A 115,343-nucleotide genomic window follows, 5' to 3' on the forward strand; every position below is an offset into this window, starting at 1 on the left:
TCGGGCCGCACCATGCACCCCGCCGAAATGCTCGGCGACGACTGGTACACCTGGGGCGACTGGGGCATCGAACCGGACGAAAACGATCCGTCGGCGGCGGCAGCGCCACTGGGCTAAACGCGCTATCCTTCGCCACCCATCCGAATGCCCGCCACCATGCCCCGCTATCCGCACATCCTGTTCGACCTCGACGGCACGCTGATCGACTCCGCGCCGGCCATCCTCGCCAGTTTTCGCGCGGCTTTTTCGCAGACCGGCATCGCGCCGGCTGTCGCCATCGATGAAAGCGTGATCGGACCGCCGCTGACCGAGACCCTGCAACTGCTGTCGGGTAGCGACGATCCCGCGTTGATCGGGCGGCTGGGCGAGGCCTTCAAGGCCAGTTACGACGGCGCCGGCTACCGGGAAACCGCCGCCTATGCCGGGGTTGGCGAACTGCTCGCCGAACTCGCCGGGGCCGGGCTGACGCTGTCGATTGCCACCAACAAGCGCATCCACCCGACCCGCTTGATCCTCGACCACCTCGGCTGGCGTGGGCATTTCACCCATGTCTATGCGCTCGACCTGATTTCGCCGCGCCTACCGAACAAAGCGGCGATGATCGCTCGGCTGCTCGCCGACCAGGACATCGCCAAGGAACAGGCAATCTACATCGGCGACCGCAGCGAGGACGGCGAGTCGGCCGACGCCAACGGCCTGCCCTTCATCGCCGTGACCTGGGGTTACGGCAGCCTGAACACCGACGAGATGCGCGCCGGCTGGCGGGCGGCGGCGCGGCCGGCGGCACTCGGGGCGATGCTGCTGGCCGATTAAGCTTGTGCGGATTTCCGCACCAGCGCCTTGCCCGATTCCGGAATTCCGCACTGATCGACCGTCGCCAGTTGCAACCAACAGGACAACAAATACAATAAATCAATAACTTGCCAACCAGTGATGCGGCTGGCACAGCTCCTGCGATGTCTTCCTCCGCTGCCGCCTTGCGGCGCGTCCCAATTCCACGGAGGAGATAATATGAAACTGCGTTCCCTGATCGTCGCCGCTTCGCTGGCCGTTGGCGCCACTGCCGCCAACGCATCCGGCTTTATCAACGTCCTGACCGGCGGTACCAGCGGCGTCTATTACCCGCTCGGCGTCTCGCTGACCCAGATCTACGGCAAGGTGCTGCCCGACGCCAAGATGTCGGTGCAGGCGACCAAGGCCTCGGCCGAAAACCTCAACCTGCTGCAGGCCGGCAAGGGCGAAATCGCCTTCACGCTCGGCGACACGCTCTCCGAAGCCTGGAAGGGCAACGCCGAAGTCGGCTTCAAGGCGCCGCTGAACAAGCTGCGCACGGTCGCCGCGATCTACCCGAACTACATCCACTTCCTGGCTTCCGCCGATTCCGGCATCAAGTCGCTGGCCGACCTCAAGGGCAAGCGGGTTTCGGTCGGCGCCCCGAAGAGCGGCACCGAACTGAACAGCCGCGACATCCTCAAGGCCGTCGGCATAGGCTACCAGGATTTCGCCAAGGTCGAGTACCTCGGCTACTCGGAATCGGTCGAACTGATGAAGAACCGCCAGCTCGACGCCACGCTGCTGTCGTCCGGCCTCGGTGTCGCCGCCGTACGTGACCTGGCGACCGCGCTGAAGATCGTTGTCATCCCGATCCCGGCCGATGTGGTCGCCAAGATCGGCGACGCCGCCTACCAGTCCGGCACCATCCCGGCCAACACCTACAACGGCCAGACCACCGACGTGAACACCGTGCTCGTGCCCAATTACCTGATCACCCACGAAGGCGTGCCGGCCGACACCGTCTACAAGATGACCAAGTCGATGGCCGAGAACCTGGATGCCATGGCCACCGCCCACGCGGCCGCCAAGGCGATCAAGAAGGAGAAAATGGCCACCGGCTCGCCGGTACCGCTGCACCCGGGCGCCGAGAAGTACTACCGCGAAGCCGGTCTGCTCAAGTAAGCGATCATGACGGCTCACGTCTCCCCGCCGAACATCGAGCAGGAGACGTTCTCCGAGCACGGCGCCCAGCGCCGTCTCGGGGGCGTCGCGCTCCTCGTGCTGACCGGCATCGCGCTCGGCTTTTCCATCTACCAGCTGGCCATTGCGGCCTTCCATCCGCTCTCCAGCCTGGTCATGCGCGCACTGCACGTCGGCTTCCTGCTGACCCTGACCTTCATACTCTTCCCGATCCGCAAGAACGGTCGCCTTGACCGCGTTCCCTTCGGCGACTGGCTGCTGGCCGGTCTCGCTTTCGCCCTCGCCGCCTATCAATGGGTTTTCGAAGTCGACCTGATCATGCGCGCCGGCGACCCGAGCACCACCGACCTGATCGTCGGCACGGCGATGATCGTCCTCGTTTTCGAGGCTGCCCGCCGCATTCTCGGCCTGGCGCTGCCGACCATCTGTGCCCTGTTTCTGCTTTACGGCCTGTTCGGCCAGCACCTGCCGGGCGACCTCGCCCACCGCGGCTACGATTTCGCCCAGATCGTCGACCAGCTGGCGTTCGGCACCGAAGGCATCTTCGGCATCCCGACCATGGTTTCGGCGATGTACATCTTCCTCTTCGTGCTGTTCGGCGCCTTCCTCGAACACGCCGGGATGATCAACCTGTTCAACTCGGTGGCGCTGGGTTTCGTCGGCCACGCCAAGGGCGGCGCGGCCAAGGTATCCGTCGTCTCCTCGGGGCTGATGGGCTCGATTTCCGGCTCCGGCGTTGCCAACGTGCTGACCACCGGCCAGTTCACCATCCCGCTGATGAAGCGCTTCGGCTATTCCGGCACCTTCGCCGGCGCGGTCGAGGCGACCTCGTCGATGGGCGGCCAGATCATGCCGCCGGTAATGGGCGCAGTCGCCTTCATCATGGCCGAGAACCTCAACGTTCCCTACATCGAGATTGTCAAGGCGGCGCTGGTCCCGGCCCTGCTCTACTACGCGACAGTGTTCTGGATGGTGCACCTGGAAGCCGGCCGCAAGAATCTCGGCGGGCTGGCCAAGGAAGACTGCCCGAATCCGTGGCAGGCGATCCGCAGCCAGTGGTACCTGGTGCTGCCGCTGGTCGGCCTGGTCGGCATGCTGTTCAACGGCTTCACGCCGATGTACTCGGGCATGGTGGGCCTCGCCCTGTGCGCCATCCTGATCCTCGGCGCCGCCGTCGCCGCCCGCCTGTCGGCAACCGCTTTCCGCTTCGTCTTCTGGATCGCGGTCGGTCTGGGCACCTCGGCGCTGATCAAGTGGGGCGTTTATCCGGTGCTGATCGTCATCGCCCTGCTGATCGTCGCCTGCCTGTTCGTCCAGGGCGGCCGCGACACGCTGCGGGTGATGCGCAACAGCCTGGTCGATGGTGCCAAGCAGGCGCTGCCGGTCGGTGTCGCCTGTGCCATCGTCGGCATCATCATCGGCGTGCTGACGCTGACCGGCGCGGCCACGAACTTCGCCGGTTTCATCCTCAAGGTCGGCGAAGACAGCCTGTTCGTCTCGCTGCTGCTGACCATGTTGATCTGCCTGGTGCTGGGCATGGGCATCCCGACCATCCCCAACTACATCATCACCAGCTCGATCGCCGCGCCGGCGCTGCTCGAACTCGGCGTACCGCTGATCGTCAGCCACATGTTCGTCTTCTACTTCGGCATCATGGCCGACCTGACGCCGCCAGTGGCACTCGCCGCCTTCGCCGCCAGCTCGGTAGCCAAGGAGCCGGCGATGAAGATCGGCATCAAGGCGGTGCAGATCGCCATTGCCGGCTTCGTCGTGCCGTTCATGGCGGTGTACGACAATGCGCTGATGCTGCAGGGCGATCCATCGGTCCTGGCAGTCGCCTACATCGTCGGTAAAGCGCTGCTGGCGATCACGCTGTGGGGCGCCGCCAGCATTGGCTACCTGCGCGCACCGCTGGCCGCCTGGGAACGCGTCTGGGCTGCTGCCGCCGCCTTCATGCTGGTTGCTGCCATGCCGCTCACCGACGAGCTCGGCTTCGCCGCCTGTGCCGCCTTCATCGGCTGGCACCTGCTGCGCACCCGTCGCCTGCAGCCGGCATGAACGTGATCTGCCTCGTCGCCGGCCTGCTGGTGGCGCCGCTCGGCGAGGCAGTCACGCTGCAATGGACGCACTCGATCCAGAAAACCCTGTGGGCGGAAGACTACCGCCTGCAGGGCGATCGACTCCACCTGACCTCGGCCCGCGTGCGGGGCACCGGCGCCGGCATGGAACCGCCGGCAGACGCCGTCTACCGCGACGGTGCCTGGCACTACACCCCCGCCCTGCCGTTGCTGCCAGCGGTGAGCTTGCGCCATTCACCGCATGTCGCGCCCTATGTGGTGTGTTCGGCCGCTGACTGCCGACCGCTGCCGGACTGGCTGCCGACGCTGCCTGCCGACACCGTGGTCGACCTGAAAGCCTGCCCGGCCCCTGCACCGCAACAGGCAAAACTGGTTACGATGCGGCCATGAGCCGTCCTGTCATTCCTACCAAACCGCCCTCCCGCACCTGGCTGCTGACCGTACTGGCAACGCTGGCCTGCCTGTTGATCGGCCTGCTCGGCTATCGCCTGCTGCTCGACCACAACCTGGCCCATGAGCGCCGGCTGGCGACGCAGCGTCTCGACGCCTTCGCCCTGTCGCTCGACGCCACGCTGAACCGGCACGAATCGCTGCCCGGCTTGCTCGCGCTCGAACCTTCGCTGGCCGCGCTGCTGCGCGACCCCGACAACAAACAGCGGATCGACGCGGCCAACGCCTATCTCGAAGCCGCGCAACAGGGGGCGGCGGTGGCCGCCACCTACCTGATCGACGCCAACGGCCTGACGCTGGCTGCCAGCAACTGGCGCCAGCCGCGCAGTTTCATCGGCCACAACTACGCCTTCCGGCCCTACTTCGCCGATGCCGTCGCGCAAGGCCTGGGGCGCTTCTACGGCGTCGGCGTGACCACCGGCGAACCCGGTTACTTCATCGCCGCACCAGTCCGCGACGGACAGCAGATCCTCGGTGTCGTCGTCCTCAAGATCGGCCTGGAAGCCATGGAACAGGCCATGGCCGGCGCCGGCGACATCCTGCTGCTGGCCGACGCCGACGGCATCGTCTTCCTGTCGTCGGAACGCCGCCTGCGCTATCGCACGCTGGCGCCGCTGCCGGCGGCAACCACGGCACGCCTGGCGGAGACCCGTCAGTACGGCAACCAGGCCATCGTCGCCCTGGCTGACCGGCCCGTGCCGCTCGAAGCCAGCGCCCCCCTGCGTCTGGCACTGCCCGACGAAACGCCGCGCGAGCACCTGCTGGTGACCCGTCCGGTCGGCAATTTCGGCTGGCAGGTGGTGCAGCTCGGCCGCCTCGACGAAGCTCGGGCGGCGGCGTTTTCCGGCGCCATGGCATTGGCCTTTGCCGCCGCCTTCGCCATTGGCGTCGCCGCCCACCTGCGCCATCGCCGCCGCCGGCGCGAGGAATTGCAGCGCATTCACGGCGAACTGGAACAGCGCATCGCCGAACGCACCGCCGACCTGACCGCCAAGATCGCCGAACTGCAACGCACCGAAGCAATTCTCCACGAAACCCGCGACGCTGCGGTGCAGGCCGGCAAGCTGGCCGTCCTCGGGCAGCTGTCGGCCGGCATCAGCCACGAACTGAACCAGCCGCTGGCGGCGCTGCAGACCTTCGCCGACAACGCCAGCGCCCTGCTTGCCCGCGGCCGCCACGAGGAAGTCGCGGAAAACCTGCAGATGATCGGCGAACTGGTCGGCCGTACCGGACGCATCGTTCGCCAGTTGAAAACCTTCGCCCGTAAAGAAGCGGCGACGCCGCAGCCGGTCAGCGTCGCCAGCGCGATCGAACATGCGCTGTTGCTGGTCGAACCGCGCCGCCGCGACACTGCGGCCAGCATCGAGGTCAGCCAGAACGATGGCGAGCTGCAGGTCGTCGCCGAAGCCGGTCGCCTCGAACAGGTGCTGGTCAACCTGATGCTCAACGGCCTCGACGCCATGCACGGCCAGCCCGCACCCCGCCTGGAAATCACCGTCGCCCGCAGCGCCGGCCAGGTCCGCCTGAGCGTGCGCGACCACGGCCCGGGGATTGCCGACGAAGTACGCAGCCACCTGTTCGAACCCTTCTACACCACCAAGCCCGCCGGCGAAGGCCTCGGCCTCGGCCTGGCGATCTCGCTGGCCATCGTCGAAAGCTACGGTGGCACACTACGCACCGACAACGCGGCCGACGGCGGCGCCGTGTTCGTGCTGACGCTGCCCGCCGCCGGAGACGACCATGCCGCACCTGACGCTTGAATACACCGCCAACCTCGCCATTGACCCAGCCGCCGCGCTGACGGCGATCAACGCCGCCGCCTTCGACTCGGGCCTGTTTGGCGAAGCCGATATCAAGAGCCGCGCGCTCTGCCTCGGCGATTTCCGCACCGGCGTCCAAACAGGCGCCCGTGCCTTCGCCCATCTGCGTATCGCGCTGCTCAGCGGACGCAGCGCTGACGAACGCAAACAACTGGCCAACGCCGCACTCGCCGCCCTGATGGCGACGCTGGTTCCACCTGCGGGACACGAACTGCAGCTCAGCGTCGAAACCGTTGAACTCGACCGTGCCAGCTACGCCAAGGCCGTCGTCCATGGCTGAACTCACGGTCTTTCTGGTTGAAGACGACAGCGCCGTGCGCAAGGGTTGCGCGCAGGCGCTGACCATCGCCGACATCCCGGTGCGCGCCTTCGCCGACGCCGAAAGCATGCTTGCCGCGCTGGCGACGACACGGCCCGCGCTGGTCGTCAGCGACATCCGCCTGCCCGGCCGCGACGGCCTGACGCTGTTGCGCGAACTACGCCAGTTCGACCGCGAGCTACCGGTACTGTTGATGACCGGCCACGGCGACGTGGCCATGGCCGTCGAGGCGATGCGCGACGGCGCCTACGACTTCATCGAGAAGCCCTTTCCTTCCGAACGGCTGATCGCGGCGGTCAGGAGCGCCCTCGACAAACGCGCCCTGCTGGTCGAGAACCGCCAGCTCAAGGAACAACTGCACGCTGCCGGGCTGAGCGCGGTGATCGGCCAGACCCCGGCGATGCAGGACATCCGCCGGCTGATCGGCGCCCTCGCGCCGACCGGCGTGGACATCCTGATCAACGGCGAAACCGGTTGCGGCAAGGAGGTCGTCGCCCGCGCCATCCACGACGCCAGCGGCCGGCGCGGCCCCTTCGTCGCGGTCAATTGCTCGGCGCTGCCGGAAACGGTCTTCGAAAGCGAACTTTTCGGCCACGAGGCGGGTGCCTTCACCGGCGCCGGCAAGCGGCGCATCGGCCGCATCGAACACGCCAGCGGCGGCACGCTGTTCCTCGACGAAATCGAGTCGATGCCGCTCAACCTGCAGGTCAAGCTGCTGCGCGTGCTCCAGGAGCGCTGCATCGAACGCCTGGGCAGCAACCACAGCATCGCCGTCGATTGCCGCGTCGTCGCCGCCAGCAAGGCCGACCTCAAGGCGCTGGCCGACGCCGGCCAGTTCCGCGCCGACATCTACTACCGACTCAACGTCGTCAGCATCGACCTGCCGCCGCTGCGCGAACGCCGCGACGACATTCCGCTGTTGATGGCCGCCTTCCTCCAGGAAGCCGCCCAGCGCTACCAGCGCCCGCCAGCCACCTGGACGCCGGCCGACCTCGCCCGCTGGCAGGCACACGACTGGCCGGGTAACGTGCGTGAGTTGAAGAACGTCGCCAACCGCTGGGCGCTCGGCCTGTCCGACGCCCTCAGCGGCACCCCCGAAGCCCCGCCCGCCTCGCTCGGCACGCAGGTCGACGCCGCCGAACGCCGCGCCATCGAAACCGCCCTCCAGCACTGCGCCGGCAACGTCGCCCAGGCGGCCGAACTGCTGCAGGTGCCGAAAAAGACGCTGTACGACAAACTGTCCCGGCACGGCATCAGTGCCGACAACTTCCGGACGCACTGAGGAGCGGTTCCCAGCCACCGGGTGATCGGCGACAATGGCGCCATGACCGTACAGACCGCCATCGACCTCACCCCCTTCAACACCCTCGCGCTGCCCGGCAAGGCCGCACGTTATCAGCGAATCACCGATCCTGGGCAACTGGCGGCAGTCGCTCCCGGCGAGCGCCGTTTCGTTTTGGGCTGCGGCAGCAACCTGGTGCTGACTGGCGATTTTGACGGTCTGCTGCTGCACATGGCGATTGCCGGCAAGCGCGTTCTGCGCGAGGACGACGAGGCCGTCTACATCGAGGCCGGCGCCGGCGAGAACTGGCATGAATTCGTCCAATGGACGCTGGCGCAAGGCTGTCCCGGATTGGAAAACCTGTCGCTGATCCCGGGTACCGTCGGTGCCGCGCCGGTGCAGAACATCGGTGCCTACGGGCTGGAAGTCGGCGAGCGCCTGCATTCGGTGACGGCCTGGGATTTCGCCAGGCAAACCTTGTTTACCCTCGACCGCGCCGCCTGCCGTTTCGCTTACCGCGACAGCCTGTTCAAACAGGAAGGCTGGCACCTCGACGGCCGTGTCGCCATCGTCTCGGTCGTTTTCCGTTTACCCAGGAACTACCGACCGAACATCGGCTACGCCGATCTGCGCCAGGAACTGGCCGAGCGCGGCATTGCCGAACCCGGCGCACGCGATGTCGCCGACGCGGTCATCGCCGTACGCCAGCGCAAGTTACCGGACCCGGCGGTGACGCCGAATGCCGGCAGTTTCTTCCACAACCCGGTGGTCGAGCGGACACAGGCCGACGCCCTGCTCGCCGCCTACCCCAAGTTGCCGCACTATCCGCAGGCCGACGGGCGCGTCAAACTGGCCGCCGGCTGGCTGATCGAACAAGCCGGCTGGAAGGGCAAGGATCTCGGCCCGGTCGGCATGTACGAGAAGCAAGCGCTGGTGCTGGTCAATCGCGGTGGCGCCAGCGGCGCCGATGTGCGCAACACGATGGCTGCCGTCCAGGCAGCTGTGCGCGAGAAGTTCGCCGTCGACCTCAGTCCGGAACCGGTTTTCCTGTGACCTGCAGGCAGGCGGCCAGCCCGGTCGCCAGCGCATCGGCCATGCGCGCCTGACGCGCCGGGTCGAGCAGTTCGAGTTCCTCGTCCTTGTGCTTGATCACGCCGGCCTCGAATAGCACGGCCGGCAGCGTCGTGCGGTAGAGGACGACCAGGTTGTCGAAGTACCAGACGCCGTTTTCCGCATCGGCCGGCGCGTGCTTGCGCCCGTGCCAGTCGCTCGGCACGAAGCCCGCGCGGCGCAGCATGGCGCCCATCGCCGACGCACAGAGCAGGCTGGTCGCGGGGTCGGGATTATTGGCCGAAACGAAGATGCCGTAGCCGCGCTTGACCTCGGTATGCGTGCGCTCGACGCCTTCCCAGAGCCACGGCAGCAACCAGGCCTCACCCACCGAATCGTGATGGATGGAAATGAAGAAGTCGCTACCGACCGCGGCTTCGGGCCGCGCGGCCAGGCTGCCGATATTGCCGTCGAAATTGACTGAACGTACGCGCCGGCCCCGCTCGTCCAGGGTCTGCGCCAGTTGCGCCGCGAGATCCCGGTTGAACTCGAATTCGCTGCGCCCGCGTGCCGAAATGGCGCCGGTATCACGGCCGCCGTGGCCGACATCGATGGCGATTTCGGGGGCGGCCTGCAGCGGCCTGACCAGCAGCAGCGCCAGCGACAGTAAGGCAATCGGGAAAGGAAGTGCGAACATTTGCGGATTATCCGGCACAACTACAACATCGGCAGCATCGCCATCCGCAAGCACTACGTGGTGCTGGAACGGGCAGCCGGAAGTGGGTTATAGTCGCCGACCAGAACAGGACACCACCATGACCGACAAGATCGTTCCGCCGCGCGGCTCCACCGCGCACGCCCCGGACCTCAACTGGAGCCAGGTCCGCGAAACCGTATTGATGCTCGAGCTCGCCGCCGTGCAGATCGAGCACGCGATGAAGGACAGCAATGCCTCCGTCGATGTGCTGACGCAATCCTTCACCACGATGGCTGGTTGCATGCAGGAAATCGTCGGCAAGGTCGAAGCGCTACCCGACGACGGCGCCGCCGGTACGGCCCGGGCCGAACTGCTCGGCGCTGCCGGCAACGTCTCCGGCATGGTGCACCAGGCGATCATTGCCTTCCAGTTCTACGACAAGCTGGTGCAGCGCCTTGCCCACGTCGGCCTGAGTCTGGGCGAACTCAGCGATCTGGTCGCCGAACCCGGCCGCATCTACAACCCGGGCGAATGGGTTGGACTGCAAACGCGGATCAAGGGCAAATACACGACGCGCGAGGAAATCGCGATGTTCGACGCGGTCATGCAGGGCATCCCGGTCCAGGAAGCGGTCGAACGCTTCATGGCCGAGATGAAGGAAAAAAGCGACGATATCGAACTGTTCTGAGCCGGGCGCTCAGAAGTCGGCCGCCGCTTCCCAGACGATGTGCGCTTCCGGGCCGCTGTTCGCGGTCCGCTCGAGCATGTCGATCATCGGCCAGGCGCGTTGCGGCAGGCCTACCGGCGGCGGTTTCTGCCGCTCTTCCTCATCATCCGGTTCCGGCGCACCCGCCATCTGACGACGCGCCTCATCGACGGCACGCTGCAGCTTGGCAGCCGCCGGCAACATTTCGGGCTGGGTGAATACACCGCGCGCACCGGTTTCCTTGCCGACAATTTCCAGCAGGGTTTTCGCCGTTTCGGCGTACATCAGCAATTCACCGGTTTCGCTGGATTGGAAGGTAACGATCATCGCATCTGTCCGTTCGCGTCATCTCTCTCAAGGGAGAGGCACTATAGCAGACCGTATTTCTTCAATTTGTCGTGCAGGGTCGTGCGGGCTGTCCTCAAGACATCGGCGGTACGCTGGATATTGCCTTCCTGACGCGAAAACTCGTCGGCAATCAGCAGCCGCTCGTAATTCTCGACCGCCTCGGCCAGCGACGGTTTGACGGTCGGATCGATCCCGCTGCAGGCCTTGCCGATGCCGAGAACGTGGCAATCGGCGGCATTCTTCAGTTCGCGGATATTGCCCGGCCAGTCCTGGACCATCAGCCGCTGCAGAACCTCCGGCGTCAATGCCGGCAGTGGCCGGTTGTAGCGTTTGGCCGCCTGCAGCAGGAATGCGTCGTAAAGCGCCGGGATGTCCTCGCGCCGCTCGCGTAACGGCGGCAGTTCGATACGTACGACATTGAGGCGGTAATAGAGGTCGGCGCGGAATTTTCCCTGTTCCGACCAGATTTTAAGATCTTCCTTGCTCGCCGCGACGACACGGCAATTGACCGGCACCTGATGGTTCGAGCCCAGCCGCTCGATGACGCGCTCCTGCAACACGCGCAGCAACTTGATCTGCATGCTCATCGGCATGCTCTCGACCTCGTCGAGGAAGAGCGTACCGCCGCTGGCGTATTCGATCTTGCCGATGCGCCGTTTCTGCGCCCCGGTAAAGGCCCCGGCCTCGTGGCCGAACAATTCGCTGTCGAGGATGTTGTCGGCCATGCCGCCGCAATTGAGGGCGACATAGTTTTCCTGGCCGGCGCGCGACAGGTCGTGCAGGCAGCGGGCAACCATTTCCTTGCCGGTACCGGTTTCGCCGTAGATCAGCACATCGACGCCGGCATCGGCGATGTCGAGGATCAGCCGGCGCACCTGCTGCATCTGCGGCGAACGCCCGATCAAGCGGGATTCAAGGTCGTCGCGCTGATCCAGGCGCCGGCGCAGCGCCTCGACTTCCAGCACCAGCGCCCGCTTCTCCAGCGCCCGGCGGACGACATCGACCAGATCGTCGGTCGAGAACGGCTTCTGCATGAAATCGTAGGCACCGTTGCGCATCGCCTCGACCGCCAGCGTGACGTCGCCGTGGCCGGTGATGATGATCACCGGCAGATCGGGATCGCGGTCCCTGACCAGGCGCAGCAGATCCATACCGCTAGCGCCCGGCAGCCGCATGTCGGTGACGACGATGCCGGCAAAATCGGGCTTCAGGTACTTTTCCGCAGCTTCCGCGGAAGCCACCGAGAGCACGGGAATTCCCGCCAGTTGCATGGCCTGTTCGCACCCCAGACGGACATTGGGGTCGTCTTCGACGAGCAGGACCTGCAAGGATGTTTTCATCAAGCGCTTCCCGACGACAGCGGCGGCAGCAGGACGACGAAGCGGGCACCACCACCGGGTGCCGGGCCGGCCATCAGATCACCGCCGAAATCGCGGAGTATATCCCGCGAGATGGTCAGGCCAAGCCCCAGGCCTTCACCGGGCTGCTTGGTGGTGAAGAAGGGTTCGAACAGATGCGCCACCGCCTCCTCGGAAAAACCGTGACCGCTGTCTACGACGGACAAGGCAATCTTGCCGGTACTGCTTGCTTCGCTGCTGAAACTCAAACGGCGGACAGGCTCGTCATGCATCGCGTCGAGGGCGTTGCCGACCAGGTTGACCAGGACCTGCTGCAAGCGGTTGCGGTCACACCAGGCGGTCGTGGCGCCGGGGGTAAAATGGCGCTCGACAATCACCGCATCCTTCTTCAGTCGCGACTCGAACAGGAACAGTGCGCTATCGACCGCCTGCCCGATATCGACCGCGCTTGAAACCGCCGGCGATTTACGCGCAAAGGTCTTCAAGGGGCCGATGATGTTGCCCATCTGCTCGGTCAATTGCTCGACGATGGCGAGATTGCGTTCGGCGGTCGCCGCCTCGCCACGACGCATGAATTCGGCGGCGTTGGCCGACAGGGTACGAATGGCGCCGAGCGGCTGGCTCAGTTCGTGGGTAATCCCCGTCGCCATCTGGCCGAGCACGGCCAGCTTGGCCGCCTGGACCAGTTCATTCTGGGCGGCACGCAAGGTCTGTTCGGCGCGCTGGCGCTCCTGGACCTCGCGCTGCAGACCGGAGACCGCCTCGGACAAGTCGACGGTGCGCGCCTCGACCTTGCGCTCCAGTTCCTGGTTCGCCAGTTCGAGCATCGCCCGCGCCTCTTCACGCCCACGCGCCAGACGCCGTCGCTGGCGGGCGTACAAGACGCCAAGCAGCAGGCAGCCAAGGGCCGCCACGCTGAGCGCGGCATGCGTCGCCGCCTGGACACCGACCGCGCGCAAATCCGAGAAGACGACTATGCGCCACGCCGTACCGGGCAGATTCCTGGCCATCGCCAGGTAGGGACGCGCGCCCTGCGCCGGGGCCACATCGTCGCGCAGGTGCTTGGGCAGGCGCACCACGCGCCCTTCATCCGCCCCTGCCAAGTCGATGTCGAGGCTGATCGCCCCCAGCGCCTGACCGGCAAACTGCTGCCGGCCAAGGCGTTCGAGCACCGCTGTCGGCTGCCGGCCGAGCGTGGCGTAGCGCCATTCCGGCGGCGAGGCGAGCAATACCACGTCGTTGCGGTCGACGATCAGGGCCGGCGCTTCCTGCGCCAGCCAGCGCCGCTCGACTTCACGGATGCCCGATTTGACGACGGCAACACCGATGATTGCCCACTCACGACTCTCGTCGCGAATCGGCAGGGCGAAGTAATACCCCGGTTCATGCCGGATATGATCGACCGCGTAATGCCGGGCTGGCGTACCGCGCACCGCATCGCGAAAGAAGGGCATGTAGGAGAGATCGGAACCAAGCAGGTTGTCCGAGAATATCCAGTCGCTCGACGCCACCACGCGGCCGCTCAGATCCAGGACAAAAATCGCCGGGCCGCCCAGATGATCGTTCAGTTTCTGCAGGAAACGGTTGGCCTCGGCCTGGCGGATGTCCGCCTCTTCGCTCGGCGCGCGCAGCAAGGTCACGACATCGGGGTTCAGCTCGACCGCGCTGGGCACCGAGGCATGGCGGGTCACCTCGCTGTCGATCGCCGCCCCGAGGATGTCGAGTTGATGCGACGCTGCCTGGCGCATGTTTTCGACCCCATAGTTTTCGGAGACCCGGTAGGACGCCAGACCGAGCAGCAGGAACACCACAAACAAGCCAGCCACGCCAAGCACGCGATGCGGATTGGGCAAGGAGTAGGGAGAAATGATGTCGGATTCCGGCATGACGGGCGGGCTCAAGGATGAGTCATTGTAGGGTCAAACCCCTGCCGCCCGGGAACACCATGGCCCGCCATCGCCGCTCAACCCGGCCGACGCGGTGCGGTCAGCACTTCCGGCGCCAGCACGGCAGCCAGTTGAGCCTTGTCCATCAATCCCATTTCCTCGACCAGCTCGGCAACACCGCGACCGCTGCGCAAAGCCTCCTGGGCAACCCGCGTGGCGTTCTCGTAGCCGATATGCGGGTTCAGCGCCGTTGCCAGCCCGGCCGACGTGCGCACGCGCTCGGCCAGCAGCTCGCGGTTGGCGGTGATGCCGCGCACGCAATGGGCGGTCAGCGTGCGGCAGCCGGCGGTCAGATGCTCGATGCTCTTGAACAGGCTGTGGGCGATGATCGGTTCGAAGGCGTTCAACTGCAACTGGCCGCCCTCGGCCGCCATGGTGATGGTGACGTCGTTGCCGATGACCTCGAAGGCGATCTGGTTGACCACTTCCGGAATCACCGGATTGACCTTGCCCGGCATGATCGACGAACCGGCAGCGCGCGGCGGCAGGTTGATTTCATTGAGCCCGGCCTGCGGACCGGACGACAACAGGCGCAGGTCGTTGCAGGTTTTCGACAGTTTGGTGGCAACGCGCTTGAGCACGCCCGATAGCTGCACGAAGGCGCCGCAATCCTGGGTCGCCTCGATCAGATTCGGCGCCGCTTCCAGGCTGAAGCCGGAGAGCCGCGACAAGTGGTCGATGGCCAGCTTGGAATAGCGCATGTCGGTGTTGATGCCGGTGCCGATGGCGGTGGCGCCGAGGTTGATCTCGCGGATCAGGGCAATCGCCTCGCCCAGGCGCAGCTCATCCTCCTGCAGCATCACCGCGTAGGTCGAGAACTCCTGACCGAGCGTCATCGGCACGGCATCCTGCAACTGGGTGCGGCCGATCTTGAGCACGTCCTTGAATTCCTCGGCCTTGGCAGCAAAAGCCTCGCGCAGCCCGGCCATTGCCGACAGCAGGCCGCGGATGGCAAAACAGGCAGCGACGCGCAGCGCCGTCGGATAGACGTCGTTGGTGCTCTGCGACATGTTGACGTGGTTGAGCGGATGCAGATGGGCATAGTCGCCCTTCTTGTGGCCGAGGATTTCCAGCGCCCGGTTGGCGATGACTTCGTTGGCGTTCATGTTGGTCGAGGTGCCGGCACCGCCCTGGATGACGTCGACGACGAACTGCTCGTGCAACTTGCCGCCGGCAATTTCCTGGCAGGCGGCGACGATGGCATCGGCGCGTGTACGGTCGAGCTGACCGAGTTCGGCATTGGCCAATGCCGCCGCCTGCTTGGTCAGCGCCAGGGCGCGCACCAGTTCGCTGTAGCTGCCGATGGTCTTGCCGGTAATCGGGTAGTTCTCGATGGCGCGCAGCGTATGCACGCCCCAGTAGGCGCCGGCGGGTACCTCGGCGTCGCCGAGCAGATCGTGTTCGAGTCGTGTGGTCATGTTGTCTCCATTGATAGTTGTGGTCTTCATTGATTGGCTAGATAACAATAAACTGACCAGAAGTTTGGCCAGGTTGGCTTCACTGCCCATCCTCAAGCTGTCCTGAAACGGGTAATTCCGGATTCGAGACTGCTCGCCAGATTGTCCAGTTGTCGCGCCGTGGTCGCCATGCTGGCGGTGGCACGGTTGTTTTCGTGGATCATCTGGACGATGTGTTCGACCCGGGCAGCGATCTCCTCGCCGCCGGACGACTGCTGGCGCAGGCTGGCCGAGACGTCGTCGATGACCCGGGCGACGTGGCGGTTGCTGCTTTCGATGGCGCTCATCGATTCGCCGGCCGCACAGGCCATGCGCAGGCCCTCGTCGACGCGGCTGACCGAGCGCTGCATGTGTTCGGCCATCGAGCGCGCGCCGTTCTGGATGGCGCTGACCATGGCGGCGATCTGGCTGGCCGAAGCGGTCGTCTTTTCGGCCAGCTTGCGCACCTCGTCGGCGACCACGGCAAAGCCCCGGCCGCTGTCGCCGGCCCGCGCCGCCTCGATCGCGGCATTCAGCGCCAGCAGGTTGGTCTGGTCGGCCAGATCGTGGATCACCGAGGTAATCGCCGAGATGCGCTCCGACTCCTGCCCCAGCGTCGTTGCCGTCGCCGCCGAATCGGTGACCAGCCCGGCAATCTGACGAATCTCGTCGACCATGGTCTGGATCGTCTGGCAACCACCGGCCGCCTGCTGCCCGGCCTTGCCGGACAGCTCCTGGGCCTCCTGGCCAAGGTTGGCGATATGCGTGATGCAGACCGACATGGTCTGCAGCGTTTCGGCCATGGCGGCACTGGCCGCTGCCTGCGCTTCCGAGCCGCCGCGCATTTCGTCGGCAGAACCGGACAGCGCGGTGACGGCATGCTTGAGTTGCCCGGCTTCAAGGCGGATGGCGCCCAGAATGTCGGCCAGCGACTGGGTGGTCTTCATCGCCGCCGCCTGAACGCGGCGGATCTCGGCAAAGCCGTTCGGCTCAATGCGCTGCGTCAGGTCGCCAGCGGCGATGCTTTCCATCAGGCGAGCCGTCGTTTCCAGCGGACGACGCACGCCCCCGGTCAGCAGATACCCGAGGAAGGCGGCGATCAGGACGGCAACGACCACCAGGATCAGCGTCAGCCGACGGGTGTTCGCCGACTCGGCCACGATGTCGCCGGCCCGTTCGCGGCTTTGCGCCTGCACCAGCTGGCGCGCTTCGGCGATGCTGGCTTCGAGCACCTGCATGCGCGGCTCGGCTTCCTGCTGCAGGATGCCCATGGCCACCGTCGACAGGAACTGCATGGCCTCGGCCATCGCCTTGTCCTGGATATCGATGGCCGCCGTCGCCTGTTGCCTGACCCGTTGCAGCAACGCGCCTTCACCGGTGACGGCATGGTCGACCGCAATATTCTCCAGCGCCCCGAGGGCGGCGAAGAAGCGCGCCTTCTCACGCTCGTAGCGTGCGGCTTCCGCCTTCATCACCTCGGCATCGGTGAAGATGATGTTATTGCGCACGCTTTCGCGCATGCCGGCGTAGGCGTAGCCCAATTCGGCAATCTGGCTGTCCTTGGTCAACGACACCGTGGCGATGCGCTCGGCTGCGGCATCGACGCGCCCCAGGCTGAACGTCGTCCAGCCAGCCACGACGACAAACAGGCCGACGATGACGGTAAACGCCATCGCCAGTTGCGGACCAATTCCCAGACGGAACAAGGCTTTCATGACATGCTTTCCTTAGCGCCCAGGCTGGCCATCAGTGGTGCAGGATCTTGGCCAGGAACTGCTGCGCCCGTTCCGAACGCGGATTGGCGAAGAAGGCTTCCTTGCTGTCGTCCTCGACGATGCGGCCGTGGTCCATGAAGATGACGCGGTTGGCAACCCGCTTGGCGAAGCCCATTTCGTGCGTGACGCACATCATGGTCATGCCTTCCTGGGCCAGCTCGGTCATCACGTCGAGCACTTCGTTGACCATTTCCGGATCAAGCGCCGAGGTCGGCTCGTCGAACAGCATGCAGATCGGGTCCATCGCCAGCGCCCGGGCGATCGCCACGCGCTGCTGCTGGCCGCCGGACAACTGGCCGGGGAACTTGTGCGCATGCGCCTTGAGGCCAACCCGGTCGAGCAGCTTGAGGCCCTTGTCGATGGCTTCGTCCTGCTGGCGGCCGAGCACCTTGACCTGGGCGATGGCCAGGTTCTGGGTGATGCTCATGTGCGGGAACAGCTCGAAGTTCTGGAAAACCATGCCGACGTGGGCGCGCAGCTTGGACAGATTGGTTTTCGGATCGCCGACCGAGGTGCCGTTGACGATGATTTCGCCCGACTGGAAGGGTTCGAGGCCATTGACGCACTTGATCAGCGTCGACTTGCCGGAACCCGAAGGGCCGCAAACGACGATCACCTCGCCCTTGCTGACCGTGGTGCTGCAATCCTTGAGCACGTCGAAACTGCCGTAGTTCTTGCTGACATGGGAAATCTGGATCATGACTATCTCCTGGAAACGCGGCCTCAGGCCGGTTGGTATTTTTTCTGCAAATGCTTGACCAGCATCGACGCGGCAAAGCAGAGGACGAAATAGACGAGGCCGGCAAACAGCAGCAACTCGACCAGGCGGCCGTCACGGTCGCCGACCTTGTAGGCGGAACCGAAGAAGTCGGCCAGCGCGGAGACATAGACCAGCGAGGTATCCTGGAACAGGATGATGGCCTGGGTCAGCAGCAGCGGAACCATGTTGCGGAAGGCCTGCGGCAGGATCACCAGGCGCATCGCCTGACCATAGGTCATGCCCAGCGCCTGGCAGGCGGCCATCTGGCCCTTGGGCACCGACTGAATGCCGGCACGGATGATTTCCGAGTAGTAGGCCGACTCGAACAAAGCGAAACCGATCATCGCCGAAGCGAGGCGCAGGTCGGTATTGGGCGGCAGGCCGAAGAGGTCGGCGATGAAGCGCGGCACGATCAGGAAGAACCAGAGCAGTACCATGACCAGCGGCACGGCGCGGAACAGGTTCACATAGCCGGCGGCAAACAGTGACAGCGGCTTGATCGACGACAGCCGCATCATCGCCAGCAGGGTGCCCCAGACGATGCCGACAACGATGGCGATCAGGGTGATTTCCAGCGATACCGCCATGCCGTCCCAGAGTATCGGCAAGGCGCCGGGGATCGAAGACCAGTCAAATTCGTAAACCATTTACTTGCCCCCCATGTAGCCCGGCACGCGGACCTTGTCTTCCAGCTTCTTCATCAGCGTCATGACGACGACGTTGATCGCCACATAGGCAATGGTGACGGCGATGAAGGATTCGTAAGGCTGCGCCGTGTAGTCCACCAATTGGCGCCCCTGGGCAGCCAGTTCGAGCAGGCCGATGGTCGAGCAGACGGCGGAGTTCTTGAAGATGTTGAGAAACTCCGAGGTCAGCGGCGGCATGATCAGGCGGAAAGCCATCGGCAACAGCACGTGGCGATACACCTGCGGTAACGTGAAGCCGAGCGCCAGACCGGCGTTCTTCTGGCCCTTGGGCAGCGAGTTGATGCCCGAACGCACCTGCTCGGCCACGCGGGCACTGGTGAACAGCGCCAGGCACAGCATCGCCGCCAGGAACTGCTGCTGCACCGGATGCGATTGCTTGTAGGCGTCGCCCAGACTCTGCGGCACCAGTTCCGGCATCACGAAATACCAGATGAACAGTTGAACCAGCAGGGGGATGTTACGGAACAGCTCGACGTAGGCAGTCGCCAGCCCGCTCAGTAGTTTGTTCGGGACGGTGCGCAAGACACCGACGACGGCGCCGAGCAGCAGCGCGAGCACCCAGGCGCAAAGCGACAGCATCAGCGTCATCTGCAGGCCGGCGAACATCCAGCCGAGATAGGTCGTATCGCCAACAGCTGTCGGCTGCAGAAAAATGGACCAGTTCCATTGGTAATTCATGCGGAACTCCTGAAAGGGAAAAAAGGGGCGGCGTGCTTGCGCCGCCCACGGGCCGGGATCAGTATTCCCAGAAGATGCGCTGCAATTCCTTGCTGTCACCGGTCTTGGTCAGGGCGACGGTGGCCAGGATGCGGGCCTTCTGCGGATTCAGATCGTGGGCGACGACCCAGTCATACTGGTCATCCGGCTGCTCGGCGTTGCGCAGGACGAAGCCACCGGCATTGACGTGCGAGGAACGGATGATCTGGACACCCTGGCCACGCAGTTCTCGCAGGCCGGCGACAACATTCCTGGCCACCGAGCCGTTGCCGGTACCGGCGTGGATGATCGCCTTGGCGCCGCTGGCCGCCAGTGCCTTGTAGGCGGTGTCGGCGACGTTGCCGTGACCGTAGGCGATGCCGACCACCGGCAGGCTGTCGATCTTGTCGATGTCAAACTCGGAATTGACGGTGTGGCGCTTGGCCGGCAGGCGGAACCAGTAGTTCTTGCCCTCGACGATCATGCCGAGCGGGCCCCAGGGGCTCTTGAAGGCGCCGGTCTGGATGTTGATCATCTTGGACACGTCACGGCCGCTGTTCAGTTCGTCGTTCATCGCCACCAGGACGCCCTTGCCGCGAGCATCCTTGGCGGCGGCGGCGGCAACAGCGTTGTACAGGTTGAGCATGCCGTCGGCCGACATCGCGGTACCCGGACGCATCGAACCGACCAGGACGATGGGCTTGTCGCTCTTGATCACCAGATTCAGGAAGTAGGCGGTTTCTTCCAGCGTATCGGTGCCATGGGTGATGACGATGCCGTCCACATCGGCCTGCTTGACCAGCGCCGAGACACGCTTGCCGAGCGTCAGCAGGTGCTCGTTGGTGAAGCTCTCGGAAGCGATCTGGAAGACCTGCTCGCCGCGCACAGCGGCGACCTTGGCCAGTTCCGGCACACCGGCGATCAGCTTGTCGACCGGCACCTTGGCAGCCTGGTAGGTGGCGCTGTTGGTGGCTTCGGCGCCAGCGCCAGCGATGGTGCCGCCGGTCGCCAGGATGACGACATTGGGCTGGGCGGCCATGACCGCCAGCGAGGCGGCGCAACCGGCGGCGAAGACCGCACAACGGGTGAAAATTCGCTTGAACATGATGAACTCCTCTGTTTTTTGGGATGAGCCGGGCCTGGCACCTCACTCGGGAGGCGCCGGCATCACAGCAAATGATTTGGGGGATTACTCGAACGCTTTGTCGTTCGGCGCCTTGTACAAGGCCTTCATTTCAGCCGACAGCGGCATGTTCAGGTTCAGGCTCTTGGGCGGGATCGGGTTCATGAACCACTTGTTGTAGATCTTCTCGGCATCGCCGGAAGTCATCGCCTTGGTCAGCGCGGCATCGACGACTTTCTTGAACTCGGCGTCATCCTTGCGCAGCATGCAGCCATAGGCTTCCTTGGACTGGGCAGTACCGACCACGGTCCAGTCAGCCGGCTTCTTGGCCTTGGCCATTTCGCCGTAAAGCAACGCGTCATCCATCATGAAGGCGACGGCACGGCCGGTTTCCAGGGTCAGGAAGGCTTCGCCGTGATCCTTGGCCGAGATGATGTTCATCTTCATCTGCTTTTCTTCGTTCATCCGGCGGATCAGGCGCTCGGAAGTGGTCCCGGCGGTGGTGACCACGTTCTTGCCGGCGAGATCGGCGAAATCGTTGATGCCCGAGCCCTTCCTGGTCATCAGGCGGGTGCCGATGACGAAAATGGTGGTCGAGAAGCCGACCTGCTTCTGGCGTTCCAGGTTATTCGTCGTCGAGCCGCATTCGATATCGACCGTGCCGTTCTGCAGCAGGGTGATGCGGTTGGCCGAGGTCACCGGCATCAGGCGGGTGTCCAGTTTGGCCAGCTTGAGTTCGTTCTTGATCGCATCGACCACCTTGAGCATCAGCTCATGCGAGTAGCCGATGACCTGCTGCTTGTCGTCGTAATAAGAGAAGGGAATCGAGGATTCACGGTGACCGAGGGTAATGCTGCCGGTGTCCTTGATCTTCTTCAGCGTCGAAGCTTCCTGGGCAAAAGCCGGCGTCATGGCGGCACTGGAAAACACGGCGGCGAGGGCGGCGGCGAGGGCGATACGTTTCATGTCTTCTCCTGAAGGTAAGGAAGCCGCGAGCGGGCTTCGGCAGCCTATACATCGCAAGCCATGTGCCAGCGTTTCCAAGCGCCGACAAAAATAACAAGCCATTGATTTTCTGGCAATTTGACTCTAGAAAGAATAGGCCGACTCACGGAAAACCGACGTCCCTCGCCGCCCCGCCCTCGGAATTCCGACGGCAACGGCGATTCTGCCCTGTGCTGCAGCGAGGTCAATCGCGGTTTTCCCGGAGCGGCCGTGTTGCCAGGAGCATCGACGCTCATGCACAATGTCCGCAAGGGGGAGACGCCAGTGCACAAAAATACCAATGCCAATCCTTGGTCCGAGGACAACGACGCCATCCAGCAACTGGCGCTGGAGGAATGCGCCAAGCGCCAGCGTATCGATCACAGTGTTTCCGTGCTCGTGCTGCCAGCTGGCCAGTGCAAGCTGGCCGTGCGTTTTGCCCAGCTCGACGCCCAGGTGACGGTCGCCGACCTGGCCGACCGGCAACGTGAAATCGAAGGACGCATCCTGGCCTCCGGTCTGACCGGCAGCATCCATTTCACGCCGACCGAACTGCCGGCACCGCCCGCAACCGACAGCGGCGCCCCCTTCGACATCATCGTGTTGCGCCGCGGCCTGTGCAGCCTGCCCTACGCGCAAGGCAAGCAGTTGATCCGCCAGTTGATGCAAAAGCTGAAGATCGGCGGCAAGCTCTACATTTCCATCCTCGGCCTGCATTCTGAGCTGGGCGACGGCTATCCGGGACGCGAGCAGTCGATCTACGAGCGCTACAGCAAGCTGTCCCCGGCCATGGCCCGCAAGTACGATATCCGCAACGAAGTCTGCCTCTATTCCGAGCGCGACCTCTTCCTCCTGCTGCTCGAATCCGGCGCCAGCGTCCTGCGCACGATGACCACCACCTGGGGCAACGTCAAGGCGGTCGCTGTCCGCGTCTGATGCGGCTGGGCATTGACCTTGGCGGCACCAAGATCGAGATTGCCGCCCTCGCCGACGACGGCCGCGAACTGTTGCGACGACGCGTCGCCACGCCGCAGGGCGACTACCCCGCCACCCTGCAGGCCATCGCCGGTCTGGTCACCGATGCCGAGATAGAACTGGGCCGGCGCGGCAGCGTCGGCATCGGCATTCCCGGGGCCGAATCGCTGGTCGACGGGCGGATCAAGAACGCCAACTCGACCTGCCTGATCGGCCAGCCGCTGCGCGCCGACCTGCAGCACCTGCTGCAGCGGGAAATCCGCCTGGCCAACGACGCCAACTGTTTTGCGCTGTCGGAAGCCATCGACGGTGCCGGACGCGGTGCCGCCTGCGTGTTCGGGGTCATACTCGGTACCGGCGTCGGTGGCGGCATCGTCATCGATGGCCGGGTACTGGTCGGCGCCAATGCCATTGCCGGTGAGTGGGGGCACAATCCCTTGCCCGCCGACCCGGCCGATCCGCTGCCACCCCAGCGCTGCTATTGCGGCCGCGACGGCTGCAACGAAACCTGGCTGTCGGGTCCTGGCCTGGCGGCCGACCATCAGCGCCATACCGGAATCGCCCTCACTGCCGCCGACATCGCCCACCAGGCGGCCGCCGGCGATACCGCCAGTGCGGCCACCGTTGACCGCCACGTGCGCCGTCTCGGGCGGGCGCTGGCCAGCGTCATCAATCTGCTCGACCCCGACGTCGTCGTCCTCGGCGGCGGACTGTCGCAGATGGCGCAACTCTACGAAAAGCTCCCGGGCTATTGCCGCCCCCACGTCTTCTCCGACGATCTACGCACCCGCATCCTGCCGCCCGCCCACGGGGATTCCTCGGGGGTGCGCGGCGCTGCATGGCTGTGGAATTGATGGCACAATCGCCGTCCCATGGCACAGATCTCCCTTTTTGTCGGCGGCATCCGCCTGCTTCCCGAATCCGGGCGACCGACCGGCATCTACAAACAACCGGCGACCGGCCCACTGGCGCTCGGCCCGGAAGGCTTTCTCGCCGACAGCCAGGCTGACCGGCGCGTTCACGGCGGCCCGGAAAAGGCCGTCCATCTCTACCCGGCCGCACATTACGCCCGACTCGCCGCCCGTTTTCCCGAAATTGCCGGGCAACTGGTACCGGGAAGTCTGGGCGAAAACCTGTCGACCGCAGAACTCGACGAAAGCAGCGTGCGCATCGGCGACATCTGGCAACTCGGCGACGCCCGCCTGCAGGTCTGCCAGCCGCGCAATCCCTGCTGGAAGATCGACGAGCGCTTCGCCACCGAGGGCATGGCGCAGTTCATCGCCGAACAGCGCCTGACCGGCTGGTACTGGCGCGTCCTGACGCCGGGCACGGTCGCCCCCGGCAACGCCTTGCTGCTGGAACAACCCGGTACCGGTCCGACCCTGGCAGCCGCCATGCAGCTCTGGCAAGATCATCGCCCGGCCATCGACGAACTCGAGCGGCTGACCGCCACCCCGGGCATCGCCGAGCACTGGCGGCAGAAAATCGAACAACGGCTCGCCTGGCTGAAGCGCAGTCCCGACACCCCGGCCGCAGCGCCGGCAACGTTCCACGTGAAACCGGAGCAGGCATGAGCCACCCCGATCCGCGCAGCCTGATGCTGCGCCTGTTCCTGCCTTTTGCCGCAGGCTACTTCCTGTCCTACCTCTACCGCACGGTCAACGCCGTGCTCGGCCCGGTCATCGCCGGCGAGCTGGCCTTGCCGGACAACGCGCTCGGTCTGCTGACCAGCACCTATTTCCTCGCCTTCGGCGCCGCCCAGTTGCCGCTCGGCATGCTGCTCGACCGCTTCGGTCCGCGCCGCGTCGAGGCGGCGTTGTTGTGCATTGCCGCCGCCGGTGCCGCCGTCTTCGCGCTGGCTGACGGCCTGAGCGGGCTGACGCTGGGCCGGGCACTGATCGGGCTCGGCGTCTCGGCCTGCCTGATGGCCTCGTTCAAGGCCTTTACCCAGTGGTTTCCGCCCGAGCGCCAGGCCTCGCTGACCGGCTGGATCATGGCTTCCGGCGGGCTCGGTGCGCTGGCCGCCGCCAAACCGCTGGAAATCGCCCTCGGTTTCACCGGCTGGCGGGAAATCGTCCTGGCGCTGGCCGTCGTCACCCTGCTCGTCGCCACCCTGCTGTGGCGGCTGGTTCCGGACAAACCGAGCACAGGCAGCAGCGCCAGCTTCGCCGAACAGATGGCCGGCGTCCGCCAGATTTTCGCCAGCGCCCATTTCTGGCGCTACGCGCCGATGGGTTTCTGCTTCACCGGCGGGTTCATGGCCGTCCAGGGGCTATGGGCCTCGCGCTGGATGAACGTGCTCGAACAACTCGACGCCACCGCCGTCGCCGCCCGCCTGACCTGGATGGGCGTGGCCATGCTCGGCGGCTTCCTGTTCATGGGCTTTTTCGCCACCGCGCTGGTGCATCGCGGCGTGCCGCTGGACAAGCTGTTCCGCTGGGCGATGCTCACCGCTTTTGCCGCCTTCGCTGCGATCTGCCTGCAACCCGGCTGGGCCGGCGACTGGCTGTGGCCCCTGCTCGGCGCCTGCTTCTCGCTGTCCAACATCGCCTATTCGCTGGTCGCCCAGGCCTTTCCGCCGACCATGTCGGGGCGCGCCAATACCGCGCTGAACCTGCTCGTCTTCTTCGGCGCCTTCGGCCTGCAATGGGGCATTGGCGGTTTTGTCGATGCCCTGCAGGCCGCCGGTCAGGATACGGCTGCGGCTTACCGGACGGCCTTCTACTGCCTGCTCGGTCTACAGGCGCTGTCGCTGATCTGGTTCCTGCGTCCCCGGCGAGCGCTCTGAAGTCGCCAGGTCGACCTGCTGCATCAGCCCGGCGCTGCCGCTCTCCATCAGGTACACGCCGGCCGCCCGGATCTGCCCGAGCAGTTCGTTGTCGGCGTTCTTGAGCGAGAACGGCGCAACAACCGCCCCGGTATAAAGCGCCCCAACCCCGGCTTCGGCCAGCGAGCGGAAGCTCTCGCCTGACCACAGGGCCAGTCTGGCGAAGGCGCTGTCGCCCTCATCGATCCAGCCATTGCCATCTTCGTCGAGCGTGGCCAGATCGGCGAAGCCGTTACCGCTACGGGTGCCGAACAATTCGCTGCCATCGTCGGCCCGGCCGTTGCCGTTGCGGTCGAAGACCAGGAAGCAACTGCCGTCGGCCAATTCAGGCAGCCATTCAGGTGTGCCGTCGGCATCCAGATCGAACGAGAAGCGGCTGTCCACCAACTGGCAGTAAGTGCCATCAAAATTGAGCACCAGCGGATCGCGCAACTCGACACTGCCCGATTCCTCGGCGTAGCTTTCCCGGCTGTAGGCGCGCGCCATGTCCACCTTGAAATTGAAGGCGATTTCCCGGCCGTCACAGGTTTTGACCAGTCCGCTGCCACACACCTGGGTCGTTTCGGATTCGCTGACCCGCTCATACACCGTGCGCCGCCAGTGCATCTGCCTGGCCGGACTGCGCGCCGGAGTGCCGCCTTCGGCATCGGCTGGCAGGTCGGCGGCAATTTCCTTCCGGTATTGCCGGCCATCCATTGCCGCCAGGATGGACTCGAGCAACGATTCGAGCATCTTCTGCACCCGCTCGCGCAGCTTGTCACCCTTGTCGGCTTCGTCGCTGGCCAGACGCTGGAAAAGCTGGTCAAAGCGCAGTTCGCTGTCGATCACCTCAGCGCGGCTGCTGGTCGCGGTATGGCTGGCCGTCATGTCGACGGCCGATTCCTGGATTCTCATGATGCACTCCTTGCAGTCATTGGGCTCAAGCCATTGCAAGGGACATGCCCGTCACAGTTCGAGCGGATCGACTTCCAGGTGCCAGCGCAATTTGTTCGCGGTTTTCAGGCCTTCGATGGCTTCCCGCCAACGCGGCAGGAAGGCCTGCAAGGCCGGTCGGGAAAAGGCCTCGGCCAGCAGCTGCCCGCGTTCGAGGTTGGCCAGCCGGGCCATCTTCATCGGCACCGGGTCGTAGAGCATGACCTGATCGTGCGCTTTTACCACCGGCAGCGCCGCCGCCAGTTCGAGGAAGGCCACGGCGTCGGCCATCGCCGGCGCTTCGGCACGCAGGACGGCCTGGAAGGCGTAAGGCGGAAAGCCGGCCTGCTCGCGTTCCTGCAACTGGGTCGCGGCAAAACCCGGGTAATCGTGGCTGGCCACCGCCGCAAACAGCGGATGATCGGGATACTGCGTCTGGACCAGGACTTCGCCGCGCAATTCGGCCCGCCCGGCGCGACCTGCGACCTGCATCAGTTGCGCGAACAGACGCTCCGGGGCGCGCCAGTCGGCGGCGTACAGCGCAGCGTCGGCGCCGAGCACGCCGACCAGCGTCAGCTTGGGGAAATCGTGCCCCTTGGCCAGCATCTGCGTACCGACCAGGATGTCGGCCTCGCCGCCGTGGATGCGTTCGAGCATGGTCTCCCACTGCGTCCGGCTCTTCACCGAATCGCGGTCGACACGCAGGATGCGCGCGTCGGGAAATTCGCCCTGCAACCATTCCTCGACCCGTTGCGTGCCGCGACCGTAGGGATGGATGTCCTGGTTGCCGCAAGTCGGGCAGGCGCGCGGAATGCCGTTCTCGAAGCCGCAGTGGTGGCAGCGCAGGCGGCGGTCGGCCAGGTGCAACACCAGGTTGGCGGCGCAGCGCTGGCAGCGCGACACCCAGCCGCAAGCCGGGCACGCCAGCACCGGCGCGTAACCGCGACGATTCAGGAAGACCAGGCTCTGCTCGCCGCGCGCCAGACGTTCGCGGATCGCCGCCAGCAAGGGTTCGCTGATGCCTTCCTTGAGCGTCAGCCGGCGGGTATCGAGCACATGCACGGCCGGCAGGCGAGCCGCCGGGTTGGCCCGTTCCTTCAAGGTCAGCAGCTTGTAGCGCCCGCCCTGGGCGTTGGCCCAGCTTTCCAGCGACGGTGTCGCCGAACCGAGCAGCACCGGGACGGCCAACTGGCGGGCGCGGACCACGGCGACGTCGCGTGCCGAATAGCGCATGCCGTCCTGCTGCTTGAATGACGGGTCGTGTTCCTCATCGACGATGATCAGCCCCAGGCGCGGCAGCGGCGTGAACACCGACAGACGCGTGCCGAGCACGAGGTCGGCCTCGCCGGCAAAGGCACTACGCCAGTTGCGCTCGCGCGCGGCTTCTGCCAGTTCGCTGTGCAGCGAGACCACGCAACGGTCCGGGAAACGCCCGCGGACGCGGTCTTCCAGTTGCGGCGTCAGGTTGATTTCCGGGACCAGCAGCAGCACCTGGCGACCAAGTTGCAGCGCCTGGTCGATCAGGCGCAGATAAACCTCGGTCTTGCCGCTGCCGGTGACGCCGAACAGCAAGTGGGCAGAATAGCCACCGTCGATGTCGACCTGCCCGATGGCTGCAGCCTGCTCTTCGGTCAGCGCTGGCTCCGGCAAAGCCGGCGGCGGCTTACGCGGGCGCCCGGCGCGGCGTTCCGGCGGCGACAGGCGCTTGAGACCGGCGGGTAGTGCCTGCAGGAGGACTTCGCCGAGCGGCGCTTGATAGTAAGTACTCGCAAATTCGCACAAGGCGAAGAAATCGTCGGGCAAGGGCCCGGGATCGCGCAGGATTTCTCTGGCCGTTTTCAACTGGCCGGCCGGCCATTCACTCTGTTCGACCACGGCGACGATGACGCCGATCCGCTCGCCCCGCCCGAACGGCACCCGCACGCGCAGGCCGACATCGGCAGGCGTGGCATCGTCGGCCCGGTAGTCGAACAGGCGATGCAGGGGCAGATCGAGGGCGACGCGCAGAACAGGCATGATCGGTCCGGAAAAACGCTTGGCGGTCGGCGCGTTTCAGTTGTCCACAAAAGCTGTGGATAACTTTGTGGATTGCCAAGGGGGAAAAAAGCTAAGTGGGCGTTTCGTAAGGATTTTGTTACCTTGCCGAAATATTGTGCAAATTACAAAATGCTTTTATAACAACAACTTACACAATAACCCGCTTGTCAAGCAGGTTTCAGGACTTTTTTATTCCGGGGCAGGAAATTCTGTGAATAAGTCAAGCCCTGCCCCGGAAAATGAGTCCTCACTTACGCAGCGAACGGCTGTGGCTGTGGACCGTATCGACCAGCACCGAAACATTTTCCGGCGGGGTGTATTGGGAAATGCCGTGGCCCAGGTTGAAGACGTGGCCGGTATTGCCCGGACCGTAGCTGTCGAGCACCTTGCGGGTTTCGGCAGCGATGGTTTCCGGGGTGCCGAACAGCACGTTCGGGTCGATGTTGCCCTGCAGCGCGACCTGGTCGCCAACGCGGCGACGAGCTTCGCCGATATCGATGGTCCAGTCCAGGCCGACGCCGTCGCAGCCGATGGCCGCGATCTTTTCCAGCCACAGGCCGCCGTTCTTGGTGAACACGATGCTCGGAATGCGCTGCCCGTCCTTTTCCTTCTTCAGGCCGGCGACGATGCGCTGCATGTAGGCCAGCGAGAATTCCTGGTAAGCCGCCGCCGACAGCGAACCGCCCCAGGTATCGAAAATCATCACCGCCTGAGCGCCAGAATCGATCTGCGCGTTCAGGTAGCTGGTCACCGCATCGGCAGTCACCGACAGGATCTTGTGCAGCAGATCCGGGCGGCTGTACATCATGCCCTTGATGTGGCGGAAGTCGGACGAGCCCTGGCCTTCGATCATGTAGCAGGCGAGCGTATAGGGGCTGCCGGAGAAGCCGATCAGCGGCACCGAGTTGTCGAGTGCGCGACGGATTTCCGCGACCGCGTCCATGACGTAACCGAGGTGGTCGTAGGGATCGGGCGCGGTCAGGTTGTTGATCGCCCATTCCTCGCGCAGCGGACGCTCGAACTTCGGGCCCTCGCCTTCGGCGAAATACAGGCCCAGGCCCATCGCGTCGGGCACGGTGAGGATGTCGGAGAACAGAATGGCGGCGTCGAGGTCGTAACGGGCCAGCGGCTGCAGCGTCACTTCGCAGGCCAGCGACGGGGTCTTGCACAGGTTCAGGAAGTTACCGGCCCGCTTGCGGGTGGCGCAGTACTCCGGCAGGTAGCGACCGGCCTGGCGCATCAGCCACAGCGGGGTGTAGTCGGTCGGCTCCTTCAACAGGGCACGCAGGAAGGTATCGTTCTTGGGTCGGCTCACGCTTTACTCCGCCAGAAAATCAGGAAACAGCGATTATCCGCCTTTACGCCCGGCTGGTCACGCGGCGCCGCATCGTCATCCAGTACAGCAGCGGAATGACGAACACCGTCAGCAGGCTGGAGAAGGCCAGTCCCCAGACGATGGATTGCGCCACCGGCCCCCACAGCAGCGACTCGCCGGCCAGTCCGAAGGCCAGCGAAAACAGGCCGCCGATGGTCGTCACCGAGGTGATCAGGATGGGCACGATACGTCGCCGGGCGGCATAGACCGCTGCATGCAGCACGCCCATGCCCTCCTGCAGGCGCTGGTTGGCGGCGTCGATCAGGACGATGGCCGAATTGACGGCGATCCCGGTCAGCGCGATCACCCCGTAGAGCGTGTACAGGGATAAAGGATTGCCGGACACCAGCAGGCCGAGGACGACGCCGGTAAAGGCCAGCGGCACGGTGACCAGGATCAGCAGCGGCTGGAAATAGCTGCGGAACTGGGTGGCCAGGATCAGGTAGATCAGGCCGACACCGAGCGCGAACAGCGCCAGCATGGCATCCAGGCTTTCGTTGATGTCGTCGAGTTCGCCGGAGAAATCGAGATTGACGCCCGGGTACTGGGCGGCGATCTTCTGCCATTCCACGCGCAGGATGCGGTTGGCCGCGACGGTATCGGTGATTTCCTTGTCCAGGTCGGCTTCGACGGTGATCGCGCGCATCAGGTTGTAGCGCTTGATGACGCCCTTGCCGGTACGCGTCTCGGCCTGCACCAGCGCGCCCAGCGAGGTGGTCTGACGACGACCGTCGAGCAAGGCCAGGGCAATCGGCGTCGCCAGCAGGTCGCCGATGTCCTGGCCGACCAGACCGCCGTGATTGGCGCGCACGCGCAACTCGATCTTCTCGCCCTGGTCGCGGGTCTGGGCGATGATTTCGCCGTCGACATGCAGACGCATCAGGCGCGCCACCCGGCCAGCGTCGAGACCGGCGGCGGCCAGGGCCTCGCGGTCCAGCGTCAACACCAGTTGCGGGCGGCCGGGGATGTCGTCATCGACCACGTCCTTGCTGCCGGGAATGGCCCGCGCGACCGCCAGCACGGCATCGGCTGCAGCGCGCAATTCGAGCGGATCGTCGCCGCGCACGCGGACCTTGACCGGTTTCTCCAGCGGCGGCCCGCCCGAGATCATGGTGAAGCTGATCTTGCCCGGCCCCGGCAGGGCCTCGACGGTCGGCCGCATGGCGGCGACGATGTCCTGGACGTCGCGGGCATCGCTGCCCAGCTGGTCGCGCGGGTTCAGGGAAACGATCACCTGCCCGTAGATGTCGCCGTAGAGCGGCTCTGTATCGGTGAATTTGACCCCGGCGTAGGCAGCAACGTTACGTGCTTCACCGTCGCGCAGGTGCTTGCGCACCTCGGCCTCGACCCGGCTGGCCTGGGCCATGGTTTCCTCGATCGGCGCCCCGGCCGGCATATCGACGTTGACGTAGAACAGGCGCAGCGGATCGAAGGCGAAGAACTGCATGCGCACCGCGCCGCCGGCGACGGCGCCGACCGCCAGCACGAAGACCAGCGCGGCCGCGCCCAGCGACAGGCGCGGCCGGCGCAACAGCGCCAGCAGCAGGCGCGAATACCTGAGCCGCAAACGATGATTGAAACGCGCCCGCCAGTCGTCGAGCGGCGGCCGTCGACCGACGGTCGCCACGTGTACGGGCAGGATCCAGTAGGCCTCAAGCAGGCTGATCGCCAGCGCCAGCGTGATGATGAAGGGGATCACGAACATGAACTTGCCGACGATACCGGGCAGCAGCATCAGCGGCAGGAAAGCCGCCATCGTCGTCAGTACCGAGGCCGTGACCGGCGCCACTACTTCGCGCATCGCCTCGACCGACGCATCGATGGCCGCCAGTCCGCGCTGCATCTTGTAGTAAATGGTTTCGACCACGACCACCGCGTCGTCGACGACCATGCCGAGCACGATCACGACACCGAGCAGCACCGAAATGTTGACCGTGTAGCCGAGCGCCGCCAGCACGGCGAAGGTACCGGCCAGCGAAAACGGCAGACCGATGCCGACCAGCAAGGCGATGCGGGCGCCGAGGAACAGCCAGCAGATGATCAACACCACCGCCAGGCCGACGACGGCGTTGGCTTCCATGATGCCGATCGATTCGCGGGTCGGGATGGTCTGGTCGTCAAGCAGTTCGAGGCGGATGCCGTCGGCGGCCAGCAGCGGATTCTTTTCGGCGATGAAGCCGTTGATGCGCTCTATCATGTCCAGCGTATTGACCCGACTCTTCTTGGTGATCGACAGCATCACCGCCGGTTTGCCCTCGTGCGTCGCCAGGCTGCCAGCCTTGGCCCGGCCGCGCGACACCTCGGCCACCGAAGCGAGCGGCACCTGGGCGCTGCCCACCGGAATATCGGCCAGCTTTGCCGGATCGACATGCTCGCCGAGGATGCGCACCAGCCAGGCATTGCGCTCGTCGCCGGATTGCGTCTCGACCTTGCCGGCAAAAACGTCACGGAACCAGGCCTGCGTTGCGTCGGCCACCTGGGTCGCCGACAGGCCGCGATTGGCCAGCGCCACGGGATCGAACTCGACCAGCAGTTCCGGGTCCTGCAGGCCGGTGGCGAACACCTGGTCCACCCCGTTCATGCGCTCGAATTCGTTCTTCAGCAGGCGTGCGCGCTGGCGCAGAACCTCGTCGGCCGCCTGCCCGGTGACCAGCACCAGCGCCGTCGGAAAACCGTTCGAGGTGGTGATTTCCATGACCCGCGGATCCTTGGCCACGGCGGGCAACTCGCTGCTGGCCTTGTTCTGGATGTCGCGCCGCAAGTCGTTGATGCGCTTGTCGAAGACGCTGGTCGAAATGTCGCGGAAACGGACCAGGATGTTGGACACGTTCTCGCGCGACGAAGACAGCACGAAACGGATGTCGGCGACGCCCTTGATCGCGTCCTCGAGCGGCTCGGTGACGCGTTTTTCCACGTCTTCGGCGGAAGCACCGGGTAGCACCGTGGTGATCACCACCCAGTTGAAATTGATCTCGGGATCCTGCTCGCGCGGCATGGTCAGGTAGGCAAGCACCCCGAGCATCAGCACCACCGCGAAGGCGATGTTCGCCAGCGGATGGTTTTCCAGCAGCTTGCGGTACAGGCTCACGGCAGCGCCGCCCCGTCCTGCAGGGCATGACGGCCCAGGACGACGATCCGGGTGGCGTCGGGCAGGTCGACCAGCGCCGGCCGGCCTTCGCTGGCACCGGGCAGCACATGGAAGCGCGCCTTGCCATCAACCGCCGTGAATACGCCGTAGCGGCCATCGCGACGGACCAGCAGGTCAGCCGGCAACCAGGGCCGGGTCTCGCGCCAGAGCAGACGACCGGACTGGCCGATGGCCGGCGCCGCCGCCGCAAAGGCAAAACGCGCCTCGACGCTGCGCGACTCGGGATTCATTGCCGGCGACACGCGGATCAGGCGTAAAGGATGGCGGACACCCGCCGCTTCGAACTGCCACTCGCCGGCCTGGGCGACCACCTCGACATCCTGCGGCTGCAGTTGTGCCGCCACTTCCGGATCACCCGCAGCAACCAGCGTCAGCAGCACGCTGCCCGGCGCGGCCAGTTCGCCGAGCTGGGCCGGGCGTTCGCGCACGACACCGGCAAACGGCGCGCGCAGGCTGTGCTTGTCGAGCGCCCGCCGGGCCGTATCGCGGCTGGCCCGGGCCGCCCGCGCATCGGCCACGGCAGCGGCCCGCTCGGTCTCGCGCAGCGTCAATGCTTCCGGGGAATAGAAATTACGCTCGCGCAAGGTCTGCGCCCGCTGCAACTGGGCATCGGCTTGCGCCAGCCGGGCCTCGGCCTGGGCCAGCGCGGCCTCGGCGCGCTCCAGCGCAAGTGCCGCGTCACGCGGATCAAGACGGACGATCAGCGCACCGGCCGCAACCGATTGCCCGACCTCGACCGGCAGGGCCTGGATGGTGGCGGCGACCTCGGCCGAAATCCGGGCTTCGTGGCGTCCGATCACGGCGGCCGGCGCGTTGCGCTCGGGGCGTAAAGCCAGTTCGCCGAGCGGAGACAGCGTCAGCGCCGGCTGAGCCGGCGCCACGGCCGCCGGTTCGGCCGCCTGCTCACCGCAGCCCGCGAGCAACGTCGAGACCAGAAGGAGACCGGAAATAACGGGAATTCTCATCGCAACTCCGCAAAAGCAGACGGCGGCGCCTTCACTTGCGCCAGAAAGCCGGCGTCAACACGACCAGCAAGGTGAATATCTCAAGCCGACCGAGGAGCATTGCAAAAATGCAGACCCAGGTCTGGAAGTCCTCGAGCACGGCAAAAGTCGTCGCCGGACCGACCGCGCCAAGGCCGGGACCGGTGTTGTTCACGCTGGCCACGACGGCACTGAAGGCGGTGACGATGTCGAGCCCGGTAAACGCCAGCAACAGCGTCATCGAGACGATGCTGACCATATACACGAAGGCGAAGGCGAGCACGGCGAACAGTACCGACTGCGGCGCCGTCGCCCCGCCCAGACGGACGTTGTACACGGCCGCCGGGTGCATGGCGCGGACCAGTTCGCGGTAAACCTGCTTGTACAGCAGCAGCGCCCGCATCATCTTGATGCCGCCACCGGTAGACCCGGCGCTGGTCGAGAAACTGCACAGGAACAGCATCCACAGGCCAACGAACATCGGCCACTGGCCGTAATCCATGGTCGAATAGCCGGTCGTCGTCGCCACCGAGATGACGTTGAACATGGCGTAGCGGAAGGCCGTGTCCATGTCGTCGAAGGTGCCCTCCTTCCACAGGTAATTGGCGAGCACGAAGACGCTGACCAGCAACACGCCGACAAACCAGCCGGCTTCGGGATCACGGCCGTAGATGAACACCGACCGCCCGGTCAGGGCGAGGAAGTGGGTGGCGTAGTTGATCCCGGAAAAGAGCATGAAGGCGATGCAGATCCACTCGATGGCCGGCGAATTGAAATAGCCCAGGCTGGCGTCGTGGGTTGAAAAACCACCGAGCGAAACGGTCGAGAAACTGTGGCAGATGGCGTCGAACCAGCTCATGCCGGCCCAACGGTAGGCCAGCGCGCAGGCGACAGTGATGAACACGTAGATCATCCACAGGCCCTTGGCCGTCTCGGTCACCCGCGGCGTCATCCGGTTGTCCTTCATCGGACCGGGAATCTCGGCGGCGAGCATCTGCCGGCCGCCGATGCCGAGCATCGGCAGAATGGCAACCACCAGAACGATCAGGCCCATGCCGCCCAGCCATTGCATCAGGTGACGCCACAGGTTGATCGACGCCGGCAGCCGGTCGAGGCCGGACATCACCGTCGCCCCGGTCGCCGTCAGCGCCGATACGGCTTCGAAATAGGCGTCGGTATGCGACATGCCGAGGTGGATCATGAACGGCAAGGCCGAGAACGCCGGCAGCACCGTCCACACCAGCACGACCAGCAGGAAGCCGTCGCGTACGTTGAGATCGCGCGGCGTATTGCGGTAGCGGTACCAGAGGAAGCTGCCGCACAGCATGGTCAGCAGGAATACCTCGTCGTAGACGCGCTGCGCGCCGTCATCCATGACGTGGGAGACGGTCAGCGGCACCAGCATGGCCAGACCGAACAGCATCAGGATCATGCCGAGCGCGCGATGGACGGGAGCGAAACGGGTCACGAAGCCATCCTCAGACGAAGTGGAAGCCGACCTGGAACAGCTTTTCCACCTTTTTCACCAGCTTCTTTCGGGTACAGAAGATGATCACGTGGTCGCCCGGCTCGATCACCGTGTCGTGGTGCGCGATGACCACCTCGCCGTAGCGGGTGATTGCCGTCCAGTCGTCGGTCTGGCCGACAACGATGGGTTGCTCGAAATTGCGCACCAGGGCGGCGACGGTGACGCCCTTGGGCCACTGCACTTCGTCGATGCGCCGGCCAACCACCTTGGACGTGTTGCGATCACCGTGGGCGACGATTTCCAGGGCTTCGGCAGCCCCCCGGCGCAGCGAATGCACCTCGGCGACATCGCCCTGGCGGACATAGGCGAGCAAGGTGCCGATCGACACCTGGGCCGGCGAGATACCGATGTCGATCGGTCCGCCCTCGATCATTTCGGCGTAGGCGCGACGATTGACCAGAGCGACGACGCGCTTGCAGCCCAGACGCTTGGCCAAGCTGCCGGCCATGATGTTGTCTTCGTCGTCGTTGGTCATCGCCAGGAACAGGTCCATCTCGGCGATGTTTTCCTGTTCCAGCAGGTCTTCGTCGGTGGCGTCGCCGTACAACACCAGGGTGTCGTTCAGTTCGTTGGCCAGCAGCTCGGCGCGCGGCCGGCGACCTTCGATCAGCTTGACCTCGTAGCGCTCTTCGAGCGACTTGGCCAGGCGCAGGCCGATGTTGCCGCCGCCGGCGATCATGATGCGCTCGACCCGCGCCGTCTGCCGGCGCAACTGGTTGAGCACCGGGTGGATGTTCTCGGCAGCAGCCAGCAGGAAGACCTCGTCGCCGGCCTTGACCACGGTATCGCCCTCGGGGAAAACCGGCTGGTTATCGCGGAAGATGGCGGCGATGCGGGCATCGATTTCCGGCGGCAGATGCTCGCGCATGGCCTTGATCGGCTTGCCGACCAGCAGGCCGCCTTCATAGGCGCGCACGGCGACCAGACAGACGCGACCACGGGCGAAGTTGAGCACCTGCAGCGCGCGTGGAAACTCGATCAGGCGGCGGATGTAGTCGGTAATGACCTGTTCCGGGCAGAGCGCGAAATCGACGGCGAAATTGTCGCTGGCCAGCAGCGACTCGTCTTCGAGGAAGTCGCGCGAGCGCAGGCGGGCGATGCGGGTCGGAATGTTGAACACCGACTGTCCGAGCTTGCAGGCCACCAGATTGGCCTGGTCGCTCTGGGTCACCGCGATGACCATGTCGGCATCCTCGGCACCGGCGCTGCGCAGCACCGTCGGCGTTGCCGCATCGCCGACCACAGTGCGCAGGTCAAGGCGGTCCTGCAACTGCGCCAGCCGCGCCGGATCCTGGTCGACGACGGTGATGTCGTTTTCCTCGGAAACCAGGCCCTCGGCCACGCTGGCGCCAACCTGACCGGCACCGAGAATGATGATTTTCATGCTTAGTCCTCGCCGCGCTTGCCCAGCCGGATGTCGAGCTGCTTGAGCTTGCGGTACAGGTGGGTCCGCTCCAGCCCGGAACGCTCGGCCAGGCGCGTCATGTTGCCGCCTTCCTGGCGCAGGTGGTGTTCGAAATACAACTTCTCGAAGGCATCACGGGCTTCGCGCAGAGGCTGCTCGAACAGCGGCAGGAAGGATTGCGCCGGCGCGTCCTCCTCGATTTCCTGCGGCATCACCCGAGCCACGTCGTCGGCGCCGATTTCCTCGTCCAGCGCTGTCAGCGCGAGGTTGCGCACCAGCCCGTAAAGCACGTTCCAGCTGGCTTCCGGGTGCTTCTTCCAGGGCAGCGTGCGCAAGGCATTGAGCGCCGCAGTCGAAAAACGCCGCGGCGGCACTTCTCCGCGCTCGACGAAATTGGTCAGCAGCAGTGCGGCAATTTCCGGCAGGTCGTCGGCATGCGCCGCCAGCGCCGGCAGCGCCACCCAGATTTCGCCCAGCCGGGCCAGCAACTTGGCATCCCAGCCGGATAACGCCGACAGCGGTGTGGTACTGGCCACCACCAACTGCAGATGCAGTTTTTCGGCACGATCCAGCGCAAACGCCAGGTTCATCTGCTGCATCTTGCCCAGGGCCGCCAGATCGGGGACGAACAGGATGCCGCCACCAACTTTCTCCAGTGTCTCCTGACTGAGCGCGCTGCTCACCGTAGACAGGTCGAGCCAGGGCGCGCGCGGCGCCAGCAGAGTGCGCGCAGCGATTTCGCCCATGCCGCCGGTGGCGCCCTTGATCAACACCACCGAAGCCTTGGCCGCAGCCTGTTCCAGGCGCCGGCGGAATTCCTTGACGAAGGGCAGGCGAGCGAAGGCTTCCAGGGTCAGCGGTGGACGCTGCGGCGGTGCGTCGTGCTTGAGCGCCTTCTGCACGGTGGCCAGCAGCTTTTGCAGGCCGATCGGCTTTTCCAGGAAATCGAAGGCGCCGAAACGCGTCGCCTCGACGGCCGTGTCGATGGTGCCGTGACCGGACATCATGACCACCGGCATGTTCAGGTGACCGCCGGCATGCCATTCCTTGAGCAGCGAAATGCCGTCGGTGTCGGGCATCCAGATGTCGAGCAGGACCAGGTCCGGGCGCAACTCCTGACGCACGCGGCGGGCGGCGCCAGCGTTCTCGGCGAGGCGGACATCGTAGCCCTCGTCGATGAGGATTTCGGAAAGCAGTTCGCGGATGCCGACTTCGTCATCAACGACCAGAATGATTGCCATGCTTGGCCTCCTTGTCCCGGACCAGCGGCAGGCGGATATCGATCCGCGCCCCGCCATCCGGTGCATTGCTGATTTCTATACTACCTTGATGTTCATCGACAATCTTCTTGACGATGGGCAATCCGAGCCCGGTTCCCCGGGCCTTGGTGGTGACATACGGTTCGAAGATGCGCGGCAGCAACTCGACCGGGAACCCCGGGCCGTTGTCGGTGATGCGCAGGCGGGCGCAACGGCCGGCCAGTTCGGTAACGATCTCGACCCGGCCGTCGTCGCGGCCTTCAAGCGCATCTTCGGCGTTGCGCAGCAGGTTGTGGATGATCTGGCGCAGCTGGGTGGCGTCGCCAAGCACCGGCGGTAGCCCCTCACCGAGCGCGACCGAGAACTGCACTACCGAACTCTCGTAGAGGCCCATGACCTCGCCAAGCAGGCCGTTGAGATCGAGCGGTGCGACTTCCGGCGCTGGCATCCGCGCGTAATCGCGGAAATCGTCGACCATGCGCTTCATCGCCTGGACCTGGCCGATGATGGTCTGCGTGCCGCGCGCCAGCATTTCGGCGTCGCCGTTGCTCAACTTGCTGGCCAGCTTGTGCTGCAGGCGTTCGGCCGACAACTGTATCGGCGTCAGCGGATTCTTGATCTCGTGCGCCAGGCGCCGGGCCACCTCGCCCCAGGCGGCGCTACGCTGGGCGGCGATCAGCCGGGTGACGTCGTCGAACACGACCACGTCACCGCCGCCGCTGGCCTCAGGCAGGCGCGAAGCCCGCAGCAGCAACACCTGCGGCATCCCGTTCGGCCGCTCCAGCTCCAGCTGGGCCTGCCATTCCGGTTCGCCAGTCGCGGCGAAGTTCTGGCGGATGAAGCCACCCAGCATTTCCTGGCGCGGCCAGCTTTCCGGTGCCAGACCGATCAGGCCGGAAAAATCATCGTCGAGGATGGTCAACGCCCCTTCATTGACCGTGCGCAGGCGGAAATCGCGGTCGAACACCAGCACGCCGGCCGACAGGTTGGCCAGGATCGACTCCAGGTAGCCGCGCGCCGATTCGAGTTCGCCGCGATGGCGGTCGGTTTCGCGGCGCGCATCGTCAAGCTGCCGGGTCATGCGGTTGAACGACTGGGTCAGCACCCCGAGTTCGTCGCCGCTATACACCGCCTGACGCTGCGAGAAGTCACCCTGGGCAACGGCTTGCGTGCCTTCGGCCAGGATGTACAGCGGCGCCACCAGCCGCCGAGCCATCCAGTAAGCCAGGGCAAAGGCGCTGAACAGCGCGACCAGCACGGTCAGGGTCAGGGTCAGGGCATAGATCCGGGTCAGCCCGGCGCGCGCCAGTTGCAGCTCCTGATAGTCGCGATAAACCGCCTGTACGGCCTCGGCATCGAGTGCCAGATTGGCCGGTACGGCCTGCGTCAGTTGCAGGATGCGCGGTTCCTCGAACATCTCGCGCGGCGAGACCGGCAGCAGCACGCGCAGGAACATCGATTCTTCCTCCCCCTCGATGCCGCTCAATCCCTGCTGGGTCCGTGCCTCCCTGAGCTGGGACTGACCGGGCAGCGCCGGCAGCAACACGAGATCGCCGGTGGCACTGGCGAGCAATTTGCCGCTGACCGAAAACAGCGCTGCCGTCTGCACCCCCTTGTCCTCGCGCAGCCGGAACAGGGCCGAACGCCGCGACGGCTCGGGAATCACCGACAGTTCGTCGGCCATGTCGCGCGCCTTGACGTTGAGTTCGGCGAGTAATGAATCGAGTGCCGAACGTCCGAGGTGCAGGCCCGATTCCAATGCCTTCTCGACGCGCACGTCGAACCAGCTTTCGATCGAACGGGTCATGAACTGCACCGACACGCCGTAGACCAGCGCCCCGGGCAACACCGCGATGACGCCGAACATCAGCATCAGGCGCAGCTTGAGGCGGGCGCCAAAGACCTGGGCCTTGTAATCGCGCCACAGGCTGCGCAACTGCCAGCCGACCAGCGTCACCATGCCGAGCGCCAGGACGACGTTAAGCGCGATCAGCAGCGGATAGTTGCGCGAGAAGACGACGGTGTCAGCCGCCGTCGCCATCAGCAACAGGAACCACAGGATCCCGCCGATGGCGGCAGCCAGGGCACCGGCAGCAGCGACAAATCGCTTCACTTGTCCTCCACGACAGGCGGCAGCGGCAACTTGGTCGCCCAGGTCTTCCAGTCACTGGCGAGCGTCCAGTCCTTGTTGCCGAGCGCGCTGATCTGGAAGGGGCGCGGCAACTGGCGGACGTCGAGTTGCAGGCGTACGGCAGCCTGATAATTTCCACCGGCAACGATGCGCGCATCGTCGCGGGGAATGACCAGCCAGTTACGCAGGCGGCGCAACACGGCCAGTGCCTCGCCCAGCGTCTCGAAGGATTGATGCAGGCCGCCGGTACTCAGGCGGTACTGACGGGTCAGCGCGTGATACGAGAGGCGATAGGTCAGACTGCGGCTGAGCAGTTTCTCGTCAAGCCAGTACCAGCGCTCGCGGGTCAGTTCGAAATCGGCGACGAAATACAGCACGACGCCGCGATTAACCGCCTCTTCCAGGCTGGGACTCAGTTCGAAGCGGAAATCCGCGGACAGTAAATGGCCTTCCTCGGTCACCGTCAGCCCGGGATTGTGGACTTCGATTTCCGCCGCCCAGGCCAGCGCCGGCAGGAAAGCCAGCAGCAGCAACAGGCCGCGCAGGCGCTCAAGCACGCTTTTCGAGCAGGCAGTAGTAGAAGCCATCGCGTTCCGCATCGGGAAGAAGCTGTTCCTCGTGAACGATCCCCGCCGCCGTCTGGCGTCCGAGGAAATTCCTGACCTGCACCGAGTTTTCCTCCGGGAAGACCGAACAGGTTGCATAAAGCAGTCTACCGCCCGGCCGCAACACCTGCCACAGGGCATCGAGGATGCGCGCCTGGGTGCCGGCAAAGCTGGCGACATCCTCGGGCCGGCGCAGCCATTTGGCGTCGGGATTGCGGCGCACGACGCCGCTGGCGGTACAGGGCACGTCGGCCAGCACCGCATCGAAGGGACGACCGTCCCACCAGACATCGAGTTTGGCACAATCGGCAGCTTCGACCCGGGCCGACAGGTGCAAACGTCCCAGCCCCTCCTCGACCCGCCGGCAGCGGGCCGGTTTGAGATCGAGCGCAAGCAGGTCGAGGTCGGCACGCTCAAGCAGGTGCGCGGTCTTGCCGCCCGGCGCCGCGCAGGCATCGAGGACGCGACTGCCGGCAGCCGGTGCGAGGATTTCCGCAGCGCGCTGGGCACCCGGGTCCTGGACCGAAACCAGGCCGTCGAAGAAACCGGGCAGACGATCGACCGGCTGCGGTTTGAGCAGCGCCAGTCCATCCTCGCCAACCGGGTGAGCGCCAATATCGACCGCCGTCAGTTGCCGCAGATAGTCATCACGGCTGATCCGGCGCCGATTCACGCGCAAACCCATCGGCGGCGCCTGGTTGCCGGCATCGACGATGCGCTGCCAGTCGTCCGGCCAGGCGGCCTGCAGCTGCGCCAGCCACCAGCCGGGATGCTGGGCCAGGGCGACCGGATCGGCGGCGACATCGGCGGTCAAGCTCGCCTGCTGGCGCAAGAAGCTGCGCAATACGGCATTGACCAGGCCACGGAATTTTCCGTGCAGGATTTCGCCAGCCGCCGACACCGCCTGGTCGACCACGGTATGCGCTGCATCCGGGCGGGTTTCCAGGCGATACAGGGCAACCAGCAGCAGCGCCCGGACTTCATCGACGGCCAGCGGCTTTTCCAGCAGTCGCGACAGGAAGAAATCGCCCCGACCGAAGGCACGCAGACTGCCGTAAACAAGATCCTGGACGGCCGGCCGGGCAACGACATCGACGCGACCGAGCAGGTTGTCGGCCAGGCTCTGACCGGCGAATACCGCCGCATCGATGCGGGCGGCCTCGCGCAAGGCATAGGCAAGTGAGGTGAAGGGCAATCGCGACATAGGTGGCGATTATCGCACGGGGCATAATTCCGGCATGCGCCCTTTGCTCATCCTGCTCATTTTCCTGCTCACCAGCCCCACTGCTCTTGCCTGGAACGGTGCCGGGCACCGGCTCGGCATCCTGATCGCCTGGCAGCAGATGGCGCCGGATACCCGCGAATTCGTCAGCCAGGCACTGGCCCGACACCCGGATCACGGCCGCTGGCGGGAGAAAGCCGGCGCCGACGATGCCGCGCTGATTTTCGCCGAGGCCAGCACCTGGCCGGATGCCATCCGTCACGATCCGCGCTTTGCCGACCAGCCGTCAGACAACCCGCCCCTGCCCGGCTTTCCCGACATGGGCCGGCATGGCGACTGGCATTACGTCGATTTCGACCGCCACGGCAAACGCGGCCGGGGGCAGATCGACCGCAAGATCGTCGAATTGAGCGAGCTGCTCGCCACCAGCACGCAGCCGGCCGAGCTTGCCTGGGCCTTACCCTGGCTCGCCCACCTGGTCGCCGACCTGCACCAGCCCTTCCATGCCGGATACAGCGAAGACCGTGGCGGCAACACGGTACTGATCGAAGACCCGTCGGCCCGCCAGCCTTTCGTCAAGCTGCACGCCTGGTGGGACGATCTACCCGGCCCGAGCGGCCTGCGCGGCAAGCGCCTGCGCTTGCGGGCCGAGGCACTGCAGGCCAACTGGCCAGCCCCCAGGCAGGGCGACGTGCGGCAATGGCTGAATGAAAGCCGGCAGCTCCTGAAGCGGGCTTATCCGAAAACCATGGGCAGCGTCAGTCTGCTGATAGACGACGATTATCGGCAATGGGCACAAGCGACGGGCGAACGCAGGGTCGCCGAAGCCGGTTACCGACTCGGCCGCCTGCTGGAAGAGATTCACCGTCAGCGCGTTTCACGTGAAACGCCAGCGGCAATCAATCCCGGCCGCTGAAACGATCGCCCGGCTGCAGCGGATGACCGGCCAGGAACTGCTGGACCGGCAGGCGCTTGCCGCCGGCCTTCTGCAGTTCACTCACAGCCAACGCGCCTTCGCCGCAGGCGATGACCACCGAATGACGGTCGACCGTCAGCACACAACCGGGCTCGCCCTGACCAGCAACCGGCCGCGCCGCCCACAGTTTGACGGACTGCCCGGCAAACTGCGCCTGCGCACCGGGGAAGGGATTGAAGGCACGAATATGGCGATCGAGTTCGGCGGCGCTGCGCGTCCAGTCGATCGCGGCTTCCGCCTTCTCGATCTTGTGGGCGTAGGTCACACCCTCGCCCGACTGGACTTCGGCCGGTAACGGCAGGCCCGCCAGGGCATCGACAATCAGCTTCGCGCCGCAAGCGGCGAGCTTGTCGTGCAGGGTCGCCGTAGTGTCGTCGCCGGCAATCGGGAAAGCCTCGCGCATGAGCACCGGACCAGTATCGAGGCCGGCTTCCATCTGCATGATGCAGACGCCGGTCTCACTATCGCCGGCAAGCAGCGCCCGCTGGATCGGCGCGGCGCCGCGCCAGCGCGGCAACAGCGAAGCGTGGATGTTCAGACAGCCGAAACGCGGCAGGTCGAGCACCGCCTGCGGCAGGATCAGCCCATACGCGGCAACGACCATGACCTCGGCGCCAACGGCAGCCACTTTTGCCTGCGCCTCGGCATCCTTCAAGGTCAGCGGCTGGAAAACCTCGATCCTGTGCGCCAGCGCCACCTGCTTGACCGCCGACGGTTGCAGGCTCATGCCGCGCCCCGCCGGCCGATCCGGCTGGGTCAGCACCAGCGCCACCTGGTGACCGGCGGCAACGATGGCCGACAGCGCCTGCGCCGCGAACTCCGGCGTACCCGCGAAAATCACCCTCATGCGGTGACCCGAGCCTGCTTGGCCAGCTTGTTGCGGATACGTGTCTGTTTCAGTTGCGACAGGTGATCGACGAAGACCTTGCCGTTCAGGTGATCGATCTCGTGCTGTATACATACCGCCAGCAGGCCGTCGGCTTCGAGCACCCGGGCCTTGCCGTCGAGATCGAGATAACGGACGGTGACGCGCTCGGCACGCTCGACCTTGTCGTAAATGCCGGGCACCGACAGACAACCCTCCTCGCCGACAGCCAGACCGAGGCAGTTGTCGAGCTCCGGATTGACGAAGACCCGCAGTTCGCTCTTGTCTTCGGAGACATCGATCACCACCACCCGCTTGTGTACATCGACCTGGGTCGCGGCCAGCCCGATCCCGGGCGCCTCGTACATGGTCTCGGCCATATCGGCCGCCAACCGGCGAATGCTATCGTCAATTTTTGTCACGGGCGCCGCGACTTTCGTCAACCGGGGATCGGGAAAACGCAAAATGGGTAATAAGGCCATGGCAAATAGGGAATAAATGCTTGCTTGCTTAGAGGATTACATGCAGAATCTAAAGCAATTCTCGAGATAAGAACGCGAATTGCAGACGCCGGTAAGACCACACAAGCTGCTGCGCGTTCCACCGGTATGTGAGGGGTTACCCATGGTTCGCATTATATCCGCGCTCATCCTGGCTGCGACAGCCGCCTGCGCTTCTGCGGCCGAGCCGCTTGAACTGGTCAGCAATCCACCGGACCGGCACGTCGTCGTCAAGGGCGACACGCTGTGGGACATCTCCGGAAAATTCCTGAAAAAGCCGTGGCGCTGGCCGGAAATCTGGCGCCTGAACAAGGAACAGATCAAGAATCCCCACCTGATCTATCCTGGCGACATCGTCTGGCTTGACCTGTCCGATGGCAATCCCCGCCTGCGCCTGGGCAAGCCGGTACAAGGCCGACTGCAGCCGCAGGCCTATGCCACGGCCATCGATCAGGTGATCCCGAGCATCCCGCCGAATGTCATCGAACCCTTCATTTCGCAGCCCTTGATTGTCGAGGCCGGCATCGAGAAAACGTCGGCCCGCATCGTCGCCACCCAGGAAGAACGCATCCTGCTCGGTAGCGGCGACACGGCCTACGCCAGCGGAATTCCCGACGCCAGCGTCGAAAAATGGCATGTCTTCCGCCCCGGCAAGCCGCTGAAGGATCCCGAAACCGGCGAGGTGCTCGCCCACGAAGCCTTCTTCCTCGGCAACGCCCGACTGACCCGCCCCGGCGAGCCGGCCACCCTGCGCATCACCCTGGCCAAGGAAGAAATTTCCCGCGGCGACTGGCTGAAGCCGGCACCGCAACCGACCATCATGGCCTATGTCCCGCGCTCGCCCGAGCAGAAGATCGACGCCCGCATCATGTCGATCTACGGCGGCGTCAGCGAGGGCGGCGCCAGCTCGGTGGTGACCCTGAACAAGGGGGCCGACGACGGTATTGAGGTCGGCCATGTCGTGGCCTTCTACCGCAAGCGCGTCGCCCTGCACCTTGACGACGACGTGAAGCGCGAATCGACCACCATCCCGGATGAGCGCTATGCACTGGCCTTCGTCTTCCGCACCTTTAACCGCGTTTCCTACGCACTGGTAATCGATGCTTCCAAATCGGTGCTGATCGGGGACGCCGTCGGCAATCCGTGAGCCCGCCCCGGGGTCTGGCAGCCTGGCTGCACCTGACCCTGGCTCCGGGCATCGGCGGCGAGACGCAGCGCAAGCTGCTCGCCGCCTTCGGACTGCCCGACCACATCTTCTCCGCCGGCCTGTCGGCCGTGCGCAGCGTAATCGGCAACAAGGCCGACCTGCTGCTCGATTTCGACCCCGCTGAAAATATCGCCCAGGCACTGAACTGGGCCGAGCAGCCGGACCAGCACATCCTGACCCTGGCCGATACGGCTTATCCGGCCAGCCTGCTGGAAATCCCCGATCCACCGAGCGTCATCTACGTGCGCGGCAATCCTGCGCTGCTGCAGGGACCAGCGATTGGCGTCGTCGGCAGCCGCAACGCCACGCCACAAGGGCTGCGCAACGCCGAACAATTCTCACGCACCCTGGCCGGCCAGGGCTGGTGCATCGTCAGCGGCCTGGCCCTGGGCATCGACGCGGCGGCGCATCGCGGTGCGCTGGCCGCCGATGGGGCCACCGTCGCGGTCATCGGTACCGGCGCCAACCGCATCTACCCGGCCCGCAACCGTGAACTGGCGCTGACAATTGCCGAACGCGGCGCCATCGTTTCCGAATTTCCGCTTGGCACACCGGCCAATGCCGCCAATTTCCCCCGCCGCAACCGCCTCATTGCCGGCTTGTCTCGCGGTGTGCTGGTGGTGGAAGCGGCCACCGAAAGCGGCTCGCTGATCACCGCCCGGCTGGCCGGTGAACAGGGGCGCGAAGTTTTCGCCATCCCCGGTTCAATCCACTCGCCACAGGCCCGAGGCTGTCACAGGCTGATCCGCCAGGGCGCGAAACTGGTCGAGACCGCCGACGACATCCTCGAAGAACTGAATGGCCAGGCGCGCACCGGATACGCGCCCGTTGCGGATGACGCAAACGGTCATCCCTTACTCGACGCACTCGGCCACGATCCCTGCGGACTCGACGAGCTGGTCGAGCGCTGCGGCCTGGGCGCCGACAGCCTGCTGAGCGAATTGCTCGGTCTGGAGCTCGCCGGCAAAATCGCCGTCCTGCCCGGCAATCGCTACCAGCGCATCGATTGATCGAGAAATCAATTGTGTCCGCCCTTGCCAATCCGTCCGGCGCCCACTTATCATGCCCGGCACCTGACAGGCAGACCCCATGAGCAAAAAACTGATCATCGCCGAGAAACCCTCCGTCGCCAGCGACATCGCCAAGGCGCTCGGTGGTTTCACCAAGCACGACGAATACTTCGAGTCCGACGAATACGTCGTCTCGTCGGCCGTCGGCCATTTGCTCGAACTGGCCTGTCCGGAAGAATTCGAGGTCAAGCGCGGCAAGTGGTCCTTCGCGCACCTGCCAGTGATCCCGCCGCATTTCGCGCTGAATCCGATCGAAAAGAGCGCGCCGCGCCTGCGTGTGCTCAACAAGCTGATCAAGCGCAAGGATGTGACCGGCCTGGTCAACGCCTGTGACGCGGGGCGCGAAGGTGAGCTGATCTTCAATTACATCGCCCAGCACGCCAAAGCCGGCAAACCGGTGCAGCGGCTGTGGCTGCAGTCGATGACGCCGCAAGCCATCCGCGACGGCTTCGCCCGCCTGCGCCCAGGCAGCGAAATGCAGGGTCTGGCCGACGCCGCCGTCTGCCGTTCCGAATCCGACTGGCTGGTCGGCATCAACGGCACCCGGGCGATGACCGCCTTCAACTCGAAGACTGGCGGCTTCCACCTGACCACGGTCGGTCGCGTGCAGACGCCGACGCTGGCCATCGTGGTCGAGCGCGAACGCAAGATCCGCGACTTCAAGCCGCGCGATTACTGGGAAGTCGAAGCCGAATTCGCCGCCAAGGCCGGCAATTACACCGGCAAATGGTTTGACGAAGGCTTCAAGGGCAAGCAGGAAGACGAGCACGCCCGTGCCGACCGCCTCTGGGAAGTGGCCCGCGCCGAAGCGATCCAGGCCGCCACCTCGGGCAAGCCCGGCATCGTCAGCGAGGAAGCCAAGCCGGAAACCCGCCTGTCGCCGCTGCTGTTCGACCTGACCAGCCTGCAGCGCGAGGCCAACAGCCGTTTCGGTTTCTCGGCCAAAACGACGCTCGGCCTGGCTCAGGCACTCTACGAAAAACACAAGGTCCTGACCTACCCGCGAACCGACTCGCGCTGCCTGCCCGAGGACTACATCGCCACGGTCAAGGAAACGATGCGCGTACTTACCGGCGAAGGCGCCGGCAAGGGGCACGACGAAGTCCTGCTCGCCCGTTACTCGCCGTTTGCGCACCAGGTCCTGGCGCGCAACTGGGTGCTGCCGAACAAGCGCATCTTCAATAACGCGAAGGTGAGCGATCACTTCGCCATCATCCCCACACCGCAGGCGCCGAAGAACCTCAACGAAGCCGAGCAGAAGCTGTACGACTTCGTCGTCCGCCGCTTCCTGTCGGTGTTCTTCCCGGCCGCCGAGTATATGGTGACCACCCGCATCACCCGGGTCGAGGGTCATCCGTTCAAGACCGAAGGCAAGGTCCTGGTCAATCCGGGCTGGCTTGCCGTTCATGGCAAGGAAGGCCAGACCGGCGACGAAGGCAACCTGGTCGCGGTAGACAAGGACGAAAAGGTCAAGACCGAGGAAGTCACGGTCAAGGCCAACGCCACCAAGCCGCCGCCGCGCTATTCGGAAGCCACCCTGCTGTCGGCCATGGAAGGCGCCGGCAAGATGGTCGATGACGAGGAACTGAAGGCGGCAATGGCCGGCCGCGGCCTCGGCACCCCGGCGACGCGCGCCCAGATCATCGAAAACCTGATCGGCGAGCAGTACATGCTGCGCGAAGGCCGCGAACTGATCCCGACGGCCAAGGCCTTCAACCTGATGACGTTGTTGAACGGCCTCGGCATCAAGGAACTGACCCAGCCGGAACTGACCGGCGATTGGGAATGGAAGCTGGGCCGCATCGAGAAGGGCGATTTCACGCGCGACGAATTCATGCGCGAGATCGCCGAGATGACGCGGCACATCGTCGAGCGCGCCAAGACCTACGACAGCGACACGATTCCCGGCGATTTCGGCATCCTCAGCGCCCCCTGTCCCAAGTGCGGCGGCCTGATCCGCGAGACCTACAAGAAATTCCAGTGCAGCGACTGCGATTATTCGCTGTGGAAGATCGTCGCCGGCCGCCAGTACGAACCGGCCGAAATCGAGACGCTGCTGACCGAACGCCACGTCGGCCCGCTGACCGGCTTCCGCAACAAGATGGGCCGCAGTTTTGCTGCGGCGATCAAGCTCAACGACGAGCATCTGCCGGAATTCGACTTCGGCCAGGACAAAGCCGACGAAGCCAACGCCGAGCCGGTCGATTTCTCCGGCCAGGAAAGCCTGGGCAAATGTCCGAAGTGCGCGGCCAATGTCTACGACCATGGCAGCTCCTATGTCTGCGAGAAATCGGTCGGCCCGGACAAGACCTGCGATTTCCGTTCCGGCAAGATCATCCTGCAGCAGCCGGTCGACACCGCCCAGATGAAGAAGATGCTGGAAACCGGCAAGACCGACCTGCTCAGGGAGTTCGTCTCCAACCGGACCAAGCGCAAGTTCTCGGCTTATCTGGTCGTCGCCGAAGGCAAGGTCGGTTTCGAGTTCGAGAAGAAGGCTCCGGCAGCCAAGAAGCCTGCGGCAAAGAAGAAGGCGGAAGCCTGATACACCGCGCCGGCTGCTTGCAGCCGGCATGCCGCTCGGCTAAGCTGGGCCGATGCGCAACTTCCTTCGCCATCTCGGCGCCCTGTTCCTGATCCTGTACTGCGCTTCGACTGCAGCAGAAGTCACGCTAGACCCAGCCGCGCAAATCTGGCTTTCAGGAAAGCCCGTCGTCCGCATCGGCATAATTGCCGACAACGCCCCCTATTCCACGGTTCATGCCGGCCGACTCGAAGGCTTCTCGATCGACGTTCTCGAAGAAATTTCGGGGCGGACCGGGCTGCGCTTCGACTACAAGGCCGGTAGCTGGCCGGAAATCTACGCCGCCTTCGTCCGTGGCGAAATCGACGCCATCGACGAGATTTCGCTGCGCGAGGACCGCAAACCCTTCACGCTGTTCACCGAGCCCTACCATCACCGGCAAACGGTCGTCATGCAGGACATGAACCGCCGCCTGCCACCGATCACCAGCCTTGAGGACCTGAAACCCCATCGCGTCGGCATCGTCAAGAACATCTTCTACAAGAGCACGCTTGAGCGCCACGGCCTGCAACTGAGCGAATACGACGCGCTACCCAACCTGATCCGCGCCCTGGCCTTCGGCTGGGTGGACGCCATTGTCGGGCCGGAAGTCACCCTGGCCTACCTGGCACGCGGCGAAGGCTTCAACCAGATCGGCGTGGCCGGGCGCGTGGCCATGGACGGCTTCGAGCTGGAAGACTTCCGTATCGGTGTGCGCCGCGAAAAGCCCGAGGCCCATCAGGTCATCGCCGCCGGCCTGGCAGCCATTCCGCCGGCCCGCATGCAGGAAATGCTGGCCGTCTGGCAGGAATTCGGCGGGCGTCGCAACCGCGAAACCCAGCATTTCCAGCTCAGCCGCGAACAGACCGATTACCTCCGCCGTCTCGGCCCGGTGCGAGTCGGCATCATGCGCGACTACGCCCCGTTCAGCTTCGCCGACGGCGGCAAGACGCAGGGACTGGCGATCGACATCCTCGAGCGCATCCAGGATCTGACCGGACTGACGGTCACCCCTGTCGTCGACCGCTGGCCAGTCCTGATCGAATTGCTTCGCCGCGGCGAAATCGATGTCCTGACCAACATCTCCCGGCAGCCGGACCGGCTGGCCTTCACCCGTTTCACCGATCCTTACCACGTCATCCCCAACGTCGCCTTCACCCGCGACCACAGCTTCCGGCTGACCGACCCACCGGATTTCGGCCAGCGGAAAATCGGCATCGGCGAAGGCATTTTTTACGAAAAGGCCCTGCGCGAGCGCTTCGGCAAGCAAGTCGTCACCTACGGTGCGCAGGATGCGATGTTCCGGGCACTGGCCGATGGCAGCGTCGATGTCGTGATCGCCTCGCTGCACAACGGCAATCACTGGGTGCGCGAACTGGGCCTGGCCAACGTCACGATTGCCGGCGAACTGATCCTGCCCGATTTCTCCGGCGAAGACCTGCGCTTCGGCATGCGCCCGGGGCTGGCTCCGCTGGTCGGGATTTTCGACAGCGCACTGGCGGCGATCACGCCAACTGAACGACGCAGCATCGAGAATCGCTGGCTGGGCGCCAGCTATCGCGATAATTCGGGGGCCCCGCAAGCGCTCAGCGAAGGCGAAAAATTGTGGTTACGCCAGCATGGCCCGTTGAAAGTATGTACCGACCCCGACTGGATGCCGATCGAAGCACTCGATGGCGGCCGCCACGCCGGCATTGCCGCGGACTATCTCGAGCGGATGAGCCAGCAGTTCGACCTCGCCTACGAGATTGTCCCGACCAACACCTGGCTTGCCTCGCTGCAGGCCGTCCAGGCACGTCGCTGCGACCTACTGACGATGGCCGTGCAGACCCCGCAACAGAGCATTCACCTCAATTTCACCGCGCCCTACTACACAACACCGAACGTCCTTCTGGCGCGGATCGAAACGCCGTTTGTCGAAGGCCTTGATGCCTTTGCCGGACGCCAGGTCGGCATCGTGCGCGGCCATGCGATTGCCGACCAGCTACGCAGTCGCTACCCGCAACTGGAACTGGTCGAGGTCGACAACGAGAAGGAGGGCTTGCGCGAACTCCAACGGGGCAGGCTGGAGGGGTATATCGGCACGCTGAGCACGGTGAATTACCACCTGCGCGAACTGGGTTTTGCCGATATCAAGGTGGTCAGCCGTATTCCCGTCGACAGCAAGCTGTCGCTGGCCACGCGCAACGATCTCCCCGAACTGTTTTCGATTGCCGAAAAAATGGTGGCCAGCCTGAGTGATGCCGATCGCCAACGCATCGAAAGCCGCTGGCAAACCATACGCATCGAACCGGGGATCGATACCGCCCTGCTGTGGCGCTGGGGCAGCATTATCTTCGTCGCACTGGCCCTGTTGATACTGTGGAACCGCAAGCTTGGCAGCCTCAACCGTCAACTTGCCGAAGCCAACCAGAAGCTGGCACAACTCAACATCACCGACCCGCTGACCGGGATCGGCAACCGGCAGTTCTTCGAGCAGGAGTTTGCCCGCGAGTTTTCGCGTTGCCAGCGCAACGCCCAGACCTTTACCACGGCGATGATCGACATCGATCACTTCAAGAAGATCAACGACAGCCTCGGCCACGCTGCTGGCGATCACTGCCTGGTCGAACTGGCCCGCTGCCTGCAGCAGCACCTGCGCCGCCAGACCGACAACATCGCCCGGATCGGCGGCGAGGAATTCGTCGCCTTCATGAGCGGTGACACCCGGGAGGAAGTCCTGGCCCATTTCGAAGCCTTGCGCAGCGATATTTCGGCCCTGCAGATCACCTGGGAAGGACAGCTGATCACCTTCACCATCAGCATCGGCCTGGTGCATGGCATCCCCGAGCAGCCGGACAATCCGGCAGCCTGGCTGAGGCAGGCCGATCAGGCCCTGTACCGGGCCAAGGCAGCGGGACGGAACCGGCTGGATGCCGAACCGCCGGCAAACGCGTGAGCCTTCAGCCGCTCGCCCGCCCCCGGCGTAACCACTCGAGAATGGTTTCGTAGAGCAGCACCGGATCGACCGGCTTGGCGATGAAATCAACCATGCCGGCGTCCCGGCAGCGTTCCTGGTCTTCGGTGAAGGCATTGGCCGTCATCGCCACCACCGGTGTCGAGAATCCCGGCATCTGCTGCAGGCGCGCCAGCGTTTCCAGGCCGCCCAGACGCGGCATCTGCAGATCCATCAGGATCAGGGCAAACGGCCGGCGGGCCTGGCTCACCTTGTCCAAAGCCAGCAAGCCGTCGTCGGCCACGTCGACCTCGAGACCCACCATCTGCAGCAGTTCGACGGCAACTTCCTGATTGATCGGGTCGTCTTCCACCACCAGAACGCGACTACCGAGGAATTCGGCCCGCAGCACCTGATCGGCCCGTAAGGCACCGCCGGCCGGCTTGGGCAGCGGCGGTGCCGCCTCGCCCACAGCCAGACGGGCAGTAAACCAGAAACGGCTGCCCCGTCCAATCTCGCTCTCTACCCCGGCATCACCGCCCATCAGGCGGGCCAGACGGCGAGTGATCGCCAGGCCCAGGCCGGTACCGCCAAAACGCCGGGCAGTCGAATTGTCAGCCTGATGGAAGGATTGGAACAACTCGGGCAGAACTTCCGGGACGATCCCGATCCCCGTGTCAGCCACCGTGAACCGCAGGACGGCGCTACCGTCTTCAACGCGCTCGCAATCGATCGACAGTTCGACGCTGCCGTGATCGGTGAATTTGACGGCATTACTGGCCAGGTTCAGGAAGGCCTGGATCAGGCGTCCGCCGTCACCCTGCAAGCCGGCCGGCATGTCACCGACCCGGTACCGCAACTCGATGCCCTTGGCGTTCGCCTGCACCGCCAGCATGGACACGATATTGTCCATGATGCCGGCCGGCTCGACTGGCCGCTGCTCCAGTTGCAGCTTGTCGGCGTCGATCTTGGAAAGGTCGAGCAGGTCGTTGATGATTGCCAGCAGGTGCCGCGCCGCCTCGTCGATCTTGTCCAGCCGGTCGATCAGCTCGGGATCGGCAAGCTTGCGGTGCAGCACATGCGACATGCCGATAATCGCATTCATCGGCGTGCGGATTTCGTGACTCATGTTGGCCAGAAATGCGCTCTTGGCCCGATTGGCGCTCTCGGCGGCGTCCCGGGCCTGCGCCAGTTGCCGGGTGCGTTCGTCGACCAGATCCTCGAGCTGTTCGCGGTAGCGACGCAGTTTTTCCTCGCTGGCCCTCAGTTCGTTTTCCGTTTCACGGTGATGCGTGATATCACGAGCGATACCAAGCACTCCGATCAGTTTCCCTTGGCGATCAAGCATCGGCGTTTTTATCGTCTCGAACAACAGACGCTCCCCGCCCTCGGCAAAAGTCAGCCACTCTTCATTGAGCGACGGATAACCAGCAGCCATTGCCTTGCGATCGTTTTCGCGGAAGAAATCGGCCAGTTCCTGGCCAACGAAATCGTAATCGGTTCGCCCCACAATCTCGGCTTCGGTCGCCCCGAACAACTGCTCGAAGCGACGATTGCAGGCCAGATAGGTCCCCTCGACATCCTTCAGCCAGACCAGGTCGGGAATCGTGCTGACGACGGTATTCAGTTGCGCCCGCCGCATCTCCAGTTCCGCCGTGCGCTGGTTGACCACGCGGCGCAACAGGAAAACCCACAACGCCAGAACAGCGCCGAGCAAGAGCAGGATGGACAGGCCGAAACCGATGAAACGGGCATACGGCGCCAGCAACAACGGCTTGCCCATCCATTTCTCATGGAGCGCCGCCAGCTCCTCCTTGCTGATCGAGGCCATGCCGGCTTCGACGATGGCCAGCAGTTCGCCATTGCCCTTGCGCACGGCACGGCGCATTTCCCCGCGATACAACTCGAAAGCCTGGCGGAACTGATCCTGGACCTTGAACCGGTACAGGTAATAGGCGGCGGGCGCTTCATCGAGGCAGAACAACTTGATTTCCTGGTCGATCGCCGCCTGGATCATCTGCGAGTAATCGCGGTAGTACTGCAAGGTCGTGATGCCCCGGGCAGCCAGCACCTCGCCACAGGCATCGCCCTCCTCGACCCCGATCAGGAAACCCTTGAGCGTCGCCGGGCTACCCACGCCGCTGATGCTCTCGTGCTTGTAAATGAAGCTACGCTGGGTCGAATAGGGTAGGGAAAACTCATACAGCGGTTCGCGCCCCGGCGTCCGGTAGATGTTCTCGATCACGTCGGCGTCGCCCCCCAGGAGGCTGGCCTGGGCATCGGCCCAGTCGATCGCCTTGAGCTCGACGGGAATGCCGGTCTTGCGTTCCCACAGGCGCCACAGATCGACGATATAGCCTTCCGGGTGACCGTCGGCACTGAGAAATAGATAGGGCGGGAAATTCTTGTCGCCAACCACGCGAATGCGCTCCGGCGCCGCCTGCGCCATACCCGACAAGACCATCCCCAGCAGAAAGCTCAGCAGGAGGACGGTCGGGCGTTTCACGTGAAACCTCAGCGGTGCGGCGTGGCGCCGGGTAGCTGACAGGACAAGACGGCGGCCCGCAGCACATCGATGGCCTGCGGTCGCGGATAGGTCACCCGCCAGACCAGGCCGACCGTGCGTTCGGGCGGCGACCCGGCAAACGGCAACACGCGCACCATCGGTTCCTTGTCGATCAGCGGGTCGGCGGCGCTACTCGGCATGACCGCGACGCCAGCGCCGCTGGCGACCATGTAGCGGATGGTTTCCAGCGAACTGCCTTCCAGCGAGTGATCCAGCGCATCCTGACCGCTCAGGCGCGGGCAGGATTCCAGCACCTGGTCGCGGAAGCAGTTGCCCTGGCCGAGCAGCAAGAGGTTCTGACCGTCGAGTTCGTCGGCCGGAATGTCTTCGCGTCCGACCCAGTCGTGTCCGGCCGGGACGACGACGCGGAAGGGCTCGTCATAGACTGGCTGCGCGACCAGCCCCGGTTCGGCAAAGGGCAACGCGATGACGATCACGTCAAGTTCGCCGGACTTCAGCGCCGGGATCAGGTTGGCCGTGAAATCTTCCTTGAGGAACAGCGGCATCTTCGGTGCCAGCCGGCTCAACGCCGGAATCAGTTGCGGCAGCAGGTAAGGCGCGATGGTATAGATGATGCCGACACGCAACTGGCCGCTCATCGGATCGCCGGTGGCTTCGGCAATTTCCTCGAGCTTGACCGCTTCGTCGAGGACACGCTTGGCCTGCTCGACGATACGTTCGCCGAGCGCGGTGATGCGCACATCGCTGGCGGTGCGCTCGAATAACGCGGTACCGATCTGTCCTTCGACCTTCTTCAGTGCCACCGACAACGTCGGCTGGCTGACATGGCAGGCTTCCGCCGCCCGCCCGAAATGGCGCTCGCGCGCCAGGGCGACGATGTAACGCATTTCGGTCAGGGTCATGGCGACACCCCCAGTTGTTTCATGTCTTCGGCGTCCAGCCAGCGCCATTCGCCCGGCTTGAGGTCGGCGGGCAGGCGCAGATCGGCCAGTGCCTCGCGATGCAGCGCCTCGACCCGGTTACCGACAGCGGCGACCATGCGCTTGACCTGATGGTATTTGCCTTCGGTCACGGTCAGGCGCAGCTGATGATCGTCGACGATCTCGGCGGCGGCGGCGGCAATCGGCGCCGGCTCGTCGTGGAGCAGCACGCCGGCGAGCAATTGTTGGATCTGGGCGGCGTCGAGCGCGTGCTTGACCGTCGCCAGATAAACCTTGGGCACCTTGCGCTTGCCCGAGGACAGTTGGTGATTGAGCTGCCCGTCGTCGGTGATCAGCAGCAGCCCGGTGGTGTCTTCATCGAGCCGGCCGATCGGCTGAACACCGCGTTCGCGCAGCGGCAGGGGCAGCAGTTCGAGGACCGAGGGATGATGCTGCGGCTTGCGCGAGCATTCGTAACCGGCCGGTTTGTAGAGCAGCAGGCTGGCCTGCTCGCGGAACGGCCAGTCGGTCCCGTCGACGGAAAAAACCAGCCCGTCGGTGGCGAGATCGGCAAAGGGGTCGTCGACAATCTGCCCGGCGACGCTCACCCGTTCGCGCCGGATCATGGCGCGGCAGGCCTTGCGTGTGCCGAAGCCGTGGCTTTGGAGGATACGTTCAAGTTGCATGTGAGGATGCTACCATCGGCGCATGAACTTCGAACATCTGATTGCCATAAACGACCCCGGCAACCCGCTGGTCATGCAACTGACGCGCCGCCAGCTGTGGCTCGGCCTGCTCCATCGCGTCGACAATCCGCTGCTGTTCCTGCCCGGCCTGGCCGATTTCACCATGCTTGAGCGGCAAGCCGACAGCGCCTTGCGCGAACTCGATTTCGGCGCCGCCCGCATCCGCGACCGCGTCACCCTGACCGAGGAACAGGCGATCCGTTTCGACATCGAACCGAGCGCCGAGCAACCCGGCGGCAGCCTGACCATCCGCATCGAGGAACCCAACGACGGCCACCTCTTCCTGCGCTTCAGCTACGTCACCGGACTGGCGATCGAGGCCGGCAGCGAGGAGGCAGCCTACATCGAGTACGTCAAATCCGCCTACCACCAGTCCGATCTCGACTGCGTTCGCATCATCCGCACCCTTGCCGCCGAGGGTACCTGCCAATAAGCATTTCCGGAGACCTCGTGAATCAGCCACGCCGTACCCCGCCCCATGCCCAGCGCAGCGATCAGGTTCTTGAAGCACTTCAGGCCGACAGCCACGGCCTGACGACGCAGGAAGCCGCCCGCCGGCTCGCCGAAACCGGTCCCAACCGCCTTCCCGCGCCGCCGCGAGACAGCCTGCTCAAGCGCTTCTTCAAGCACTTCCACGACATCCTCATCTACATCCTGCTGATCGCTGCCGGCATCACCGCGCTGCTCGGTCACTGGATCGACACCGGCGTCATTGTCGGCGTCGTCGTCATCAACGCAATCATCGGCTTCATCCAGGAAGGCAAGGCCGAGGAAGCCCTGGCCGGCATCCGCAAGATGCTGTCAGCCAGCGCCCAGGTCCGGCGCCAGGGCGAATGGACGCAGATCGACGCCGACGGACTGGTGCCCGGCGACATCGTCCGCCTGAAATCGGGCGACCGCGTGCCGGCCGACCTGCGCCTGCTCGAAGCGACCAATCTGCGCATCGAGGAATCGGCGCTGACCGGCGAATCGGTGCCCAGCGACAAGAGCGCCGACCCGGTCGCGGCCGACGCCGGCATCGGCGACCGCTTCTGCATGGCCTATTCCGGCACCCTGGTCGCCGCCGGCCGGGGCCTGGGCGTGATCACCGCCACCGGCCCGAACACCGAGATCGGCCGCATCAACCGCCTGATCGCCGAAGTCGAAACCCTGCAGACGCCGCTGACCCGGCAGATGGCGCAGTTCAGCAAGCAGTTGTCGGTGGTCATCGTCGGCCTCGCTGCACTGATGGTCGCCGTTGGCATCGGGCTGCATGCCTTCCCGCTCGGCGAAGTCTTCCTCGCCGCCATCGGCTTCGCCGTCGCCGCCATTCCCGAAGGCCTGCCGGCCATCCTGACCATCACGCTGGCCCTTGGCGTGCAGCGCATGGCCCGCTGCAACGCCATCACCCGCAAGCTGACCGCTGTCGAGACGCTGGGTTCGGTGACCGTCGTCTGCTCCGACAAGACCGGCACGCTGACCAAGAACGAAATGACCGCCCGCCACGTCATCACCCGCGCCGGTAGCTACCTGGTCAGCGGCACCGGCTACGCGCCGCAGGGCCAGATCACGCTCGACGGGCAACTGATCGAACTGGCCGAACACGCGCACCTGCACGCGCTGATCGAAGTCGTCGCCGTTGCCAACGACACCCACGTCGCTGAAGACGCTGGCCAGTGGCGGGTCACCGGCGAACCGACCGAAGGCGCGCTGCGCACGCTGGCGCACAAAGCCGGATTCTCGGCCGAGCGGCACACCCGGCATGCAACCATCCCCTTCGAATCGGTCAACAAGTTCATGGCGACGCTGGCCGACACCCCGGCCGGCCTGCGCCGCATCCTGCTGAAGGGCGCGCCCGACCGCCTGCTCGACCGCTGCGCCGAAGAACTGGGCGCCGACGGCACGCCGCAGACGCTCGACCGTGCCTACTGGGAGCGCGAGATCGACCGCCTCAGCCAGGAAGGCCTGCGCGTGCTCGCCGCCGCCGCCCGTCCGATCGACGACGGCCGCCAGCATCTGGGCATCGACGACCTCGACAGCGGCATGATCTTCATCGGCCTGGTCGGCATCATCGACCCGCCACGACCGGAGGCCATCCAGGCCATCGCCTCGTGTCACGGCGCCGGCATCCGGGTCAAGATGATCACCGGCGACCACGCCGGCACCGCCCGCGCCATCGGCATCGAGATGGGCATCGGCACGGCGGATACGCTCAAGGTCGTCACCGGTACCGAACTGGAAGCCGCCGACGACGAAGCACTGCGCCACATCGTCCGCGACTGCGACATCTTTGCCCGCACCAGCCCCGAGCACAAGCTGCGCATCGTCACCGCGCTGCAGGCCAACGGCGAGGTCGTCGCCATGACCGGCGACGGCGTCAACGACGCGCCGGCGCTGAAGCGTGCCGACGTCGGCGTGGCGATGGGCATCAAGGGCACCGAGGCAACCAAGGAAGCCGCCGAAATCGTCCTCGCCGACGACAATTTCTCGTCGATCGAACGCGCCGTCGAAGAAGGCCGCACCATCTACGACAACCTGAAGAAAGCCATCCTGTTCATCCTGCCGACCAACGGCGGCCAGGGTTTCGTGATGCTGGCAGCGGTCCTGTTCGGGCTGACCCTGCCGCTGACCCCAGTGCAGATCCTGTGGGTGAACATGGTCGTCGCCATCACCCTGGCCATGGCCCTGGCCTTCGAACCGGCCGAACCGGGCATCATGCGGCGCCCGCCGCGCAAGCCGGGAACGCCTATCCTCGACCGCACTTTCATCATCCGTCTGGCCATCGTCTCGCTACTCATCGGCGGCGCCACCATCGCCATGTTCGAAGTCGAGCTGGCACTCGGCATGCCGATCGACCTGGCCCGCACCATGGCTGTCAACACGCTGGTCGTCGCCCAGGCGTTCTACCTCTTCAACGCCCGCTTCCTGAACACGTCCAGCCTGCGTCTCGACCTCTTGTTCACCAACCGGGCGGTGTGGCTGGCCGTCGGCGTACTGTTCCTGCTACAACTGGCCTTTGTTTACCTGCCGCTGATGAACAGCGCCTTCGGCACGACGCCGCTGGCGCTGCGCCACTGGCTGGTACCGCTGGCGATCGGTGGCGCCATCTTCCTGATCATGGAAATGGAAAAGCGCTGGCTGGTGGGAACGGGCTGAGCCACCGCTTGTCTGTTCAGAAAACCCCGGAACCCGACAGTCACCCGCTCATGACTCGCCGCCGCCAGACAAGCTCAGCCAGCACAATCCGCAGCGCCCTGCGCCGGGCCGGCATCTTCGCGTTGTTCTGGCTGGTCGCGGCCGAAGGCAAGCTGAGCGCCTGGCCGCTGGCGCTGGCCGGCATTGCCGCCGCCACCGCCGCCAGTCTGTGGTTGTTGCCGGCGAAGACCCTGCCGCCGATCTCGGCCGGCGGACTACTCCGTTTCCTCGTCTGGTTCGTCCGCCAGTCGCTGGCCGGCGGCTGGCAGGTCGCCCTGCTGGCATTGCAACCACGGCTGGCCCTGCGCCCGGCGCTGATCGAATTACCGCTGACCCTGTCCCCGGGCCTGCCGCGCCTGCTGTTCACCGCCGCCCTGAGCCTGATGCCGGGCACGCTGGGCGTGCGCCTTCAGGGCGACACGCTGCTCGTCCATGTCCTTGACCGGGAGCAGCCGCTGGCCGACGCTGCCGCCCGCCTGGCCGATCGTGTCGCCGCCGTCTTCGCGGAGACACGATGAACCTCGACATCGGAGCGCTCAGCCTGGCCCTGGCCGTCTTCCTGCTGCTCAATCTGGGCGCCGCGTTGTGGCGCGCAGCGCGCGGCCCAACCCCGGCCGACCGCATGCTGGCAGCGCTGCTGTTCGGCAGCACCGGGGTCGGCGTTCTCGTCCTGCTGGCCTTTGCCGGCGGTCATCCGGCACTGGTCGACGTCGCCCTGACCCTGGCCCTGCTCGCCGCCATCAGCGGCATCGCCTTCGCCCAACGCGCCTGGCAGAAACCGGGAGAGGAAGACGATGCTCCTTGACCTGCTCTCCGCCCTGCTCCTCCTCGCCGGCGCCGCGTTCTTCTTCGCCGGCACCGTCGGCCTGCTGCGTTTTCCCGACATCTACACCCGCCTGCACGCGCTGGCCAAGGCCGACAACCTCGGGCTCGGCTGCGTCCTCGCCGGGCTGGCCTTGCAAGCCGACAGCCTGGCCGTGGCGCTCAAGCTGCTGGCGATCTGGCCGCTGGCACTGATCGCCAGTGCCGCCGTCGGCTACAGCATCGCCCGCCGCGCCGAACGCCTGGGCGTTTCGCCCTGGCAGGAGCGACAGCCATGAGCGCCGCCTTCGACCTGTTGCTCGCCGCCGCGCTGCTGTGGAGCGCCTGGCGCACGCTGGCGACGCCGCAGATCGGCCGGGCAGTGATCCTGTTCATCGTCTTCGGCCTCTTGCTGACGCTGGCCTGGGCGCGTCTCGACGCCCCCGACATCGCGCTTGCCGAAGCCGCCATCGGCGCCGGCCTGACGACGAGGACGGCCAATCATGAAAGCCCTGTGGCGCGGCCTGACCGTTGTCGCCCTGCTCGGCCTCGCCGCCACGCTGCTGGTCGCCGTGCTCGGCCTGCCGCCGGCACCGGTCAAGCTGGCCGGCGAAGTCGCCGCCAAGCTCGGCGCCAGCGGCGTCAGCCACCCGGTCACCGCCGTGCTGCTCAACTTCCGCGGCTACGACACCTTCCTCGAAGTCGCCGTCCTGATCATCGCTTTACTCGGCATGCTCGCCGCCGGCCTGCCGCCGCCGCCACCGACCGGCAGCCGCAACGACATGCTGCCGACGCTGGCCCGCCTGGCCGTGCCGCTGATGGTGCTGGCCGCCGTCTATCTGCTGTGGGCCGGTGCCTTCCGCCCCGGCGGTGCCTTCCAGGCCGCCGCCGTGCTCGCCGCCGCCGCCGTGCTGCTGCACCTGGCCGAAATCCTCGCCCCCTGGCCGCGCGAGCGGCGCGGCCCCTGGCTGGCGATCGCCGGCGGCTTCCTGCTCTTTCTCGCCATCGCCGCCGCGCTGCTGGCCAACGGCGGCTTGCTGCGTTATCCGCCGGAACACGCCGGCCTGCTGATCGTGCTGATCGAGAGCGGGCTGACCGTCTCGCTGGCGGTCAACCTGGCCGCCTTCTTCCTGCTCCGGGCGGACAAGGCATGAGCGCCGGCCTGATCTACGCCGCCACCGGCTGCCTGCTGTTCGTCCTCGGACTCGGCGGCGTGCTGCTGCTCAAGGCCTTGTTGCGCCGCATCCTCGCCTTCAACCTGATGGGCAGCGGCGCCTTCCTGGTCCTGGTCGGGCTGGCCCAGCGCGACGGCACGCCGGACCCGGTGCCGCAGGCCATGGTGCTGACCGGCATCGTCGTCGCCGTCGCCGCCACTGCGCTGGCGCTGACCCTGGCCCGGCGCTGGCACGCGCTGACCGGGCGCGAGGACATCGCCCGGGTCCGCGACATCGGCCGGCGGATCCGGCGCAAGGCCAACGACAGACGGAAAACCGCCCGATGACCCCGCTGCTTGATCCGCTCGCCTGGCTGATCCTGCTGCCACTGCTGTGGGCGACGCTGGCCTTCGTCGCCGCCGACCGCCATGGACCGATGCTGGCGCTGGCCGGCATCGGCGGCCAGCTGCTGTGCGTCGTCGCGCTCGCTGGCGACGTTGCCAGTCACGGCAGCAGCGGCCACCTGGCCGGCGGCTGGGCCGAGCCGCTGGGCATCCGCCTGGTTGCCGACGGCCTGTCGCTGGTCATGCTGCTGCTCACCCAGGGCGTCGCGCTGGCGCTGGCGCTCTACGCCCGCAGCTATTTCAGCCAGGCCACGCCGCCGGCCTTCTGGCCGCTGACCGGCTTCCTGCTGGCCGGCATGAACGCGCTCTTCCTCTCCGGCGACCTGTTCAACCTCTACGTGACGCTGGAACTGGTCGGCCTGGCTGCCGTTGGCCTGGTCGCCGCCGGCGGCGGCGCAGCGCAGATCGCCGCCGCCTTGCGCTACCTGCTGGCGACGCTGGTCGGCTCGGGCGCCTACCTGTTCGGCGTGGCGCTGATCTACGGCAGTTTCGGCACCGTCTCGGCCAGCCTGCTCGGCAGCCTGATCACCAGTGAGGCGCCGCTCGCCGTGTGGCTGGCCGGCGGCCTGATGCTGACCGGGCTGCTGGTGAAGACCGCCCTGCTGCCCTTCCACTTCTGGCTGCCGCCGGCCCACGGCGGCGCCCCGGCGCCGGTGTCGGCACTGCTCTCGGCGCTGGTGGTCAAGGCCTCGTTCTACCTCTTCCTGCGTCTCTGGCTCGGCCCCTTCGCCGCGCTGACCGAGGCCCTGCCGGCGCTCGCCCAGCTGCCGGCCGCGCTCGGCGCCGCCGCCATCCTCTGGGGGTCGTGGCAGGCCATCCGCGCCGACCGGCTGAAGATGCTGGTCGCCTATTCGACGGTCGCCCAGCTCGGCTACCTGTTCCTCATCTTCCCGCTGCTCGGCACCGGCGCCCTGGCGCTGCAGGCCGGCATCCTGCAGGCGACGGCGCATGGCCTGGCGAAGGCGGCGATGTTCGTCGCCGCCGGCACGCTGATCAAGGTCGGCGGCAGCGACCGGGTGCTCGGCGTCGCCGGTGCCGCCGCGCATCTGCCGGTGAGCTTGTTCGCTTTCGCGCTGGCCGGGGTGACGCTGATGGGTCTGCCACCGTCGGGCGGTTTCCTGGCCAAGTGGCTGCTGATCGACGCGGCGCTCGCCGCCGGTCAACCGTGGATTGTCGTCGTCGCGCTCAGCGGCGGGCTGCTTGCCGGCATCTACGTCTTCCGCGTGCTGCGCCTGGCTTTCCGCCGCCCGACCACGCACGATGACGTGCCGCTGCCGCAGCGGCCGGCAGCGCTGCTCGAATGGACGGCGTTCGCGCTGGCCGCCGGCAGCGTGCTGATCGGCCTGGGCGCGGCGCCGCTGCTCGCCCTGATCGCCGGAGTCCAGCCATGACCAGCAACCAGTGGCTGCCGCTGGCGGTGATCGCCTCGTCGCTGTTACCGGGGCTGATCATCTTCGCCCTGCCGGAAAAGCGCGTCGCCCTGCGCACCGCGCTCAACCTCGCCGGCGCGCTGGCCAAGGCCGGGCTGGTCGGGCTGCTCATTGCCGGCGTCGCCGCCGGAGAGGAATACGGCCTGCGCCATGCCATCGCCCCCGGCATCGAAATCGTCTTCAAGGCCGACGCCCTGGCCCTGCTCTTCGTCACGCTGTCGGCGGTGCTGTGGCTGTTCACCACGCTGTACGCCATCGGCTACCTCGAACACGCGCCGCATCGCAGCCGTTTCTTCGGTTTCTTCAGCCTGTGCGTCACCGCAACCATGGGCATCGCCATGGCCGGCAACCTGTTCACCTTCTTCGTCTTCTACGAGTTGCTGACGCTGGCCACCTTCCCGCTGGTCGTCCATCGCGGCACGCCGCAGGCCATGCGCGGCGGCAGCATCTACCTTGCCTACACCCTGGCCGGCGGCGCCGCACTGCTCGCCGGCATCGTCTGGCTCGACCACCTGGCCGGCCCCGGCGAATTCACCCAGGGCGGCCTGCTCGCCGCCATCCCGGGGCTGGACCCGCTGACCCTTCAGCTGATTTTCGCGCTGCTGATCGCCGGGGTCGGCGTCAAGGCCGCCATCGTCCCGCTGCACGGCTGGTTGCCGCAGGCGATGGTCGCGCCGGCGCCGGTCTCGGCGTTGTTGCATGCGGTCGCCGTGGTCAAGGCCGGCGCCTTCGGTATCGTCCGCATCGTCTATGAAATCTACGGCATCGAGTTCGCCCAGTCGCTTGGCCTGCTCCTGCCGCTGGCCGTTATCGCTGCCGTCACCATCCTCTGGGGCAGTAGCCGGGCGCTGTTCCAGAACGACCTCAAGAAGCGGCTGGCCTTCTCGACCGTCAGCCAGGTTTCCTACATCGTCCTCGGCGTCGCGCTGTTCGGGCCACTCGGCACCATCGGCGGCCTGGTCCACCTGGTCCATCAAGGCATCATGAAGATCACCCTGTTCTTCTGCGCCGGCAATTACGCCGAGACCCTGGGCATCCACAAGGTCAGCGAAATGGACGGGGTCGGCCGGCGCATGCCGCTGACCACGCTGGCCTTCAGCATCGGCGCCCTGGGCATGATGGGTGCGCCGCTGACCGCTGGCGCGGTGAGCAAGGCCTGGCTGTCCGACGGCGCCAGCGCCGCCGGCATGGACTGGGCGATCTGGGTGCTGTGGGGGTCTAGCCTGCTCAACGCCGCCTATTTCCTGCCCATCCTCCACCGGGCCTGGCTCAAGCTGCCGCCGCCCGACTGGCCGCACGAGGAAATCCACCCGGTCGGCCGGCGCGAAACCGCCTGGCTGCTGCTTCTGCCGCCGCTGTTCACGGCCGTGTTGACGGTCGCCGTCGCCCTGTTCGCCGATAGCAGTTTCAGCCCGCTGGCCTGGGTACGCTTGATTGCCGAGCGGGAATACCCGAACATCTCGCCATGAACCTGAATTCCCTCTTCGCCGCACGCCCCAAACCGCTGGCCCAGATCGGTATCTGGGCAGCCGCCATCGTCGTCACCGGCCTGGTCGGTTACCTGCGCATGAACAGCCCGGCCAGCCATGAATTCCACCTCTTTTTCCTGCTGCCGATCGCCGCCGTCGCCTGGTTCATCAGCCTGCCGCGAGCTGCCATGCTGGCCGTGCTGGCTGCCGTGCTGTGGTACCTCGCCGAACGGCAACTGAGCGCCGGCGGACTAGAACGCGGTCCGCTGCTGTTCAACACGCTGCAGCGCCTCGTCCTGCTGGTCGGCTTTGCTTGGCTGCTCGACCGCCTGCGCAAAGGGCTGGGCCAATAAGCGTGAATCCCTTCCGCAACCTTGCCGCCGGCACCTGGTTGCAACTGCTGGCCATCGCCATCGGCGGCTGGTTACTGGCCATTGTCCTGACCCATGTTGATCGGCAACAAGTCGAAGCACTTGACCTGCAACAGACCGAGACGCAGTTGCGCTCCGCTGCCCTGCGGCTTGAGCGCGACCTGCAGAACCACAAGCAGATTCACTACGATTTCGCCGCGACCCTGCCGCCCGACCTCAACTTCGACGAAGCCCGCCTGCGCGAACTCTCCGACAAGCTGATCAACGAACACCGCAACATCATCAACCTGACGCTGTCGCGCCATTACGAAGTGGTTTTCGTCCATCCCTTCGCCGGTAACGAAGCTGTCCAGGGGATGAATTACGCCAACCGGCCCTACATCATGACCGGCATCGAGCGCATGCTGGCCGTCCGCGACACGGTGCTGACCGGGCCTATCGACCTGGTACAGAGCGGCCGCCCCGGCCTGGTCAGCCGCACACCGATCTATTTTTCCGTCGGCGAGGGGCAGGCAGAGGAATTCCGGGGCGTCGTCTCCTCGGCCATCGATCTCGACGGGGTGCTCGCCGATGCCGGCCTGATCGGCCGCGACAGCAGCTTCACCCTGGCCATCCGCGGTCGCGACGGCGCCGGTGCGAGCGGGGAAGTATTTTATGGAGACCCGGCGCTGTTCAAGCAGGCGCATGTTGCCATCGACGTCCATCTGCCCGGCGGCGAATGGCGCCTGGCCGCCAAGCCACTGGCCGGCGACCCCTACAACACGCTGCGCCAGTGGCTGACCCGCGGCGTGATTGCCTTGCTGACCCTGGCCCTGATGCTGCGTCAGTTGTTCCGCCACCACAACGACAACCCGGTGACTCGAGTCGGCCGCATCGGCCTGCGCACCTTCCTGATCGGTTCCCTGCTGCTCGTCCTGTTGCCCATTGTCGTCGTCAGCGGCTGGATTTCCTACGTCAATGCCCGCCAGGCCGCCGACCGCTTCGCCCAGAACATGGCCGACGCACTCGGCGAACGCATCCATGACCGGGTTGCGGCCTTTTTCGAAGTACCCAGACGGGTTGTCGCCTTCAATGTCGAGCAAGCCCGCGCCGGCTTGTTCGATCCCGATCAGCGCGAGCGGATGATGCAGGACTTCCTCCTGCAGATCCGCCAGCAACCCCTGCTGACCTTCATCTCCGCCGGCATGACCGACGGCGAATACTATGCCGGCAGCCGGCCACCACTCGGTGCCGACCGCGGCCTGCGCCTGCTGCATGCCCGCATTGCCGACAACCGGAGCATGCACATTTACCGGGTGGACGATGCAGCCCGGCCAACCACACTGGTAACCCAGACCAACAACGCCTTCGATGCGCGCACCCGTCCATGGTTCATTGCCGCCCGCGAAAGCGGCCGCATCGCCTGGTACCCCGCCTACCGCTACGCCATCAACGACGCCCAGGGCGCTTACGACACCATGGGCATCGGCATGTCGTCGCCGCTCCACGATCCGGCCGGTCGCTTCATCGGCGTCACTACCGCCGACGTCGCCCTGTCCCAGCTATCAACCCTGCTTGCCGAAATGAGCGAGGACTCCGGGGGAATCGCCTTCCTCGCCGAAAGCGACGGCAAGCTGCTGGCCAGTTCCAGCAGGCACCCGATCTACCGGACCAACGGAGAAACGATCCGGATCACCCTGGCCGGCAGCGACGATCCCCTGCTGCGCGCCGCCGGAGAGACCATGCGCGACGACGGCAAGCCCGAGGGCAGCGCCTTCGTGCTGGTCGACGAAAAGCGCTATCTGGTCGACTGGCGCCGACACCAGCTGGAACAGGGACAAGTCCTGAACATCGGCCTGATCCTGCCGCAATCGCATTTCGACACGCTGGCCAGCAGCATGCTGCAGAACGTCATCTACCTCGGCCTGCTGGTCACCGGTTTCGGCATATTCATCGGCCTGCTCGCCAGCGACTGGATCTCGCGCCCGCTGATCCGCCTGTCCGGCGCCGCTGCCGGCATCGCCGCCGGCAACTGGCGCCCGACCGGCGGTGACAGCACGCCCTTGCGCGAAGTCTCCAGCCTCTACGAAGCCATCGACGACATGGCCCGGCAACTGCGCGACCACACCGACAGCCTCGAACGCCAGGCCGCCGAACTGCGCAGCGGCAACGAGCGCATGGAAATCGAAATCGCCGAGCGGATGCGCTCGGAAGCACGCATCCAGGCACTCAACGTCGACCTGGAAATTGCCAACCAGACCCTGCAGCAAGCCAAGGAGGCTGCCGAGTCGGCGAACAAGGCGAAATCCGCCTTCCTCGCCAACATGAGCCACGAGCTGCGCACCCCGATGCACGGCATCATGGGCATGGTTTCGCTGGTCCGCGCCCGGGTGGCCGACCAGAAGATGCAGCACCAGCTGGACCGGGCCATGGAGGCAGCCAATCGCCTGCTGCTGATCCTCAACGACATCCTCGACCTGTCGAAGATCGAAGCCGAGCACCTTGGCCTGGAAAATGCGGAATTCCGTCTCGAGCAGGTACTCGACAACCTGGCCGACCTTCTAGGTCACAAGGCTGCCGAAAAACGCCTCGAATTCCGCATCGACCCGCTGCCATCCGACGCTACCGGCAACTTCAGCGGCGATGCCCTGCGGCTCGGCCAGGTACTCACCAACCTGGCCGGCAATGCCGTCAAATTCACCGAGCGCGGCGAAGTCGTCATCACCGTTTCAGTCCTCGAATCAACCGCCGACGACAGCCTGCTGCGTTTCACCATCCGCGACACCGGCATCGGCATCGATGCCGAACAGCTACGCCGGCTGTTCAATGCCTTCGAACAAGCCGACAGCTCGACCACCCGCAAGTACGGCGGCACCGGTCTCGGGCTGGCGATCAGCAAGAAGCTGGTACACCTGATGGACGGCCAGATCGGCGTGGATAGCACGCCCGGTCAAGGCAGCTGCTTCTGGTTCACCGTCCGCCTGCGCAAGGCGGCCGCCCATGCGCCGCAGCCCGCCACCATCGTGCCCGAGGAATCGGCCGAAGCCCAACTCAGCCGGCGCCACCGTGGCTGCCGCATCCTGCTCGCCGAAGACGAGCCGATCAACCAGGAAGTCACGCTCGGTTTGCTGGAAGAAAGCGGCCTCTCCATCGACCTCGCCAACAACGGCCAGGAAGCTGTCGATCTCGCCCGCCTGACGCCGTACGCACTGATCCTGATGGACATGCAGATGCCGGAAATGAATGGCATCGAAGCCAGCCGCGCCATCCGCGCCGACAGCCTGAACCGCGACACCCCGATCCTGGCCATGACCGCCAACGCCTTCGCCGAAGACAGGCAACGCTGCCTCGACGCCGGCATGAACGACCACATCGGCAAGCCGGTCATCCCGGAACAACTGTTCGCCAGCCTGCTGCACTGGCTGGATGCCCGTAAAAAAGCCGAAGACTGAGCTTCGGCTTGTCGGCAGCGCTGGCCGGGCTTACTCGACGCCCTGCGACGCCAGGTAGTCCTCGTAGCCGCCCAGGTAATCGACGATGCGGCCGTCGCCCTTGACTTCGAGCACGCGAGTGGCGAGCGAGGAGACGAATTCGCGGTCGTGCGAGACGAAGATCAAGGTCCCCGGGAATTTCTCCAGGCCGCTGTTGAGCGCTTCGATCGATTCCATGTCGAGGTGGTTGGTCGGTTCGTCAAGCACCAGTACGTTCGGCTTCTGCAGCATCAGCTTGCCGAACAGCATGCGACCCTGTTCGCCGCCGGAGATGACGTTGACAGCCTTCTTCTGCTCGTCGCCGGAAAACAGCAGGCGACCGAGGGTGCCGCGCACCAGAGTTTCCAGATCGCCACCTTCCTCGACCGAGGCGCGGGCGTAGCCGACGATCCATTCGGTCAGGCTCTGGGTGCCGGCGAATTCGGCGCTGTGGTCCTGAGCGTAGTAGCCGGTCTTCGCCTTTTCCGCCCACTTCAGCGTGCCGTATTGCGGCTGCAGTTCGCCCATCAGCAGCTTCAGGAAGGTCGTCTTGCCGACGCCGTTCTCGCCGATGACGGCGATCTTCTCGCCGCCGTTGATGGTCAGCGTCAGGTTGTCGAAGATCTTGCGCTCGCCGCCTTCGTAGGCGAAGGTCAGGTTCTCGATCTCGACCGCCTGGCGATGCAGCTTCAGCTTCTCGTCGTATTCGAAGCGGATCCACGGATACTGGCGCGACGACGGCTTGACGTCTTCCGGCTTGAGCTTGTCGATCAGCTTCAGACGGCTGGTTGCCTGCTTCGCCTTGGAGGCGTTGGCCGAGAAGCGGCGGACGAAGGTCTGCAGTTCGGCGATCCGTTCCTTGGCCTTGGCGTTCGCCTGCGACTGGCGCTCGCGGGCCTGCTGTGCAGCTTCCATGAAGTCGTCGTAGTTGCCGGCATAGGTAGTGATCTTGCCGTAGTCGAGGTCGGCCATGTGGGTGCAGACCTGATTCAGGAAGTGGCGATCGTGGGAGATGATGATCATCGTCGAATCGCGGTTGTTGAGCACGTCTTCCAACCAGCGGATGGTGTTGATGTCGAGGTTGTTGGTCGGTTCGTCGAGCAGCAGGATGTCCGGGTTGGCGAACAGCGCCTGACAGAGCAGTACGCGCAGCTTCCAGCCCGGGGCGACTTCGCTCATCGGGCCGTTGTGCTGGCTGGTCGGGATGCCGACGCCGAGCAGCAGCTCGCCGGCGCGCGATTCGGCGGTGTAGCCGTCGTATTCACCGACCTTGCCTTCGAGTTCGGCGGCGCGCATGTAGTCGTCTTCGGTCGCTTCCGGGTTGGCGTAGATGGCATCGCGTTCCTGGATTGCGGTCCACAATTCCTCGTGGCCCATCATAACCACGTCGAGGACACGCATGTCCTCGTAGGCAAACTGGTCCTGGCGCAGGTAGGCCATGCGTTCGTGAACGTCCTTGGAGACATTGCCGGCCGACGGCTCAAGCGCCCCGCACAGGATCTTCATGAAGGTCGACTTGCCGGCGCCGTTGGCGCCGATCAGGCCGTAACGATAGCCCTCGCCAAACTTGACATTGACGTTTTCAAAGAGGGGCTTGGCCCCGAATTGCATGGTAATGTTGGCAGCAACGAGCACGACGATTCCGATCCGGCAAGTATTTCAAAAGAGACGGGATTTTACCCTTTTTGCGCGCCGGACCGCGGCCGCCGGCCCCATTTTTGTGCACCGCGGTGTAACATCGCGGCCGACAATAACGCGCAAAAAACCTGGAGACAGCACCATGGTCCCCCATCTCACCACGGCCCTGACCGGCCCGCTACTCGAACTCGAACGGCGCTTCCTCGAAGCCAGTCCGCAGATCGAACACTGGCTGCGCGGACAGTGGCTGGAACACACCCCGCCCTTCTATTCCTCGGTCGACCTGCGCAATTCCGGCTTCAAGCTGGCGCCGGTCGATACCAACCTGTTCCCCGGCGGCTTCAACAACCTCAACCCGGCCTTCCTGCCCCTGTGCGTCCAGGCCGCGATGAGCGCGATCGAGAAGTTCTGCCCGGAAGCCCGGCGTCTGCTGCTCATTCCCGAGAACCACACGCGCAACCAGTTCTACCTGCAGAACGTCGCCCAGATCGCCGCCGTGCTCAAGCAGACCGGGCTGGAAGTCCGTATCGGTTCGCTGATTCCCGACCTCGCCGGACCGACCCCGGTGGACCTGCCGAACGGCCAGCAACTGCTGCTCGAACCGCTGGTGCGCAACGGCAACCGCGTCGGCGTCGCCGGCTTCGAGCCCTGCGCCATCCTGCTCAACAACGACCTGTCGGCCGGCATCCCGGAAATCCTCGGCAATCTCGACGAACAGTACGTGCTGCCGCCGCTGCACGCCGGCTGGGCGGTGCGCCGCAAATCCAATCACTTCGCCGCCTACGACCAGGTCGCCAACGACTTCGCCCGCGAAATCGGCATCGACCCGTGGCGCATCAACCCGGCTTTTTCGGTCTGCCGCTCGATCAACTTCCACGAACGTCAGGGCGAGGAATGCCTGGCCGCCAATGTCCAGGCCGTGCTCGACCTCGTCGCCGAGAAATATCGCGAATACGGCATCGCCGAGACCCCCTACGTGGTCGTCAAGGCTGACGCCGGCACTTACGGCATGGGCGTGATGACGGTGCGCAACGTCGATGAAGTGATCGCGCTCAACCGCAAGCAGCGCAACAAGATGAGCGTGGTCAAGGAAGGCCTGGAAGTCTCCGAAGTGCTGATCCAGGAAGGCGTGCATTCCTTCGAGACGGTCAACGACGCGGTCGCCGAGCCGGTCATCTACATGATCGACCGCTACGTCGTCGGCGGCTTCTACCGCGTCCATACCGGCCGCGGCAAGGACGAGAACCTCAACGCGCCGGGCATGCACTTCGAGCCGCTGGCCTTCGAGACCGGCTGCAACCTGCCCGACTACCGCTGCGGCAACCCCGATTCGCCACCCAACCGTTTCTACGCCTACGGCGTCGTCGCCCGCCTGGCCTGCCTGGCGGCGGCGGTCGAGCTGGAAAACACGGGCTAGGGCGAATGCAGCTCAGCTTCGCCAAGGAAATCTCGGGCAAGGGGGCCAGCCTGTCGCTGGCCTTTGTCGTCGATCCGCTGAGCACCCGAAAAGCTTTCAACGACCCCGGCGTGGCCTTGATGCGCGCGGCGCAGAGCCACGGTCACGAGGTCTTCGCCATCGAAGCCGCCTCGCTTGGCTGGCGCAAGCCGGAAGCCGGCCATCCGGGCGGCGTCTTCGGCGAGTTGATCCACCTCCACCTGCGGCCGGACGACCACGACTGGTACCGCGAAACCGGCCGCGAATGGCGGCCGCTGAAAGGCCTGGACGCGGTCATCGTCCGTCTTGACCCGCCGCTCGACCGCGAATTCCTCGCCGCCACCTGGCTGCTGGAGCGGGCCGAAGCCGACGGCGTGCGCGTCATCAACCGGCCGCGTGCGCTGCGCGAGCATGCGGAAAAGGTGGCCATCACCGAGTTTCCGCAATTCGCGCCGAGCAGCCTGATCAGCCGCGACATGGGGCAGATCCAGCATTTCATCGACGAACAGCGCGATGTCGTCCTCAAACCGCTGGACGGCTGCGGCAAGGTGCCGGTTTTCCGCGTGCATCGCAACGACCCCAACCGCAACGTCATCGTCGAGACGCTGACCGACCACGGCAGCCGCACGATCATGGCGCAGATCCACCTGCCCGAGATCGGCCAGGGCGACAAACGCATCCTGCTGATCGCCGGCAAGGTCGTGCCCTGGTGCCTGGCGCGCATTCCCAAGGCCGGCGAGACGCGCGGCAGCCTGGCCGCCGGCGGCACCGGCGTCGCCCAGGAAGTCAGCGCCCACGACCGCCACCTTGGCGAAACCCTCGGCCCACTGCTGCTCAAGCGCGGTCTGCTGATCGTCGGTCTCGACGTCATCGGCAACGCGCTGACCGGCATCAACGTCACCCACCCGGCCGGCATGGTCGAAATCCGCCAGCAAAGCGGTTTCGATTCCGCCGGCGCCTGCATCACTGCCATCGAACACGCATGCGGACTCTCCTGATCGCCCTCCTTTCGCTGACCCTCGCCGCCTGCGGCAAGGCGCCCCTGCAGGAACAGCAGGCCTTCGTCTTCGGTACCCGGGTCGAGGTCATCGTCGTCGACGCCGACCCCGAGCAGGGCCGCAAGGCCATCGCCACGGTACTGCGCGAATTCGACCGCATGCACCGCGCCTATCACGCCTGGCAACCGTCCGAACTCACCGAGGTCAATGCCGCTTTCGCCGCCGGTCGTTCGCATCAGGTCAGCCCGGAGATGGCCGAATTCATGGCCGAGGCGCAGGCGCTCGCGGCGCAGGGCGATTACCTGTTCGACCCGGGCATCGGCGCACTGATCAAACTGTGGGGCTTTCACGCCGACGAATTCGAGGCGCGCCTGCCCGATCCCACCGCCATCGAGGCCTGGCGCGGCCAGCGCCCGTCGCTGGCCGACCTGATCATTACCGGAACCACGGTATCCACCCGCAACCCGGCGCTGGCCCTCGATTTCGGCGGCTACCTCAAGGGCGTCGCCCTCGACCGCGCCGCCGCCATCCTGCGCGAACAGGGTATCCGCAATGCACTGATCAACATCGGCGGCAATGTCCTCGCCCTGGGCAGCAAGGAAGGCCGCAAATGGCGCATCGGCATCCAGCACCCGCGCCAGCCCGGCCCGCTGGCCACGGTCATGCTCGACGACGGCGAGGCCATCGGCACTTCCGGCGACTACCAGCGCTACTTCGAACTCGACGGTAAGCGCTACGCCCACCTGATCGACCCGCGCACCGGCTGGCCGGTCGATCACACCCAGGCGCTAACCGTGCTCATCCCGGCCAGCGCCAAGGCCGGCACCCTGTCCGATGCGGCGTCCAAGCCCATTTTCGTCGCCGGCCCCGATGGCTGGCGGGCGATGGCCGACAAGATGCAGACGCCGCTGGTCATGCGCGTCGACCGTGACAACCGCATCTTCGTCACCGAGGCCCTGAACAAGCGCCTGGAATACATCGGCAAGCCGCCGGAAATCACCGTGGTGCCCTGATCTTTCCTTGAAAGGCCAATGCCGCTCCGTTATGCTGGCGTAGCAACGAAAAACAATAAAACTCACTGGCAGGCGGGATAAGGCAGCACGGAGGAAGCGCCTTGCGCGGCATTTCATTCAGAAAACCGGGGTTCGCCTATAGCCTGGTGCTGCGCATCGGGCTGCTGACGCTGCTCGCCCTCGCCGCTTTCGCCGTCGGCATCATCAAGCTGATCGGCCAACCGACCGTCGAGCGCCTGGCCGAATCGCAGATGCGCCTGGCGACCGAACAGCTCGAATCGCGCTACGAGCGCCTGCTGCATTCGGTCGAGATCACCCTGCGCACCAGCCACGGCTGGGGCCGCGCCGGCAGTGTCGACCACGCCGACCTGCTGCGCTTCAACGAATTCTTCTTCCCGGTCCTGGCCAACCACGACGAGATCAACTCGATCATCCTGGCCCATGAATCGGGCCGCGAATTCTTCCTGCTGCTGACCCCGGAAGGCGGCTGGATCAACCGCATCAGCAACCCGGCCGAATGGGGCCGGCTGAGTTTCTGGATCACCTGGAACAGCCAACGTCAGATCGAGCGCATCGAGATCCGCGAGAGCGATTACGACCCGCGCCAGCGTCCCTGGTTCAAGGGCGCCATGGCGCTCGACAGCGATACCGGCGTGCACTGGACCCAGCCCTACATTTTCTTCACCACGCAGGAACCCGGGCTGACCGCCGGCATGCGCTGGCAGGATGCCGGCGGCGAACGCTACGTCATCGCCCACGACGTGCGCCTCGGCGACATCGCCGAATTCACCACCAGTCTGGCCCTCGGCAGCGCCGGCCAGGCGGCACTGCTGCTCGGTGACGGCCGCCTGATCGCGCCGCCGCGCGACGAGCGTTTCACCGACAGCGAAGCGATCAATCAGGCCCTGCTGAAAACCCCCGAAGAAGCCGGCTTCGGCGAGCTCGCCCAGGCTTACCGGCTGTGGCAGCAGGAATCCCCGCCAGCCGGCAGCGTACGCGCCTTCGAACGGCCGGACGGACGCTGGCTAGGGCTGTTCACGCGGCTCGACGCGAACCGGACCGGCGTCTGGCTCGGTGTCGTCGCCCCGCAACGCGATTTCGTGCCGATCACCGGCAGCGATCTGGCCGTCCTCGGCCTCATTCTGCTCTGCGCTCTCGGCCTGGGCATCGCCGTCGCCATCCGCATCGCCGGCCGCTTCGGCGAACCGCTCAGCGAACTGACCGCGGAAAGCGAGCGCATCGGCCGCCAGGAACTGGACCAACCGGTCACCACCACCGCCCCCTGGCAGGAAGTGGCGCAGCTTGCCGACGCGCTGGAGAACATGCGCCAGCAACTGCAATCCGGCCGCCAGGCGCTGCAAAGCATCAATGCCGACCTCGAAATGACGGTCGCCCTGCGTACCAGCGCCCTGCGCCAGAGCCAGGAACACCTGCAACAGCGCGAAGCCTTCTTCCGCGCCATCTTCGACAACGCCGCCGTTGGCATCGTCAGCCTCGATCCCGAATTACGGGCCACCGAAAGCAACCGGGCCTTTGCCGATTTCGTCGCCCGGACCCAGGACAGCCTGCGTGAATTGCACGATCTGTCGCTGACACCGGCCGAAACCGAACGCCTGCAGAACGCACTGCAGGCCATCCTGACCGGTGAGGAAAATGGCCTGCGCAGCGAATTCGAGTTCATCGACGCCCACGGCGCGACGCGCTGGGGCGATATCCAGGTGGCCGCGGTCCGCGACGAGGCCGGCACGATATCGTCGCTGCTGGTCAGCGTGCTCGACATCTCCGACCGCCACGAAATGCAGGTCGAACTGATCCGCCAATTCGCCTTCCAGCGTGCTCTGCTCGACACCATTCCCAATCCCATCTTCTACAAGGGCGAGCACAGCCGCTTCCTTGGCTGCAACCGCGCCTACGAGGAATTCTTCGGCATCGACCGCGGCCAGTTCATCGGCAAGCGCGTGCTCGATCTGGAATTCCTGCCCGCCGACGCACGTGCTGCCTTCCAGGCCGAGGATGAAAAACTGATCGCCGAATGCGGCCGGGTCAGCCGGGTGGTCAGCATGCAGCGCGCCGATGGCGAGATCCGCGACACCCTGTACGCAGTCAGCGGCTTCCGTTCGCCGGACGGGGCGCCGGGCGGGCTGATCGGCGTCATCGTCGACATCACCGCCCAGAAGGAAGCCGAGCGCGAAGCCGAGAAGGCCCGCGCCGCTGCCGAATCTGCGGCCGCCGCCAAGGCCGACTTCCTGGCCAACATGAGCCACGAGATCCGCACTCCGATGAACGCCATCATCGGCATGACCCACCTGGCGCTGCAGACCGAACTCAACCCGCGCCAGAAAAACTATCTGAACAAGGTCGATGCCGCCGCCAAGGGCCTGCTCGGCATCATCAACGACATCCTCGACCTGTCCAAGATCGAGGCCGGCATGATGCGCTTCGAACGCACCGTCTTCAGCATCGACGCGGCCCTGCAGCATCTCGGCGACCTGTGCGCGATCAAGGCCCGCGAACGCGGGATCGAACTGCTGTTCGACCTGTCGGCCAACGTCCCCGACCGGCTGATCGGCGATCCGCTGCGCCTCGGCCAGGTCCTGCTCAATCTGGTCGGCAACGCCGTCAAATTCACCGAACAGGGCGAGGTGACGGTCACCGTGACGCTCGCCGAACAACGCGATCACGACGTCCTGCTGCGCTTCGCCGTACGCGACACCGGCATCGGCATGAGCCAGGAACAACAGGAGCGGCTGTTCAGCGCCTTCTCCCAGGCCGACAGTTCGACCACCCGCAAATACGGCGGCACCGGCCTCGGCCTGTCGATCTGCAAACGCATCGTGGACCTGCTCGGCGGACAGATTTCGGTCACCAGCCAGCCCGGCGAAGGCAGTTGCTTCACCTTCGAACTGCCTTTCGAACCGGCCGGCAGCGAGCCCGACGAGCCGCGCCGGCTGGGCATCCCGTCTGACCTGCGGACCCTGGTCATCGACGACAGCCCAGGCGCCCGCGAAGTATTCGCCCACATGTTCGCGGCGCTCGGCATCGATTGCCGGGTGGCGGCCAGCGGCGCCGAAGCCCTGGTCGAAATGGCCGCCGCCCGTCAGGCCGGCCGCCCCTACCAGTTGCTGCTGCTCGACTGGAAGATGCCGGGCATGGACGGCGTCGAACTGGTCGCCTCGATCCGCCAGGACGCGCCCGGCGACGATGCGCCGGCGGTGATCATGACCACCGCACACGACCACGACGAATTGCGCGACGCGCTGCATCCGCACAAGGTCAGCGCCATCCTCGGCAAGCCGGCGACGCCGTCCGGCCTGTTCGACAGCATCATGCTGGCCCTGCACCGGGCGCCGGGCGTGCCCGAAGCCCCGCGTGACGCCCAGGACAACAGCAAGCTGGCCGGGCACCGCGTGCTGCTGGTCGAGGACAACGAAGTCAATCGCGAACTGGCCGAAGAAATGCTGGCCGGCTTCGGCCTGCGCGTCGCCACCGCAGCCAACGGCGCACTCGCCGTCGACGCCGTCCGCACCGGCCGCTTCGACCTGGTGCTGATGGATTGCCAGATGCCGGTGATGGACGGCTACGAAGCCACCCGGCGCATCCGCGCGGATCTCGGCCGGGATGAACTGCCGATCATCGCCATGACCGCCAATGCCCTGGCCGCCGACCGCGAACACTGTCTGGCCTGCGGCATGAACGACCACATCGCCAAACCGATCGACATCGCCAACCTGCGCAGCACGCTCGACCACTGGCTAGGCCAGTTGCCACCGGTCGCCGACGTCGAGACCACCGATCCAACCCCATTCACCGACGACGAACCTATCGACAGCGCCACCGCCATCGCCCGCCTGGGCGGTAATCGGGGGCTGCATACCCGCCTGTTGGGACGCTTCGTCGAGGACCAGGGCAACTTCATCGTCCGCCTGCAATCCGCCCGGGCGCGCGGCGCGGTCGACGAAATGATCCTGCTCAGCCACACCATGCGCGGGCTGGCCGGCAATATTGGCGCCGACAAGCTCGGCCGCCTGGCCGGCGAACTGGAACAGACACTGAAGCAGCAGCCCGGCAATGGCGAACGCATCGAGCAACTCTGCCAGGCCCTGAGCGTCTCCCTCGACGGCGTCCTCGCCACCATTGCCCGGCACACCGGCACGGCAATCCCGAAACCCGCTGCCGGAACCGAACTCGACCCCGCCGAACTGGCCCGCCTGCGCGAACTGCTCGGGGACGACGACGCCAGCGCCGTTCAGGTCTTCGAAGACCTGGCCGACGCCCTGCGCAGCCGCCTCGACCCACAGGCCATCGACGATCTGACGCGCGCCATTGGCAGTTACGATTTCGAAACCGCCATCACCCTCCTCGACACGCTTGTCGCAACACTCCCGACCCGAGCGCAACAAACATGACTCCACTGCTGCCCAAGCAAAGCATCCTGGTCGTCGACGACAGTCCGGAAAACATCACCATCCTCAGCGACGTGCTGTCCCACGACTACCGCATCCGCGTCGCCACCTCCGGCGAGAAGGCGCTGAAGATCGTCTATTCCGACGAACCGCCCGACCTGATCCTGCTCGACATCATGATGCCCGGCCTGTCCGGCCTGGAAATCTGCCGCCGGCTCAAGGCCAACCCCGACCGTCGGCGCATCCCGATCATCTTCGTCACCGCCATGAGCAGCACCGAGGACGAGCAGCGCGGCCTCGAACTGGGCGCCGTCGACTACATCACCAAGCCGATCAGCCCGCCCATCGTCAAAGCCCGCGTGCGCACCCACCTGGCGCTCTACGACCAGTCGCGCGAACTCGAACGCATGGTCCGCCAGCGCACCGCCGAACTGATGACCACCCGCCAGCAGATCATCCGCCGGCTGGGCCGCGCCGCCGAGTTCAAGGACAACGAAACCGGCAACCATGTGCTGCGCATGAGCCACTACGCCCGCCTGATCGCCGAAGCCCACGGCCTGGGCGACGAAGCCGCCAGCATCATCTTCAACACGGCGCCGATGCACGACATCGGCAAGATCGGCATTCCCGACGCGATCCTGCTCAAACCCGGCAAACTCAACGCCGAGGAATGGAAGATCATGCACCAGCACCCGATCATGGGTGCCGAAATCATCGGCAAGCACGACAACGAACTGCTCGAAACCGCCCGTATCATCGCCCTCTCCCACCACGAGAAATGGGACGGCAGCGGCTATCCGCGCCAGCTCAAGGGCGAGGAAATCCCGCTGGAAGGCCGCATCGTCGCCATCGCCGACGTTTTCGACGCCCTGGTCTCGGTCCGTCCGTACAAGCCGGCATTCGCGCTCGACGACGCGCTGCACTTGATGGACGAGCAGACCGGCAAGCACTTCGATCCAGCGTTGATGGAAGCCTTCCGCAAAACGCTGCCCGAAGTCCTGCGCATCCGGGAAATTTACGCCGACGAAAACGGTGCCCTCACCGATCTCGAATTCCAGATCCGCGAGATTTACGACCACCGGAACGATCCGGCCGGTTATCCGGGCGTCCTGACCAGCCAGAAGGAAGGCGACTGATCAGCTATTCCGGCTGGCGCGAATCGATGCTCAGCGTCACCGGTCCATCATTGACCAGCGCAACCTGCATGTCGGCGCCGAACACGCCAGTCGGTACCGGCTTGCCCAGCGCTGCCGCCAGTTTGTCGACAAAGGCGGCGAACAGCGGCCCGGACACATCGCCGCGCGCAGCGCGGCCCCACGACGGCCGGTTGCCCTTCTTCACCGACGCATAGAGCGTGAATTGCGACACCGCCAGGATGTCGCCGCCAGCCTCGACGACGCTGCGGTTCATCACCCCTTCTTCATCGGCGAACAGGCGCAGGCGTACCAGCTTGCCGGCCATCCAGTCGAGGTCGGCCGCGCCGTCGCCCTCCTCGAAGCCGGCCAGCACCAGCAGACCCGGCCCGATGCGCCCGGTGACGGCGCCATCGACAGCCACTTCGGCCGACTTCACCCGTTGAACGACAACCCGCATGGCCTCACTCCGCGGCGATGGCGGCGCGCAACTGCGCCGCGTACTGTTCCAGAACGTCGCGCGCCGGGTCCTTGCGCGGCCACGACAGGCCGATGCCGTCGTCGCCCCAGCGCGGCAGCACGTGCATGTGGAAATGGAACACCGTCTGGTCGCCCTCCTTGCCGTTGCACTGCAGCAGCGTCAGCCCGGGCGGGTTGTACGCCTTGCGGATCGCGTGCGCCACCCGGTGCGCCGTGCGCATCGCCGCAGCGGCCTCGTCCGGCGTCAGTTCGAGCAGGTTGTCGGCGTGGCGCTTGACGGCGACCAGCGTGTGCCCGGGGTTCAACTGGCCGAGATCGAGGAAGGCAATCGTCTGCTCGTCCTCGTACACCTTCGACGAGGGAATCTCGCCAGCCACCAGTTTGCAGAAAATGCACTGTCCCGGCGGGGAGGTATCGACGAACATGGGCATGGCGGTCTCCTGAAGCAAAAGGACCGATTGTATGCGAGCCACTGGCGTCCGCCGCCCATTCGGACTACCTTCGTCACCTGTCGAGAATTCAACCCCCGTAAATGAAGACGCTCATCCTGCACACCGGCGGCACCATCGGCATGGTCGCCGCCGCCGACGGCTACCGACCGACGCCCGGTTTCCCCGCCCGCCTGCGCGCCGCACTCGCCGCCCGCGACGGCAAGCGCCTGCCTGACGTCGACATCGTCGAACTCCCGCCGATCGACAGCGCCGACCTGCGCCCCGGCCACTGGCCGACCATCGCCCGCGCCCTGCTCGACCGCTGGGACGACTACACCGGCTTCGTCATCCTGCACGGCACCGACACCATGGCCTGGAGCGCCTCGGCGCTGTCCTTCATGCTGCGCGGCACCGACAAGCCGGTGATCCTGACCGGCGCCCAGATACCACTGGGCGAGGCCGGCAGTGACGCGCTGGCCAACGTCGACGGCGCGTTGCACTTTACCGCCGTCGACCCGGTGCCCGAGGTCGCCATCCACTTCGGCGGCCGACTGCTGCGCGGCAACCGCAGCCGCAAGCTCGCCGCCACCGAATTCGCCGCCTTCGACTCGCCCAACGACCTGCCCCTGGCCGAAGCCGGCGGCCCCGCCCAGCGCGACCGCATCCTCAGCCCCGGCGAAAAGTGCTTCGTCGTGCCCGAATTCGACGACCAGGCCGTCGCCGTCCTCACGCTCCACCCCGGCATCGCCGCCAGGACGGTCGATGCCGTCACCGCCAATCCCCGCGTCCGCGGCCTGATCCTGCAAACCTACGGCGTCGGCAACGCGCCGCAAGGCGACCGCGAGCTGATGGCCGCGCTCGAACGCGCCGCCGCCCGCGGCATCGTCCTGGTCAATACCTCCCAATGCCTGATCGGCGGCGTCAGCCAGGAAACCTACGCCACCGGCGCCGCCCTCGCCCGCATCGGCGTCGTTGCCGCCGGCGACATGACGCTGGAAGCCGCTTTCGCCAAGCTGCATTGCCTGCTCGCCAGCGAAAACGACGCCGCCAAGGTGCGCCAGGGGCTGAGTCAGTGCTGGTGCGGCGAGAAAAGCTGAGGTTTCACGTGGAACCTGAGGTCTGGCCTCAATCGCCCCGCCAGGCAATCAGGCGCTCCCTGAATGCCTGGTCGGCCCCCTGGTAGTAGGTAATCGCCGTCGCGCAGCATGTCGCGGCCGTAGAAGGTCGAGGTGTAGTCGAAGCCGAGCCGGCCAAGCTTCTGATTGTCGTCGGGCATGAAGAAATGGCGCAGATGCGGGCGAATCCCGCGAACGGGCGCCATTCTTCAGCTTCCGGGTTAACCGGAGATTAACGGTCTCACCAGCCTATCGACGCTTGCCTGGCAAATACCTCGTCAGGCGGATTTCTTCAGCGTCCCAAGCAGCCAGTGACCCAGCGCTGCGGCGATCAGCAGCACCAGCACACCCAGGCCCCAGATGCCCCAGATCAACGGGCTGAGCCAACTGATCGCGGAAGCCAGGAAAGGCGCGCTCTGCGAAACAACCTCGATGAAATTGCCGAACCCGGCCTGGAAAATTTGCGCCCAGGCAGGATCAACCCAGACCGCCAACCAGGCCGGCAAAGGAATGGCTTCGGCGACTGCGCCAAGTTCCTGGGCGGTCGGCAAGGTGTTGCCGAAAGTCTGGACCGTCCAATCGACAAAGTGCACCGCAATCAGTGCCGTACCTGTCCAGAGAAGCATGGCTAGGGCAAACAGGGACCAGATGATCATTCTCATTTTTGGGTTTCCTTTTCTAGACGACGGGAAAATGTGGATCGTTTTTTTCCGTGCAGGATAGAGGGAAAGCCGCGCGCCTCCTTCCGGAAAAACCGGATACATGGCCCCTGAAATCAAGAAGGCCACTCTTTCGAGCGGCCTTCTTGTTCTGAGCACTGAGCAGGAATCAGGACATCGTCAGCGGGAAAATTCCCTTAAATGTCGATCCTGGCATTCAGCGCATTGGTCTCGATGAATGCCCGTCTCGGCTCGACCAGCTCACCCATCAGCGTGGTGAAGATCTCGTCAGCGGCAATCGCGTCGTCGATCTGCACGCGCAGCAGGCGGCGAACCTTCGGGTCCATGGTGGTTTCCCAGAGTTGTTCCGGGTTCATTTCACCAAGGCCTTTGTAGCGCTGTTTGGCGATGCCGCGTTCGACTTCGTTGAGCAGCCACTTCATGGCTTCGCCGAAGTTGGCGGCGACCTGTTTCTTTTCGCCGCGGGCCATGATACCGCCGTTGCCGAACAGGTCGGCGAGGGTTTCGGCGGTGCGCTTGAGTTGCAGGAAGTCGCCGGAGAGCAGCAGGTCTTCGTCGATCAGGCCAACCTTGAGGTTGCCGTGGTGCATGCGTTCGACGCGCAGCGTCCAGCGTTCCTGGATGTCGTCGAACTTGGGCACCATGCGGGTGCCGGCCGGGATGTGGCGGGCGATCAAGTCGGCGCTGGTGCGGGCCTGGTCTTCGCTGGAGAGATCGACGGCCAGGTTGTGGCGGACGATGGCCTGCAAGACTTCCGGGTTGATCAGGTGCGACAGGCGCTCGATGATCGCTTCAGTGGCCAGCCAGGAACGGGCGAGGCCTTCCAGGGCCGGGCCGGTGATCGGCGTGCCGCCGGTCGGGGACAGAACGGCTTCGTCGAGGGCCATGTTGAGCAGGAACTGGTGGAATTCCTGGTCGTCCTTGAGGTAACGCTCGGTCTTGCCGTGCTTGACCTTGTACAGCGGCGGTTGGGCGATGTAGACGTAGCCACGGTCAATCAGCTCGGGCATCTGGCGGTAGAGCAAGGTCAGCAGCAGGGTGCGGATGTGAGCGCCGTCGACGTCCGCGTCGGTCATGATGATGACGCGGTGGTAGCGCAGCTTCTCGACGTTGAAATCGTCCTTGCCGATGCCGGTGCCGAGTGCGGTGATCAGGGTAACGATCTGCTCGGAGGAAATCAGCTTGTCGAAGCGCGCCTTCTCGACGTTGAGTACCTTGCCGCGCAGCGGCAGGATCGCCTGGAACTTGCGGTCGCGGCCCTGCTTGGCGGAGCCGCCGGCGGAGTCACCCTCGACGATGTAGATTTCGCACTGGGCCGGGTCTTTTTCCTGACAATCGGCGAGCTTGCCGGGCAGGCCGACGCCGTCGAGCACGCCTTTACGGCGCGTCATTTCGCGGGCTTTGCGGGCCGCTTCGCGGGCGCGGGAAGCTTCAACGATCTTGCCGCAGATGGTCTTGGCGTCGATCGGGTTCTCGAGCAGGAAGTCAGCCAGTTTCTGGGCAACAACTTCCTCGACCGCCGGGCGGGCTTCGCTGGAGACCAGCTTCATCTTGGTCTGCGACGCGAACTTGGGATCGGGCATCTTCACCGACAGCACGCAGGCCAGGCCTTCGCGCATGTCGTCACCAGAAATCTCGACCTTGGCCTTCTTGGCGATCTCGTTTTCGTCGATGTACTTGTTGATGACCCGGGTCATCGCCGCGCGCAGGCCGGTCAGGTGGGTGCCACCGTCGGACTGCGGGATGTTGTTGGTGAAGCAGAGCACCTGTTCCTGGTAGGAATCGTTCCACTGCATCGCCACTTCGACGCCGATGGTGACGCCGTCACCGCCGACCTTGGCTTCACCGGTCGAATAGAAAATCTTCGGGTGCAGGACGCTCTTGGTGCGATTGACGTACTCGACGAAGCTCTGCACACCGCCGGCGAAAGCGAACAGTTCTTCCTTGCCGGAACGCTGGTCGACCAGCTTGATGCTGACGCCGTTGTTCAGGAAAGACAGTTCGCGCAGGCGCTTGGCCAGGATTTCGTAGTGGAATTCGACGTGGCCGAAGATTTCCTCGTCGGCGAGAAAATGGACTTCGGTACCGCGCTTTTCGGTGTCGCCGAGGATTTTCAGCGGCGAGATTTCAAAACCATCGCGGGTTTCGATGCAGCGATCGACCGGCACGCCACGGCAGAATTCCATGAAGTGCTTCTTGCCGTCGCGGCGGATGGTCAGACGCAGGAACTTCGACAGCGCATTGACGCAGGAGACGCCGACGCCGTGCAGACCGCCCGAGACCTTGTACGAGTTCTGGTTGAACTTGCCGCCGGCGTGCAGTTCGGTCAGCGCGATTTCGGCAGCCGAGCGCTTGGGCTCGTGCTTGTCGTCCATCTTGACGCCGGTCGGGATGCCGCGGCCGTTGTCGATGACCGAAATCGAGTTGTCGGTGTGAATGGTGACGATGATGTCGTCGCAGTGACCGGCCAGCGCTTCGTCGATGGAGTTGTCGACGACTTCGAAAACCAGGTGGTGCAGGCCGGTGCCGTCGGAGGTATCGCCGATGTACATGCCCGGCCGCTTGCGCACGGCCTCCAGGCCTTCAAGGATCTGGATGCTGGATTCGCCATAGGCTGGCGCCGCACTTTGCGGGACGTTCTCTTCACTCATTGTTCTTGGTTCCACGTGAAACTTGGCCCGTCCGCGTGGACGGGCCTGAAGCGGTGCTTAAACTACGATTCAGATGCGCATCGGCATGACGACATATTTGAAGCGGTCGTTGCCGGGTACGGTAATCAATGCGCTCGAATTGGCGTCGTTGAAGCTCCACTGGATTTCGTCCGAGTGCACGTTGTTGAGCACGTCGAGCAGATATCCGACATTGAAGCCGACATCGATGGGTTCGCCCGTGTACTGTACCTCGATTTCTTCCTGGGCTTCTTCCTGTTCGGCATTGGCGGCAATCAGCTTGAGGCTCATTTCGCCAAGCACGACGCGGACGCCGCGAAATTTTTCGTTGGTCAGGATGGCGGCGCGCTGCATGGCCTGCATCAGCATCTGACGGCCGACGGTCATGTGATTTCGCAGGCTGGGCGGGATGACGCGCTCGTAATCCGGGAACTTGCCGTCGATCAGCTTGGACACCAGGACGATGTTGCCGAAGGCGAAACGCACCTGGTTGGACGACAGGGTGATGTTCAGCGCGTCGTCGCTATCGACCAGCAGACGGTTCAGTTCGAGCACGGTCTTGCGCGGCAGGATCATTTCCTGACGCGGCAGCTCGGTTTCGATCTCGACGCTGGCGTAGGCCAGACGGTGACCGTCGGTGGCCACGGCGCGCAGTTCCTTGCCTTCGACCAGCAGCAGCAGACCGTTCAGGTAGTAGCGCACGTCCTGGGCAGCCATACCGTACTGGGTCTTGGCGATCAGCTGGCGGAAAGCCTTTTGCGTGATCGTGAACTGCTTGGTGTCGCCTTCGCTCAGCGTCATCCGCGGGAAGTCGTCGGCCGGCAAGGTTTGCAGGTTGAAACGGCTCTTGCCGCCCTTGACCTGCAGACGCTTGTCTTCGAGGTTGACGGTGATTTCGGTGCTGTCCGGCAGCGAGCGCAGGATTTCCTGCAGCTTGCGCGCGCCGACGGTCACCGCGCCGTTGCCTTCACCGCCGGTACAGGTGGTGCTGGTGGTGATCTGGATTTCGATGTCGGTGGCCAGCAGGGTCAGTTGATCGCCCTTCTTTTCCAGCAGCACGTTCGACAGGATGGGCAGGGTATGGCGACGCTCGACGATTCCCGACACTGACTGCAACGGGGCCAGAAGCGTGTCTCTTTGGCTTTTAATAAGAACCATAAATTAAATTCCTTAATAGACTATATCGGGAACAGTTCTGTGGATAAAAGAATATTTATTTTTTATTTCAACAACTTGAAGCAGATTTTTGCATCCTCGAAAGTCTCTGAATTGCCTGTGGATGAAAACTGGACAATTTTCCCACAAAGCGGAAAAGCACAGCATGTCCACATTCGACCGACAATTTATACACAGACTTGTCTACAGCATCATCCTTTCAGCACCTGAAGCAGGACGTGCAGATCGTGATTGAGCTCACTTTCCTTGGCCCGCAGCGAATCGATGGTCTTGACCGCATGGATCACCGTGGTGTGATCGCGGCCGCCGAAAGCATCGCCGATTTCCGGGAAGCTGTGCGAGGTGACTTCGCGGCATAGCCACATCGCCACCTGGCGCGGCCGGGCGATGGCCCGCGTGCGCTTCTTGGAGAAGAATTCGGCAACCTTGATCTTGTAATAGTCGGCAACGGTCTTCTGGATATTGTCGATGCCGACGTTGCGCACCGAACCGATCAGGTCCTTGAGCGCTTCCTTGGCCAGGTCAAGCGCGATGGCGCGACCGTGGAAGGACGAATAGGCGAGCACCTTCTTCAACGCGCCTTCGAGTTCGCGGACGTTGGAGCGCAGATGCTTGGCAATGAAGAAAGCGACTTCGTCGTCGAGGCGGATGCCTTCGGCTTCGGCCTTCTTCTGCAGGATGGCGACGCGCATTTCCAGTTCGGGCGGTTCGATCTGTACCGTCAGACCCCAGTCGAAACGGGTCACCAAGCGGTCGTCGAGGCCGTTGATGTCCTTCGGATAGGTATCGCAGGTGATGATGATCTGCTTGCGCGCTTCGATCAGCGCGTTGAACAGGAAGAAGAACTCTTCCTGCGAGCGGTTCTTGCCGTTGAAGAACTGGACGTCGTCGAGCAGCAGCACGTCGAGCGAGCGATAGGTGCGCTTGAAGGTGTCGAAGGATTTTTGCTGGTAGGCGCGGACCACGTCGGAGTAGTAATCCTCGGCATGGACGTAGCGGACGATCTTGTCCGGGTTGTCCTTGACGATGTGATTGCCGATGGCGTGGATCAGGTGAGTCTTGCCCAGGCCGGCGCCGCCGTAGATGAACAGCGGGTTGTAGGCACCGCCGGGATTGCTGCCGACCTGCAGCGCGGCCGCACGGGCCAGGTCGTTGGCCTTGCCGACGACGAGATTATCGAAGGTGAAGTTCGAAAACAGGCGCGACTTTTCATAGACCGAGGCAGTTTTGGCCCGCGGTTTTTCCTGGGCGGGCGTCGGTGCCGGCTTGTTGTCCGGGCTGGCTTCACTGGCGACGGGTTTGGCGGCTTCGCTGCGCGGACTGCTGGCCTTGCCGCTGCCGATGACCAGGGCGATGCTGACCGGAGCGGCAAAGAAGGTGTTGCCGTAGTCCTCGATGCGGGACAGGTAGCGGTCGCGTACCCATTTCAGGATGAAGCCGTTCGGCGCGACCAGACGCAGGCCCTCTTCCAGTGCCTTGCTTTCACCTTCCAGGCGCAGCGGCTTGATCCAGGTGTTGAACTGCTGCGCGGGCAGCTCCTGTTCGAATCTTTGCAAACAGGATTCCCAAAAACCGGTCATTGAAACTTTGGCTCCATACCGCACCATCGCCAACAGCGATGGTGGATTTATTATTTCTCTGATTTGAAAACGAATTTTCAATGAAATCGGCGGCTTCGCGGCCGCCGACCAAAGCGCAATTCTACCCTGCGACACACAAGTTATCCACAGCTTGTAGAAATAATTCAGGTTGACAGCAGGGGGGCAAACAAGGTGTAATCACGCGTTTTTCTCCGCTCACTCAAGGAATTACGACATGAAACGCACGTATCAACCGTCGGTCGTGCGCCGCAAGCGCACCCATGGCTTCCTGGTCCGTTCGCGCACCAAGGGCGGCCGTGCCGTCCTCGCTGCTCGCCGCGCCAAGGGTCGCAAGCGTCTGGCCGTTTAAGCCGGACGCCTGGCGAAGTGGAAGCAAGCTTCGCCCGACGCTATCGCCTGACCAAAACGGATGAATTTTCATCCGTTTTTGGTTTCCGGAAGGCCATTCGCGGTACCTGGCTGATGTTGCATTATCAGCCGCGTGCCGAAGGTCATACCGATGCCAGGCTGGGCTTGGTCGTCGGGAAGAAACTGCTCAAGCGCGCCGTTGATCGCAACCGGCTCAAGCGCATTGTGCGCGAACGATTCCGGCTTCGGCGCTCGGGTCTGCCGGCTTACGATCTGATCGTCAGGCTGGCAGTCAAGCAAAAGCCCTTTGATGGCAGGGTGATCGGCGAGGATTTCGGCAATTTGCTGGATCGCCTGTCACGTCCTCGTCTAAAAAAGGAAGCACAATGAAGCATCTGCTGATTGCCCTGGTACGTTTCTACCAGTACGCCATCAGTCCGATGCTCGGGAGGCGTTGCCGCTATTTTCCGACCTGTTCGGAGTATACGGTCGACGCCATTCACAAGTACGGCGCCCTCAAGGGCGGCTGGCTGGGGGCAAAACGCATTTGCCGCTGTCACCCATGGCACCCGGGCGGGTATGATCCCGTTCCCTGAACACCATTAACTACGTAGGCAGCTCATGGATACTCGTCGCCTGATTCTGGTCATGATTTTCGCTTTCTCCAGCTTCATGCTGTGGGAAAACTGGCAGGAGTACAACCGGCCCAAGCCCGTCGCCGAAGTGGCGACCAACACGCCGCAGGCAGTCGCCGACGGCAGCACACCGACGCCTTCGGTCAGCCTGCAGGCTGCAGGTTCCGCGATTGCCGCGGTCACCGAAACGCCGGTTGCCACGGCCGAAACCTTCAGCGTCGAAACCGACCTGATGAAGGTCACGATTTCCACCCAGGGTGGCGATCTGGTCGGTCTGGAACTGCTGAATTACAAGGAAAGCGACGACAAGGATCACAACTTCGTCCTGTTCGACGCCAAGCACCAGTATTTCGCCCAGAGCGGCCTGATCGGCGACGGTCTGCCGACGCACCGTTCGCTGTTCCGCCGTGTCGATGGCCCGCTGCAATTGCAGGACGGTAGCGACGAACTGAAGGTCCGCCTGGAAGCCAATGGTCCGGAAGGTGTGCGCATTGCCCGCATCCTGACTTTCAAGCGTTCTTCGTATGTGGTCGACGTGGCCTGGGAAATCGTCAACGGTTCCGACAAGCCGCTGGCGCCGCATGCCTACTTCCAGGTTCAGCGCGACGATGGCGAACCGGCTGGTGGCAACTTCATGATGCACACCTTCACCGGCCCGGCGGTCTATACCGAGGCCGAGAAGTATCAGAAGATCAGCTTCAAGGATGTTGCCGACAAGAGCGCCAAGTTCGTCAAGACGGCCGACAACGGCTGGCTGGCCATGGTCCAGCACTACTTCGTCGCTGCCTGGGTGCCGGAACAAGGTGTTCAGCGCGAGTACTACATGCGCAAGCTGGACAACAGCAAGCTCTACCAGATGGGCGTGATCGTTCCGGTGGCCGAAGTCGGCCCGGGCACCAGCGCGGTGAGCTCGGTTTCGCTGTTTGCCGGTCCGCAGGAACAGGCTGCACTGAAGGCGCTGGCACCGGGGCTGGATCTGGTTGTCGACTACGGCTGGCTGACCGTCATTGCCGCCCCGATCTTCTGGGCGCTGCAGTTCATTCACGGCCTGGTGGGTAACTGGGGCTGGGCCATCGTCGTCCTGACCATCGCCATCAAGCTCGCCTTCTTCCCGCTGTCGGCTGCTTCGTACAAGTCGATGGCCAAGATGCGCCTGGTCACGCCGCGCCTGGTGCAGTTGAAGGAGCGCTACGGTGACGACAAGGCCCGTCTGAACCAGGAAATGATGAAGCTGTACCAGACCGAGAAGATCAACCCGCTCGGTGGCTGCCTGCCCATCCTGATCCAGATTCCGGTCTTCATCGCCCTCTACTGGGTGCTGCTCGGCGCCGTCGAAATGCGCGACGCACCGTGGATCCTGTGGATCACCGACCTGGCCGCACCCGATCCCTGGTACATCCTGCCGGTGATCATGGTTGTCTCGATGTTCATCCAGATCAAGCTCAACCCGACGCCGCCGGACCCGATCCAGGCCAAGGTGATGATGGCCATGCCTTTCGTCTTCGGCATCATGTTCTTCTTCTTCCCGGCCGGTCTGGTGCTCTACTGGGTGGTGAACAACATCCTGTCGATCGCCCAGCAATGGCAGATCACCCGCATGATGGAAGCTGGCGGCAAGGCTGCCAACGATGCGAAAGCCTAAGGTGTGAAGAACGACACCATCGCCGCCATCGCCACGGCTCCCGGCCGTGGCGGGGTCGGCGTGATCCGGGTCTCGGGCAGCAATTTGCTGCCCTTTGCTTTTGCACTGACCGGCAAGACGCCGAAACCGCGCTACGCCACGCTCGCCGATTTCCATGCCGCCGACGGCACGACCATCGATACCGGCCTGCTGCTGTATTTTCCCGGCCCCAATTCCTTTACCGGCGAGGACGTACTCGAACTGCAGGGCCATGGCGGCCCAGTGGTCATGCAGATGCTGCTGGCCCGCTGTCTCGATCTCGGCGCGCGCCTGGCCGAACCGGGTGAGTTTTCCCGCCGCGCCTTCCTCAACGGCAAGATGGACCTGGCCCAGGCCGAGGCCGTGGCCGACCTGATCGATGCCGCTACCGCCAGCGCCGCCCGTTCGGCGGTGCGTTCGCTGCAGGGCGAATTCTCGCGCGCCATCGGCGAACTCAACGAAGAACTGATCAACCTGCGCATGCTGGTCGAGGCGACGCTGGATTTTCCCGAGGAAGACATCGATTTCCTGCAGGCGGCCAATGCCTTCGGCCGCCTGGAACGCCTGCAACTGAAGCTGGCCGAGATCTTCGACCGCGCCGGCCAGGGAAAACTGCTGCAATCCGGCCTGCACGTGGTTCTTGCCGGCCAGCCTAACGTCGGCAAATCATCCCTGCTCAACCGTCTGGCCGGCGACGATCTGGCCATCGTCACGCCGATTGCCGGCACCACCCGCGATGCCTTGCGCTCGACCATACAGATCGAGGGCATTCCCCTGCACATCATCGATACCGCCGGCCTGCGCGATACCGAGGATGTGGTCGAGAAGATCGGCATAGCACGCAGCTGGCAGGAAATCGAGCGCGCCGACGTGGTCGTCCTGCTGGTCGATGCGAATACCGGCGTGTCGGCGCTGGACCGCGACATTCTCGAACGCATGCCCGAGCGTCTGCAGCGCATCACCGTTTACAACAAGATCGACCTCGCCGGCCGCGAGCCCGAGCGTCACGACGAAGCCAATGGCGTCGCCATCTCGCTGTCGGCCAAGGCCAATCGCGGGATCGAACTGCTGCGTCAGGAATTGCTGCAGATCGCCGGCTGGCATCAGGCGGAAGATGTATTCATCGCCCGCGAACGGCATCTGCGGGCGCTGGCGGCGGCCCAGGAACACATTGCGGCGGCCCGCAATGTCGTCGAAGGGGTAATGCCGGCGCTTGAACTGTTTGCCGAAGAACTGCGTCTGGCCCAGCAGTCACTGGGTCAGATCACCGGCGAATTCACTGCCGACGACCTGCTTGGCGTCATTTTCAGCCGCTTCTGCATCGGCAAGTAAGGCCTGTGCATAACACCCCCGAAGACCTGTTCGCAGTTTGTGGATGAATCTGCGTTTACGTGATCGTGGAAAAACTGTCCCCATTCGATCAACAGGCACTTCAGGCACTTGCCAAGACGGCTAACGGGCTTTTATATCGCTGATTTTGTTGTTTTTTTATTAGTTATCCACAGAACTGTTGTTCAGGTAGTTAACATAGTTCTTTTATTTAAGGTTCTATATAAAACCGTAAACAAATTCAGCGGCCGGCGCCAAGTACCCGCTCGATGCGGCGCCTGATCGCTTCGCTACCGCTCGGGTCACCTGCCCGTTCCAGTCTTTCCCGCTCCAGACTCAACCAGGCCAGCAGCGGCCGGCGCCAGCCCTGGCCGGCAGCAGTATCGATGGCCAGGGTGATGCCCTCGGGTGGCAAACGGCCGGCTTCGAGCAAGGCTGCCGCGGCCACCAGGCGAGCCAGCGGATCGTTGATGTTGTTCAAGGCTTGTGGGTTCTGCCAGGCCAGGCGCTGGCTTTCCGGCAACAGCTGGCGGTCGGCGGCGGGCAACGTACCGGACAGATAGGCGGCGTAGGCGTTCTCGGCCCGACCGGCATCGCTGGCCAGGGTATCGAAAGCCGGACATTGACCACCCTGCAGGCTGGCCAGGCGCACCGCGCAGGCATGTAGTTCGACACGCGCCTGCTGGTCGGCGTCGCCGGTACGGGAAACCGCTTCGCGCGCCGCATTGAGTTGGATTTCGGCCAGTTTGTCGCGTCCTTCCAGCCACAGACGGGCATGGTTGCCGGTGGCGCTCTCGGCAGTCAGCAGCCAGTCGGGCGGCGGTGGATGATTGGCACAGCCAACCAGGACCAGGGCAATCAGCGGGATAACGTAGTTCATGGCAGTTTCAACTCGCGTTCGCGGGCAAACGGCCATTTGCGATTGAGGTCATCGACCAGGCCGGAAACCTTGCGCAGGTTGAGATCGATTTCAGCGCGCAGGGCATCGAGATCTTCGGTTGCCGCGCGCGTATTGCCGGTGATGGCCTTGACGTCGACCAGCGCGGCATCGACCTTGGCCAGGCTGGCCCGGGCTTCGGTCAGCAGCAACCGGGTCTGCTCGAGTGAATCGATCACCTTGGCCACATCCGCGTCGTTGCCAAGCAAGGCGCCGAGCGCGCCGTGGCGACCGTTGAGGGTGGCGGTGAATTGGCGCATGTTGTTCAGGCTGCCGGCCAGCGCCGACTGTTCGGCGGTCATGCGCTGCAGGTTGTCCATGCTGGCCACCAGGGCCGATTGTTCGTTGGTCAGGCGTTCCAGATTGCCGACCAGACGGGTGACCGTCGATACCAGTTCCGGCACGCCGGAGGTCGCGTCGCCCATCAGCACTTCGCGGCGGGCACCGTCTTCAAGGGGCTCGTCATCGAGCATGCCGGTGAAGGCCCGCAACCGGCTGCCGCCGACCACGCCCTTTTCCAGCGTGAATACCGACGACGCCCGCAGCCAGCGCGCGTCCTTGAGCGGTACCGAGACATGGAGATGGGCCTTGCCGTCGTCGCCGAGTTCAATGCGGCTGACCCGGCCGATGGGGAAACCAGAGAAGGTCATGTCCATGCCGACCGCGACACCTTCCGAATTTTCCGCGACCAGCAGCAATTGCTGGTTTTCCTCGAAGACGCCGCGGGCAGTCATGACGAAGATCACGAAGGCGACGATCAGCGCCAGCGTGACCAGCAGCAACGCGGCGGCCTTGCTTTCCGGGTGCTTGATGTTCGGCAGGTGGTTCGGGGATTCGTTCATGGTTCTCAGAAGCGTCGCAACATCAGGAAACTACCTTCGATCAGTACCAGGATCAACAGCAGGCGGACCATCACGCGCATTTCGCGCTGGCCGGTATCGTATTTGCGCGGGTCGAGTACGACGGTGGCCGGCGCAATGCCGACGGCAATGCCGAAGAACAGGATCTTGGCCGAGAAGGCAATGGCCAGGATGGGATCGAAGACCTGGCCGATCAGCCGGGTGTACGCTGGCAAGCCCCACTGGTTGAAGCCATGGACCACGGGATAGGCGACCAGTAGCGAGACGATGCCGCCGACAATGGCCAGGATGACCACGGCCGCCGCGTTGCCGACCGCGTACGGCAAGGCATCGCGCAGGCCGGCACCGGGCTGGCCGGGCAGCGCCGCCAGATGCAGCATGGCCATGGGCACGGCGCGCATGGCGACGAACAGCGTCGAGGCCAGCGGCAACAGTTCGACGACAAAGACCCGCAGGATGGCTTCCAGCGCCAGATGCGATAGACCATAGCTGTCGGCACTGACGGCGACGATGCGGGTGAGGATGGCGCTGAGCAGTACGCAGGCCAGCAGGTAGCCGGGCAAGGTCTGCCAGGCGGCGCAACAGAGGATGCTGGCCGAGCGCCGGCGGGTCGCCTGGTCGTGGATGCTTGGCGAGACACTGGCGATCAGCAGCAAGGCGGCAAAACTGAGGTAACGGTATTGTCCGGCCAGCCAGCCAGTCAGTCCGCTGCGCCGGATCAGCGGGAAAAGCTGTTGCAGTGGCTGGGCCATGCGCCGGGCCGCTTAGCTGCGTTCCGCCTCCAGCCGGTTGCGGCGCAGGATGGCGTCGGCAATTTCACGGCTGATGGTGTCGGCGTCGGGCAGCTTGTTCGGCCGGAAGACGATCATCGGAATCCCCAGACTCTGCAGGGCGACGCGTTTGACATCCTCGGCGTTGTCGATTTCCTGGCCGGTCGTCGGCCAGGCCAGTTCGATCGCGGCGACAATCGAAAAATCGGCGTCGCAGACGACGAAATCGACACCTCGGCCGGCCATCCGGCTCAGCCGCATGGCTTCCTGGCGACCGCGAGCCAAGGCCAGCTGGGAGACGCCGACCTGGGTAAACACCCGCATGTTGGGCATGGCCTCGCACAGACGGTGGTAAAGTTCCTGCTCGCTGCTGTTGAGCAGCCGGTATTGCTTGGGTTTGCTGGTTTCGACGAAACGTGTCTGGGGGTCGGCATCGGCCGCCGGTCGGGCCTGTTCCCGATGGGCCCCGGCATAGCGCCGGTGGCTGACGGTTTCGACGGCAGTCTGCCGCGCCGGGCGCCGATTGATGAAAAACAGGATGCCGGCGACGGCCACTGCGGCGAGCGCGATAACCAGGGTCAGATTGTCCATTTCACTACCTCGCTCAGCACCTCGTCTTGAATCCACATTATAGCGACATGAATTACCGCCTTATTCCCCTTCGTCCGACCAGCGGTCAGTCCTGAGGCATCGATGGAAATCATTGCCCCTTTCGGCTGGTTGATCCTGGCTGCCTTCATCGCCGGTCTGGTCGATGCCGTGGTCGGCGGTGGCGGCCTGGTCCAGATTCCCGCACTGTTCGCTGCCCAGCCCGGTGCTGCGCCGGCCACCCTGTTCGGCACCAACAAGTTCGCCAGTGTCTTTGGTACCGCCAATGCTGCCTGGCGTTATGCGCGCCGGGTCGAGATGCCGTGGCGCACCATCCTGCCGGCTGCCGTCGCTGCTTTTGCCCTCTCCTACGCTGGTGCGGCGGCAGTGGCCTGGTTGCCCAAGGACGCGGTACGCCCGCTGATCCTGTTCCTGCTCATCTTCGCCGCCGGTTACACCTTGTTGAAGAAGGATTTCGGCCAATTGCACCGGCCTGCCCACAGCGGTCGGCGCGAACTGGCCTACGCCGTCCTGCTCGGCGGCGTGATCGGCTTCTACGACGGCTTCTTCGGCCCGGGCACCGGCAGCTTCCTGATCTTCCTGTTCATCCGCTTCTTCGGTTTCGATTTTCTGCATGCCTCGGCCGGGTCCAAGGTCGTCAATGTCGCCACCAACCTGGCGGCGCTGGCCTTCTTCCTGCCCGCCGGTCACATCATCGCCGCGCTCGCTGGCGCCATGGCCGTTGCCAATATCGCCGGCTCGGTGGCCGGGACCTGGCTGGCCTTGAGGCACGGCAGCGGCTTCATCCGCATCGTTTTCCTGGTGGTGGTCGGCGTACTGATCGTCAAATTCGCCTGGGATACCTTTGCCGGCGTCTGAAGCCGGTTTTTCGCCTAAAATCGGGCGACTTCCCCGAGGTTTCCGATGCGTGTCACGCTAGTCCATCCCGCCGGTTTCAATTTCGTCCCCGGCCAGCCCGACTTTTCGGTGCTGGCCAACCGCATGCCGCCGATCGGCATCATGCAGCTGGCGTCGTGGCTGGAAAAGTTCGGTCATAGCGTTGCCCTGCACGATTGCCTCGGACCCCATGCGCCACCGGGAATCGCCGCCAATGCCGAAATCGTCCTGGCCAGCGAACCGGAAATGGTCGGTTTTTCGGCGACCACCTCGGGTTTCATGGACGCCGTGGACATGGCGCTGTACATCCGCGAGAAGCGGCCGGACATCCGCATCGTCTTCGGCAATGTCCATGTCTCCTCGCTCGGTGCGCCGATTCTCGAACACTTCCCGGAAATCGATTACCTGGTCATCGGCGAGGGCGAAGGCGCCCTGCTTGACCTGGCCGACGGCAAGCCGCTGGCCGACATCGGCAACCTGATCTGGCGCGACCCGGCCGGGCGCATCGTCGTCAATCCGCGCCGCGACCGCATCCTCGACCTCGACGAATTGCCCTTCCCGGCTTACGAGAAGCTGGCCGGTTTTCCACACGCCTACCACCTGCCGCTGTTCGCCTACGAAAAGCGTTACGGGGCGACCATGATCACCTCGCGCGGTTGTCCCTACACCTGCTCGTTCTGTGACCGCACGGTGTTCGAGCGCCTGTACAAGACCAATTCGGCGCAATACACCTATGACCACATGAAGTACCTGCGGGACAACTTCGGGGTTTATCACATCAACATGTACGACGACTTGTTCACCGCCAAGAAGCAGCGCGTGATGGACCTGTGCGAGCTGTTGATCGAGAAGCCGCTGGGCGTGCAGTGGAATTGCGCGATCCGCACCGGCCATACCTCGGACGAAATGCTGGCCAAGCTCAAGCAGGCCGGCGCGCTGATGGTGTCGATGGGTGTCGAATCGGCCGATCCGGGGATGATGGAACGGCACAAGGCCGGGGTCACGCTCGATGCGGTGCGCGATACGGTGCGCCAGATCCACGCCGCCGGCCTGCGCGCCAAGGGCCTGTTCATTTTCGGCATGCCCGGCGAGACGCCGGAAACGGTGAAGGTGACCAGCGACTTCATCCTGTCGCTCGACCTCGACGAGATGAACATGACCAAGTTCAGCCCGCTGCATGGCGCGCCGATCTGGGAGGAATGCGTCAGCGGCGAGTCCGGCGACTTCATCGAGGACTGGCGGCTGATGAACTGCCTGAACTTCGTCTTCCTGCCCGATGGCTTTTCCTCGCGCGACGAGATGGACGCGCTGTACAACTGGCATGTCAAGCGCTTCTACGACAGCAAGGCTTACCGCCGCCGTTTCGCCGGCCGCCTGTGGCAGCACCGCTGGAGCCTGTGGCATGTGTTGAAGCACTTGCCGGAAACCATCGCCGCGGCGCGTTACTTCAGCGCCAACAAGGCGCAGATCGAGCAGGCGCGGCGCGACTTCGCCCTGCACCCGCGCCAGCCGCTCGGGCTCAAGCCGATGTTGTCCACCGACCTGCAGGTGGACAACATCGTTGCCATGTCGCCGGTGAAACTGTCGCGGCGCGAGGCGATGAAACAGATCATTCCATTGGTTTACGAAGCCCAGGCGACCTGTTCATCCCCGGCGCCGGCGGCAGCGCTATAATCTCCCCCCTGCCCGCGGGGGCTTGCGTACGCCGGCCCGGCACAAAAAGATAATTTCTGCCGCCACAGAGAACAGGGGAAAGTCCGATGGAACAGCAAACACAGCAGCCTGAACGCAGCCAGTGCGACGTGCTGGTGATCGGTGGCGGCCCGGCCGGAACGACGGTAGCGCCGCTACTGGCGGAAAAGGGTTACAAGGTGGTGATCCTGGAGAAGGCGCACCATCCGCGCTTTCATATCGGCGAGTCGCTGCTGCCGGCCAACCTGCCGTTGTTCGAGCAACTCGGCGTAGCCGACGAAATCCGTGCCATCGGCATGGAAAAGCGTGGTGCCGAGTTTGTTTCGCCTTGCCACGATACGCCGCAGGTCTTCAATTTCGCCGAGGCCTGGGACAAATCCATGCCCTACGCCTATCAAGTTCGGCGCGCCGAGTTCGACACCATCTTGATCCGCAACGCGGCAAACAAGGGCGTCGAGGTCCATGAGGGCTGTCGCGCCCGCACGGTCGACTTCCAGGACGACGACAGCGTGGTGGTCAGCGCGGTCCACGACGACGGTCGCGAACAGGTGTGGCAGGCGCGCTTCGTGGTCGATGCTTCCGGCCGCGACACCTTCCTTGCCAACCGCTTCCAGATCAAGCACCGCAACCCCAAGCACAACAGCTCGGCAGTCTATGGGCACTTCTCGCAGGCGCGTCGGCATCCCGGCAGCGAGGCCGGCAATATCACCATCTACTGGTTCGAGCACGGCTGGTTCTGGTTCATTCCGATGGTCAACGACGTCACCAGCGTCGGCATGGTCACCTGGCCCTACTACATGAAGACGCGCGGCGAGCGCAGCCTGGAACAGTTCCTGCGCGACGGCATCGCCATGTGTCCGCCGCTGGCCGAGCGCTTGAAGGATTCGACCCTGGTGCACGAGGTCGAGGCGACCGGCAATTTTTCCTACGTGTCCGAGCGTAACCACGGGCGCAATTACCTGCTGCTCGGCGATGCCTATGCCTTCATCGACCCGGTGTTTTCCTCCGGGGTCTGGCTGGCGATGAACAGCGGCGTGATCGGTGCCGAGGCCATCGATGCCTGCCTGAAGAACCCGGCAGCGGCACCGGCGGCGCTGAAGCGTTTCGATCGCCTGATGAAGCACGGGCCAAAGGAATTCTCGTGGTTCATCTACCGGGTGACCAATCCGATCATGCGTGATTTTTTCATGCATCCGAAGAACGTTTTCCGCGTCAAGGAAGCCCTGTTGTCGGTGCTGGCCGGCGATGTCTTCGGCAAGACGCCGATCTGGCGTTCGATCTGGATTTTCAAGGCGATCTACTACGGCGCCAATTTGTTCCAACCGAAGCGTGCTTTCCTGGGCTGGAAGCGGCGACGTTTCAATATCCGGCGGGTGGAAGACCCGGCGATGAATACGCTCTGACGTGGCGGGCCTGGTATTCCTGACGACCGCCGACGATGCTGGCGTTCCACGTGAAACCGCGCGCATCCTCGGTGGCGCCCGCCTGGGGGCCGGTCTGCCGGCGGCCGACTGGCCGGAACAGGGTATTGCAGCCGCCCTGCCCGGCGTTGCACCGACGGCGCTGCGCGAACGCTGGCTGAGTCCGGTGGACTGCCAGCAGGGCGTTGACGAAGGCATCGCCTGGCGCCGCACCGGTGATGTCCTGTACGGCGTCATCGAACTGGACGAGGCCGATTTTGCCGGCGATGCGCGGACGCCCCTGCAGGCAGCCAGCGAGACCGCCTACCGGCGCATCTTCCGCCTGCTCGATGCGCAGGGCTTGCCCGAGTTGTGGCGGGTCTGGAACTACCTCGCCGCGATCAACGAGGAAAGCCACGGGCTGGAGCGTTACCGTCAGTTCAACCTGGGGCGCCAGGACGCCTTCCTCGCCTGCCACCGCGGGGCCACCGGCAACGTGCCGGCGGCCTGTGCCCTCGGCCTGCGCGATGGTCCGCTGTCGATCGCCTTCCTGGCCGGCAAGCTGCCGGCGGTGGCGGTGGAAAACCCGCGCCAGGTCAGTGCCTACCATTACCCCACCGATTACGGCCCGCGCAGCCCGACCTTCTCGCGGGCGGCGCTGGCTTATCCGCCGGGCCAGGAAATCCTGTTCATTTCCGGCACGGCCAGCATCGTCGGCCATCGCAGCATGCATGTCGGCGATGTGGCCGCGCAGACGCGGGAAACGCTGACCAACATCCTGGCGGTGCTCGGCGAAGCCAATCGTCTGTCGCAGCAGGCCGGTTTCCGGCCCGATCAACTGCTGTGCCGCGCCTACCTGCGCCATGCCGACGACTGGCCGGCGGTGGCCGCAGTGATCGAGGAAATGCTCGGGCCGGTCGAGGTCTGTCCGGTCGTCGCCGATGTCTGCCGCGCCGATCTGCTGATCGAGATCGAGGCCATGGCGATGGCGGCCCGATGAGCGGCACGCGTCCGGGCCTGCTCTGGCGGAGCTATGAATTCCTGGCCATGTTGCTGGGGCTGGGTGCCCTGGCCCTGATCTGCCTGCTCTGGCTGCCTTTTGCCCTGTTGCTGCTGCCGCTGTTGCCGCGCCGTTTTGGGCAGCGCCTGGGGCGCTTTGCCATCCGCAACGGTTTTCGCGTCTATCTCGCTTTCCTTGAATCGGTGTGCGCCTGTCGGTTCGACCTGCGCGAACTCGATCAACTGCGCGATGCCGGTCCGCTGATCGTGGTTGCCAACCACCCTTCCCTGCTCGATGCGGTGATGATCCTGTCGCGCCTGCCGAACGCCGTCTGCGTGATGAAGGCGGCCTTGCTCGACAACATCCTGTTCGGTGCCGCTGCGCGGCTGGCGCGCTACATCCGCAACGATGCGCCGCTCAAGATGATCATCGATGCCCGCGAGGAACTGCAGGCCGGCGCCCAGCTGGTGATCTTTCCCGAAGGCAGCCGCACCTTGGCTTTTCCGCTCGATTCCTGCATGCCGACCGCCGGATTGATCGCCCAGCGTGCCGGGGTGCCGGTGCAGGCGCTGCTGATCGAATTTTCCACGCCCTATCTCGGCAAAGCCTGGCCGTTGTTCCGCCGGCCGCAGTTACCGCTGCATTGCCGTATCCGCCTTGGCCAGCGCTTTGCGCCGCCGGGCAGCGTCACCGCCTTCACCGGCGAACTCGAAGCCTCGTTGCGCCAGGCGCTGGCCGCATCGCCGTCTCCGCAACCCAGTGCCTGAATGCCCATGCCCAGCCCCTCGACCAGCCACCTCGTCCTGATCCCGAGTTACAACCCCGGCCCCACCGTGGTCGATACGGTGCGTGCCGCGCGCGCCCAATGGACGCCGGTTTGGGTCGTGGTGGATGGCAGTACCGACGGTTCGGCCGAACGTCTGCAGGCGCTGGCGGCGGACGACCCCGGCCTGCGCGTGATCGTCCTGCCGGAAAACCGCGGCAAGGGCGCGGCGGTGCTCGAAGGCATCACGCTGGCCGCGGCCGAGGGCTACACCCACGCCTTGACCATGGATTCCGACGGCCAGCATCCGGCGGGCCTCATCCCCGATTTCATGGCCGCATCGCAGGCCGAGCCGGCGGCGATGGTGCTCGGCCGGCCGGTGTTCGACGCCGACGCGCCAGCACTGCGGGTCAACGGGCGCAAGGTGTCGAACGGGTGGGCCAATCTGGAAACCTTGTGGATGGGCATCGGTGACTCGCTCTACGGTTTCCGCGTCTATCCGGTGCAGCCGCTGATCCGTGTCATGCGCGCCAACCGCTGGATGCGCCGTTTCGATTTCGATCCCGAGGCGGTGGTCCGCCTGTGCTGGGCCGGTGTCGTTCCGCGCAACCTGGATGCGCCGGTCCGTTACTTCCGTGCCGACGAAGGCGGTGTCTCGCATTTCCGTTACCTGCGCGACAACGTGCTGCTGACCTGGATGCACAGCCGTCTCTTCCTCGGTTTTTTGTGGCGCCTGCCGGCTCTGGCCTGGCGTCGTTTGAATACTCGCTGAATACAAGACCATGCCCAAGAACTCCGCCCTCAAGGATGACCGCCGCCTCGACACCTACTTTGCCGGGGAGGAAGAACGTCGTGCAGTGACCCGCGACATGTTCAACGAGGCGGCACCAGGTTACGACAACGCCGAGCGCATCACCGCGCTGGGCAGCGGCAGCTGGTACCGGCGCGAGGTCCTGCGCCGCTGCGGTGTAAAGACCGGCATGGAAGTGCTCGACGTCGCCGCCGGCACCGGCCTGGTCACGGCCGAGGCACAGGCGCTGGTCGGGCCCGGCGGCCGGGTGGTGGCGCTCGATCCGTCGCCGGGCATGCTCGCCGAACTGCAGAAGAAGCTGGCTGTGGAAACCCTGGTTGCCTATGCCGAGTCGATTCCCTTGCCTGAAGCCTGTGTCGATTTCGTCTCGATGGGTTATGCCCTGCGCCACGTCGGCGACATGGATGCGGCCTTTGCCGAATACTTCCGTGTGCTGCGTCCGGGCGGCCGCGCCTGCATCATGGAAATCAGCCGCCCGGCCGGACGTTTCGGCCGCCTCGCGCTGCGCGCCTACATCGGCGGCGTGGTGCCGCTGCTCGCCCGGCTGTCCGGTCGTCATGCCGATGTCCGCCGCCTGTGGGCCTACTACGGTGACACCATCGAGGCGGCCATCGATCCGGCAACCATCCTCGCCGCCATGCGCCGCGCCGGTTTCGTCGATGTCGATTGTGCCGTGACCTTTGGCGTCTTCCGCGAGTACGTCGGTCGCAAACCGTGAATACCACCGAGCTTTTCCTGATCGCGATGATGCTGATCTTCGCGCTGCCCTGGCTGATCTGGCGTCTTGGCCGTACCGAGTATTACGCGCCGCTGGTGGTCGTCCAGATACTGACCGGCATCCTGCTCGGCCCCGGGGTGCTCGGCCAGGCTTTCCCCGACTACTACAGTTTCGTGTTCACGCCCGGTGTCATCCAGTCGCTCAATGGCATCGCCTGGTGGGCAGTGATGATCTTCGTGATGATCGCCGGGGTCGAACTCGACCTCAAGCAGGCCTGGCAGCATCGCCGGGAAAGCGGCATCACCGCCGGGTTGGCGCTGGGTACGCCGCTGTTGTTCGGCGCTGCCGCCGCCGGTGTGATGTTGCTCAGCGACGGCTGGTTGGGTAGCCAGGGCCAGTCCTGGCAATTCGTCCTCGGCGTCGGCATGGCCTGCGCGGTAACGGCCCTGCCGATTCTGATCCTGTTCATGGAAAAGCTGGCCGTGCTGCGCCAGCCCATCGGCCAGCGCATCCTGCGTTACGCCAGCCTCGACGACATCGCCATCTGGGGCGTGCTGGCGCTGATCCTGATGGACTGGACCCGGGTCGGCCGGCAGTTGTTCTTCCTGCTGGCGTTCGCCTTGATCGCCTGGCTGTTCCGCAAGCTGATGGCCCGCCTGAGCGAAGGCGACCGCTGGTACGTGGCGCTGATCTGGCTGGCGGCCTGCGGTTTCGGCGCCGACTGGGCCGGCCTGCACTTCATGGTCGGTGCTTTCCTGGCCGGCGCGGTGATGGAAGCCGAGTGGTTCGACCAGGAGAAGATGGACCAGTTGCGCCATCATGTCCTGCTCGTGGTGATGCCCGTTTTCTTCCTGTCCACCGGCTTGCGCACGACCTGGACGATGGGCGGCGAAGCGGTGTTCTTCGCGGCCGGCCTGCTGCTCGTCGCGTCGGTTGCCGGCAAGCTGATCGGTGTGCGCATTGCTGGTCGCGTGCTCGGCTGGGCGCCCGGCGAAGCCAGCATCATCGGCTGGTTGCTGCAGACCAAGGCGTTGATCATGATCATCTTCGCCAACATCCTGCTCGACCGCGAGATCATCACCAGCGGTGCTTTCACCGCCCTGCTGCTGATGGCGGTGGCCAGCACCATGCTGACGGTGCCGATGGTGGCGCCCAAGCTGGCGCGCCTGCGTGAACTGATCGGGCGCTCGGCCTAGCGGATCACCAGCCTGCCGTTCTCGCGTTGCACCGGCATGGCGAAGTCGAAAAGATCGGCTTGCGCGCACAGGTCGAGATCGGCCGCTGGCAGGTTGGGCCAGGTGCCGGCGCTGAAGCGGCGACCGAAATCGGAATCGCGGACCCGCTGTGCGTAGTGTTCGGCGGCGGTTTGCTCGCCGCATAACAGCGCTTCCAGGTAATCGGCGCAGGCGATGTCCTCGTCGCCGTCACGATCCACCCATTCGCCGGTGATCACGAAGCAGACTTCGTCCGGCTTGTCGGCGCGGATTGCCGCCGCCGTGGCGCGGGCACAGACCAGCGCGCAGGCGTACAAGCGGCGGGCATGGTGAAAGCGCTGCAGGCCGCGCACGCCGGCGGCGGTGCTCATGACCAGATTGCGGCCGCTCAGGTCGAGGCCGGCCAGTTGCGCCGGCGAATTGCCGAAATCGAAACCGGGTACCGGATCACCGCCGCCGACGGCGCCGACCGACAGGGCATTTTCCATCTGTCCGGCCAGGCCGGCAGCGCTGCTGACGTTCTCGACCGGGTAGATGGCGCTGGCCCCGCGCGCCAGCGCGACGGCGGCAGTGGTGAAGGAGCGCAACACGTCGATGACGACGACCGTGTCGGCATCGGTCGGGCGAGCCTGGACGCGGTTCAGGAAGACCCGGGAAAAGCGCATCGCCGACTCAGAGCATGGCGCCGTTGATCGAGATGATCTGGCCCGAAATGTAGGCCGCCTTGTCGGAAGCGAGGAAGGCGACCAGTTCGGCGACCTCGTCCGGCCGGCCGGCGCGCTGCATGGGCACCAGCTTGCGCACGGCCTCGGCGTCGAAGGCGCCGGCACTCATGTCGGTATCGATGATCCCCGGCGCCACGGCATTGACCGTGATGCCGCGGCTGGCGACTTCCAGGGCCAGCGACTTGGTCGCTGCGTGCAGCGCGCCCTTGGCCGCCGAGTAATTGACCTGGCCGCGATTGCCGGCCAGCCCGGCGACCGAGGTGATGTTGATGATGCGGCCCCAGCGGGTGCGGATCATCGGCAGGCTGAGCGGCTGGGTGACGTTGAAGAAGCCGTTGAGCGAGACGTCGAGCACGCTTTGCCACTGCTCGCCGCTCATCCCGGGAAAGACTGCATCGGCGTGGATGCCGGCGTTGTTGACCAGGATCTGGATGCTGCCGGCTTCGAGCAGGCGCTCGATGGCGGCGGCGCTGGCGGCGCGTTCGCTGACGTCGAAGGCGATCGCTTCGGCGCTGCCGCCAGCAGCGACGATCTCGGCAACCAGGGTTTCGGCGCGGTCGACGTGGCGGTTGGCGTGGACGATGACGTGGTGGCCGTCGGCGGCCAGGCGACGGCAGATGGCGGCGCCGATGCCGCCGCTGCCGCCAGTGACGAGGGCGCGTTTCATGGGGCTGACTCCGTGGGCAGACGGCCGGCGTCGAGGATCACCGCGGCGCGCCCGGCGAGCAGGGCTTGCCCGCGATGGGCGACGGCGAACTGGTAGAGGATGGTGTTGCCGTCGCCGGACAGGCGCTCGGCGTGGATGTCGAGATCGTCCGGCAGGTCGTCGAGCCGGGCGACATGCAGGTGCACGCCGCGCACGCTGGTCAGATAACCCTGGCGCGGCGTCTCGTCGGCGCCAGCCAGCAGGGCGCCATGGACGGCCATCGCCTGGGCGGCGTACTCGATGCCGGCGGCAGAACCGAGCCGCTCGCCGTCGCGCAGGGGATTATCGGCGGCACGGTGGCTGCTGGCCCGGCAGCGGATTTCGCCGGGCGACCAGTCGGTCACCGCGTCGAGCAGGCACATGCTGCCCTGATGCGGAATGTGCGCGGCGATCCAGGCGCGGTCTAGCATGGCTGGACTTCGACCGCGAGCTGCATCGGCGCCAGGTAGTCGAGGCAGACGCGGCCGCCTTCGCCGCGCGCCAGCGCCTGCAGCATGGGCAGTGAACGCAGGGCGGGAATGCTGGTGCGCAGGCTTTCCAGCGCAGCGTCGGTGAGGCGGTCGGCGGGTTCGTCGGTCGGGCTCAAGGCGATCCTGCACAGCGAGCGCTCACTCTTTTGTGGGCTGAGCAACAGCGCCACCCCGCCGCAATCCGGCGTATCGCGCTTGGCGTGCAGCGGTGCCGGGTACTCACTGTCGTAGGCGATCAGCAGCACCGGCTGGCCGTCGACCAGCAACTGGCCAAGGGCGTCGAGCAGGCCGGCGCCGAAACTGGCGTCGTAGGCGCAGATGACTTGGCACGGCGCCATCGCGTGGGTGGCGATGCCCCAGTAGCCGGCGGCGGCGTTGTGTACCGAGTTGTGGAAACGGGTCGGCGAGATCTGCCGGTCGTCGGTCGCCAGTTGCTCGCACAGCGCGTGGCAGTTGTGGCCGTCGGCGCCGGAAGCGGCAAAAACCGTGGTCAGCGTGGCTACGTCGGCGGCGGCATGGGCGGCGGCTTCGAGGCCGATGGCCAGGGTCAGCTTGACCACCCGGCTGGCCCGGCGGCGCTCGGCCGGCGGCAGGATGGCCGGCGCCGGCAACAGCGACGGGGCGGCGACCAGCGCCTGTTCGCCACGCAGCACGGCGCGGGCAGTTGGCCAGTCGGGCAGGCCGGGGGCGAGGAAGCCGATGCCGTCGATCCAGGCGTTCAGGGTCGGGTTCATGCGGCGGCTCCGAAAATCAGGCTGCAGTTGCTGCCGCCGAAACCGAAGGAATTGGACAGCGCGTGCCGGACTTTGCCCGGGCGGGCCTGCAGCAGGTAGTCGATGGCAATTGCCGGATCGAGGTTTTCCGTTCCCGGACTGCCCGGCAACAGGTTGTCGCCGATGGCCAGCGCGCAGATCACCGCTTCGACCGCGCCGGCGGCGCCGAGCGTGTGGCCGGTGGCGCCCTTGGTCGAACTGCCGGGAACGCGCCGGCCGAACAGGGCGGCCACGGCCTTGCCCTCGGCGGCGTCGTTGGCCGGCGTCGCCGTACCATGCAGGTTGATGTAGTCGATCTCGTCGACGCCCAGGCCGGCCGAGCGCAGCGCTGCTTCCATTGCCAGGCGGGCGCCGAGGCCTTCCGGATGCGGCGACGACATGTGGTAGGCGTCGCTCGATTCACCGGTGCCGAGCAGCAGGATGTCGCCGCGCTGTGCCCGCTCGGCGCGTTCGAGCAGGGCGAAGGCGGCGCCCTCGCCGATCGAGATGCCATCGCGGCCGGCATCGTAGGGGCGGCAGGCCTGGGTCGAGGTCAGTTGCAACGAGGCGAAGCCGTACAGGGTGGTCAGGCAGAGGCTGTCCACGCCGCCGACGATGGCCGCGTCGATGCTGCCCAGCGCCAGTTGGCGGGCGGCGGCGGCAAAGACCTTGGCGCTCGACGAGCAGGCGGTGGAAATGGCCATCGCCATGCCGCTGAGGCCGAAGTAGTCGCGGGTGAATTCGGCCAGCGAAAACGAATTGTGCGTGGTTCGGTAGATGAAATCGTCGGGCAGCGCGCCGCTGTCGGGGTCGCGCCGGCGATAGGCAAGTTCGGTCTGCAGGATGCCGGCGGTGCTGGTGCCCAGGAAAACGCCGACCCTTGCCGGGCCGTAGCGGGCGACGGCGGCACGGACCTGATCGGCGAAGCCATCGGCTTCCAGGCCCATCTGCGTCAGACGGTTGTTGCGGCAGTCGTAAGCGGCCAGGGCCGGCGGCAGGACTTGTGCGTCGACGCCGGGCACTTCGCCGATCCAGGTCGGCAGGTCCACGCTTTCGAAACGGCAGGGCTGCAGGCCGCTGCTGCCGTTGGCCAGTGCTGCCCGGGTGGCGGCAAGGCCGCAGCCGAGGGCGGTGGTGGCAGTGAAGGAGGAAAGCAGCAGTGGCGTCACGTCAGCATCCGGTACGGGGTGGCGGGAATTCTAGCAGAGCCCTATTCCGCTGCTGCGGATTGCTCCAGTTCGGCGATCACCTGGGCGCCGAGCAGGAGCAGCACGGCGGCTAGTTCCATGAAGAACAGCAGGACCACGGCGGTGGCCAGCGAACCATAGACGACACCGATCTTTGAAATGGTGGCGAAATACCAGATCAGGCCGTGGCGCAGCACTTCCCATAGCAGGGCGCCGGCCAGCCCGCCGAGCAGGGCGTGGCGCAGACGGGTGCGGCCGACCGGCACGATCAGGTAGATGGCGGCCAGCACCAGGCTGATCAGGGCGACGCCGAGAAAGGGGAAGAGAAAGCCGGCAACACCACTGAGCGACCAGCGCTGACCGAGCAGCACCAGGTTTTCGCCGGCCAGGGTCTGCAGTGCGAGCGTGCCCAGGGTGAGCAGCAGCAAGGCGATACCCAGCACGATGACCAGGCAATAAGGCAGGATCGCCGAAACCAGCGCATGTCGTTCCTGGTCCTTGCCGCGATGGGCGAAGATCACCGCCATCGCTTTTTCCAGCACCGAGAAAGCCAGCGAACTGAAGAACAGCAGCGTGCCGAGCATGACCAGGCTGATCGTCGTCCGCCGGTCGAGAAAGCCGGCGATGTCGGCGACCAGGCCGTCGGCGAGACTGGGTAGCAGCCAGTCCAGATAGAAGGCAATGGTGTCGAGCAGGACGCTGCGCTCGACCAGATGCGACAGCCCGACCACCGACAGGATCAGCAGTGGCAACAGCGACAGCAGCGCGTAATAAGCGATGGCACCGGCCAGCAACAGCCCCTGGTTACGGTGAAAACCGCGCCCGGTACGCAGGGCGAAGGCCAGCAGCGGGAGGGGTGTCAGCCGGCTGTCGATCATTCGGCTTGGCTGGCTGGCGGCACGCGGCAGACCAGCATGACGTTGGCGAAAGGCTTGCCCTCGTTCATTTCCATGGTGCTGACCGAAAAGCCGAGGTTTTCGAGCAGCGCTACCCATTCGCCGAGCGGCCGGCAATACAGCCGTGGCAGGCGGTGCCCGCGGACGAAGGTGACCGCATGATCCACCCAGTTGCACAGATGGTAAGGCAGACCGGCCGAGGCGTCGCCGATGCGGGTCAGGAACAGACCGCCCGGCGGCAGTGCGGCGCGGATGCGGGTGAGTACGTCCTGCTGGCCGGCGTGGTCGAAGTAATGCAGGGCGTCGAGGATGGTGACGACGTCGGCGTGGCCGAAATCGACCCGGCACATGTCGCCCTGGCGGATATCGACCAGCGGGTGGTCGCGGCCGAAAGCCCGGGCGGCGCGGTCGACGTCCTTCTGCATCAGTTCGTAGCCGCGCAGGCTCAGCGCCTTCGGTGCTGGCGCCCAGTCGGCCGGCCAGTTGCCCTGTTCGTGGAGCTTGCGGGCGGCGAGCAGCCAGCCGAACAGGCTGCCCTGGCCGCAGCCGAGGTCGAGGTAATGACCTTCGGCCGGGAAAATCCCCTGGCGCAGCAGTTCGCGGAAGATGCAATCGGACGACAGCTTGCCGCGGGCGTAGTGGTAGGCGAATTTGCCGCCGCCGCGGAAGGGCAAGGTGGCTTCGTCGAGCAGGGTGTTGAGGAAAGTTGCGTGGTTCATCGGCAGGCTTCGTCGAGGGTGACGGGGATGAGTTTGCGTTCGCCAAGCGTCGCCAGCAAGCGCGGCAGCACCGCCAGGATGACCGGCTGGCCGTCGGCCGTGCGGGCGGCGTTGCCGTCGTGCAGCAGCAGGATGTCGCCCGCGGCGAGTTGGCGGCTCAGTCGGCGCAGCACGGTGTCTGGGTCGCTGCAGCGGGTGTCGTAGGGGCGCCGGGTCCATGCCGCCAGTTGCAGGTCGAGGCTGGCCAGCACCGGGTCGAGGAAGGGATTGCGCAGGCCGGCGGTGGCGCGGAAGTAGCGCGGGCGCCGGCCGCAGACTTCGCCCAGCGTGACCTGGGCGGCACGGATGTCGGCGCGCATGCGGCCCGGGCCGAAGGTGGCGAAGGCTTTGGCGTGGGCATCGCCATGATTCTCGACCTGATGACCGCGGGCGACGATTTCCCGACACAGCGCCGGGTTCTCGCGCACGCGCCAGCCGATGCAGAAGAAGGTGGCGCGAGCCCCGGCGGCGTCGAGCAGGTCGAGCACCTGCGGCGTCACCTCGGGGTCGGGCCCGTCGTCGATGGTCAGGGCAACTTCCCGGCGGGCGGCGGCTGCAGCCGGCAGCCGGGTCAGATTGGGACCGAGCAGGGTCGAGCGCGGCAACAGGCCGGCGACGGTGAGCACGGCATGGTTGGCGACCAGCAGCGCCAGCGCCCACGGCCAGCTTGCTGGCGCCACGACGACCGCGAGCAGCCCCCCGGCGTGCAGGACGAAGCTGGCTTTCAGCGCGGGGGATGGTTTCCAGGGACGGGGCATGGTTCAGGCGGGGAAATGGCCGGCGGCCAGGAAATCTTCCCACAGATGTTGCCAGGCCGGCCAATCGTGGCCGCCTGGGGCGGTATGGCGGCAAGCCGGGGGAAAGCGTTCGGCAAGCTGCTGCATGCCGGCGGCGAAACGGTCGTCGCGCCCGTGGCCGATGAAGGCCGGCAGCGACGGCGGTGTCTTCAGCCAGTGCCAGACGCGGAATTCCGGGTCAGTCAGTTGTTCCGGCGTGGCTTGCCAGGCGTCGATGCCACCGGCTGCCTGAATCGCATTGGTGGTCAGGCGGCTGCCCGGATAGGGGGCGAGCAGGCACAGGCCGTCGATGCTGTCGGGGTGATCGGCAGCCTGGCACAGGGCCAGCAGGCCGCCGAGCGAGATACCGCCGAGCCAGACCCGGCGGTAATCGCGGCGGGCTGGCCTGAGTATCTCCCGGTGCACCGCCGGTAGCGCTTCACCGCCGGAAATGCGTTCCAGGTCGAGATCGACGGCGCACAGGTCGAGCCCGGGCTGGCGAGTTTCGGCACGGCTGAAGAAGCCGGCGGCGACGAAATCCTCGGGCCGCATGTAGGCACCGGGCAGCAGCACCAGCAGGTCGCTGCCACCCTGTTCGAGTTTCAGGGTACGCAGTGTGTCGGTCATCTGTTCGTTCCACGTGGAACGAACATCGCCGCCAGGAGCAGCGCCAGGATGGCGCCGGGGCCGACGGTCAGGCCGATGGCCTTGAGCACCGGGACGGAGGACAGCGACAGGGTGCCGAAGCCGATGGCGGTGGTCAGGTTGGCGACGCCCATCGAGCTGAGCGTTTCCGGGTCGGGCTTGCCCTGCCTGGCGCTGCGGTCGAAGAACAAGGCGTAATTGGAGCCGACGGCGACGATCAGCAGCAGGCCGACCAGATGCAACAGGTGCAGCCGCTGACCCAGCAGGTGCAGGCCGGCGACGACGAAGACGACGGCGATCAGCAGCGGCAGCAGGACGCCGGTCAGGCGTTGGGGCGAACGCAGGCTGACGGCGAGCAGCAAGATGACCGCACCGACCCCGGCCAGCGACAGGCGGATCGCTTCGCTCAGGTAGTCGCTGTAGAGGGCGTCGAATTCAGCCTTCATGTCGATGAACAGGCCGTCGCTGCCAGCCAGTGCGGCACGGACCTGGTCGGCCGGAATCGACAGTTCGTCGCCGTTGATGCGGGGATGCAGTGGCAACAGCACGCTCCAGCCGTCGGCGCGTTGCAGCATCAGGCTGTCGACGGCCAGTGCCAGGCTGCTGCCGGCCAGATCGTCGCGGCTGAGCGGCGGGGCTTTGCGGGCCGCTTCGACATCGGCGACGAAAGCGTCCAGCCGCTGGGCGGAAAGCGGCAGGTCGACCAGAGCGACGGCTAGGCGTTGGCGCAGGACGGCGGATTCGGGCAAGGCGGCGCGGCGCTGATCCTGGCTGGTTCGGCTGGGCAGGAAGCGGGCCGGACTGTCGTAGCCGCCGATGACGCCGGCGTCGACCAGGCGGTCGAGATGGCGGCCGGTGCGCTCGGCGGCCTGTAGCGCGGCCTCCTGGTCGGCGCCGTTGACGACGACCAGGTAGCGCGAATCCGGGGCACCGAGGTCGGCGCGCAACTCGCCGTCGATCTGCGCATCGGCTTCGCTGACCGTACTCAGGGCCGACAGGTCGGGATGCCAGAGCTGGTCGCGCTGGTTGATCAGCCAGCCGGCGGCGACGACGGCCAGCAACAATACCGGCAGGCGCAGCCGGGACAGGCCGTCGAGGCCGCTTTCCATGAAATTCAGCAGCGGCCGCGGGGTGTTCGTGACGGCGACCGGGCCGGCCAGATGGGGCAGGACGAAGCGGGTCACCAGGGCGGCGGTGAGGACGCCGGCCAGCGAATACAGGCCGAGTTGGGCCAGGCCGGGGAAACCGGAGAACAGCAGGGCGCCGAAACCGCAGAGCGAAGTGGCGACACCGAGGCGGATCGTCGGCCAGAAGCGTTGGCGCCAGCCGTTCAGGCCGAGACGCCCGGATTGCATGAAATAGTAGGTCGAGTAATCGACGGCCTCGCCAATCAAGGCAGCACCGAAGCCGACCGTGATGCCGAAGACCGTGTCGTAGGTCAGGCTGACGGCGACGATGCCGGCCAGCGCGCCGCTGAGCACCGGCAACATACCCAGGCCGATCAGTCGCGGCGAGCGGTAGATGAAGAACAGGACGGCGATGATCGCCAGGCTGCTGATCGAAGTCAGCAGCAGGACTTCCTGTTTGATCTGGGCGCGGGCTGCGACGGCGAAGTGACCGGGACCGGAGAGTTGCAGGCTCAGCCCCTCGGCGCCCAGCGCTTGCCGGGTTTCGGCGAAAGCGCTGCGAATGATGCGGATGGCGGCTTCCTGGCCGTCGGTGTCGGCGCCGTGAGCGCGGGTCTGCACCAGCAGCATGGCGCGTTCGCCGTCACGCGATGCCCACACCCCGTCGCGGCTGGCCGGCTGGCTGGCACTGCCGAGTCCGGCCAGCATGGTGGCCAGTTCGCCGGTGGGATCGCGGGTCAGGAAGGGTTTGAACAACATGCCGGCCGGCGAGGCCAGCAGGTCGATGCTGTCGCCGATGGCCGCGTGCAGTCCGGCGACCGTGAAGCGTTCCGGGGTGACCGCCGGGCTGAGCAGGTAGCGATGGGCCAACAACAGGTCGCGGTCCTGGTCGAGGTGGCTGGCTTCGCCGTTCTGGATCGAGACGAATGCCTCCTGGGCCGCCAGGCGCTGGCGCAGATCGCGCGATGCGGCAGCGCGCTTCTCAGCGTCGCCGCCGCCGATGGCCAGCATCAGCAGGCGCGAGACCGCGCCCTCCTTGATCTGTTCGATCAATACCTGCTGCTCGGCGCTGGGCTCGGCCGGCAGGAAGAAACTCATGTCGGCGGAAAAGCGACTGTTCCAGGCAATCAGGCCGCCGACCAGCATGGCCAGCAGCCACAGCAACAGGACGCGCAGCGGGCTGGATTTCATCGTCCGTCAACCGGCTCGATGGTCAGCAGCGAACGGTCGCCGTCGGCCTGCAGGTATTCGATGCTGCGCATCTGGCTGCCACTGCCGCTGACCACGATGCGCAGCACGAAACTGGCCATCTGCTGGTCACGCGGCAGCATGGTGAGCACCCACTTGTCCGGGGTTCCCGCCAGGTGCAGCAGGTAATTGCGCTCCAGCGCGGCCCGGTTGCCGGCCAGCGTGCCGCGGATGCTGTCCACGAAAGCCAGCGCTTGCGGCTGGCTGGCCAGGTTGATCGACAATTTCTGCTTGTCGCGTTCCAGCGTCAGCAGATCCTTGTCGAGGATCATCAGTTCGGGTTTTGGCGTCAGCGTGCGTTTTTCCAGGCGATCGGGGGCGATGTAGGTCATCTCGCCGGTGGCCTTGAGCGGCTTGTCGAGCACGGCCAGAAAGCGGGTTTCGACGAATTTCGCCTTGCCGCCGGGGTGCCGGGCCAGGTCGGCCATCAGGCTGCCGACGTCGAAGGCGGCCCAGGCGCTTTGGCCCAGCAGGGCGAGAAAGAGGCCGGCAGTGAGGAGTTTTTTCATTTTTTCTGCCAGAAATCGAAGAAGTTGAACCAGTTGTAAGGGGTGTTGCGACAGTGGGCTTCCAGTCGTCCGGCGTAGGCGCGGATCGCATCGTCGATGGCCTGGGCGCGATCGGCGCGGGTGACGTGTGAAAAATCGGCCAGCGGTTCGAAGTGTATGCGATAGCGGTTGCCGCCGAGATACAGACCGGCCATGAAGAAGACCGGCCGTTGCAACATCGCTGCCATGCGCCAGGGGCCGAGCGGAAAGGCAGCGGGCTGGCCGAGAAAATCACAGTCCAGGGTCGGATCGTTACCCAACCCGCGGTCGGCCAGCATGCCGACCAGGTAGCCCTGGGCCAGCCGGTCGCGAGCGGCGAGCATCGAGTCGACCCGGCCGAGTGGCAGGATGTCGTCGGCCGCGCGCGGGTTGATCGCCTGCAGGGTGGCGTTGATCTTGCGGGCGTTTTCCTCGTACATCAGCATTGCCACCTGCAGTCCCGCCCTGCCCCGGCCGACCGCCCGCAACACCTCGAAACTGCCGAGGTGGGCGCCGATCAACAGGGCGCCCGGTTGCCGTGCCAGCGCTTCGTTGAGGGCCTCGGCGCCGATCACCTCGATATCGAACAGGTCGAAGCGGTCGTTGAGCAGGTAGATGCGGTCGTGGATGGTGCTGGCAAAGCTGAAGACATGGCGGTAGCCGTCGGTCCATTGCGCCCAGCGTCCGAGTGCCCGGTGCAGGTAAGCGCGGCTGGCGCGGCGGGCGGTCGGCGCGAACAGCACGTAATAGGCGGCGATGCCGTAGAGCACCAGCCGGCCGACGGCGCGGCCGAAGGTCAGCGAAATCCAGACCATCAGCTTGAGGATCGCCAGGTTGCTGCGCTCCTGCTGCTGGCGCCAGTCGTTTTCCGGTTTCATGGGCTGGGTGTCAGGTTGCCGCTGGCGACCAGGCGTTCGCCCGCGTGCACGCTGAAGCTGACGCCCGCGCCGGTGGTGCTGCCGAGGGTGAAGACCAGGGTTTCCCCGGGACCGACCGGACTCAGGAACTTGGCGTTGCCGACTTGCCAGCCACCGACACGCCGGCCCAGCCAGGTTTCGGCGCAGACCATGGCGCGGTCGAGCAGGACGACGCCGGGAACGATCGGCCGGCCGGGAAAATGACCGGCAAAGGCCGGGTGGTCGACGGGCACTTGCCAGGTGAATGCTTGGTGCTCAGTCATGGGGCTTGCGCGCCTCGTGGAGTGCCAGCAGGGCCTGCCGGGGCAGTTTGCCGGTACTGTTGCGCGGCAGCGAGTCGACGAAGCTCAGCGGTCGCGGCAGAAAAACCGGGTCGATGCGCTGGCGCAGGGCCTGCAGCAACTGCGCGCGGTCCAGTGAAGGCGCGACGACAAAGGCAGTCAGGCGGGTCACGCCGTCGATACTGTCGTCGTCAGGCAGGAAAAAGGCGGCATCGACGACGCCGGCGATGCTGGTGATCTGGTGATCGAGCCAGGCCAGCGAGGTGCGTTTGCCGGCGATGTTGATCAGGTCGCTGTGCCGGCCGAGCAAGCTGAAACTGCCGTCGTCGTGGCAGTCGATGCGGTCGCCGAGTGGCACCCTGCCCTCGACATGACCGCCTTCGGCACAGGTCTGGTCGCCGTCGCTGCTCAGCCTGACCCCTGGCAGCAGTTGCCAGCGCGGGCCGGCCAGGGTGCGCCGGCTGGCCAGCTGGCCGCTTTCGGTCGACCCGTAGATTTCCCGGACCGGTGCGCCGCAACGGGCTTCGGCCCGGCCGGCGAGATCGGCCGATAGCGGCGCGGTGGCCGACAGCAGCAGGTCGAGCGGCGGCAGCGGAATGTCGGCGGCGAGCAGCGTGGACAGGTGAAAGGGCGTGGTCACCAGCAGGCGGGGTGGCGGCACCACGGCCAGCGCGGCGGCGATGTCCTGCGGGTAGAAGGGCTTGCCGGCCCAGAAACGGCAGCCGCCATGCAGCGCCAGCAGGAAGGTCGATTCGAAGCCGAAACTGTGCTGTGCCGGCACCGTGCCGACGATGTTCATCGGTGTTTCCACCAAGCCGAGCGCGCGGGCGCCGGCCTCGGCGTTGTCGACCAGCTTGCCCCAGGTCTTGCGGTGCGCCTGCGGCAGGCCGGTGGAGCCGGAGGTGAACAGGATGGCGACGACGCGTTCGGCGGCGATGCCCGGGATCTCGCGGATCTCTTCGGGAGTAACCGCCGACAGGTCGGGGAAATCGACGCAGGGCAGCGTGCCGGCGGCGAATGGGGCATCGCGCAGGCAAATGGTGCCGGGATGCGCGACTTCGATCTGCGCCAGGGTCTCGGCCGATTGCGAGGCCGGTTGCAGGCTGGTCTTGCCGGCCAGCAGGCCGGCGACGAAGCCGACGGCGAAACGGTAGCGGTCGGTACAGACATTGAGCAGGCAGTCGCCGGCCGGCAGTTGGCAGGCCAGGGCGCTGGCCTCGGCCAGGAAGCGGCGGACGCTGACCGGCCCGTCGGCCCGCCAGGCCAGCGTGTCGTCGAGCCCGTGGCGCGAGATCAGGGGGCGCAGGCTCATGGCGTGCGCTCCGTCGGGCGGGTGCCGGCCCGGTAGGCCTGGATCACCGTGAGAAAGCTCGGGCGCTCCTCCGGCGGCAGGATGCGCAGCCGGACCAGGTGTTCGGCCAGGAACATCAGGCCGATCAGCGGGCCGGTCAGCAGATTGG

At 65.2% G+C, this 115,343-nt stretch carries 103 protein-coding genes and 1 pseudogene (2 of these 104 cut by a window edge); 50 read left to right on the forward strand and 54 right to left on the reverse strand.

The window, feature by feature from the left end:
- From AADV58_RS01350 to murB, 9 genes are all read left to right on the forward strand, one after another.
- Positions 1–117 carry the 3' portion of a DUF3079 domain-containing protein gene (locus AADV58_RS01350; RefSeq protein WP_341743866.1) on the forward strand. It extends 99 nt beyond the left edge of the window, so 117 of the gene's 216 nt are visible here — the last part of the coding sequence; its start codon lies off the left edge, out of view; it ends in the stop codon at positions 115–117.
- Positions 118–156: 39 nt separating this feature from the next.
- A complete protein-coding gene (locus AADV58_RS01355; RefSeq protein WP_341743867.1) occupies positions 157–813 on the forward strand; it encodes an HAD family hydrolase in 657 nt (218 codons plus the stop codon).
- Between the two features lie 198 nt (positions 814–1,011).
- Complete coding sequence (locus AADV58_RS01360; RefSeq protein ID WP_341743868.1) at positions 1,012–1,956, forward strand: TAXI family TRAP transporter solute-binding subunit; 945 nt, start codon at positions 1,012–1,014, stop codon at positions 1,954–1,956.
- A 6-nt stretch (positions 1,957–1,962) separates the two neighbouring features.
- A complete protein-coding gene (locus tag AADV58_RS01365) occupies positions 1,963–4,032 on the forward strand; it encodes a TRAP transporter permease (protein WP_341743869.1) in 2,070 nt (689 codons plus the stop codon).
- Positions 4,029–4,442 carry a DUF1850 domain-containing protein gene (locus AADV58_RS01370; protein WP_341743870.1) on the forward strand — a complete coding sequence of 138 codons (414 nt, stop codon included), beginning with the start codon at positions 4,029–4,031 and terminating at the stop codon, positions 4,440–4,442. Before AADV58_RS01365 ends, AADV58_RS01370 begins: the two co-directional genes overlap by 4 nt.
- Positions 4,439–6,262: a sensor histidine kinase gene (locus AADV58_RS01375; RefSeq protein WP_341743871.1), complete on the forward strand. Its 1,824-nt coding sequence runs from the start codon at positions 4,439–4,441 to the stop codon at positions 6,260–6,262. The genes AADV58_RS01370 and AADV58_RS01375 overlap by 4 nt, the downstream gene beginning before the upstream one ends.
- The gene (locus tag AADV58_RS01380) at positions 6,243–6,602 is read left to right on the forward strand and encodes a 5-carboxymethyl-2-hydroxymuconate Delta-isomerase (protein WP_028993954.1); all 360 of its coding nucleotides are present in this window, start codon (positions 6,243–6,245) and stop codon (positions 6,600–6,602) included. The genes AADV58_RS01375 and AADV58_RS01380 overlap by 20 nt, the downstream gene beginning before the upstream one ends.
- Positions 6,595–7,923, forward strand: coding sequence for a sigma-54 dependent transcriptional regulator (locus AADV58_RS01385; protein WP_341743872.1), 1,329 nt, complete (start codon positions 6,595–6,597; stop codon positions 7,921–7,923). The genes AADV58_RS01380 and AADV58_RS01385 overlap by 8 nt, the downstream gene beginning before the upstream one ends.
- A 42-nt stretch (positions 7,924–7,965) precedes the next feature.
- Positions 7,966–8,976 (forward strand): UDP-N-acetylmuramate dehydrogenase, encoded by a 1,011-nt coding sequence (gene murB, locus AADV58_RS01390; RefSeq protein WP_341743873.1) that lies wholly within the window; start codon positions 7,966–7,968, stop codon positions 8,974–8,976.
- Here murB and AADV58_RS01395 read toward each other — a convergent pair.
- Positions 8,951–9,670: an N-acetylmuramoyl-L-alanine amidase gene (locus tag AADV58_RS01395; protein WP_341743874.1), complete on the reverse strand. Its 720-nt coding sequence runs from the start codon at positions 9,668–9,670 to the stop codon at positions 8,951–8,953. The genes murB and AADV58_RS01395 overlap by 26 nt on opposite strands.
- A gap of 118 nt (positions 9,671–9,788) precedes the next feature.
- Here AADV58_RS01395 and AADV58_RS01400 point away from each other — a divergent pair, with 118 nt between their 5' ends.
- Complete coding sequence (locus tag AADV58_RS01400; protein WP_341743875.1) at positions 9,789–10,358, forward strand: hypothetical protein; 570 nt, start codon at positions 9,789–9,791, stop codon at positions 10,356–10,358.
- 9 nt (positions 10,359–10,367) lie between these two features.
- On the opposite strand, the gene AADV58_RS01405 is transcribed toward AADV58_RS01400, so the two are convergent.
- The 10 genes from AADV58_RS01405 to AADV58_RS01450 all read right to left on the reverse strand — a co-directional run bounded on the left by AADV58_RS01405 (position 10,368) and on the right by AADV58_RS01450 (position 21,491).
- Positions 10,368–10,703: a DUF1840 domain-containing protein gene (locus tag AADV58_RS01405; RefSeq protein WP_051295232.1), complete on the reverse strand. Its 336-nt coding sequence runs from the start codon at positions 10,701–10,703 to the stop codon at positions 10,368–10,370.
- A 41-nt stretch (positions 10,704–10,744) separates the two neighbouring features.
- Positions 10,745–12,064, reverse strand: a complete 1,320-nt coding sequence (locus tag AADV58_RS01410; RefSeq protein ID WP_341743876.1) for a sigma-54 dependent transcriptional regulator — start codon at positions 12,062–12,064, stop codon at positions 10,745–10,747.
- Positions 12,064–13,983, reverse strand: a complete 1,920-nt coding sequence (locus AADV58_RS01415) for a sensor histidine kinase (RefSeq protein ID WP_341743877.1) — start codon at positions 13,981–13,983, stop codon at positions 12,064–12,066. The genes AADV58_RS01410 and AADV58_RS01415 overlap by 1 nt, the downstream gene beginning before the upstream one ends.
- 62 nt (positions 13,984–14,045) lie before the next feature.
- Entirely contained in the window at positions 14,046–15,446 is a 1,401-nt protein-coding gene (gene aspA / locus AADV58_RS01420) for an aspartate ammonia-lyase (protein WP_341743878.1), read from the reverse strand.
- Positions 15,447–15,538: 92 nt separating this feature from the next.
- Positions 15,539–17,179, reverse strand: coding sequence for a methyl-accepting chemotaxis protein (locus AADV58_RS01425; RefSeq protein WP_341743879.1), 1,641 nt, complete (start codon positions 17,177–17,179; stop codon positions 15,539–15,541).
- Between the two features lie 31 nt (positions 17,180–17,210).
- Positions 17,211–17,939, reverse strand: coding sequence for an amino acid ABC transporter ATP-binding protein (locus AADV58_RS01430; RefSeq protein ID WP_028993945.1), 729 nt, complete (start codon positions 17,937–17,939; stop codon positions 17,211–17,213).
- Positions 17,940–17,962: 23 nt separating this feature from the next.
- Positions 17,963–18,646, reverse strand: coding sequence for a glutamate/aspartate ABC transporter permease GltK (gltK, locus tag AADV58_RS01435; RefSeq protein ID WP_028993944.1), 684 nt, complete (start codon positions 18,644–18,646; stop codon positions 17,963–17,965).
- Entirely contained in the window at positions 18,647–19,384 is a 738-nt protein-coding gene (locus tag AADV58_RS01440) for an amino acid ABC transporter permease (RefSeq protein ID WP_341743880.1), read from the reverse strand.
- A 58-nt stretch (positions 19,385–19,442) separates the two neighbouring features.
- On the reverse strand, positions 19,443–20,507 hold the full coding sequence (locus tag AADV58_RS01445) for an asparaginase (RefSeq protein WP_341743881.1): 1,065 nt from the start codon (positions 20,505–20,507) through the stop codon (positions 19,443–19,445).
- 84 nt (positions 20,508–20,591) lie between these two features.
- Positions 20,592–21,491 (reverse strand): glutamate/aspartate ABC transporter substrate-binding protein, encoded by a 900-nt coding sequence (locus AADV58_RS01450; protein ID WP_028993941.1) that lies wholly within the window; start codon positions 21,489–21,491, stop codon positions 20,592–20,594.
- A 303-nt stretch (positions 21,492–21,794) separates the two neighbouring features.
- Between AADV58_RS01450 and AADV58_RS01455 the strand changes: the two genes are divergently transcribed.
- The 4 genes from AADV58_RS01455 to AADV58_RS01470 are packed head-to-tail and all read left to right on the forward strand — an operon-like array spanning position 21,795 to position 25,272.
- Positions 21,795–22,445 (forward strand): hypothetical protein, encoded by a 651-nt coding sequence (locus AADV58_RS01455; RefSeq protein WP_157272432.1) that lies wholly within the window; start codon positions 21,795–21,797, stop codon positions 22,443–22,445.
- Positions 22,445–23,338, forward strand: coding sequence for an ROK family protein (locus tag AADV58_RS01460; protein WP_341743882.1), 894 nt, complete (start codon positions 22,445–22,447; stop codon positions 23,336–23,338). Before AADV58_RS01455 ends, AADV58_RS01460 begins: the two co-directional genes overlap by 1 nt.
- Positions 23,339–23,356: 18 nt before the next feature.
- Positions 23,357–24,058 carry an MOSC domain-containing protein gene (locus AADV58_RS01465; RefSeq protein ID WP_028993938.1) on the forward strand — a complete coding sequence of 234 codons (702 nt, stop codon included), beginning with the start codon at positions 23,357–23,359 and terminating at the stop codon, positions 24,056–24,058.
- Positions 24,055–25,272, forward strand: coding sequence for an MFS transporter (locus tag AADV58_RS01470; protein ID WP_341743883.1), 1,218 nt, complete (start codon positions 24,055–24,057; stop codon positions 25,270–25,272). The genes AADV58_RS01465 and AADV58_RS01470 overlap by 4 nt, the downstream gene beginning before the upstream one ends.
- Here AADV58_RS01470 and AADV58_RS01475 read toward each other — a convergent pair.
- From AADV58_RS01475 to rsmB, 11 genes are all read right to left on the reverse strand, one after another.
- The gene (locus tag AADV58_RS01475) at positions 25,222–26,205 is read right to left on the reverse strand and encodes a hypothetical protein (protein ID WP_341743884.1); all 984 of its coding nucleotides are present in this window, start codon (positions 26,203–26,205) and stop codon (positions 25,222–25,224) included. The genes AADV58_RS01470 and AADV58_RS01475 overlap by 51 nt on opposite strands.
- 51 nt (positions 26,206–26,256) lie before the next feature.
- Positions 26,257–28,239 (reverse strand): primosomal protein N', encoded by a 1,983-nt coding sequence (locus AADV58_RS01480; protein WP_341743885.1) that lies wholly within the window; start codon positions 28,237–28,239, stop codon positions 26,257–26,259.
- 268 nt (positions 28,240–28,507) lie between these two features.
- Positions 28,508–29,575: a uroporphyrinogen decarboxylase gene (hemE, locus tag AADV58_RS01485; protein WP_028993935.1), complete on the reverse strand. Its 1,068-nt coding sequence runs from the start codon at positions 29,573–29,575 to the stop codon at positions 28,508–28,510.
- 43 nt (positions 29,576–29,618) lie between these two features.
- Complete coding sequence (locus tag AADV58_RS01490; protein ID WP_341743886.1) at positions 29,619–32,723, reverse strand: efflux RND transporter permease subunit; 3,105 nt, start codon at positions 32,721–32,723, stop codon at positions 29,619–29,621.
- Positions 32,720–33,748: an efflux RND transporter periplasmic adaptor subunit gene (locus tag AADV58_RS01495; RefSeq protein WP_341743887.1), complete on the reverse strand. Its 1,029-nt coding sequence runs from the start codon at positions 33,746–33,748 to the stop codon at positions 32,720–32,722. The genes AADV58_RS01490 and AADV58_RS01495 overlap by 4 nt, the downstream gene beginning before the upstream one ends.
- A gap of 31 nt (positions 33,749–33,779) precedes the next feature.
- On the reverse strand, positions 33,780–35,234 hold the full coding sequence (locus tag AADV58_RS01500) for a TrkH family potassium uptake protein (RefSeq protein ID WP_424243825.1): 1,455 nt from the start codon (positions 35,232–35,234) through the stop codon (positions 33,780–33,782).
- 10 nt (positions 35,235–35,244) lie between these two features.
- Positions 35,245–36,678: a Trk system potassium transporter TrkA gene (gene trkA, locus AADV58_RS01505; RefSeq protein WP_028993932.1), complete on the reverse strand. Its 1,434-nt coding sequence runs from the start codon at positions 36,676–36,678 to the stop codon at positions 35,245–35,247.
- A gap of 2 nt (positions 36,679–36,680) precedes the next feature.
- On the reverse strand, positions 36,681–37,940 hold the full coding sequence (locus AADV58_RS01510; protein WP_028993931.1) for a sigma-54-dependent transcriptional regulator: 1,260 nt from the start codon (positions 37,938–37,940) through the stop codon (positions 36,681–36,683).
- A complete protein-coding gene (locus AADV58_RS01515) occupies positions 37,918–40,071 on the reverse strand; it encodes a sensor histidine kinase (protein WP_341743888.1) in 2,154 nt (717 codons plus the stop codon). Before AADV58_RS01515 ends, AADV58_RS01510 begins: the two co-directional genes overlap by 23 nt.
- Positions 40,068–40,676, reverse strand: coding sequence for a DUF4390 domain-containing protein (locus AADV58_RS01520; RefSeq protein ID WP_028993929.1), 609 nt, complete (start codon positions 40,674–40,676; stop codon positions 40,068–40,070). Before AADV58_RS01520 ends, AADV58_RS01515 begins: the two co-directional genes overlap by 4 nt.
- Positions 40,639–41,898 carry a 16S rRNA (cytosine(967)-C(5))-methyltransferase RsmB gene (gene rsmB / locus AADV58_RS01525; RefSeq protein ID WP_341743889.1) on the reverse strand — a complete coding sequence of 420 codons (1,260 nt, stop codon included), beginning with the start codon at positions 41,896–41,898 and terminating at the stop codon, positions 40,639–40,641. The genes AADV58_RS01520 and rsmB overlap by 38 nt, the downstream gene beginning before the upstream one ends.
- Positions 41,899–41,932: 34 nt before the next feature.
- On the opposite strand from rsmB, the gene AADV58_RS01530 reads away from it, so the two are divergent.
- Positions 41,933–42,832, forward strand: coding sequence for a S1/P1 nuclease (locus AADV58_RS01530; RefSeq protein WP_281985790.1), 900 nt, complete (start codon positions 41,933–41,935; stop codon positions 42,830–42,832).
- On the opposite strand, the gene fmt is transcribed toward AADV58_RS01530, so the two are convergent.
- On the reverse strand, positions 42,816–43,739 hold the full coding sequence (gene fmt / locus AADV58_RS01535; RefSeq protein ID WP_281985789.1) for a methionyl-tRNA formyltransferase: 924 nt from the start codon (positions 43,737–43,739) through the stop codon (positions 42,816–42,818). The two genes, AADV58_RS01530 and fmt, sit on opposite strands and share 17 nt — an antisense overlap.
- On the reverse strand, positions 43,736–44,239 hold the full coding sequence (gene def, locus AADV58_RS01540; RefSeq protein ID WP_028993925.1) for a peptide deformylase: 504 nt from the start codon (positions 44,237–44,239) through the stop codon (positions 43,736–43,738). Before def ends, fmt begins: the two co-directional genes overlap by 4 nt.
- 142 nt (positions 44,240–44,381) lie before the next feature.
- On the opposite strand from def, the gene AADV58_RS01545 reads away from it, so the two are divergent.
- From AADV58_RS01545 to AADV58_RS01560, 4 genes are all read left to right on the forward strand, one after another.
- A complete protein-coding gene (locus AADV58_RS01545) occupies positions 44,382–45,404 on the forward strand; it encodes a LysM peptidoglycan-binding domain-containing protein (protein ID WP_028993924.1) in 1,023 nt (340 codons plus the stop codon).
- The gene (gene dprA / locus AADV58_RS01550) at positions 45,401–46,474 is read left to right on the forward strand and encodes a DNA-processing protein DprA (protein WP_281985788.1); all 1,074 of its coding nucleotides are present in this window, start codon (positions 45,401–45,403) and stop codon (positions 46,472–46,474) included. The genes AADV58_RS01545 and dprA overlap by 4 nt, the downstream gene beginning before the upstream one ends.
- A gap of 79 nt (positions 46,475–46,553) precedes the next feature.
- Positions 46,554–49,076: a DNA topoisomerase III gene (locus tag AADV58_RS01555; RefSeq protein ID WP_341743890.1), complete on the forward strand. Its 2,523-nt coding sequence runs from the start codon at positions 46,554–46,556 to the stop codon at positions 49,074–49,076.
- Between the two features lie 52 nt (positions 49,077–49,128).
- Positions 49,129–52,032, forward strand: a complete 2,904-nt coding sequence (locus tag AADV58_RS01560; protein ID WP_341743891.1) for a transporter substrate-binding domain-containing diguanylate cyclase — start codon at positions 49,129–49,131, stop codon at positions 52,030–52,032.
- 4 nt (positions 52,033–52,036) lie between these two features.
- On the opposite strand, the gene AADV58_RS01565 is transcribed toward AADV58_RS01560, so the two are convergent.
- From AADV58_RS01565 to AADV58_RS01575, 3 genes are read right to left on the reverse strand one after another with little or no spacing between them, the layout of a single operon-like run.
- Positions 52,037–54,535, reverse strand: a complete 2,499-nt coding sequence (locus AADV58_RS01565; RefSeq protein ID WP_341743892.1) for an ATP-binding protein — start codon at positions 54,533–54,535, stop codon at positions 52,037–52,039.
- 8 nt (positions 54,536–54,543) lie between these two features.
- On the reverse strand, positions 54,544–55,458 hold the full coding sequence (locus AADV58_RS01570; RefSeq protein ID WP_341743893.1) for a hydrogen peroxide-inducible genes activator: 915 nt from the start codon (positions 55,456–55,458) through the stop codon (positions 54,544–54,546).
- Entirely contained in the window at positions 55,455–56,162 is a 708-nt protein-coding gene (locus tag AADV58_RS01575; RefSeq protein WP_341743894.1) for a 16S rRNA pseudouridine(516) synthase, read from the reverse strand. Before AADV58_RS01575 ends, AADV58_RS01570 begins: the two co-directional genes overlap by 4 nt.
- A 22-nt stretch (positions 56,163–56,184) precedes the next feature.
- Here AADV58_RS01575 and AADV58_RS01580 point away from each other — a divergent pair, with 22 nt between their 5' ends.
- From AADV58_RS01580 to AADV58_RS01635, 12 genes and pseudogenes are all read left to right on the forward strand, one after another.
- Positions 56,185–56,655, forward strand: a complete 471-nt coding sequence (locus AADV58_RS01580) for an SRPBCC family protein (protein WP_341743895.1) — start codon at positions 56,185–56,187, stop codon at positions 56,653–56,655.
- Positions 56,656–56,672: 17 nt separating this feature from the next.
- Positions 56,673–59,357, forward strand: a complete 2,685-nt coding sequence (locus AADV58_RS01585; RefSeq protein WP_341743896.1) for a cation-transporting P-type ATPase — start codon at positions 56,673–56,675, stop codon at positions 59,355–59,357.
- Positions 59,358–59,407: 50 nt separating this feature from the next.
- Positions 59,408–59,914: a Na+/H+ antiporter subunit E gene (locus AADV58_RS01590; protein WP_341743897.1), complete on the forward strand. Its 507-nt coding sequence runs from the start codon at positions 59,408–59,410 to the stop codon at positions 59,912–59,914.
- Positions 59,911–60,201, forward strand: a complete 291-nt coding sequence (locus AADV58_RS01595) for a monovalent cation/H+ antiporter complex subunit F (protein WP_341743898.1) — start codon at positions 59,911–59,913, stop codon at positions 60,199–60,201. Before AADV58_RS01590 ends, AADV58_RS01595 begins: the two co-directional genes overlap by 4 nt.
- On the forward strand, positions 60,191–60,496 hold the full coding sequence (locus tag AADV58_RS01600) for a monovalent cation/H(+) antiporter subunit G (protein ID WP_341743899.1): 306 nt from the start codon (positions 60,191–60,193) through the stop codon (positions 60,494–60,496). The genes AADV58_RS01595 and AADV58_RS01600 overlap by 11 nt, the downstream gene beginning before the upstream one ends.
- A pseudogene (locus AADV58_RS01605) lies at positions 60,493–60,627 on the forward strand (hypothetical protein); the annotation flags it as partial. The gene AADV58_RS01600 and the pseudogene AADV58_RS01605, both read left to right, overlap by 4 nt.
- Before the next feature lie 73 nt (positions 60,628–60,700).
- Positions 60,701–61,351 (forward strand): MnhB domain-containing protein, encoded by a 651-nt coding sequence (locus tag AADV58_RS01610; protein WP_341743900.1) that lies wholly within the window; start codon positions 60,701–60,703, stop codon positions 61,349–61,351.
- Positions 61,348–61,698 (forward strand): NADH-quinone oxidoreductase subunit K, encoded by a 351-nt coding sequence (locus AADV58_RS01615; RefSeq protein ID WP_341744525.1) that lies wholly within the window; start codon positions 61,348–61,350, stop codon positions 61,696–61,698. The genes AADV58_RS01610 and AADV58_RS01615 overlap by 4 nt, the downstream gene beginning before the upstream one ends.
- Positions 61,695–63,146 carry a complex I subunit 5 family protein gene (locus AADV58_RS01620; RefSeq protein ID WP_341743901.1) on the forward strand — a complete coding sequence of 484 codons (1,452 nt, stop codon included), beginning with the start codon at positions 61,695–61,697 and terminating at the stop codon, positions 63,144–63,146. Before AADV58_RS01615 ends, AADV58_RS01620 begins: the two co-directional genes overlap by 4 nt.
- Positions 63,143–64,654, forward strand: coding sequence for a complex I subunit 5 family protein (locus AADV58_RS01625; RefSeq protein WP_028993912.1), 1,512 nt, complete (start codon positions 63,143–63,145; stop codon positions 64,652–64,654). The genes AADV58_RS01620 and AADV58_RS01625 overlap by 4 nt, the downstream gene beginning before the upstream one ends.
- On the forward strand, positions 64,651–65,007 hold the full coding sequence (locus AADV58_RS01630; protein ID WP_028993911.1) for a hypothetical protein: 357 nt from the start codon (positions 64,651–64,653) through the stop codon (positions 65,005–65,007). The genes AADV58_RS01625 and AADV58_RS01630 overlap by 4 nt, the downstream gene beginning before the upstream one ends.
- Positions 65,008–65,009: 2 nt before the next feature.
- Entirely contained in the window at positions 65,010–68,456 is a 3,447-nt protein-coding gene (locus AADV58_RS01635; protein WP_341743902.1) for an ATP-binding protein, read from the forward strand.
- A 30-nt stretch (positions 68,457–68,486) separates the two neighbouring features.
- On the opposite strand, the gene AADV58_RS01640 is transcribed toward AADV58_RS01635, so the two are convergent.
- Positions 68,487–70,109 carry an ABC-F family ATPase gene (locus tag AADV58_RS01640; RefSeq protein ID WP_424243826.1) on the reverse strand — a complete coding sequence of 541 codons (1,623 nt, stop codon included), beginning with the start codon at positions 70,107–70,109 and terminating at the stop codon, positions 68,487–68,489.
- A 145-nt stretch (positions 70,110–70,254) separates the two neighbouring features.
- Here AADV58_RS01640 and gshA point away from each other — a divergent pair, with 145 nt between their 5' ends.
- The 5 genes from gshA to AADV58_RS01665 all read left to right on the forward strand — a co-directional run bounded on the left by gshA (position 70,255) and on the right by AADV58_RS01665 (position 79,097).
- On the forward strand, positions 70,255–71,529 hold the full coding sequence (gshA, locus tag AADV58_RS01645) for a glutamate--cysteine ligase (RefSeq protein ID WP_281981350.1): 1,275 nt from the start codon (positions 70,255–70,257) through the stop codon (positions 71,527–71,529).
- A gap of 5 nt (positions 71,530–71,534) precedes the next feature.
- Complete coding sequence (gene gshB, locus AADV58_RS01650; RefSeq protein ID WP_051295220.1) at positions 71,535–72,545, forward strand: glutathione synthase; 1,011 nt, start codon at positions 71,535–71,537, stop codon at positions 72,543–72,545.
- Entirely contained in the window at positions 72,530–73,558 is a 1,029-nt protein-coding gene (locus tag AADV58_RS01655) for an FAD:protein FMN transferase (RefSeq protein ID WP_281981346.1), read from the forward strand. Before gshB ends, AADV58_RS01655 begins: the two co-directional genes overlap by 16 nt.
- 101 nt (positions 73,559–73,659) lie before the next feature.
- The gene (locus AADV58_RS01660; protein WP_341743903.1) at positions 73,660–77,964 is read left to right on the forward strand and encodes a response regulator; all 4,305 of its coding nucleotides are present in this window, start codon (positions 73,660–73,662) and stop codon (positions 77,962–77,964) included.
- A complete protein-coding gene (locus AADV58_RS01665; RefSeq protein ID WP_028993904.1) occupies positions 77,961–79,097 on the forward strand; it encodes a response regulator in 1,137 nt (378 codons plus the stop codon). Before AADV58_RS01660 ends, AADV58_RS01665 begins: the two co-directional genes overlap by 4 nt.
- A gap of 4 nt (positions 79,098–79,101) precedes the next feature.
- Here AADV58_RS01665 and dtd read toward each other — a convergent pair whose 3' ends face one another.
- Positions 79,102–79,554 (reverse strand): D-aminoacyl-tRNA deacylase, encoded by a 453-nt coding sequence (gene dtd / locus AADV58_RS01670; RefSeq protein ID WP_341743904.1) that lies wholly within the window; start codon positions 79,552–79,554, stop codon positions 79,102–79,104.
- A 4-nt stretch (positions 79,555–79,558) separates the two neighbouring features.
- Positions 79,559–80,005 carry an HIT family protein gene (locus tag AADV58_RS01675; RefSeq protein WP_341743905.1) on the reverse strand — a complete coding sequence of 149 codons (447 nt, stop codon included), beginning with the start codon at positions 80,003–80,005 and terminating at the stop codon, positions 79,559–79,561.
- A gap of 101 nt (positions 80,006–80,106) precedes the next feature.
- On the opposite strand from AADV58_RS01675, the gene AADV58_RS01680 reads away from it, so the two are divergent.
- Positions 80,107–81,102 carry an asparaginase gene (locus AADV58_RS01680; protein WP_341743906.1) on the forward strand — a complete coding sequence of 332 codons (996 nt, stop codon included), beginning with the start codon at positions 80,107–80,109 and terminating at the stop codon, positions 81,100–81,102.
- Here AADV58_RS01680 and AADV58_RS01685 read toward each other — a convergent pair.
- From AADV58_RS01685 to dnaA, 5 genes are all read right to left on the reverse strand, one after another.
- Positions 81,075–81,326 carry a hypothetical protein gene (locus AADV58_RS01685; RefSeq protein WP_028993900.1) on the reverse strand — a complete coding sequence of 84 codons (252 nt, stop codon included), beginning with the start codon at positions 81,324–81,326 and terminating at the stop codon, positions 81,075–81,077. The two genes, AADV58_RS01680 and AADV58_RS01685, sit on opposite strands and share 28 nt — an antisense overlap.
- 72 nt (positions 81,327–81,398) lie before the next feature.
- Complete coding sequence (locus tag AADV58_RS01690; protein WP_028993899.1) at positions 81,399–81,782, reverse strand: hypothetical protein; 384 nt, start codon at positions 81,780–81,782, stop codon at positions 81,399–81,401.
- A 194-nt stretch (positions 81,783–81,976) separates the two neighbouring features.
- Entirely contained in the window at positions 81,977–84,451 is a 2,475-nt protein-coding gene (gyrB, locus tag AADV58_RS01695; RefSeq protein ID WP_028993884.1) for a DNA topoisomerase (ATP-hydrolyzing) subunit B, read from the reverse strand.
- A gap of 69 nt (positions 84,452–84,520) precedes the next feature.
- Positions 84,521–85,627: a DNA polymerase III subunit beta gene (gene dnaN, locus AADV58_RS01700; RefSeq protein WP_341743907.1), complete on the reverse strand. Its 1,107-nt coding sequence runs from the start codon at positions 85,625–85,627 to the stop codon at positions 84,521–84,523.
- Between the two features lie 209 nt (positions 85,628–85,836).
- Positions 85,837–87,225, reverse strand: a complete 1,389-nt coding sequence (gene dnaA, locus AADV58_RS01705) for a chromosomal replication initiator protein DnaA (RefSeq protein WP_028993882.1) — start codon at positions 87,223–87,225, stop codon at positions 85,837–85,839.
- Between the two features lie 235 nt (positions 87,226–87,460).
- Here dnaA and rpmH point away from each other — a divergent pair, with 235 nt between their 5' ends.
- Genes rpmH through mnmE form a run of 5 tightly spaced genes read left to right on the forward strand, consistent with a single transcriptional unit; the run spans position 87,461 to position 91,221 of the window.
- Positions 87,461–87,595, forward strand: coding sequence for a 50S ribosomal protein L34 (rpmH, locus tag AADV58_RS01710; RefSeq protein ID WP_027457001.1), 135 nt, complete (start codon positions 87,461–87,463; stop codon positions 87,593–87,595).
- A gap of 17 nt (positions 87,596–87,612) precedes the next feature.
- Positions 87,613–87,984, forward strand: a complete 372-nt coding sequence (rnpA, locus tag AADV58_RS01715) for a ribonuclease P protein component (protein ID WP_341743908.1) — start codon at positions 87,613–87,615, stop codon at positions 87,982–87,984.
- Positions 87,981–88,190, forward strand: coding sequence for a membrane protein insertion efficiency factor YidD (yidD, locus tag AADV58_RS01720; protein WP_081700059.1), 210 nt, complete (start codon positions 87,981–87,983; stop codon positions 88,188–88,190). The genes rnpA and yidD overlap by 4 nt, the downstream gene beginning before the upstream one ends.
- A 25-nt stretch (positions 88,191–88,215) precedes the next feature.
- Positions 88,216–89,871: a membrane protein insertase YidC gene (gene yidC / locus AADV58_RS01725; RefSeq protein ID WP_341743909.1), complete on the forward strand. Its 1,656-nt coding sequence runs from the start codon at positions 88,216–88,218 to the stop codon at positions 89,869–89,871.
- A 3-nt stretch (positions 89,872–89,874) separates the two neighbouring features.
- Positions 89,875–91,221, forward strand: a complete 1,347-nt coding sequence (gene mnmE, locus AADV58_RS01730; protein ID WP_341743910.1) for a tRNA uridine-5-carboxymethylaminomethyl(34) synthesis GTPase MnmE — start codon at positions 89,875–89,877, stop codon at positions 91,219–91,221.
- A 238-nt stretch (positions 91,222–91,459) separates the two neighbouring features.
- On the opposite strand, the gene AADV58_RS01735 is transcribed toward mnmE, so the two are convergent.
- Genes AADV58_RS01735 through AADV58_RS01750 form a run of 4 tightly spaced genes read right to left on the reverse strand, consistent with a single transcriptional unit; the run spans position 91,460 to position 94,376 of the window.
- On the reverse strand, positions 91,460–92,098 hold the full coding sequence (locus AADV58_RS01735; protein WP_341743911.1) for a hypothetical protein: 639 nt from the start codon (positions 92,096–92,098) through the stop codon (positions 91,460–91,462).
- Entirely contained in the window at positions 92,095–92,997 is a 903-nt protein-coding gene (locus tag AADV58_RS01740; RefSeq protein ID WP_281981324.1) for an MlaD family protein, read from the reverse strand. The genes AADV58_RS01735 and AADV58_RS01740 overlap by 4 nt, the downstream gene beginning before the upstream one ends.
- Before the next feature lie 5 nt (positions 92,998–93,002).
- Positions 93,003–93,767 carry a hypothetical protein gene (locus tag AADV58_RS01745; protein ID WP_028993877.1) on the reverse strand — a complete coding sequence of 255 codons (765 nt, stop codon included), beginning with the start codon at positions 93,765–93,767 and terminating at the stop codon, positions 93,003–93,005.
- A 12-nt stretch (positions 93,768–93,779) separates the two neighbouring features.
- Entirely contained in the window at positions 93,780–94,376 is a 597-nt protein-coding gene (locus tag AADV58_RS01750) for a DUF2726 domain-containing protein (protein WP_028993876.1), read from the reverse strand.
- A 102-nt stretch (positions 94,377–94,478) separates the two neighbouring features.
- On the opposite strand from AADV58_RS01750, the gene AADV58_RS01755 reads away from it, so the two are divergent.
- From AADV58_RS01755 to AADV58_RS01790, 8 genes are all read left to right on the forward strand, one after another.
- Positions 94,479–95,252: a sulfite exporter TauE/SafE family protein gene (locus tag AADV58_RS01755; RefSeq protein WP_341743912.1), complete on the forward strand. Its 774-nt coding sequence runs from the start codon at positions 94,479–94,481 to the stop codon at positions 95,250–95,252.
- 45 nt (positions 95,253–95,297) lie between these two features.
- Complete coding sequence (locus AADV58_RS01760) at positions 95,298–96,944, forward strand: B12-binding domain-containing radical SAM protein (RefSeq protein ID WP_341743913.1); 1,647 nt, start codon at positions 95,298–95,300, stop codon at positions 96,942–96,944.
- A gap of 86 nt (positions 96,945–97,030) precedes the next feature.
- Entirely contained in the window at positions 97,031–98,365 is a 1,335-nt protein-coding gene (locus AADV58_RS01765) for an NAD(P)/FAD-dependent oxidoreductase (RefSeq protein ID WP_341743914.1), read from the forward strand.
- A 1-nt stretch (position 98,366) separates the two neighbouring features.
- Complete coding sequence (locus AADV58_RS01770) at positions 98,367–99,362, forward strand: hypothetical protein (protein WP_341743915.1); 996 nt, start codon at positions 98,367–98,369, stop codon at positions 99,360–99,362.
- Positions 99,359–100,129: a lysophospholipid acyltransferase family protein gene (locus tag AADV58_RS01775; RefSeq protein ID WP_341743916.1), complete on the forward strand. Its 771-nt coding sequence runs from the start codon at positions 99,359–99,361 to the stop codon at positions 100,127–100,129. Before AADV58_RS01770 ends, AADV58_RS01775 begins: the two co-directional genes overlap by 4 nt.
- A gap of 6 nt (positions 100,130–100,135) precedes the next feature.
- The gene (locus AADV58_RS01780) at positions 100,136–100,897 is read left to right on the forward strand and encodes a glycosyltransferase family 2 protein (protein ID WP_424243837.1); all 762 of its coding nucleotides are present in this window, start codon (positions 100,136–100,138) and stop codon (positions 100,895–100,897) included.
- Positions 100,898–100,907: 10 nt separating this feature from the next.
- The gene (locus tag AADV58_RS01785; RefSeq protein WP_043420616.1) at positions 100,908–101,654 is read left to right on the forward strand and encodes a class I SAM-dependent methyltransferase; all 747 of its coding nucleotides are present in this window, start codon (positions 100,908–100,910) and stop codon (positions 101,652–101,654) included.
- Positions 101,651–102,850: a cation:proton antiporter gene (locus AADV58_RS01790; RefSeq protein WP_341743918.1), complete on the forward strand. Its 1,200-nt coding sequence runs from the start codon at positions 101,651–101,653 to the stop codon at positions 102,848–102,850. The genes AADV58_RS01785 and AADV58_RS01790 overlap by 4 nt, the downstream gene beginning before the upstream one ends.
- Here AADV58_RS01790 and AADV58_RS01795 read toward each other — a convergent pair.
- The 15 genes in view from AADV58_RS01795 to AADV58_RS01865 are tightly spaced (at most 41 nt apart) and all read right to left on the reverse strand, a layout consistent with a single transcriptional unit that may run on beyond the window.
- Positions 102,847–103,533 carry a 2-phosphosulfolactate phosphatase gene (locus tag AADV58_RS01795; RefSeq protein ID WP_341743919.1) on the reverse strand — a complete coding sequence of 229 codons (687 nt, stop codon included), beginning with the start codon at positions 103,531–103,533 and terminating at the stop codon, positions 102,847–102,849. The two genes, AADV58_RS01790 and AADV58_RS01795, sit on opposite strands and share 4 nt — an antisense overlap.
- A gap of 7 nt (positions 103,534–103,540) precedes the next feature.
- On the reverse strand, positions 103,541–104,260 hold the full coding sequence (fabG, locus tag AADV58_RS01800) for a 3-oxoacyl-ACP reductase FabG (RefSeq protein ID WP_028993867.1): 720 nt from the start codon (positions 104,258–104,260) through the stop codon (positions 103,541–103,543).
- A complete protein-coding gene (locus AADV58_RS01805) occupies positions 104,257–104,709 on the reverse strand; it encodes a 3-hydroxylacyl-ACP dehydratase (protein WP_341743920.1) in 453 nt (150 codons plus the stop codon). Before AADV58_RS01805 ends, fabG begins: the two co-directional genes overlap by 4 nt.
- Positions 104,703–105,503, reverse strand: a complete 801-nt coding sequence (locus AADV58_RS01810; protein WP_341743921.1) for a beta-ketoacyl synthase chain length factor — start codon at positions 105,501–105,503, stop codon at positions 104,703–104,705. Before AADV58_RS01810 ends, AADV58_RS01805 begins: the two co-directional genes overlap by 7 nt.
- Positions 105,500–106,690, reverse strand: a complete 1,191-nt coding sequence (locus tag AADV58_RS01815) for a beta-ketoacyl-[acyl-carrier-protein] synthase family protein (RefSeq protein ID WP_341743922.1) — start codon at positions 106,688–106,690, stop codon at positions 105,500–105,502. The genes AADV58_RS01810 and AADV58_RS01815 overlap by 4 nt, the downstream gene beginning before the upstream one ends.
- A 41-nt stretch (positions 106,691–106,731) precedes the next feature.
- Positions 106,732–107,586, reverse strand: coding sequence for a YihY/virulence factor BrkB family protein (locus tag AADV58_RS01820; protein ID WP_341743923.1), 855 nt, complete (start codon positions 107,584–107,586; stop codon positions 106,732–106,734).
- Complete coding sequence (locus AADV58_RS01825) at positions 107,583–108,323, reverse strand: class I SAM-dependent methyltransferase (protein ID WP_341743924.1); 741 nt, start codon at positions 108,321–108,323, stop codon at positions 107,583–107,585. The genes AADV58_RS01820 and AADV58_RS01825 overlap by 4 nt, the downstream gene beginning before the upstream one ends.
- Positions 108,320–109,120, reverse strand: a complete 801-nt coding sequence (locus AADV58_RS01830) for a polysaccharide deacetylase family protein (RefSeq protein ID WP_341743925.1) — start codon at positions 109,118–109,120, stop codon at positions 108,320–108,322. Before AADV58_RS01830 ends, AADV58_RS01825 begins: the two co-directional genes overlap by 4 nt.
- Positions 109,121–109,123: 3 nt before the next feature.
- Positions 109,124–109,765: a hypothetical protein gene (locus tag AADV58_RS01835; protein WP_341743926.1), complete on the reverse strand. Its 642-nt coding sequence runs from the start codon at positions 109,763–109,765 to the stop codon at positions 109,124–109,126.
- Positions 109,762–112,101: an MMPL family transporter gene (locus AADV58_RS01840; protein ID WP_341743927.1), complete on the reverse strand. Its 2,340-nt coding sequence runs from the start codon at positions 112,099–112,101 to the stop codon at positions 109,762–109,764. Before AADV58_RS01840 ends, AADV58_RS01835 begins: the two co-directional genes overlap by 4 nt.
- Positions 112,098–112,667, reverse strand: a complete 570-nt coding sequence (locus AADV58_RS01845) for a LolA-related protein (RefSeq protein ID WP_341743928.1) — start codon at positions 112,665–112,667, stop codon at positions 112,098–112,100. The genes AADV58_RS01840 and AADV58_RS01845 overlap by 4 nt, the downstream gene beginning before the upstream one ends.
- Positions 112,664–113,563 carry an acyl-CoA synthetase gene (locus AADV58_RS01850; protein WP_341743929.1) on the reverse strand — a complete coding sequence of 300 codons (900 nt, stop codon included), beginning with the start codon at positions 113,561–113,563 and terminating at the stop codon, positions 112,664–112,666. The genes AADV58_RS01845 and AADV58_RS01850 overlap by 4 nt, the downstream gene beginning before the upstream one ends.
- Entirely contained in the window at positions 113,560–113,865 is a 306-nt protein-coding gene (locus tag AADV58_RS01855) for a hypothetical protein (RefSeq protein WP_341743930.1), read from the reverse strand. The genes AADV58_RS01850 and AADV58_RS01855 overlap by 4 nt, the downstream gene beginning before the upstream one ends.
- Positions 113,858–115,195 (reverse strand): AMP-binding protein, encoded by a 1,338-nt coding sequence (locus tag AADV58_RS01860; protein ID WP_341743931.1) that lies wholly within the window; start codon positions 115,193–115,195, stop codon positions 113,858–113,860. Before AADV58_RS01860 ends, AADV58_RS01855 begins: the two co-directional genes overlap by 8 nt.
- Positions 115,192–115,343: the final stretch of a hypothetical protein gene (locus AADV58_RS01865; protein ID WP_341743932.1), read on the reverse strand. Its footprint extends 508 nt past the window's final position; the window shows 152 of its 660 coding nt (coding positions 509–660); its start codon lies beyond the right edge, outside the window; it ends in the stop codon at positions 115,192–115,194. The genes AADV58_RS01860 and AADV58_RS01865 overlap by 4 nt, the downstream gene beginning before the upstream one ends.

Origin of the sequence: Azonexus hydrophilus, from assembly GCF_038368255.1 — a bacterium.
GTDB lineage: Bacteria > Pseudomonadota > Gammaproteobacteria > Burkholderiales > Rhodocyclaceae > Azonexus > Azonexus hydrophilus.

Bases quoted from the DNA above. Each gene is read 5' to 3' on its own strand.
- AADV58_RS01685 (WP_028993900.1), bottom strand. From the start codon at position 81,326: ATGGCGCCCGTTCGCGGGATTCGCCCGCATCTGCGCCATTTCTTCATG.
- AADV58_RS01355 (WP_341743867.1), top strand. From the start codon at position 157: ATGCCCCGCTATCCGCACATCCTGTTCGACCTCGACGGCACGCTGATC.
- AADV58_RS01805 (WP_341743920.1), bottom strand. From the start codon at position 104,709: ATGCTAGACCGCGCCTGGATCGCCGCGCACATTCCGCATCAGGGCAGC.
- AADV58_RS01830 (WP_341743925.1), bottom strand. From the start codon at position 109,120: ATGCCCCGTCCCTGGAAACCATCCCCCGCGCTGAAAGCCAGCTTCGTC.
- dnaN (WP_341743907.1), bottom strand. From the start codon at position 85,627: ATGGTTCTTATTAAAAGCCAAAGAGACACGCTTCTGGCCCCGTTGCAG.
- AADV58_RS01780 (WP_424243837.1), top strand. From the start codon at position 100,136: ATGCCCAGCCCCTCGACCAGCCACCTCGTCCTGATCCCGAGTTACAAC.
- AADV58_RS01745 (WP_028993877.1), bottom strand. From the start codon at position 93,767: ATGGCCCAGCCACTGCAACAGCTTTTCCCGCTGATCCGGCGCAGCGGA.
- AADV58_RS01845 (WP_341743928.1), bottom strand. From the start codon at position 112,667: ATGAAAAAACTCCTCACTGCCGGCCTCTTTCTCGCCCTGCTGGGCCAA.
- AADV58_RS01480 (WP_341743885.1), bottom strand. From the start codon at position 28,239: ATGCCTGTTCTGCGCGTCGCCCTCGATCTGCCCCTGCATCGCCTGTTC.
- AADV58_RS01575 (WP_341743894.1), bottom strand. From the start codon at position 56,162: ATGCAACTTGAACGTATCCTCCAAAGCCACGGCTTCGGCACACGCAAG.
- AADV58_RS01610 (WP_341743900.1), top strand. From the start codon at position 60,701: ATGAAAGCCCTGTGGCGCGGCCTGACCGTTGTCGCCCTGCTCGGCCTC.
- gltK (WP_028993944.1), bottom strand. From the start codon at position 18,646: ATGGTTTACGAATTTGACTGGTCTTCGATCCCCGGCGCCTTGCCGATA.
- AADV58_RS01620 (WP_341743901.1), top strand. From the start codon at position 61,695: ATGACCCCGCTGCTTGATCCGCTCGCCTGGCTGATCCTGCTGCCACTG.
- AADV58_RS01465 (WP_028993938.1), top strand. From the start codon at position 23,357: ATGGCACAGATCTCCCTTTTTGTCGGCGGCATCCGCCTGCTTCCCGAA.
- AADV58_RS01370 (WP_341743870.1), top strand. From the start codon at position 4,029: ATGAACGTGATCTGCCTCGTCGCCGGCCTGCTGGTGGCGCCGCTCGGC.
- murB (WP_341743873.1), top strand. From the start codon at position 7,966: ATGACCGTACAGACCGCCATCGACCTCACCCCCTTCAACACCCTCGCG.
- yidD (WP_081700059.1), top strand. From the start codon at position 87,981: ATGAAGCATCTGCTGATTGCCCTGGTACGTTTCTACCAGTACGCCATC.
- AADV58_RS01410 (WP_341743876.1), bottom strand. From the start codon at position 12,064: ATGAAAACATCCTTGCAGGTCCTGCTCGTCGAAGACGACCCCAATGTC.
- AADV58_RS01570 (WP_341743893.1), bottom strand. From the start codon at position 55,458: ATGACCCTGACCGAAATGCGTTACATCGTCGCCCTGGCGCGCGAGCGC.
- AADV58_RS01380 (WP_028993954.1), top strand. From the start codon at position 6,243: ATGCCGCACCTGACGCTTGAATACACCGCCAACCTCGCCATTGACCCA.
- AADV58_RS01555 (WP_341743890.1), top strand. From the start codon at position 46,554: ATGAGCAAAAAACTGATCATCGCCGAGAAACCCTCCGTCGCCAGCGAC.
- AADV58_RS01750 (WP_028993876.1), bottom strand. From the start codon at position 94,376: ATGGACAATCTGACCCTGGTTATCGCGCTCGCCGCAGTGGCCGTCGCC.
- AADV58_RS01395 (WP_341743874.1), bottom strand. From the start codon at position 9,670: ATGTTCGCACTTCCTTTCCCGATTGCCTTACTGTCGCTGGCGCTGCTG.
- AADV58_RS01425 (WP_341743879.1), bottom strand. From the start codon at position 17,179: ATGAAAGCCTTGTTCCGTCTGGGAATTGGTCCGCAACTGGCGATGGCG.
- AADV58_RS01470 (WP_341743883.1), top strand. From the start codon at position 24,055: ATGAGCCACCCCGATCCGCGCAGCCTGATGCTGCGCCTGTTCCTGCCT.
- AADV58_RS01855 (WP_341743930.1), bottom strand. From the start codon at position 113,865: ATGACTGAGCACCAAGCATTCACCTGGCAAGTGCCCGTCGACCACCCG.
- AADV58_RS01430 (WP_028993945.1), bottom strand. From the start codon at position 17,939: ATGATCCAGATTTCCCATGTCAGCAAGAACTACGGCAGTTTCGACGTG.
- AADV58_RS01825 (WP_341743924.1), bottom strand. From the start codon at position 108,323: ATGAACCACGCAACTTTCCTCAACACCCTGCTCGACGAAGCCACCTTG.
- AADV58_RS01785 (WP_043420616.1), top strand. From the start codon at position 100,908: ATGCCCAAGAACTCCGCCCTCAAGGATGACCGCCGCCTCGACACCTAC.
- AADV58_RS01775 (WP_341743916.1), top strand. From the start codon at position 99,359: ATGAGCGGCACGCGTCCGGGCCTGCTCTGGCGGAGCTATGAATTCCTG.
- AADV58_RS01400 (WP_341743875.1), top strand. From the start codon at position 9,789: ATGACCGACAAGATCGTTCCGCCGCGCGGCTCCACCGCGCACGCCCCG.
- AADV58_RS01580 (WP_341743895.1), top strand. From the start codon at position 56,185: ATGAACTTCGAACATCTGATTGCCATAAACGACCCCGGCAACCCGCTG.
- AADV58_RS01680 (WP_341743906.1), top strand. From the start codon at position 80,107: ATGAAGACGCTCATCCTGCACACCGGCGGCACCATCGGCATGGTCGCC.
- AADV58_RS01440 (WP_341743880.1), bottom strand. From the start codon at position 19,384: ATGAATTACCAATGGAACTGGTCCATTTTTCTGCAGCCGACAGCTGTT.
- AADV58_RS01530 (WP_281985790.1), top strand. From the start codon at position 41,933: ATGCGCCCTTTGCTCATCCTGCTCATTTTCCTGCTCACCAGCCCCACT.
- gyrB (WP_028993884.1), bottom strand. From the start codon at position 84,451: ATGAGTGAAGAGAACGTCCCGCAAAGTGCGGCGCCAGCCTATGGCGAA.
- AADV58_RS01495 (WP_341743887.1), bottom strand. From the start codon at position 33,748: ATGAGAATTCCCGTTATTTCCGGTCTCCTTCTGGTCTCGACGTTGCTC.
- AADV58_RS01560 (WP_341743891.1), top strand. From the start codon at position 49,129: ATGCGCAACTTCCTTCGCCATCTCGGCGCCCTGTTCCTGATCCTGTAC.
- aspA (WP_341743878.1), bottom strand. From the start codon at position 15,446: ATGACCACACGACTCGAACACGATCTGCTCGGCGACGCCGAGGTACCC.
- AADV58_RS01820 (WP_341743923.1), bottom strand. From the start codon at position 107,586: ATGATCGACAGCCGGCTGACACCCCTCCCGCTGCTGGCCTTCGCCCTG.
- AADV58_RS01385 (WP_341743872.1), top strand. From the start codon at position 6,595: ATGGCTGAACTCACGGTCTTTCTGGTTGAAGACGACAGCGCCGTGCGC.
- fmt (WP_281985789.1), bottom strand. From the start codon at position 43,739: ATGAGGGTGATTTTCGCGGGTACGCCGGAGTTCGCGGCGCAGGCGCTG.
- AADV58_RS01675 (WP_341743905.1), bottom strand. From the start codon at position 80,005: ATGCCCATGTTCGTCGATACCTCCCCGCCGGGACAGTGCATTTTCTGC.
- AADV58_RS01735 (WP_341743911.1), bottom strand. From the start codon at position 92,098: ATGAACTACGTTATCCCGCTGATTGCCCTGGTCCTGGTTGGCTGTGCC.
- AADV58_RS01520 (WP_028993929.1), bottom strand. From the start codon at position 40,676: ATGGCTTCTACTACTGCCTGCTCGAAAAGCGTGCTTGAGCGCCTGCGC.
- AADV58_RS01690 (WP_028993899.1), bottom strand. From the start codon at position 81,782: ATGAGAATGATCATCTGGTCCCTGTTTGCCCTAGCCATGCTTCTCTGG.
- AADV58_RS01760 (WP_341743913.1), top strand. From the start codon at position 95,298: ATGCGTGTCACGCTAGTCCATCCCGCCGGTTTCAATTTCGTCCCCGGC.
- AADV58_RS01510 (WP_028993931.1), bottom strand. From the start codon at position 37,940: ATGGCAATCATTCTGGTCGTTGATGACGAAGTCGGCATCCGCGAACTG.
- AADV58_RS01405 (WP_051295232.1), bottom strand. From the start codon at position 10,703: ATGATCGTTACCTTCCAATCCAGCGAAACCGGTGAATTGCTGATGTAC.
- gshB (WP_051295220.1), top strand. From the start codon at position 71,535: ATGCAGCTCAGCTTCGCCAAGGAAATCTCGGGCAAGGGGGCCAGCCTG.
- AADV58_RS01630 (WP_028993911.1), top strand. From the start codon at position 64,651: ATGAACCTGAATTCCCTCTTCGCCGCACGCCCCAAACCGCTGGCCCAG.
- AADV58_RS01840 (WP_341743927.1), bottom strand. From the start codon at position 112,101: ATGAAATCCAGCCCGCTGCGCGTCCTGTTGCTGTGGCTGCTGGCCATG.
- AADV58_RS01740 (WP_281981324.1), bottom strand. From the start codon at position 92,997: ATGAACGAATCCCCGAACCACCTGCCGAACATCAAGCACCCGGAAAGC.
- AADV58_RS01795 (WP_341743919.1), bottom strand. From the start codon at position 103,533: ATGCGCTTTTCCCGGGTCTTCCTGAACCGCGTCCAGGCTCGCCCGACC.
- dnaA (WP_028993882.1), bottom strand. From the start codon at position 87,225: ATGACCGGTTTTTGGGAATCCTGTTTGCAAAGATTCGAACAGGAGCTG.
- AADV58_RS01600 (WP_341743899.1), top strand. From the start codon at position 60,191: ATGCTCCTTGACCTGCTCTCCGCCCTGCTCCTCCTCGCCGGCGCCGCG.
- dtd (WP_341743904.1), bottom strand. From the start codon at position 79,554: ATGCGGGTTGTCGTTCAACGGGTGAAGTCGGCCGAAGTGGCTGTCGAT.
- AADV58_RS01545 (WP_028993924.1), top strand. From the start codon at position 44,382: ATGGTTCGCATTATATCCGCGCTCATCCTGGCTGCGACAGCCGCCTGC.
- AADV58_RS01615 (WP_341744525.1), top strand. From the start codon at position 61,348: ATGAGCGCCGGCCTGATCTACGCCGCCACCGGCTGCCTGCTGTTCGTC.
- AADV58_RS01860 (WP_341743931.1), bottom strand. From the start codon at position 115,195: ATGAGCCTGCGCCCCCTGATCTCGCGCCACGGGCTCGACGACACGCTG.
- AADV58_RS01365 (WP_341743869.1), top strand. From the start codon at position 1,963: ATGACGGCTCACGTCTCCCCGCCGAACATCGAGCAGGAGACGTTCTCC.
- AADV58_RS01850 (WP_341743929.1), bottom strand. From the start codon at position 113,563: ATGAAACCGGAAAACGACTGGCGCCAGCAGCAGGAGCGCAGCAACCTG.
- def (WP_028993925.1), bottom strand. From the start codon at position 44,239: ATGGCCTTATTACCCATTTTGCGTTTTCCCGATCCCCGGTTGACGAAA.
- fabG (WP_028993867.1), bottom strand. From the start codon at position 104,260: ATGAAACGCGCCCTCGTCACTGGCGGCAGCGGCGGCATCGGCGCCGCC.
- AADV58_RS01375 (WP_341743871.1), top strand. From the start codon at position 4,439: ATGAGCCGTCCTGTCATTCCTACCAAACCGCCCTCCCGCACCTGGCTG.
- rpmH (WP_027457001.1), top strand. From the start codon at position 87,461: ATGAAACGCACGTATCAACCGTCGGTCGTGCGCCGCAAGCGCACCCAT.
- AADV58_RS01665 (WP_028993904.1), top strand. From the start codon at position 77,961: ATGACTCCACTGCTGCCCAAGCAAAGCATCCTGGTCGTCGACGACAGT.
- AADV58_RS01445 (WP_341743881.1), bottom strand. From the start codon at position 20,507: ATGTTCAAGCGAATTTTCACCCGTTGTGCGGTCTTCGCCGCCGGTTGC.
- rsmB (WP_341743889.1), bottom strand. From the start codon at position 41,898: ATGTCGCGATTGCCCTTCACCTCACTTGCCTATGCCTTGCGCGAGGCC.
- AADV58_RS01460 (WP_341743882.1), top strand. From the start codon at position 22,445: ATGCGGCTGGGCATTGACCTTGGCGGCACCAAGATCGAGATTGCCGCC.
- AADV58_RS01655 (WP_281981346.1), top strand. From the start codon at position 72,530: ATGCGGACTCTCCTGATCGCCCTCCTTTCGCTGACCCTCGCCGCCTGC.
- AADV58_RS01475 (WP_341743884.1), bottom strand. From the start codon at position 26,205: ATGAGAATCCAGGAATCGGCCGTCGACATGACGGCCAGCCATACCGCG.
- gshA (WP_281981350.1), top strand. From the start codon at position 70,255: ATGGTCCCCCATCTCACCACGGCCCTGACCGGCCCGCTACTCGAACTC.
- AADV58_RS01810 (WP_341743921.1), bottom strand. From the start codon at position 105,503: ATGAACCCGACCCTGAACGCCTGGATCGACGGCATCGGCTTCCTCGCC.
- AADV58_RS01360 (WP_341743868.1), top strand. From the start codon at position 1,012: ATGAAACTGCGTTCCCTGATCGTCGCCGCTTCGCTGGCCGTTGGCGCC.
- AADV58_RS01755 (WP_341743912.1), top strand. From the start codon at position 94,479: ATGGAAATCATTGCCCCTTTCGGCTGGTTGATCCTGGCTGCCTTCATC.
- AADV58_RS01595 (WP_341743898.1), top strand. From the start codon at position 59,911: ATGAACCTCGACATCGGAGCGCTCAGCCTGGCCCTGGCCGTCTTCCTG.
- yidC (WP_341743909.1), top strand. From the start codon at position 88,216: ATGGATACTCGTCGCCTGATTCTGGTCATGATTTTCGCTTTCTCCAGC.
- AADV58_RS01450 (WP_028993941.1), bottom strand. From the start codon at position 21,491: ATGAAACGTATCGCCCTCGCCGCCGCCCTCGCCGCCGTGTTTTCCAGT.
- AADV58_RS01765 (WP_341743914.1), top strand. From the start codon at position 97,031: ATGGAACAGCAAACACAGCAGCCTGAACGCAGCCAGTGCGACGTGCTG.
- AADV58_RS01590 (WP_341743897.1), top strand. From the start codon at position 59,408: ATGACTCGCCGCCGCCAGACAAGCTCAGCCAGCACAATCCGCAGCGCC.
- AADV58_RS01835 (WP_341743926.1), bottom strand. From the start codon at position 109,765: ATGACCGACACACTGCGTACCCTGAAACTCGAACAGGGTGGCAGCGAC.
- trkA (WP_028993932.1), bottom strand. From the start codon at position 36,678: ATGAAAATCATCATTCTCGGTGCCGGTCAGGTTGGCGCCAGCGTGGCC.
- AADV58_RS01625 (WP_028993912.1), top strand. From the start codon at position 63,143: ATGACCAGCAACCAGTGGCTGCCGCTGGCGGTGATCGCCTCGTCGCTG.